The 112,116-nt window shown below is 72.4% G+C and carries 104 protein-coding genes, 1 tRNA gene and 1 pseudogene (1 of these 106 only partly in view); 55 read left to right on the top strand and 51 right to left on the bottom strand.

The annotated features are described in order from the left end of the window. Positions 1–299 carry the 3' portion of a Clp protease N-terminal domain-containing protein gene (locus ACGF5T_RS03310; RefSeq protein WP_366766132.1) on the top strand. Its footprint begins 271 nt before the window's first position, so only the last 299 of its 570 coding nucleotides appear in the window; the start codon falls outside the window, past its left edge; the stop codon is at positions 297–299. Between the two features lie 100 nt (positions 300–399). Here the strand turns inward: ACGF5T_RS03310 and ACGF5T_RS03315 are convergent, their stop codons facing one another. Together ACGF5T_RS03315 and ACGF5T_RS03320 are read right to left on the bottom strand one after the other, a co-directional pair. After that, the gene (locus tag ACGF5T_RS03315; protein WP_366766133.1) at positions 400–1,503 is read right to left on the bottom strand and encodes a helix-turn-helix transcriptional regulator; all 1,104 of its coding nucleotides are present in this window, start codon (positions 1,501–1,503) and stop codon (positions 400–402) included. A 1-nt stretch (position 1,504) separates the two neighbouring features. After that, positions 1,505–2,455 (bottom strand): DUF4097 family beta strand repeat-containing protein, encoded by a 951-nt coding sequence (locus tag ACGF5T_RS03320; protein WP_366766134.1) that lies wholly within the window; start codon positions 2,453–2,455, stop codon positions 1,505–1,507. A gap of 135 nt (positions 2,456–2,590) precedes the next feature. On the opposite strand from ACGF5T_RS03320, the gene ACGF5T_RS03325 reads away from it, so the two are divergent. Next, positions 2,591–3,403, top strand: a complete 813-nt coding sequence (locus tag ACGF5T_RS03325) for a hypothetical protein (protein WP_366766135.1) — start codon at positions 2,591–2,593, stop codon at positions 3,401–3,403. Between the two features lie 78 nt (positions 3,404–3,481). On the opposite strand, the gene ACGF5T_RS03330 is transcribed toward ACGF5T_RS03325, so the two are convergent. From ACGF5T_RS03330 to ACGF5T_RS03350, 5 genes are all read right to left on the bottom strand, one after another. Beyond that, entirely contained in the window at positions 3,482–3,667 is a 186-nt protein-coding gene (locus ACGF5T_RS03330; protein WP_053136981.1) for a DUF6104 family protein, read from the bottom strand. A 179-nt stretch (positions 3,668–3,846) separates the two neighbouring features. Beyond that, complete coding sequence (locus ACGF5T_RS03335; protein ID WP_356604497.1) at positions 3,847–7,671, bottom strand: multifunctional oxoglutarate decarboxylase/oxoglutarate dehydrogenase thiamine pyrophosphate-binding subunit/dihydrolipoyllysine-residue succinyltransferase subunit; 3,825 nt, start codon at positions 7,669–7,671, stop codon at positions 3,847–3,849. 281 nt (positions 7,672–7,952) lie between these two features. Next, on the bottom strand, positions 7,953–9,077 hold the full coding sequence (locus ACGF5T_RS03340; RefSeq protein ID WP_356604499.1) for an ATP-binding protein: 1,125 nt from the start codon (positions 9,075–9,077) through the stop codon (positions 7,953–7,955). Continuing rightward, positions 9,074–9,814: a response regulator transcription factor gene (locus ACGF5T_RS03345; RefSeq protein ID WP_053136987.1), complete on the bottom strand. Its 741-nt coding sequence runs from the start codon at positions 9,812–9,814 to the stop codon at positions 9,074–9,076. The genes ACGF5T_RS03340 and ACGF5T_RS03345 overlap by 4 nt, the downstream gene beginning before the upstream one ends. 122 nt (positions 9,815–9,936) lie before the next feature. After that, positions 9,937–10,635, bottom strand: a complete 699-nt coding sequence (locus ACGF5T_RS03350) for a spermidine synthase (RefSeq protein WP_356604503.1) — start codon at positions 10,633–10,635, stop codon at positions 9,937–9,939. Positions 10,636–10,881: 246 nt separating this feature from the next. Between ACGF5T_RS03350 and lon the strand changes: the two genes are divergently transcribed. After that, the gene (gene lon, locus ACGF5T_RS03355) at positions 10,882–13,311 is read left to right on the top strand and encodes an endopeptidase La (RefSeq protein WP_356604505.1); all 2,430 of its coding nucleotides are present in this window, start codon (positions 10,882–10,884) and stop codon (positions 13,309–13,311) included. A gap of 56 nt (positions 13,312–13,367) precedes the next feature. Here lon and ACGF5T_RS03360 read toward each other — a convergent pair whose 3' ends face one another. Next, a complete protein-coding gene (locus ACGF5T_RS03360; protein ID WP_366766136.1) occupies positions 13,368–14,195 on the bottom strand; it encodes a lysozyme in 828 nt (275 codons plus the stop codon). Positions 14,196–14,433: 238 nt separating this feature from the next. Here ACGF5T_RS03360 and ACGF5T_RS03365 point away from each other — a divergent pair, with 238 nt between their 5' ends. Then, positions 14,434–14,928, top strand: coding sequence for a MarR family transcriptional regulator (locus ACGF5T_RS03365; protein WP_356604509.1), 495 nt, complete (start codon positions 14,434–14,436; stop codon positions 14,926–14,928). Positions 14,929–14,945: 17 nt separating this feature from the next. Here ACGF5T_RS03365 and ACGF5T_RS03370 read toward each other — a convergent pair whose 3' ends face one another. Next, the gene (locus ACGF5T_RS03370) at positions 14,946–15,737 is read right to left on the bottom strand and encodes a protein phosphatase 2C domain-containing protein (protein WP_356604511.1); all 792 of its coding nucleotides are present in this window, start codon (positions 15,735–15,737) and stop codon (positions 14,946–14,948) included. A gap of 440 nt (positions 15,738–16,177) precedes the next feature. On the opposite strand from ACGF5T_RS03370, the gene ACGF5T_RS03375 reads away from it, so the two are divergent. Genes ACGF5T_RS03375 through ACGF5T_RS03395 form a run of 5 tightly spaced genes read left to right on the top strand, consistent with a single transcriptional unit; the run spans position 16,178 to position 22,061 of the window. Then, on the top strand, positions 16,178–19,198 hold the full coding sequence (locus tag ACGF5T_RS03375; protein ID WP_366766137.1) for a nitrate- and nitrite sensing domain-containing protein: 3,021 nt from the start codon (positions 16,178–16,180) through the stop codon (positions 19,196–19,198). Beyond that, entirely contained in the window at positions 19,195–19,704 is a 510-nt protein-coding gene (locus tag ACGF5T_RS03380; protein WP_356604514.1) for a roadblock/LC7 domain-containing protein, read from the top strand. The genes ACGF5T_RS03375 and ACGF5T_RS03380 overlap by 4 nt, the downstream gene beginning before the upstream one ends. Continuing rightward, the gene (locus tag ACGF5T_RS03385) at positions 19,701–20,141 is read left to right on the top strand and encodes a DUF742 domain-containing protein (protein ID WP_356604516.1); all 441 of its coding nucleotides are present in this window, start codon (positions 19,701–19,703) and stop codon (positions 20,139–20,141) included. Before ACGF5T_RS03380 ends, ACGF5T_RS03385 begins: the two co-directional genes overlap by 4 nt. Next, positions 20,122–20,763, top strand: coding sequence for an ATP/GTP-binding protein (locus ACGF5T_RS03390; RefSeq protein WP_356604518.1), 642 nt, complete (start codon positions 20,122–20,124; stop codon positions 20,761–20,763). The genes ACGF5T_RS03385 and ACGF5T_RS03390 overlap by 20 nt, the downstream gene beginning before the upstream one ends. A 35-nt stretch (positions 20,764–20,798) precedes the next feature. Next, a complete protein-coding gene (locus ACGF5T_RS03395; RefSeq protein WP_356604520.1) occupies positions 20,799–22,061 on the top strand; it encodes a styrene monooxygenase/indole monooxygenase family protein in 1,263 nt (420 codons plus the stop codon). On the opposite strand, the gene ACGF5T_RS03400 is transcribed toward ACGF5T_RS03395, so the two are convergent. From ACGF5T_RS03400 to ligD, 10 genes are all read right to left on the bottom strand, one after another. Further along, positions 22,025–23,194 carry an NlpC/P60 family protein gene (locus tag ACGF5T_RS03400; protein WP_366766138.1) on the bottom strand — a complete coding sequence of 390 codons (1,170 nt, stop codon included), beginning with the start codon at positions 23,192–23,194 and terminating at the stop codon, positions 22,025–22,027. The genes ACGF5T_RS03395 and ACGF5T_RS03400 overlap by 37 nt on opposite strands. A 103-nt stretch (positions 23,195–23,297) precedes the next feature. Beyond that, positions 23,298–23,621, bottom strand: coding sequence for a hypothetical protein (locus ACGF5T_RS03405; protein WP_366766139.1), 324 nt, complete (start codon positions 23,619–23,621; stop codon positions 23,298–23,300). A 31-nt stretch (positions 23,622–23,652) separates the two neighbouring features. Further along, positions 23,653–24,306 carry a helix-turn-helix domain-containing protein gene (locus ACGF5T_RS03410; RefSeq protein ID WP_356604526.1) on the bottom strand — a complete coding sequence of 218 codons (654 nt, stop codon included), beginning with the start codon at positions 24,304–24,306 and terminating at the stop codon, positions 23,653–23,655. A gap of 62 nt (positions 24,307–24,368) precedes the next feature. After that, positions 24,369–25,307 carry a diiron oxygenase gene (locus tag ACGF5T_RS03415; protein WP_356604528.1) on the bottom strand — a complete coding sequence of 313 codons (939 nt, stop codon included), beginning with the start codon at positions 25,305–25,307 and terminating at the stop codon, positions 24,369–24,371. Between the two features lie 222 nt (positions 25,308–25,529). Continuing rightward, the gene (locus tag ACGF5T_RS03420) at positions 25,530–27,002 is read right to left on the bottom strand and encodes a penicillin-binding transpeptidase domain-containing protein (RefSeq protein WP_361016801.1); all 1,473 of its coding nucleotides are present in this window, start codon (positions 27,000–27,002) and stop codon (positions 25,530–25,532) included. Positions 27,003–27,018: 16 nt separating this feature from the next. After that, positions 27,019–28,392 (bottom strand): FtsW/RodA/SpoVE family cell cycle protein, encoded by a 1,374-nt coding sequence (locus tag ACGF5T_RS03425; protein WP_356604532.1) that lies wholly within the window; start codon positions 28,390–28,392, stop codon positions 27,019–27,021. Between the two features lie 43 nt (positions 28,393–28,435). After that, positions 28,436–28,834, bottom strand: a complete 399-nt coding sequence (locus tag ACGF5T_RS03430; protein ID WP_361016798.1) for an SH3 domain-containing protein — start codon at positions 28,832–28,834, stop codon at positions 28,436–28,438. A 147-nt stretch (positions 28,835–28,981) separates the two neighbouring features. Next, the gene (locus ACGF5T_RS03435) at positions 28,982–30,226 is read right to left on the bottom strand and encodes a HAMP domain-containing sensor histidine kinase (protein ID WP_356604536.1); all 1,245 of its coding nucleotides are present in this window, start codon (positions 30,224–30,226) and stop codon (positions 28,982–28,984) included. Beyond that, a complete protein-coding gene (locus ACGF5T_RS03440; protein ID WP_366766140.1) occupies positions 30,223–31,029 on the bottom strand; it encodes a hypothetical protein in 807 nt (268 codons plus the stop codon). The genes ACGF5T_RS03435 and ACGF5T_RS03440 overlap by 4 nt, the downstream gene beginning before the upstream one ends. 189 nt (positions 31,030–31,218) lie before the next feature. Beyond that, positions 31,219–32,100: a non-homologous end-joining DNA ligase gene (gene ligD / locus ACGF5T_RS03445; RefSeq protein WP_361016792.1), complete on the bottom strand. Its 882-nt coding sequence runs from the start codon at positions 32,098–32,100 to the stop codon at positions 31,219–31,221. 55 nt (positions 32,101–32,155) lie between these two features. Here ligD and ACGF5T_RS03450 point away from each other — a divergent pair, with 55 nt between their 5' ends. Beyond that, positions 32,156–33,253, top strand: a complete 1,098-nt coding sequence (locus ACGF5T_RS03450) for a Ku protein (protein ID WP_356604542.1) — start codon at positions 32,156–32,158, stop codon at positions 33,251–33,253. A gap of 34 nt (positions 33,254–33,287) precedes the next feature. Here ACGF5T_RS03450 and ACGF5T_RS03455 read toward each other — a convergent pair whose 3' ends face one another. The 10 genes from ACGF5T_RS03455 to ACGF5T_RS03500 form a co-directional block, all read right to left on the bottom strand. Beyond that, positions 33,288–33,827, bottom strand: coding sequence for a hypothetical protein (locus tag ACGF5T_RS03455; protein ID WP_366766141.1), 540 nt, complete (start codon positions 33,825–33,827; stop codon positions 33,288–33,290). Positions 33,828–34,034: 207 nt separating this feature from the next. Then, positions 34,035–34,778, bottom strand: coding sequence for a DUF4142 domain-containing protein (locus ACGF5T_RS03460; protein ID WP_366766143.1), 744 nt, complete (start codon positions 34,776–34,778; stop codon positions 34,035–34,037). Between the two features lie 109 nt (positions 34,779–34,887). After that, complete coding sequence (locus ACGF5T_RS03465) at positions 34,888–35,322, bottom strand: PPOX class F420-dependent oxidoreductase (RefSeq protein ID WP_361016787.1); 435 nt, start codon at positions 35,320–35,322, stop codon at positions 34,888–34,890. A gap of 202 nt (positions 35,323–35,524) precedes the next feature. Continuing rightward, a complete protein-coding gene (locus ACGF5T_RS03470) occupies positions 35,525–35,860 on the bottom strand; it encodes a TcmI family type II polyketide cyclase (protein ID WP_356604549.1) in 336 nt (111 codons plus the stop codon). Between the two features lie 45 nt (positions 35,861–35,905). Next, the gene (locus ACGF5T_RS03475) at positions 35,906–36,385 is read right to left on the bottom strand and encodes an SRPBCC family protein (RefSeq protein WP_356604551.1); all 480 of its coding nucleotides are present in this window, start codon (positions 36,383–36,385) and stop codon (positions 35,906–35,908) included. A 1-nt stretch (position 36,386) separates the two neighbouring features. After that, entirely contained in the window at positions 36,387–36,656 is a 270-nt protein-coding gene (locus ACGF5T_RS03480; RefSeq protein ID WP_356604553.1) for an acyl carrier protein, read from the bottom strand. Between the two features lie 175 nt (positions 36,657–36,831). Beyond that, positions 36,832–38,112: a ketosynthase chain-length factor gene (locus ACGF5T_RS03485; protein ID WP_356604555.1), complete on the bottom strand. Its 1,281-nt coding sequence runs from the start codon at positions 38,110–38,112 to the stop codon at positions 36,832–36,834. Further along, complete coding sequence (locus ACGF5T_RS03490; RefSeq protein ID WP_356604556.1) at positions 38,109–39,380, bottom strand: beta-ketoacyl-[acyl-carrier-protein] synthase family protein; 1,272 nt, start codon at positions 39,378–39,380, stop codon at positions 38,109–38,111. The genes ACGF5T_RS03485 and ACGF5T_RS03490 overlap by 4 nt, the downstream gene beginning before the upstream one ends. Next, positions 39,377–39,844 carry a cupin domain-containing protein gene (locus tag ACGF5T_RS03495; protein WP_356604558.1) on the bottom strand — a complete coding sequence of 156 codons (468 nt, stop codon included), beginning with the start codon at positions 39,842–39,844 and terminating at the stop codon, positions 39,377–39,379. The genes ACGF5T_RS03490 and ACGF5T_RS03495 overlap by 4 nt, the downstream gene beginning before the upstream one ends. 125 nt (positions 39,845–39,969) lie before the next feature. Continuing rightward, entirely contained in the window at positions 39,970–41,202 is a 1,233-nt protein-coding gene (locus tag ACGF5T_RS03500) for a SchA/CurD-like domain-containing protein (protein WP_356604560.1), read from the bottom strand. Positions 41,203–41,630: 428 nt separating this feature from the next. Here ACGF5T_RS03500 and ACGF5T_RS03505 point away from each other — a divergent pair, with 428 nt between their 5' ends. Then, a complete protein-coding gene (locus ACGF5T_RS03505) occupies positions 41,631–43,610 on the top strand; it encodes an FAD-dependent monooxygenase (RefSeq protein ID WP_366766144.1) in 1,980 nt (659 codons plus the stop codon). Positions 43,611–43,750: 140 nt separating this feature from the next. Further along, positions 43,751–44,590, top strand: coding sequence for a patatin-like phospholipase family protein (locus ACGF5T_RS03510; RefSeq protein WP_366766145.1), 840 nt, complete (start codon positions 43,751–43,753; stop codon positions 44,588–44,590). 156 nt (positions 44,591–44,746) lie between these two features. Here ACGF5T_RS03510 and ACGF5T_RS03515 read toward each other — a convergent pair. After that, positions 44,747–44,818: transfer RNA gene (locus ACGF5T_RS03515), tRNA-Arg, on the bottom strand. Positions 44,819–45,008: 190 nt separating this feature from the next. Between ACGF5T_RS03515 and ACGF5T_RS03520 the strand changes: the two genes are divergently transcribed. The 26 genes from ACGF5T_RS03520 to ACGF5T_RS03645 all read left to right on the top strand — a co-directional run bounded on the left by ACGF5T_RS03520 (position 45,009) and on the right by ACGF5T_RS03645 (position 73,121). Beyond that, complete coding sequence (locus ACGF5T_RS03520) at positions 45,009–45,473, top strand: response regulator (protein WP_356604566.1); 465 nt, start codon at positions 45,009–45,011, stop codon at positions 45,471–45,473. An 89-nt stretch (positions 45,474–45,562) separates the two neighbouring features. After that, entirely contained in the window at positions 45,563–46,600 is a 1,038-nt protein-coding gene (nrtL, locus tag ACGF5T_RS03525; protein WP_366766146.1) for an ArgS-related anticodon-binding protein NrtL, read from the top strand. Positions 46,601–46,618: 18 nt separating this feature from the next. Beyond that, entirely contained in the window at positions 46,619–48,010 is a 1,392-nt protein-coding gene (gene lysA, locus ACGF5T_RS03530; protein WP_366766147.1) for a diaminopimelate decarboxylase, read from the top strand. Between the two features lie 163 nt (positions 48,011–48,173). Then, entirely contained in the window at positions 48,174–49,466 is a 1,293-nt protein-coding gene (locus ACGF5T_RS03535; RefSeq protein ID WP_356604742.1) for a homoserine dehydrogenase, read from the top strand. A 6-nt stretch (positions 49,467–49,472) separates the two neighbouring features. Then, on the top strand, positions 49,473–50,531 hold the full coding sequence (gene thrC / locus ACGF5T_RS03540; protein ID WP_356604572.1) for a threonine synthase: 1,059 nt from the start codon (positions 49,473–49,475) through the stop codon (positions 50,529–50,531). Positions 50,532–50,848: 317 nt separating this feature from the next. Next, on the top strand, positions 50,849–51,778 hold the full coding sequence (gene thrB, locus ACGF5T_RS03545) for a homoserine kinase (RefSeq protein ID WP_356604574.1): 930 nt from the start codon (positions 50,849–50,851) through the stop codon (positions 51,776–51,778). A 412-nt stretch (positions 51,779–52,190) separates the two neighbouring features. Further along, a complete protein-coding gene (gene rho, locus ACGF5T_RS03550) occupies positions 52,191–54,275 on the top strand; it encodes a transcription termination factor Rho (RefSeq protein ID WP_366766148.1) in 2,085 nt (694 codons plus the stop codon). 209 nt (positions 54,276–54,484) lie between these two features. After that, on the top strand, positions 54,485–56,248 hold the full coding sequence (locus tag ACGF5T_RS03555; protein ID WP_366766149.1) for a trypsin-like serine protease: 1,764 nt from the start codon (positions 54,485–54,487) through the stop codon (positions 56,246–56,248). Positions 56,249–56,594: 346 nt separating this feature from the next. Further along, the gene (locus tag ACGF5T_RS03560) at positions 56,595–57,740 is read left to right on the top strand and encodes an LCP family protein (RefSeq protein WP_361016709.1); all 1,146 of its coding nucleotides are present in this window, start codon (positions 56,595–56,597) and stop codon (positions 57,738–57,740) included. 159 nt (positions 57,741–57,899) lie between these two features. Next, positions 57,900–58,124 carry a 50S ribosomal protein L31 gene (gene rpmE, locus ACGF5T_RS03565; protein WP_018571447.1) on the top strand — a complete coding sequence of 75 codons (225 nt, stop codon included), beginning with the start codon at positions 57,900–57,902 and terminating at the stop codon, positions 58,122–58,124. Positions 58,125–58,232: 108 nt separating this feature from the next. Beyond that, positions 58,233–59,309, top strand: coding sequence for a peptide chain release factor 1 (gene prfA / locus ACGF5T_RS03570; RefSeq protein ID WP_356604582.1), 1,077 nt, complete (start codon positions 58,233–58,235; stop codon positions 59,307–59,309). A 51-nt stretch (positions 59,310–59,360) separates the two neighbouring features. After that, the gene (gene prmC / locus ACGF5T_RS03575) at positions 59,361–60,206 is read left to right on the top strand and encodes a peptide chain release factor N(5)-glutamine methyltransferase (RefSeq protein ID WP_356604584.1); all 846 of its coding nucleotides are present in this window, start codon (positions 59,361–59,363) and stop codon (positions 60,204–60,206) included. A 50-nt stretch (positions 60,207–60,256) separates the two neighbouring features. Continuing rightward, positions 60,257–60,904, top strand: a complete 648-nt coding sequence (locus tag ACGF5T_RS03580) for an L-threonylcarbamoyladenylate synthase (RefSeq protein WP_053137111.1) — start codon at positions 60,257–60,259, stop codon at positions 60,902–60,904. Beyond that, positions 60,901–61,581: a low molecular weight phosphatase family protein gene (locus tag ACGF5T_RS03585; RefSeq protein WP_053137114.1), complete on the top strand. Its 681-nt coding sequence runs from the start codon at positions 60,901–60,903 to the stop codon at positions 61,579–61,581. The genes ACGF5T_RS03580 and ACGF5T_RS03585 overlap by 4 nt, the downstream gene beginning before the upstream one ends. A 123-nt stretch (positions 61,582–61,704) precedes the next feature. Continuing rightward, positions 61,705–62,961, top strand: a complete 1,257-nt coding sequence (gene glyA / locus ACGF5T_RS03590; protein ID WP_366766172.1) for a serine hydroxymethyltransferase — start codon at positions 61,705–61,707, stop codon at positions 62,959–62,961. 130 nt (positions 62,962–63,091) lie between these two features. Then, a complete protein-coding gene (locus ACGF5T_RS03595; RefSeq protein ID WP_356604587.1) occupies positions 63,092–64,396 on the top strand; it encodes an MraY family glycosyltransferase in 1,305 nt (434 codons plus the stop codon). Between the two features lie 287 nt (positions 64,397–64,683). Continuing rightward, positions 64,684–65,118, top strand: a complete 435-nt coding sequence (locus ACGF5T_RS03600) for a hypothetical protein (RefSeq protein ID WP_366766151.1) — start codon at positions 64,684–64,686, stop codon at positions 65,116–65,118. Positions 65,119–65,328: 210 nt separating this feature from the next. After that, a complete protein-coding gene (atpB, locus tag ACGF5T_RS03605; protein WP_356604590.1) occupies positions 65,329–66,168 on the top strand; it encodes a F0F1 ATP synthase subunit A in 840 nt (279 codons plus the stop codon). Positions 66,169–66,245: 77 nt separating this feature from the next. Continuing rightward, positions 66,246–66,467 carry an ATP synthase F0 subunit C gene (atpE, locus tag ACGF5T_RS03610; RefSeq protein ID WP_366766152.1) on the top strand — a complete coding sequence of 74 codons (222 nt, stop codon included), beginning with the start codon at positions 66,246–66,248 and terminating at the stop codon, positions 66,465–66,467. A gap of 41 nt (positions 66,468–66,508) precedes the next feature. Beyond that, on the top strand, positions 66,509–67,069 hold the full coding sequence (locus tag ACGF5T_RS03615) for a F0F1 ATP synthase subunit B (protein WP_356604592.1): 561 nt from the start codon (positions 66,509–66,511) through the stop codon (positions 67,067–67,069). Positions 67,070–67,074: 5 nt separating this feature from the next. Next, positions 67,075–67,890, top strand: a complete 816-nt coding sequence (locus ACGF5T_RS03620) for a F0F1 ATP synthase subunit delta (protein WP_356604746.1) — start codon at positions 67,075–67,077, stop codon at positions 67,888–67,890. Between the two features lie 160 nt (positions 67,891–68,050). Continuing rightward, positions 68,051–69,640: a F0F1 ATP synthase subunit alpha gene (atpA, locus tag ACGF5T_RS03625; RefSeq protein WP_356604594.1), complete on the top strand. Its 1,590-nt coding sequence runs from the start codon at positions 68,051–68,053 to the stop codon at positions 69,638–69,640. 21 nt (positions 69,641–69,661) lie between these two features. Next, positions 69,662–70,579: a F0F1 ATP synthase subunit gamma gene (locus ACGF5T_RS03630; RefSeq protein WP_356604596.1), complete on the top strand. Its 918-nt coding sequence runs from the start codon at positions 69,662–69,664 to the stop codon at positions 70,577–70,579. After that, the gene (gene atpD / locus ACGF5T_RS03635; protein ID WP_366766153.1) at positions 70,579–72,027 is read left to right on the top strand and encodes a F0F1 ATP synthase subunit beta; all 1,449 of its coding nucleotides are present in this window, start codon (positions 70,579–70,581) and stop codon (positions 72,025–72,027) included. The genes ACGF5T_RS03630 and atpD overlap by 1 nt, the downstream gene beginning before the upstream one ends. A gap of 130 nt (positions 72,028–72,157) precedes the next feature. Then, entirely contained in the window at positions 72,158–72,532 is a 375-nt protein-coding gene (locus ACGF5T_RS03640) for a F0F1 ATP synthase subunit epsilon (RefSeq protein WP_271320396.1), read from the top strand. Positions 72,533–72,674: 142 nt separating this feature from the next. Then, on the top strand, positions 72,675–73,121 hold the full coding sequence (locus tag ACGF5T_RS03645; protein ID WP_356604600.1) for a DUF2550 domain-containing protein: 447 nt from the start codon (positions 72,675–72,677) through the stop codon (positions 73,119–73,121). A gap of 58 nt (positions 73,122–73,179) precedes the next feature. On the opposite strand, the gene ACGF5T_RS03650 is transcribed toward ACGF5T_RS03645, so the two are convergent. The 3 genes from ACGF5T_RS03650 to ACGF5T_RS03660 form a co-directional block, all read right to left on the bottom strand. After that, complete coding sequence (locus ACGF5T_RS03650; protein WP_356604602.1) at positions 73,180–75,003, bottom strand: glycoside hydrolase family 18 chitinase; 1,824 nt, start codon at positions 75,001–75,003, stop codon at positions 73,180–73,182. Between the two features lie 122 nt (positions 75,004–75,125). Continuing rightward, positions 75,126–75,767, bottom strand: coding sequence for a response regulator transcription factor (locus ACGF5T_RS03655; protein WP_356604604.1), 642 nt, complete (start codon positions 75,765–75,767; stop codon positions 75,126–75,128). Continuing rightward, positions 75,764–76,960: a histidine kinase gene (locus ACGF5T_RS03660; RefSeq protein ID WP_366766154.1), complete on the bottom strand. Its 1,197-nt coding sequence runs from the start codon at positions 76,958–76,960 to the stop codon at positions 75,764–75,766. The genes ACGF5T_RS03655 and ACGF5T_RS03660 overlap by 4 nt, the downstream gene beginning before the upstream one ends. A 152-nt stretch (positions 76,961–77,112) precedes the next feature. Here ACGF5T_RS03660 and ACGF5T_RS03665 point away from each other — a divergent pair, with 152 nt between their 5' ends. Then, positions 77,113–77,748, top strand: coding sequence for a hypothetical protein (locus ACGF5T_RS03665; RefSeq protein ID WP_361016690.1), 636 nt, complete (start codon positions 77,113–77,115; stop codon positions 77,746–77,748). Here the strand turns inward: ACGF5T_RS03665 and ACGF5T_RS03670 are convergent. Genes ACGF5T_RS03670 through ACGF5T_RS03680 form a run of 3 tightly spaced genes read right to left on the bottom strand, consistent with a single transcriptional unit; the run spans position 77,745 to position 79,923 of the window. Beyond that, positions 77,745–78,317: a cob(I)yrinic acid a,c-diamide adenosyltransferase gene (locus tag ACGF5T_RS03670; protein WP_356604610.1), complete on the bottom strand. Its 573-nt coding sequence runs from the start codon at positions 78,315–78,317 to the stop codon at positions 77,745–77,747. The genes ACGF5T_RS03665 and ACGF5T_RS03670 overlap by 4 nt on opposite strands. A 13-nt stretch (positions 78,318–78,330) precedes the next feature. Then, positions 78,331–79,080 carry an ABC transporter permease gene (locus tag ACGF5T_RS03675; protein ID WP_366766155.1) on the bottom strand — a complete coding sequence of 250 codons (750 nt, stop codon included), beginning with the start codon at positions 79,078–79,080 and terminating at the stop codon, positions 78,331–78,333. A 60-nt stretch (positions 79,081–79,140) separates the two neighbouring features. After that, the gene (locus ACGF5T_RS03680; protein WP_366766156.1) at positions 79,141–79,923 is read right to left on the bottom strand and encodes an ATP-binding cassette domain-containing protein; all 783 of its coding nucleotides are present in this window, start codon (positions 79,921–79,923) and stop codon (positions 79,141–79,143) included. 79 nt (positions 79,924–80,002) lie between these two features. On the opposite strand from ACGF5T_RS03680, the gene ACGF5T_RS03685 reads away from it, so the two are divergent. From ACGF5T_RS03685 to ACGF5T_RS03700, 4 genes are all read left to right on the top strand, one after another. After that, on the top strand, positions 80,003–80,644 hold the full coding sequence (locus ACGF5T_RS03685; protein ID WP_356604616.1) for a TetR/AcrR family transcriptional regulator: 642 nt from the start codon (positions 80,003–80,005) through the stop codon (positions 80,642–80,644). Positions 80,645–80,780: 136 nt separating this feature from the next. Further along, positions 80,781–81,629, top strand: coding sequence for a 3-hydroxyacyl-CoA dehydrogenase family protein (locus ACGF5T_RS03690; protein ID WP_366766157.1), 849 nt, complete (start codon positions 80,781–80,783; stop codon positions 81,627–81,629). Positions 81,630–81,806: 177 nt separating this feature from the next. Continuing rightward, positions 81,807–82,130 (top strand): STAS domain-containing protein, encoded by a 324-nt coding sequence (locus ACGF5T_RS03695; protein ID WP_003973611.1) that lies wholly within the window; start codon positions 81,807–81,809, stop codon positions 82,128–82,130. A 277-nt stretch (positions 82,131–82,407) separates the two neighbouring features. After that, a complete protein-coding gene (locus ACGF5T_RS03700; RefSeq protein ID WP_366766158.1) occupies positions 82,408–85,056 on the top strand; it encodes an ATP-binding protein in 2,649 nt (882 codons plus the stop codon). Between the two features lie 79 nt (positions 85,057–85,135). Here ACGF5T_RS03700 and nucS read toward each other — a convergent pair whose 3' ends face one another. Further along, positions 85,136–85,807 carry an endonuclease NucS gene (gene nucS / locus ACGF5T_RS03705; RefSeq protein ID WP_053137172.1) on the bottom strand — a complete coding sequence of 224 codons (672 nt, stop codon included), beginning with the start codon at positions 85,805–85,807 and terminating at the stop codon, positions 85,136–85,138. 277 nt (positions 85,808–86,084) lie between these two features. Between nucS and ACGF5T_RS03710 the strand changes: the two genes are divergently transcribed. Then, a complete protein-coding gene (locus ACGF5T_RS03710) occupies positions 86,085–86,477 on the top strand; it encodes an SCO5389 family protein (protein WP_356604622.1) in 393 nt (130 codons plus the stop codon). A 74-nt stretch (positions 86,478–86,551) separates the two neighbouring features. On the opposite strand, the gene ACGF5T_RS03715 is transcribed toward ACGF5T_RS03710, so the two are convergent. After that, positions 86,552–87,580 carry an LLM class flavin-dependent oxidoreductase gene (locus tag ACGF5T_RS03715; protein ID WP_356604624.1) on the bottom strand — a complete coding sequence of 343 codons (1,029 nt, stop codon included), beginning with the start codon at positions 87,578–87,580 and terminating at the stop codon, positions 86,552–86,554. 257 nt (positions 87,581–87,837) lie between these two features. Here ACGF5T_RS03715 and ACGF5T_RS03720 point away from each other — a divergent pair, with 257 nt between their 5' ends. Continuing rightward, positions 87,838–88,170 carry an ATP/GTP-binding protein gene (locus tag ACGF5T_RS03720; protein ID WP_356604626.1) on the top strand — a complete coding sequence of 111 codons (333 nt, stop codon included), beginning with the start codon at positions 87,838–87,840 and terminating at the stop codon, positions 88,168–88,170. A gap of 4 nt (positions 88,171–88,174) precedes the next feature. On the opposite strand, the gene ACGF5T_RS03725 is transcribed toward ACGF5T_RS03720, so the two are convergent. The 7 genes from ACGF5T_RS03725 to mce all read right to left on the bottom strand — a co-directional run bounded on the left by ACGF5T_RS03725 (position 88,175) and on the right by mce (position 98,151). Further along, positions 88,175–89,047, bottom strand: coding sequence for an ABC transporter permease subunit (locus ACGF5T_RS03725; protein WP_361016676.1), 873 nt, complete (start codon positions 89,045–89,047; stop codon positions 88,175–88,177). Then, positions 89,044–90,324 carry an ABC transporter ATP-binding protein gene (locus ACGF5T_RS03730; RefSeq protein ID WP_366766159.1) on the bottom strand — a complete coding sequence of 427 codons (1,281 nt, stop codon included), beginning with the start codon at positions 90,322–90,324 and terminating at the stop codon, positions 89,044–89,046. The genes ACGF5T_RS03725 and ACGF5T_RS03730 overlap by 4 nt, the downstream gene beginning before the upstream one ends. 162 nt (positions 90,325–90,486) lie before the next feature. Further along, the gene (locus ACGF5T_RS03735) at positions 90,487–91,263 is read right to left on the bottom strand and encodes an ABC transporter permease (RefSeq protein ID WP_356604632.1); all 777 of its coding nucleotides are present in this window, start codon (positions 91,261–91,263) and stop codon (positions 90,487–90,489) included. Further along, a complete protein-coding gene (locus tag ACGF5T_RS03740; RefSeq protein ID WP_361016669.1) occupies positions 91,260–92,231 on the bottom strand; it encodes an ABC transporter ATP-binding protein in 972 nt (323 codons plus the stop codon). Before ACGF5T_RS03740 ends, ACGF5T_RS03735 begins: the two co-directional genes overlap by 4 nt. A gap of 122 nt (positions 92,232–92,353) precedes the next feature. After that, entirely contained in the window at positions 92,354–93,289 is a 936-nt protein-coding gene (locus ACGF5T_RS03745; protein WP_356604636.1) for a cellulose-binding protein, read from the bottom strand. A gap of 207 nt (positions 93,290–93,496) precedes the next feature. After that, the gene (scy, locus tag ACGF5T_RS03750) at positions 93,497–97,477 is read right to left on the bottom strand and encodes a polarized growth protein Scy (RefSeq protein ID WP_361016666.1); all 3,981 of its coding nucleotides are present in this window, start codon (positions 97,475–97,477) and stop codon (positions 93,497–93,499) included. Between the two features lie 233 nt (positions 97,478–97,710). Then, on the bottom strand, positions 97,711–98,151 hold the full coding sequence (gene mce / locus ACGF5T_RS03755) for a methylmalonyl-CoA epimerase (protein WP_356604640.1): 441 nt from the start codon (positions 98,149–98,151) through the stop codon (positions 97,711–97,713). 149 nt (positions 98,152–98,300) lie between these two features. Here mce and ACGF5T_RS03760 point away from each other — a divergent pair, with 149 nt between their 5' ends. The 3 genes and pseudogenes from ACGF5T_RS03760 to ACGF5T_RS03770 all read left to right on the top strand — a co-directional run. After that, the gene (locus ACGF5T_RS03760) at positions 98,301–99,524 is read left to right on the top strand and encodes an acetyl-CoA C-acetyltransferase (RefSeq protein ID WP_366766161.1); all 1,224 of its coding nucleotides are present in this window, start codon (positions 98,301–98,303) and stop codon (positions 99,522–99,524) included. 48 nt (positions 99,525–99,572) lie between these two features. Then, complete coding sequence (gene meaB, locus ACGF5T_RS03765; RefSeq protein WP_356604644.1) at positions 99,573–100,529, top strand: methylmalonyl Co-A mutase-associated GTPase MeaB; 957 nt, start codon at positions 99,573–99,575, stop codon at positions 100,527–100,529. 164 nt (positions 100,530–100,693) lie between these two features. Further along, a pseudogene (locus ACGF5T_RS03770) lies at positions 100,694–101,987 on the top strand (MFS transporter); the annotation flags it as partial. Here the strand turns inward: ACGF5T_RS03770 and ACGF5T_RS03775 are convergent. Beyond that, on the bottom strand, positions 101,933–102,652 hold the full coding sequence (locus ACGF5T_RS03775; protein ID WP_366766162.1) for a PepSY domain-containing protein: 720 nt from the start codon (positions 102,650–102,652) through the stop codon (positions 101,933–101,935). The pseudogene ACGF5T_RS03770 and the gene ACGF5T_RS03775 overlap by 55 nt on opposite strands. Positions 102,653–102,784: 132 nt before the next feature. Here ACGF5T_RS03775 and ACGF5T_RS03780 point away from each other — a divergent pair, with 132 nt between their 5' ends. Continuing rightward, positions 102,785–103,453, top strand: a complete 669-nt coding sequence (locus tag ACGF5T_RS03780) for a response regulator transcription factor (RefSeq protein ID WP_356604648.1) — start codon at positions 102,785–102,787, stop codon at positions 103,451–103,453. Beyond that, the gene (locus tag ACGF5T_RS03785) at positions 103,450–104,901 is read left to right on the top strand and encodes a HAMP domain-containing sensor histidine kinase (RefSeq protein ID WP_366766164.1); all 1,452 of its coding nucleotides are present in this window, start codon (positions 103,450–103,452) and stop codon (positions 104,899–104,901) included. Before ACGF5T_RS03780 ends, ACGF5T_RS03785 begins: the two co-directional genes overlap by 4 nt. A 43-nt stretch (positions 104,902–104,944) precedes the next feature. Here the strand turns inward: ACGF5T_RS03785 and ACGF5T_RS03790 are convergent, their stop codons facing one another. The 4 genes from ACGF5T_RS03790 to ACGF5T_RS03805 form a co-directional block, all read right to left on the bottom strand. Next, positions 104,945–105,421, bottom strand: coding sequence for a MarR family transcriptional regulator (locus ACGF5T_RS03790; RefSeq protein ID WP_356604652.1), 477 nt, complete (start codon positions 105,419–105,421; stop codon positions 104,945–104,947). A gap of 101 nt (positions 105,422–105,522) precedes the next feature. Further along, positions 105,523–106,299: an AIM24 family protein gene (locus tag ACGF5T_RS03795; protein WP_366766165.1), complete on the bottom strand. Its 777-nt coding sequence runs from the start codon at positions 106,297–106,299 to the stop codon at positions 105,523–105,525. Continuing rightward, positions 106,296–106,946 (bottom strand): AIM24 family protein, encoded by a 651-nt coding sequence (locus ACGF5T_RS03800; RefSeq protein ID WP_356604656.1) that lies wholly within the window; start codon positions 106,944–106,946, stop codon positions 106,296–106,298. Before ACGF5T_RS03800 ends, ACGF5T_RS03795 begins: the two co-directional genes overlap by 4 nt. 2 nt (positions 106,947–106,948) lie before the next feature. After that, positions 106,949–107,581, bottom strand: coding sequence for an AIM24 family protein (locus ACGF5T_RS03805; RefSeq protein ID WP_053137225.1), 633 nt, complete (start codon positions 107,579–107,581; stop codon positions 106,949–106,951). A 197-nt stretch (positions 107,582–107,778) separates the two neighbouring features. Here ACGF5T_RS03805 and ACGF5T_RS03810 point away from each other — a divergent pair, with 197 nt between their 5' ends. From ACGF5T_RS03810 to ACGF5T_RS03830, 5 genes are all read left to right on the top strand, one after another. Then, a complete protein-coding gene (locus ACGF5T_RS03810; protein WP_356604660.1) occupies positions 107,779–108,123 on the top strand; it encodes a DUF3817 domain-containing protein in 345 nt (114 codons plus the stop codon). Next, the gene (locus ACGF5T_RS03815) at positions 108,120–108,413 is read left to right on the top strand and encodes an MTH1187 family thiamine-binding protein (protein WP_356604662.1); all 294 of its coding nucleotides are present in this window, start codon (positions 108,120–108,122) and stop codon (positions 108,411–108,413) included. The genes ACGF5T_RS03810 and ACGF5T_RS03815 overlap by 4 nt, the downstream gene beginning before the upstream one ends. A 77-nt stretch (positions 108,414–108,490) precedes the next feature. Beyond that, positions 108,491–109,000 carry a MarR family transcriptional regulator gene (locus tag ACGF5T_RS03820; RefSeq protein WP_356604664.1) on the top strand — a complete coding sequence of 170 codons (510 nt, stop codon included), beginning with the start codon at positions 108,491–108,493 and terminating at the stop codon, positions 108,998–109,000. A gap of 56 nt (positions 109,001–109,056) precedes the next feature. Then, positions 109,057–109,398 (top strand): DUF3817 domain-containing protein, encoded by a 342-nt coding sequence (locus ACGF5T_RS03825; RefSeq protein WP_361016645.1) that lies wholly within the window; start codon positions 109,057–109,059, stop codon positions 109,396–109,398. 92 nt (positions 109,399–109,490) lie between these two features. Continuing rightward, on the top strand, positions 109,491–111,191 hold the full coding sequence (locus ACGF5T_RS03830; RefSeq protein WP_356604668.1) for a methylmalonyl-CoA mutase family protein: 1,701 nt from the start codon (positions 109,491–109,493) through the stop codon (positions 111,189–111,191). Between the two features lie 89 nt (positions 111,192–111,280). On the opposite strand, the gene ACGF5T_RS03835 is transcribed toward ACGF5T_RS03830, so the two are convergent. Next, the gene (locus tag ACGF5T_RS03835) at positions 111,281–111,919 is read right to left on the bottom strand and encodes a TetR/AcrR family transcriptional regulator (protein WP_356604670.1); all 639 of its coding nucleotides are present in this window, start codon (positions 111,917–111,919) and stop codon (positions 111,281–111,283) included. Positions 111,920–112,116 lie beyond the last annotated feature (197 nt).

The raw sequence follows: 112,116 nt of genomic DNA on the forward strand, positions 1-112,116 counted from the left end.
AGATCGTCGCCCGGGTCGAGGAGACCCACGGTGTCGGCGCGATGTCCGGCCACCGCAAGGGCAGGCGGTGGTGGTCCGGGCACCGCCCCTTCGGCAAGGGGGCCAAGGAGGTGCTGGAACAGTCCCTGCGCGTCGCCCTCGCCCGGCACGACCGGCACATCGGCGACGAGCACCTCCTCCTCGCCCTCACCGTCCGTCCCGGTGTGGCCGCCGAGGTGCTCGCCGACCACGGGGTGACCCACGAGTCGCTGAGCGCGGTGCTGGGATCGGGACCTGGCGCCGGGGAGGCGTGCGCCTGAAGGTACGGGTGTGCTGTCCGGCGCGGCCGCCCGGGCACCCGCGGTGGGTGCCCGGGCGGCCGGTCGTGCCCGGGGAAGGGCCTCTGCCGGTACCGGACTCTCAGGGCTTCGGTGCCCGCAGTATCGCGCCGATGTGGGCCGCGGCCGTCGACAGGTGCCGGCGGGTGTCGCGGAGCTGGTCGGTCGTGACGCCGCGGTCGCGGGCCGCGTCGCGGATGTCGTCCCGGAAGCGGTCGAGCAGCCGGTCCAGGTCGCGAGCCGGGTCGCCGGTGGACTCCGAGGCGCTCTCGTGGGCCCAGGCCGGGGTGTAGTCGGCCGGGAAGTCCTCGGGGGTGGCGGAGTACTCGGGAGCGGACGCCTGTCCGGGAGGGGTCGAGCGCTCGGACCGGTGAGCCGTGGTCCCGGTGTCGGTGCGGCCGAAGCCCCACTCCCGGCCGAGGTCCTTCCCGAAGTCCTTGCCGAAGTCGCCGACCTCCTTGGCCAGTTCGCTCAGTCCCTCGCGCAGGCCTGTCGGCCAGTCACCGCGCGAGAAGTGGTCCTGCACCTGTTCCTGGACCCGCTGGGCGATGCGCTGCACCTCCTCCTGCGCCTGGGCCCGGGCCCGCTCCTGGGCCTCCTTGGCCTGGTGCCGGGCCCGCTGGGCCTCCTCGCGGGCGCGGCGGCTCTCGTCCTTGGCGCGGCGGGCCTGGTCCTTCCACTCCTGCTTGACGCGCCGCATCTCCTCCTTGGCCGCGCGCCAGGCCTCGTTCTCGTCGGCGTCCGCGGCACCGGCGGCGGAGCCCTCGCCGCCGTCGGACGTCGCCGAGCGGGCGCCCCGGCGGGCGGCGCCGGCCGCGGCCCGCATCTCCCGGCGCAGGTCACCCGCCGCTCCGCGGACGTCAGCGCGGATCTCGGCGGCCAGCTCGGCGACCGACTCGCGGATTTCCAGCTCCAGGTCGGCCAGCTCCCCCGCGCGGTCGGACAGCTCGGCGCGGCCGGCGTCCGTGATGGCGTACACCTTGCGGCCGCCCTCGGTGGTGTGGGTGACCAGGCCCTCGGCCTCCAGCTTGGCCAGGCGCGGGTAGACCGTGCCCGCCGACGGCGCGTACAGGCCCTGGAAGCGCTCTTCGAGGAGGCGGATCACCTCGTAGCCGTGGCGCGGGGCCTCGTCCAGGAGCTTGAGGAGGTAGAGGCGGAGGCGGCCGTGGGCGAAGACGGGGGGCATGTCAGAGCACCTTCTTGTCGGTCGTGCCGTCGGCCGGGGCGCCGGGGGCGCCGTGGTCCCGGCCGGAAGCGGAATTGTCCCCCGGGTCGTCCTGAGGGTCGCCCACGGGGGCGGTGTCCTCAGGCCCCCCGTCCCACGGGGTGTCCTCCGGTGTCGGGCGGCGCAGCAGCGCGATCGCGCCGGAGACGGTGGTGGCCTGCAGCCGGCCGTTGCCCGCGCCGAGCCGCCCGGTGATGCGCTTGGTGCCCCACTGCCCGCCCACTCGCAGGTCCTCGAAGGCGCTGGAGACCGTCCCGCTGGCCGTGTTCGCCTCGACCCGCGCGTCGGCCGGCTGCGGCAGCCGGATGGCGATCTCGCCCGAGACGCTGGTCAGCTCGATGGCGGTGGGCGAGCCCGTGGTGTCCAGGTCGACGATCATCGAGCCGCTGACCGAGTCGGCCCGGACGGAGGAACCGGCCTCGACCACCGTCAGATCACCGGAGACCGAGTGGAAGCACAGGTCGCCGGTGAGGGCCTGCGCCTCCACGCTCCCGGAGACGGTGTCCGCGCGGACCGGGCCGGCGAGGCCCACCAGCGTGGTGTCCCCGGAGACGCCCTTCACCCGGGCCCGTCCGTCGAGCCCCGAGACGACGGCCGTCGCGCTGACCACGCCCACCTCCACGCGGGTGCCGGTCGGCACCGCCAGGGAGACCACCGCGCTGCGCTGCCAGCCCTTGCTATCGAGCCACTTGAGGAAGCCCTTCCAGGGCAGATCGTCATAGGCCACCGTGAGCACGCCGTCCTGGTGGGTCACGATCAGGGGCGGGCCCTCGATCTCGGACACCTCCAGGCGGGCGGAACCCTCGTCCGTACCCACCACGTTGACCGTTCCGTGGACGAGGCGTACGTGGAGCTCGCTCACGGACTCGTCGAAGGTGAGCTTCCTGGGCTCCGCGACGGACCACTCGGACATGCGGCAGACCTCCTCGACCGAACGCGCCATATCGCGTCCTGCCAATCACGATATATCGCGGACGCTCAAAGTCAAGGCGTCCGTTCCGGTGATCTCCGAACGGCCGGGAGGGAGGCATTGCCCTACCTTGTGACCATGTCGACGCACGAGCCCGGGGCCGCCGCGGCCGCCGCCGGTGCCCTGTTGCTGTGCCGCGCCGAGCCGGGCCCCGTGGCCGCCGTCGCCCCGCTGCTGGGCGAACGCATGCCGCTGGCCCGCGCCGGTGCGGAATGGAGCGTGCTCGTTCCGGAGGGCGGGCCATGGCGGCACGGCGGCGAACCCGTCGACCGCGTGCTCACCGGCTGGGCCACCGCGCTCGCCGTGGGCGCCCCGTGGCCCGTACTCGCCCTGTGGTGGGACGCCGACCGGGCCGGTTACGCGCTCGCGTCGGGATTTCGTCGGCCCGTCGGCTACGAGTGGCTCGCGGACGGCACCCCGGTGGGCGAGGACGAGGCGATGCGCACCTTCGCGGCCCGTCTCGGCCTGGACCCGGTCCTGGACCTCGAGTCGCTGGAAGGGCTGACCCGGACCGATTCCGGGGCCGACGCCCGGAGCAGGCTGCACGGACTGCTCGCGGTCCTCACGCGCGCGGGGCTCGCCCTGCCCGCCGGCCTCGACCCCGGTGCGAGCGCGGACCGCCTCGGTGCGGTCGTCCGCGACCTGCCCGGAGCCCGGCGCACCGAGGCTCCCGGGTGGCGCCCCACCGCCGACGAGACCCCCCTCGCGCCGTGGATGCCCTGGGTGGGCGGCCCGGGTGCGCGCGCCCTGGCCCTGACGCAGATGGCGGCGGGCCTGCCGCTGGCCGCCTGGGGCCTCCGGCGTCGCAGCGGCGGCTGGACGGCGGCGGGGGCACTGCTGATGGCCCACGGCGCCCTGGGAACGGCGTACGGCCTCTCACGACGCCCCTGACGGACCGCGGCGGGTGAGCCGTTCCGTCCGCCGGGGCGGGCAGGGCGCCGTGGGGCGGGGGTGGGCGGAGCCGGCTGGTTACGCGTCCTCGTCGTCCTCGTCGTCCAGCCGCGCCAGCCACGTCGCCAGCCGCTCCACGGGCACCTCGAAGTCCGGGTTCAGGTCGACGAAGGTCCGCAGCTGCTCGGCGAGCCACTCGAAGGTGACCTCCTCCTCGCCGCGCCGCTTCGCCAGTTCCTCGATGCCGCGGTCGGTGAAGTACAACGTGTTCTCCGTCGGATGGGCCGGCCGGACCGGCCGGGTCGAACAGGGGCGGCTCCCTCGGAACCGCTGGTCCCAGGATAGGCGGTGCCCGGCACGCCGAAGGGCCCGGTCCGCGTTCCTCGGAACGCGGACCGGGCCCTCGGGGACCGCCGTCAGGGCACGTCAGGCCCGTTCGGGGATCAGGCCTCGAACACCTCGCGCACCAGCTGCTCCTGCTCGGCCTGGTGCCGCTTCGCGGAACCCACGGCCGGGGACGAGCCGTGCGGCCGCGAGATGCGGCGCAGGCGCTCGCCGTGCGGGACGTCGGCGCCGACCGCCAGGTCCAGGTGGTCGATCAGGTTGAGCGCGATGAACGGCCAGGCACCCTGGTTCGCCGGCTCCTCCTGGACCCACAGGTACTTCTCGGCGTTCGGGTACTTGGCGATCTCCGCCTGGAGCTCGGCACCCGGCAGCGGGTACAGGCGCTCGATGCGGATGATGGCCGTGTCCGTGACACCGCGCTTCTGCCGCTCGGCCTCCAGGTCGTAGTAGACCTTGCCCGCACAGAAGACGACCTTCTTGACCGCGGCCGCCTCGACCGAGTCGTCGCCGATGACCGGGCGGAACTGGCCCGTCGTGAACTCCTCCGCCTTCGAGGCCGCGGCCTTCAGGCGCAGCATCGACTTCGGGGTGAAGACGACCAGCGGCTTGTGGTGCGGGTTGTGCACCTGCCACCGCAGGAGGTGGAAGTAGTTCGACGGCAGGGTCGGCATCGCGACCGTCATGTTGTTCTGCGCGCAGAGCTGCAGGAAGCGCTCCGGGCGGGCCGAGGAGTGGTCCGGGCCCTGGCCCTCGTAGCCGTGCGGGAGCAGGAGCGTCACGCCGCTCGTCTGGTTCCACTTCTGCTCGGCCGACGAGATGAACTCGTCCACGACCGTCTGCGCGCCGTTGACGAAGTCGCCGAACTGCGCCTCCCACATCACCAGCGCGTCGGGGCGGGCCAGCGAGTAGCCGTACTCGAAGCCCATCACCGCGTACTCGGAGAGCAGCGAGTTGTAGACGTTGTACCGGGCCTGGTCCTCGGAGAGGTACAGCAGCGGCGTGAACTCGTCGCCCGTCTCCCGGTCGATGACGACCGCGTGGCGCTGGCCGAAGGTGCCGCGCTGCGAGTCCTGGCCGGTGAGGCGGACCGGCACGCCCTCCAGGAGGAGGGAGCCGACGGCGAGGGTCTCGCCCATGCCCCAGTCGATCGTGCCGTCCTCGACCATGGCCGCGCGGCGCTGCAGCTGCGGCAGCAGGCGCGGGTGGATGGTGACGTGGTCGGGGATGTTGACCTGGGACTCGGCGATCCGCTTGACCGTCTCGGCGCTGACCGCGGTGTTCACGGCGACCGGGAACTCGGCCTGCGGGTCCGAGGGCTCCACGGAGGAGGGCTGCGAGACGGCCTCGCGGACCTCGGTGAAGACCTTCTCCAGCTGCCCCTGGTAGTCCTGGAGCGCCTGCTCGGCCTCTTCCAGGGTGATGTCGCCGCGACCGATGAGGGACTCGGTGTACAGCTTGCGCACCGAGCGCTTCTTGTCGATCAGGTCGTACATCAGCGGCTGGGTGAAGGCCGGGTTGTCCGACTCGTTGTGACCGCGGCGGCGGTAGCAGATGAGGTCGATCACCACGTCCTTGTTGAACGCCTGACGGAACTCGAAGGCCAGCCGCGCGACGCGGACCACGGCCTCCGGGTCGTCGCCGTTCACGTGGAAGATCGGTGCCTCGATCATGCGGGCCACGTCGGTGGCGTACATCGAGGAGCGCGAGGACTCCGGGGCGGCGGTGAAGCCGACCTGGTTGTTGATGACGACGTGGACCGTGCCGCCGGTGCGGTAGCCGCGCAGCTGCGACATGTTCAGGGTCTCGGCCACCACGCCCTGGCCCGCGAAGGCCGCGTCGCCGTGGATCGCCACCGGCAGGACGGTGAAGTCCGTGCCGCCCTTGTTGATGATGTCCTGCTTGGCGCGCGCGACGCCCTCCAGGACCGGGTCCACCGCCTCCAGGTGCGAGGGGTTCGCGACCAGCGAGACGTTGATCTGCTCGCCGTCCAGCCCGGTGAAGGTGCCCTCGGCGCCCAGGTGGTACTTCACGTCGCCCGAGCCGTGCATCGACTTCGGGTCGAGGTTGCCCTCGAACTCGCGGAAGATCTGCGCGTACGACTTGCCGACCACGTTGGCCAGCACGTTCAGCCGGCCGCGGTGGGCCATGCCGATGACGACCTCGTCCAGGCGGGACTCGGCCGCCGAGTCGATGACCGCGTCCAGCAGCGGGATGACGGACTCGCCGCCCTCCAGGGAGAAGCGCTTCTGGCCGACGTACTTGGTCTGCAGGAAGGTCTCGAAGGCCTCCGCCGCGTTCAGCCGGCGCAGGATGCGCAGCTGCTCCTCGCGCTCCGGCTTGGTGTGCGAGCGCTCGATGCGGTCCTGGATCCACTTGCGCTGCTTCGGGTCCTGGATGTGCATGAACTCGACGCCGGTGGTGCGGCAGTACGAGTCGCGCAGCACGCCGAGGATGTCGCGCAGCTTCATCAGGGACTTGCCGGCGAAGCCGCCGACCGCGAACTCGCGCTCCAGGTCCCACAGCGTGAGCCCGTGCTCGGTGATGTCCAGGTCGGGGTGCTTGCGCTGCTGGTACTCCAGCGGGTCGGTGTCGGCCATGACGTGGCCGCGGACCCGGTAGGAGTGGATCAGCTCGAAGACGCGGGCGGCCTTGGTGACGTCGTCGTCGTGCGAGGCGTCGATGTCCTTGAGCCAGCGGACCGGCTCGTAGGGGATGCGCAGCGCCTCGAAGATCTCGTCGTAGAAGCCGTTCTCGCCGAGGAGCAGGTTGGCGACCTGGCGCAGGAACTCGCCGGAGGCGGCGCCCTGGATGACCCGGTGGTCGTAGGTCGACGTGAGCGTCATGACCTTGGAGATGCCGAGCTTGTTCAGGGTGTCCTGGGAGGTGCCCTGGAACTCCGCCGGGTAGTCCATGGAGCCGACGCCCATGATGACCGACTGGCCGGGCATCAGGCGCGGCACCGAGTGGACGGTGCCGAGGCCGCCCGGGTTGGTCAGCGAGACCGTGACGCCGGAGAAGTCGTCCATCGTCAGCTTGCCGTCGCGGGCGCGGCGGACGATGTCCTCGTAGGCCTGCCAGAACTCGAAGAAGTTCAGCGTCTCGGCCTTCTTGATCGCCGCGACGACGAGCTGGCGGTCGCCGTTGGGCTTGACCAGGTCGATGGCGAGACCGAGGTTGACGTGGGCCGGCTTGACGAGGGTCGGCTTGCCGTCCTTCTCGCCGAACGAGTGGTTCATCGCCGGCATGGCCTTGATGGCCTGCACCATCGCGTAGCCGATCAGGTGCGTGAAGGAGATCTTCCCGCCCCGGGCGCGCTTGAGGTGGTTGTTGATGACGATGCGGTTGTCGAAGAGCAGCTTCACCGGGACCGCGCGCACGGACGTGGCCGTGGGCAGCTCCAGCGACGCGTTCATGTTCTTCGCGACCGCGGCGGCCGGGCCGCGCAGCGTCACCGTCTCGGGGCCCTCGGGGCTCGCTGCGGCGTCCTTCGTGGGGGCGGCCGCCTTCGCCGCGGGCTTGGCGGCGGGCTGGGCCTGCGCGGGCTTGGCGGCCGGGGCCGCCGGAGCGGCGGCGGGCTGCGCCGCCGGCTTCGCGGCGGGGGCCGGCTGAGCCGCCGGGGCGGGGGCCTGGGCCTTGGCCGGGGCGGGAGCCTGCGCGGGGGGCGCGGGGGCGGCCTGGGGCGCGCCCGCGCTCTCGTTCGCGGTGCCGGCGGCCGGCTGGGCCGCGGCGGCTCCGGGCTTGTAGTCGGCGAAGAAGTCCCACCAGGCTCGGTCCACGGAATTCGGGTCCTGGAGGTACTGCTGATAAATCTCGTCGACGAGCCACTCATTGGCACCGAACGCGGCAGCGGGGTTCTTGCCCGCGTTTCCGGCTTGGTCGGTGTCGGTCGAGATGCTCGAGTTACTGGGGGACTGTGGCGACACGGCGAGAACCGCCCTCTTCCGCTTCACAAGATGGTGGACAGCGGGAATCAAGGCTACGCCTCCCTGACCCGGAAGGTCAGACCGGGCCCGTTCATCGTCGCGTAAGTCACATTGCAGACCGCGTTTCGGCGCTGGAAATGGCGGGAAACAAGCGAGGTTCTGATGCGTGAGGGAAGGGGAGACCCGGGCCCGGCGCCGGGACGACGCGGGCCTGTGCCTGATCACACGTGTCCGTCGGCGCGGATGCCCGTGGATCTTGGCGCTCCGCTTCGAACCCTACGTCAACTCGGCAACGAGGGCAGGCCCGGAAGAGTGATGAGAATCCGGCATCCCCGCTCGGATTCGGCCACACCGATCCGGCCGCCGTGCAGATCCACCGCCCAGCGGGCGATCGCCAGGCCGAGCCCGGTGCCGCCGTCGCTGCCCGGACCGTGCGGCCGGGAGACCGAACCCCGGTTGAACCGCTCGAAGACCCGGCGCCACTCCGAGCGCGGAATGCCGGGGCCCTCGTCGAGGACCTCGAGCTCCAGCGATTCGGGCAGGTCCCCGCGCCGCGCCTTGACCGTCACCCGGCCGTGCGGAGGGCTGTGCTTGACCGCGTTGTCGATGAGGTTGGCGACGACCTGGTGGATGCGCTCGGGGTCGGCGTGCGCGGTCAGGTCCGACGGGAAGACGTCGAGCGCCAGGTGGACGTCGGTGCGGGTGTGGCTGCCCGAGCCCGAGGCGATGCCCGCGCGCGCCGAGGCGACCATGTTGGCCTCCTTGAGCACGCCGGAGAGGTACGGCCAGACCTCGAAACGCCTCTGGCGCAGCGGTATGACGCCGTTGTCCAGGCGGGAGAGGTCCAGCAGCGTCTCCACCAGCCGGCCGAGCCGCTCCGTCTGCCCGAGGGCCGTGCGCATGGTCTCCGGGTCGGCCTCGGTCACCCCGTCGACGATGTTCTCCAGCACCGCGCGCAGCCCCGCGATCGGAGTGCGCAGCTCGTGCGAGACGTTCGCCACCAGCTCCTTGCGCTGCCGGTCCTGGGCCTCCAGGTCGTCGGCCATGCGGTTGATCGTGACGGCCAGGTCGCCCAGCTCGTCGCGGCGGTTCTCGCGCACCCGGCGCGTGTAGTCGCCGTGCGAGATCGACCGGGCCACGGCGTTCATCTCGTCCAGCGGGGCGGTGAGCGAGTGCGCCACGAACTGCGTGATCAGCAGGGTGGCGATCATCGAGAAGACCGTGATGAAGCGCAGCTCCGTCTTGGTGTGCACCGCGATCACGGAAAGGCCCGTGGTGATCAGCACCGACGTGACGACCAGCGCGCCCAGCTTGGTCTTGATCGAGAACGGGCGAACACCGCCCCAGGGATCCCCGGTGGTCCGGGGGCCGGGGCTCCTCCGTGCGGCCTCCCGTCCCCGGCTCATGGCGTCGGCGTCTCCAGCGCGTAGCCCACGCCGTGCACCGTGCGGATGCGCTCGGCGCCGATCTTGCGGCGCAGGGCCTTGATGTGGCTGTCCACGGTCCGGGTGCCGGAGGCGTCCGCCCAGTCCCACACCTCGGCCAGCAGCTGCTCGCGGGAGAGCACCGCGCGCGGGGTGTTCGCGAGGCACACCAGCAGGTCGAACTCGGTGGGGGTGAGGTGGACGTCCTCGCTGCGCACCCGCACCCGGCGCTGCGCGTGGTCGATCTCCAGTTCGCCGAGGCGCAGGATGCCGCTGCGCGGCGTGGAGGCGGCCACGACCGCCCGCTCCACCCGGCGCAGCAGCACGTGCACGCGCGCGGCCAGCTCGCGCATCGAGAACGGCTTGGTCATGTAGTCGTCGGCGCCGACGCCGAGCCCGACCAGCATGTCCGTCTCGTCGTCGCGCGCGGTGAGCATGAGCACCGGCACCGGGCGGGAGGCCTGCACGCGACGGCAGACCTCCAGGCCGTCGAAGCCGGGCAGCATGATGTCGAGGATCAGCAGGTCGGGCTGCCACGCCTCGGCCGTGTCGACGGCGGCCGGACCGTCGCCCGCCGTCTGCACCAGGAAGCCCTCGGCGCGCAGGCGGGTCGCGATGGCGTCCACGATCGTCTGGTCGTCCTCGACCACCAGCACCCGGCGCTGTGCGCCCTGGGTGGCCGTCGCCGTGCCGTTGTGGGAGGTCTGTGTCTGCTCCATCGCCCGCCCCTGAGGTGTGCTTACCGGAATCAGTGGGGTGATCCCTCGTCTGCGCATGACTGCGATTGACGCTTGAATGACCGCGTCAGGTCAGCAGCGTACGGGGAGTCACCGCGCCTTTGCTATCCAGGCCCGACGCCGAGGTGGACGACGTCCGGAACGCCCCGGGCAACGGGGATCTCTTCGGTACGCACCTGCTGGAACCCGGCATTACGCAAGGTTTCTTCGAATTCCGGAGAGGGCTGCGCGGACCACACGGCAAGCACCCCGCCGGGTCTCAACACCCGTGCGCATCCCGCCAGTCCGGCCCCCGAGTAGAGCCCGCCGTTGCCCTCGGTGACGGTCCAGTCGGGGCCGTTGTCGATGTCCAGGCACAGCGCGTCGTACGTGGCGGAAGTCTCATTGACGTGATCGATCAGATCCGCCTCGACGATCTCCGTGCGGGGGTCGGCGAGCGCCTCGGCGGACATCCCGGCCAGCGGTCCGCCGCGGTGCCAGTCGATGACGGCGCGCTCCCGTTCGACGACCGCGATACGGCCCCAGCGCGGGTCGGCCGCCGCGTGTGCGAGCGAGAAGCCGACGCCGAGGCCGCCGATGAGCAGGTGCGGCGCGGACCGCCCGCCGGAGGCGGTGAGCGCGTCGGCCGCCGCGTCGACCAGCCGCCGCTCGGAGCGTCCGTCGGAGGTGTCCATGAGGAAGCAGCCGTTCGCGATGATCTGGAGCAGCGTGCCGTGCCGGCGCAGGACCACCTCGCCGTGCGGGCCCTCGCGACGGTCCAGCACTTCGGGGAGGTCGTGGGGATCGTGGGAAGTGAGGGGCATCGGCCCATCCTGGCAGGGAGGAATGCCGCGGGTCCCCGCCTTGCTCTCACTCGGGCGGGCCGCGTGTCCGGCCGGGCCCGGACCGGACGCCCGACGGTCCCCGCCCCGGACGCACCGACCGGCTCCGCCCGGCCGCCCGACCGGCTCCGCGGCTTGATCGCTCAGAGCGAACACGCCTCGGGGAACAATGCGGGACTCCCTTTCATTGAGTCGATGTAACTCAACTTGACTGCCGAAGGGGAGATCATGGCTGCTGAGTCCGCCGCCTTCACACCGCTCACCCTGCCCGTGCTGCCGCTCGACGACGAAGTGGTCCTGCCCGGCATGGTCGTCCCCCTGGACCTGAGCGACGCCGAGGTGCGGGCCGCGGTGGAGGCCGCCCAGGCCGCCGCCAGGTCCGAACCCGGCAAGCCCCGTGTCCTGCTCGTCCCCCGCGTCGACGGCACCTACGCGAAGACCGGTGTCCTCGGCACGGTCGAGCAGGTCGGCCGGCTCGCCGACGGCGACCCGGGCGCGCTGGTCCGCGGCCGGAGCCGGGTGCGGATCGGCGCCGGCACCACCGGGCCCGGCGCCGCGCTGTGGGTGGAGGGGACGCGCGTCGACGAGACCGTGCCCGACCCGCTGCCGGGCCAGGTCGCCGAACTGGCGAAGGAGTACAAGGCCCTCGCCACCGCCTGGCTGCGCAAGCGCGGCGCCTGGCAGGTCGTGGACCGGGTCCAGGCCATCGACGACGTGTCCGCGCTCGCCGACAACTCCGGCTACTCGCCCTTCCTCACCACCGAGCAGAAGGTCGAGCTGCTGGAGACCACCGACCCGGTCGCCCGCCTCAGGCTCGCCACCCAGCAGCTGCGCGACCACCTCGCCGAGCAGGACGTCGCCGAGACCATCGCCAAGGACGTCCAGGAGGGCGTCGACAAGCAGCAGCGGGAGTTCCTGCTGCGCCGCCAGCTCGAGGCCGTGCGCAAGGAGCTGCGGGAGCTGAACGGCGACGGCAAGGACCCCGCCGAGGAGTCCGACGACTACCGCGCCCGGGTCGAGGCCGCCGACCTGCCCGAGAAGGTCCGCGAGGCGGCCCTCAAGGAGGTCGACAAGCTGGAGCGCTCCTCCGACCAGTCCCCGGAGGGCTCCTGGATCCGTACCTGGCTCGACACGGTCCTGGAGATGCCGTGGAACGAGCGCACCGAGGACGCCTACGACATCCAGGGCGCCCGCGGCGTGCTGGACGCCGAGCACGCGGGGCTGGACGACGTCAAGGACCGCATCACCGAGTACCTGGCGGTGCGCAAGCGGCGCGGCGACCGGGGCCTGGGCGTCGTGGGCGGCCGGCGTGGTGGTGCCGTCCTGGCCCTCGTCGGCCCGCCCGGCGTCGGCAAGACGTCCCTCGGCGAGTCCGTCGCGCACGCGATGGGCCGCAAGTTCGTCCGCGTCGCCCTCGGCGGCGTCCGCGACGAGGCCGAGATCCGCGGCCACCGCCGCACGTACGTCGGTGCGCTGCCCGGCCGGATCGTGCGGGCGGTCAAGGAGGCCGGGTCGATGAACCCGGTCGTGCTCCTCGACGAGATCGACAAGGTGGGCTCGGACTTCCGGGGCGACCCGGCCGCCGCCCTCCTGGAGGTCCTCGACCCGGCGCAGAACCACACCTTCCGGGACCACTACCTGGAGGTCGAGCTGGACCTGTCCGACGTCGTGTTCCTCGCGACGGCCAACGTCCTGGAGGCCATCCCGGAGGCGCTGCTCGACCGCATGGAGCTGGTCCGCCTCGACGGCTACACCGAGGACGAGAAGGTCGTCATCGCCCGCGACCACCTGCTCCCGCGCCAGCTGGAGCGGGCCGGGCTCGACGGGGACGAGGTCGCGGTCGACGAGGGCGCGCTGCGCAAGCTGGCCGGCGAGTACACCCGCGAGGCGGGCGTGCGCACCCTGGAGCGGTCGATCGCCCGGCTGCTGCGCAAGGTGGCGGCCCAGCACGAGCTGGGCGAGCGGGAGCTGCCGTTCACCGTCACCGACGCCGACCTGCGGGCCCTGATCGGCCGGCCGCACCACGTGCCGGAGTCCGCCCAGGAGCCGGCGGAGCGGCGCACCTCGGTGCCGGGCGTGGCCACCGGCCTCGCGGTCACCGGCGCGGGCGGCGACGTCCTGTACGTGGAGGCGTCGCTGGCCGACCCGGAGACGGGCGCGGCGGGGCTGACCCTGACCGGTCAGCTGGGCGACGTGATGAAGGAGAGCGCGCAGATCGCGCTGAGCTTCCTGCGCAGCCACGGCGCCGAGCTGGAGCTGCCGGTGGCCGACCTGAAGGACCGGGGCGTGCACATCCACTTCCCGGCGGGCGCGGTCCCCAAGGACGGCCCGAGCGCCGGCATCACGATGACCACGGCGCTGGCCTCGCTGCTCTCCGGGCGGCTGGTCCGCACGGACGTGGCGATGACCGGCGAGGTGTCGCTGACCGGCCGCGTGCTGCCGATCGGCGGGGTCAAGCAGAAGCTGCTCGCGGCGCACCGGGCGGGCGTCACCACCGTGATCATCCCCAAGCGCAACGAGCCCGACCTGGACGACGTCCCGGCGGAGGTGCTGGACAAGCTCGACGTGCACGCCGTCACCGACGTGCGCCAGGTCCTGGAACTGGCCCTCGCACCGGCGACGAACGGCGCGCGGTCCGAGGTCCCGGTCGCGGCCTGACGGAACCGCGGCCGCGAGGGCGGGACCCCTGTCCGGGGCCCCGCCCTCGCGCGCGGTCAGCCGTTGGCGAGCGCCTGGACCCGGTCCAGGGCGCCGTTGAACCGGTTGTGGTCCCCGACCGTCGGCCCGGACGAGGTGTACTGCCACATCGTGTAGTACCCCCAGCCGGCCGGCAGGGTGCCCACCGTCGAGGCGTACCGGGCGATCCACAGCGGGTTGTTCACGGCGAAGCCGCCGTAGTTGCCGGTGCACTGGGTCCACCAGCTGGTGGCCGTGTAGATCACGGCGTCGCGGCCGGTGCGGGCCTTGTAGGTGTTCAGGAAGTCGCGGATCCAGGTGACCATCTGGCTCTGCGTCCTGCCGTAGCAGGCGGCCCCGTACGGGTTCCACTCGATGTCCAGCGCGCCCGGCAGCGTCCGGCCGTCGCGGGACCAGCCGCCGCCGTGGTCGACGAAGTAGTTGGCCTGGGCGGCGCCGCTGGTCGTGTCCGGGGTCGCGAAGTGGTACGCGCCGCGGATCATGCCGACGTTGTACGAGCCGTTGTACTGCTGGGCGAAGTAGGGGTTGGTGTAGTACGTCCCCTCGGTGGCCTTGACGTAGGACCACCTGACCCCGCTGTTCCACAGGGTCGACCAGGCGACGTTGCCCTGGTGGCTGGAGACGTCGACGCCCTCCGTCTGGGTGGCGTCGCCGGGCACGGGGGTGCCGTGCCGCCCGTCGTGCTCCACGACGCCCATGCCCATGTGGGCGGAGCCGCGGGGCGGGACGTCGGCGGCCGACGCGGAGTGCGCCGGGAGGGTGAACAGCAGGGAGAGGGCGGCGAGCAGGATCCCGGTGACGGCTGGGCGCCGCCTGGGGGCCGATCCGGATCTGTGCACGGGCATGGCGTGCCTCCGCTGGGTCGGTGGTGCTCGGTGGGGGTGCGCGGGGGGAGGAGAGGACGGGGGTGGCGTGAGCATGCCACCCTGGTCCCGGGCTACGACGCTACGCACGTAGAACGGCGGGTGGAAGAGGGACCGGAAGCCGCCGTTGGTCTACGCCTGCGAAATACTTGCCGAGCTGCGGAGACGGCGCACCGTGGCGGAAACTTTCAGCAACGGGAAATTCTAGGCAGGGGCTGACGTGCACGAAGACGGGAACGGCGGCGGTCGCGGGGCCGGCCCCGCCGGGGACGGCAGTGGTGTGAACCAGCCTGAGGTCCTGGCCCTGGAGCGGGAGTTGACCGTCCTGCTCCGGCGGGCCCGCGCCAACCAGGGCGAGATGGCCCGCGAGGTCCACCCCGACCTCGAATCGTCCGCGTACGGCCTGCTCGTGCGCCTCGGCGAGTGCGGCGGCCAGCGGGCCACGGAGCTGGCCGCCTACATCGGCGTCGGCAAGGCCACGATGTCCCGCCAGCTGCGCGCCCTGGAGGACCTCGGCCTCGTCGCCCGGGAGCCCGATCCCGCCGACGGCCGCGCCTGGCTGATCACCCTCACGCCGGAGGGCCAGGCCCGCGTCGGCCGGGTCCGGGAGGCCCGCCGCGCCCGCTACGCCCGCCGGCTCGCCGGCTGGGACCCCCGCGAGGTCACGGAACTGGCCAGGCTGCTGCACGAACTGAACCGGGGCATGGCGAAGTAGCCCCGCCATCCGGCGGGTCACAGCTCCGCGTAGACCACCGTCGCGTCGTCGTGCGTCTTGCCGCGCCCCAGGAACGCCCGGGCCCCCGCCGCGTCCGCGCGCTCCAGCTCGCGGACCCGGTCCACCAGGGTCCGCGCACCCTGCTTGCGCACCAGGGCCAGGCACTGCGCCCAGTCGCCCTCCCCGAACGTCTCCACCCAGCGCGCGGCCCCGTCCGTCAGGGCCGCCAGGGTCCGCACCTCGCCGCGCGGCAGCACGCCCGTCACCGCCCGCCGCGCCACCGCCGGGTCGGCCGCGGCCGTGAAGAAGCCGCCCTCCTTGTTCCGCAGGCGGGCGTCCACCAGTGCGTCGGTGGCCAGGGCCGAGCGGGGCAGCCGGGCCAGCCGGTCGTCCAGGACGCCCGTGACCGTGCCGTCGGGGGACTCCACCAGCAGGGCCGAGTCCGACAGGACCAGGTACTCGACCGCCGCCGGGGACCAGCGGGCCAGGACCACGGTTGCCTGGGGCGTGCGCGGGTGAGAAAGATCACAGGTTTCCGCGTGTGCGGCCGAGGTATGCGCGATGGCGCGGGACAGGGCTTCGGTGAGAGGAACATCCGGGAGTGAAACGGTCAGTTCGGTCAGCGCGCCACCGAGGCGTGCGGTGAACCAGGGCACGGAATGCAGACACCCCGTCCCGCTCGACGGCGGTGTCACACCGTCGAGGACGACGATCACACCCCCCTGCCCCGAGGCCGGAAGCCCGACGCTCGCGAAGTCCTCGTTGGGGTGGTCGGCCTGACCGGGTTCCGAGACGAGTTCCGTGCGCATCCGGCCAGTCTGCACGACCCCTTCACAGTGTTCGCAAAAGACCGGCAAGTTGCCCCGTTGCGACGCGGTGACGCAGGTCAGGCGCCCATTTTGGGGTGGAATTCGGCACTCCCGGAACGCGTGGCGGCACATAGTGCCACCGCCCGTCACGGACGTCCAACCGGCGCGCCAGGCGGGCGTGTCGCACCGGCCGCGAGAACTTGCTCACCAACTCCCCTCCGGGGTTCACTCCTTCGGGTGGCGGGTCGGATGATGCACGCCCACCGCCCACCGGCACTGGGAGGGTCGGGATCCGGTGGGAGGCTTGTCCTGCACACGCGGTCCGCCCGCCCGACGCGCGGTCGGCGGCTGGGAGACAGTCCAGAACGCGGCGGCGGGCGCACGCGCCGACCGGCCAGTTGACGGAGCGCCACCCGGACCCACGGGTACACGAGTCAGGAATGCGAGCACCGGTGCAGAAGACGCGGCCTCGTCGCACAGACAAGCAGCCGACCCCTGCGGGGAGCGCGGAACGTACCCCCGGCACCTCCGCCCCGGCGCCACCGGCGGCCCCCGTCGGCAAGGGCCGCCCGACCCATGTGCGCAACCGCCTCATCGTCGCCGTGGCGGTCGTGGCCGCGGCCATCGCCGCGGCCGGTGCCCCGTCGGTCGTCGCCGCCTCCGGGCAACTGCACGACTCCCAGGAACTGGTGACCCTCGCCGAGCGGACCCAGGGGGCGCTGACCCTCGCCCACTCCCTCGCCGACGAGCGCGACGAGGTGGTCCCCTACATCGCCGCCGGCCGCCCCAAGTCGAAGGCGCCCTCCGAGCAGCGCGGCGCGCGCGTCGACCGGCAGGTGGAGGAACTGCGCGCCGACACCGACGCGCCCGCCTCCCTGCGCGAGGACCTCGACGCCGTCGGGGCGCTGCGCCGGGCGGCGCTCACCGGCAAGAGCACCGCGCTCCAGGCGCACGACGCGTACTCCGAGGCGATCACCGAACTCCACGCCCTGGCCGAGGAGCTGGCCGAGCGGATGCCGCCCCGCGCGGGCGCCGGCGCGTACGCCCTGGCCGAACTGGACACCGCCGTCCAGCAGGCCGCCGCCACCCGGGGCCTGCTGCTCGCCGCCCTGAACGTGCCGAGCAGCACCGAGACCGTCATCGACCCGATCACGGGCCTGCCGACCGAGACGACCACGTCCTCGGACGCCGACGCCGAGCAGCGCGACGCGCTCGCCGCCGCCGCCCAGCAGGCCCGGGTGCGTTCCGACGCGGCCCTCGCCGACTTCCGCGAGGGCGCGCCGAAGGAGGCGCGCGCCGCCTTCGACTCCACGGTCGCCGGCCCCGAGGTCAACTCCGCCGAGAAGTACCTCGCCGGTCTCACCGACGAGCCGACGCTCTCCGACGACGACCTCGCCACCAGCACCAAGAGGCTGGAGGCCGCGCTCTCCGCCCGCGTCGACGCCATGCGCGGCGCCGAGTCCGCCCTGTACGAGAAGCGCACGACGGCCCTGGAGAAGCTGCGCGACGACGATGTCACCGCGCTGGAGATCCGCGTCGCCGCCCTCGGCGCCCTGATCCTGCTCGCCGTCGGCATCGCCACCGCCATGGCGCGCAGCCTCACCCGTCCCCTGTCGGTGCTGCGCCGCGGTTCGGCCCGGCTGGCCGGCGCCGAGGACCCGGCGGCCGAGACGCCCGTGGCCTTCACCGGCCGCAACGACGAGTTCGCCCAGGTGGTCCGCTCCGTCAACGCCCTGCACGCGCACGCCGCGACGCTCGCCGAGCGCGTCAACACGCTGGAGTCCGACCGCAAGCACCTCGTCGGCCAGCGCCAGAAGATGGCCGACGCCCGCGAGGAACTCCGCGCCCAGCTGGCCGAGTCCACCGCCCAGCTGGAGGTGGTCCGCAAGAGCATCGGCTCCACCTTCGTGAACCTCGCGCTGCGCACCCTCGGCCTGGTCGAGCGGCAACTCGCGGTCATCGAGAGCCTGGAGGAGCGCGAGCAGGACCCGGACCGCCTCGCCACCCTGTTCAAGCTCGACCACTTCGCCACGGTCATGCGCCGGCACAGCGAGAACCTCCTCGTCCTCGCCGGCACCGAGCACGTCCAGCACAGCGCCGGACCGGTGCCGCTGGTCGACGTGGTCCGGGCCGCGGTCAGCGAGATCGAGCGGTACGAGCGGGTCCGTATCGCCGCGCTGCCGCCGCACGCGCACGTGGCCGGCTTCGCCGCCGACGACCTCTCCCACCTGCTGGCCGAGCTGATGGAGAACGCCACCTCCTTCTCGCCGCCCGACCTGCCCGTCGAGGTCTCCGGCTGGCTGCTGGAGAACGGCGAGGTGATGCTCTCCGTGCAGGACGAGGGCATCGGCATGGCGACCGAGCGCCTCCAGCGGCTCAACGCCCGCCTCACCGACTTCGACCCGGAGGCGCCCTACGACCAGGAGGGCGAGGACGGTCTCGGCCTCGGCCTGTACGTGGTGGCCCGCCTCGCCCACCGGCACGGGGCGCGGGTGCGGCTGCGGGAGCAGAAGCAGGGCGGTGTCGCGGCCGTCGTGGTCCTGCCGAGCCCGCTGCTCGCACCGGCGCCGCCGGCCGCGCTCGCCCCGACCGTGCCGATGACCGACGGCACGGGCTCCTTCTCCCTGCCGGGTGCCGACGCGGAGGCCAACTCCAACGTCCTGCACGGGCGGGCGGAGAAGAGCGTCCGGCACGGCGTGGACCCGCTGGTGGCCTCGGCGGAACAGGCCGTACGCCGTGCCGAGGCCGCCGCACCCGACGAGGCGCCCGAGGCCGCCGCCCCGAGCGAGGCACCCGAGGCCGCCGGACCCGACGAGGCACCCGAGGCACCCGAGGCCGCCGAGCGGGACTCGGCTCAGGCCCCCGAGGCGGCCGCCGACCCGGCCTCCGCTCCGGCGCCGGACGCGACCGGACCGGCCGCGGGCCGCGACCTCCCCGACGACGCCACGATGGCCCTGCTGCTCCCGCCGCAGCCACCGGAGCAGGCGCCCGCCCAGGCGCGGGAACCGCACCAGGAACCGGCCCGGCGCGAGGCACCCGCACCGGAGATGTCCACGCCGGACCCCGCCCCGTCGGCCCGCACCGCGCCGGAGATCCCCGGCCCCCGTTCCGCCGACGCCTACGCCATCGGCCCCGACGCCCACGAACGCACTCCGGACGAGGGGGCCGCGGGGGCGGACGAGAGCGCCGGGAGCGCCGAGCCCGTCACCGACAAGGGCCTGCCCAAGCGGACCCCGAAGCTCACCACACCCGCCGCGGCCCCACGGTCGCGCACGGCGGGCTCCGTGGACGCCGACGCGCTCCGCCGCCGTCTGGGAGGGTTCCGCCGGGGGGCAGAGGCCGGCCGCCGCGACGTCGAGGCGGAGATCGCCGACCGGACCGGTACGCACCCGGCGCCGGACGCGGCGGCAGACACAACCGAAGAAGCCACGGGGGGCACTGTCGAGGAGGCAAGCAGTTGACCGCGCCCAGTACCTTCGGACTGAGCAGTGAAGCCCGCAATCTCCACTGGCTGTTGACCAACCTCGTGGAGGAGGTGCCCGGCATCCTCTCGGTCGCGGTCGTCTCCTCCGACGGCCTGCTGCTGCTCTCCTCCGACCAGGACCGCAACGAGGCGGCCCGCGAGGCGCAGTCGGTGCGCCGCACCGGCCCGCGCGGTTCCGCCGCCGACCTGGCCACCGTCGTGTCCGGTGTCGGCAGCCTGACCATCGGCGCCGCCCGGCTGATGGACTTCGGGGGCGTCAAGCACACGATGGTCGCCATGGACGAGGGCAGCCTGTTCGTGATGTCCATCAGCGACGGCTCGCTGCTCGGCGTGCACGGCTCCGCGGACTGCGACATGAGCGTCATCGCGTACCACATGGCGCTCTTCGTGGGCCGCGCCGGCCACGTCCTGACTCCCGAACTCCGCAGCGAGCTGCGGAAATCCCTGGAGACCGAGTCGACCTCGACGGGGAGTACCCGATGAGCACCAGCCCCAGGAAGTCCCCGAAACACCTGCCCGTACGCGGTGCCGACCGCAAGCCCGCCCGCGTACGCCCCTACTCGCTCACCGGCGGCCGCACCCGCTTCGGCCACGTCCTGCTCGTCGAGACGTTCGTCGGCGCCACGGCCGGCACGGCCGCGCTGGAGGCCGCCGAGGAGCGCAAGGAACTGACGAACGGCAGCCTCACCTCCCGCGTGATGCCGGAGATGCGGGCCATCGTCGAACTCTGCCGCCGGATGCGTACGGTGGCCGAGATCGCCGCGCTGCTGAAGATGCCGCTCGGCGTGGTCCGCGTGCTCCTCAGCGACCTGGCGGACCAGGGAAAGATCCGTGTGTACGGCACCGGAACCGGCCACGGCACGGGCCGCCCGGACCGCGCTCTGCTCGAAAGGGTGCTCAGTGGACTCCGTCGTCTCTGACGCCGCCGCCTCCGGCGTCTCCCCCCTCGTCGACCCCGACGAGCCCATGCAGCCCTGGCAGACGGACCGCACCCGTGCGCCCGTCGCCACCAAGATCGTGGTGGCGGGTGGGTTCGGTGTCGGCAAGACCACGCTGGTCACCGCCGTCTCGGAGATCACGCCCCTGCAGACCGAGGCGCTGATGACCGAGGCGAGCGAGGAGACCGACGACCTCACCGCCACCCCGGGCAAGCTCACCACCACCGTGGCCATGGACTTCGGGCGCATCACGCTCGACGAGGACCTGGTGCTCTACCTGTTCGGCACGCCGGGCCAGCAGCGGTTCTGGTTCATGTGGGACGACCTGGTGCGCGGTGCGATCGGTGCCGTCGTGCTGGCCGACACGCGCCGCCTGAAGGACTGCTTCCCGGCGCTGGACTACTTCGAGAGCTGCGGACTGCCGTACGTCGTCGCGGTCAACCACTTCGACGGCAGCGAGCGGTTCGACGCCGAGGACGTGCGGGAGGCGTTGACGATCCCCGCGCACATACCTGTAATGATCATGGATGCGCGCCGCCGGATCTCGGCCATCGAGACCCTCTTGTCCCTCGTGGGCCACGCGCTCGACGAAACCCCCGAGTAGTCCCACCGAGCAGTCCCCTTAGGAGCGTCCCCCGCATGCGGAAGATACTCGTCGTCGGAGCCGGCCAGTCCGGTCTCCAGCTCGCCCTCGGCCTCCAGTCCCACGGCTACGAGGTCACCCTGATGTCCAACCGGACCGCGGACGAGATCCGCACCGGCCGGGTCATGTCGACGCAGTGCATGTTCCACACGGCACTCCAGCACGAGCGTGATCTCCAGCTGAACTTCTGGGAGTCCCAGGCCCCGAGGATCGAGGGCCTCGGCGTCTCGGTGGCGGCCCCCGGCTCCTTCGACCCCGGCCCCTCGCAGCGGGCGATCGACTGGCTGGGCCGGCTCGACGGCATCGCGCAGTCGGTGGACCAGCGGGTGAAGATGGCCGGCTGGATGGAGACCTTCGCGCAGCGCGGCGGCCAGCTGGTCATCCACGGCGCCGCCGTCGGCGACCTGGACTACTTCTCCCGCGCCTACGACCTCGTCCTCGTCTCGGCCGGCAAGGGCGAGCTGGTCCAGATGTTCGGCCGCGACGCCTCCCGCTCCCCGTACAGCGAGCCGCAGCGCGCCCTCGCCGTCGCCTACGTCCACGGCCTGGGCCCGCGCCCGGAGCACCCGGAGACCGAGGCGGTCCGCTGCAACCTGGTCCCCGGCGTCGGCGAGATGTTCATCATGCCGACCTTCACCACCTCGGGCCGCGCCGACATCCTGTTCTGGGAGGGCATACCCGGCGGCCCGCTGGACGCCTTCAAGGACGTCAAGGACCCCGCGGAGCACCTCTCCCTGACCCTGGAACTCATGGAGAAGTTCCTCCCCTGGGAGTACGCGCGGGCCACCAAGGTCGAACTGACCGACGCCGGCGGCACCCTGGCGGGCCGCTACGCCCCCACCGTCCGCAACCCCATCGGCCGGCTCCCCGGCGGCGGCCTGGTCCTCGGCGTCGCCGACGTGGTCGTCGCCAACGACCCGATCACGGGCCAGGGCTCCAACTCCGCCTCCAAGTGCGCCGCCTCCTACCTCGCCTCCATCCTGGAACAGGGCGACAAGGAGTTCGACGAGGCGTGGATGCGGCAGACCTTCGACCGCTACTGGCAGACGGCCCAGCACGTCACCAAGTGGACGAACGCCATGCTCGCCCCGCCGCCGGAGCACATCCTGAACCTGATCGGCGCGGCCGGACAGCTCCAGCCCGTCGCCGACCGCTTCGCCAACGGCTTCAACGACCCGGCCGACTTCGAGAACTTCTTCTACGACCCGGCGAAGACCGAGGGCTACCTCATGGAGGTCTCCGGCGCGGCCGGCGCGTAGCCGCTCGCGTACCCCTCGTCCGATCCGTCCGTCGCCCCCTCGGGGAGCCGCGGTGGCGCGTACCACCGCACCGGCTCCCCGCCGGGATCGGGTCGTACGGCGCCCAGCACCGGGTTGGCGGCGATCGGTGACACCTTGACCTCGGCGCCGGGGCGCGGTGCCTGGACGACCTTGCCGTCGCCGAGGTACATCGCCACGTGGGTGGCCTCGGGGAAGTACACGACCAGGTCACCGGGGCGCAGCTCGTCCAGCGGCACGCGCTCCAGCCGCGCCCACTGCTCCTGGCTGGTGCGGGGGATCGGCGTCCCGGCCCGCTCCCAGGCCGCGGAGGTCAGGCCCGAGCAGTCGAAGGACGCCGGGCCCTCCGCGCCCCACTCGTAGGGCTTGCCGACCTGCTCCACCGCGAAGCGCACCGCCCGGTCGCCCCCGGCGGAGGGCTTGGCGGGGGGCTTGGCGTCGTCCCCCAGCGCCCCGGATGCCAGGAAGCTCTCCTGCGCCCGGGCGGTCCCGCTCCGCTCCGCCTGTGCCACCGCGGCCAGTTCCCCGGGGGTGAGCGAGGCGAGGAGTTCCTCCACGGCGCCCAGGCGCTCGCGCACGTCGTCCCGCGCCTCCTCCTGCCGCTTCGCCAGGGCGACCTGCCGGTCCAGGGCCTCGCGGGCCCGGTCGGCCAGCTCGTCGGCCTTCTTCTCGCGCCCGGTCAGACGGCCCACCGTGTCGGCCCGCTCCCGGGCCAGCCGCCCGATCACGTGTCCCTGGTCGAGCGCGTGCCGCGGATCGCGGGCCAGCAGCAGCCGCAGGTAGGGGGAGAGGTCGCTGCTGCCGCGGTACTGCTGCCGGGCCAGCCGGCCGGCCTCGCCGCGGCTGTCGCGCAGGGACAGCCGCGCCCGCGCCGCCTCGGCGTCCAGCCGCTTCACCACGGCACGCTGCGCCGTCAGGCGCTCCTCGGTGCCGTTGTAGGTCTCGGTGGCCTTCTCCGCTTCCCGGTACAGCCGCTGAAGGTCCGTCAGCAACTCGGCCACGGACCGGTCGGCGCCGGTGCCGGGTCCGGGGTCGGCCGCGGCCGGCACGGGCGCGAGGACGATCCCGGTCGCCACCGCCGCCGTGCACACCAGACGCAGAAGCCTTCCTGACACGCCATCACCTCCGGTGCGGGGCGGCCCGTCCGCTCCGCACGGCGAGCATGTGGCGCCTTCCCGTGCTCCGCGCGCCGAGTGTGCGCGGATCGGCGCAACGGGGTCACCCGTGGGCGTCGTCCGGCTTGCCGCCCGGCGTGGCGTCTGGATCGGCGCCCGCCCCGGCGCCCGGCCGGGTCCAGGGCCACTTCCGGCCGGAGCCGCCCCTGCCCTCGGGGTCGTACTGGTACTTCCAGCGGGCGAACCGCAGGCCGCCGCGGGCGTTCCGGGGCACCCTCCGGTACACGAGGACGGTGGGCGGCCCGCCGTGCGGGTCGGGCACGGGGATGCGGTACGTCTTCGGGGGGTGCCCGGTCATGCCGGTCAGGACGGGCAGCACCCGCCCGTCCATGGGGCCGCCCTCGAAGGGGGTCTCTTCGCTCTTCACGGCACCAGTGTCGGCGATCCGCGCACCGGTGTCAGAGGTCCGCCGCGAGCGCCTCGACCAGCGCCGCGGTCTGCGGGTCGCGGTGGGCGGTGACCGTCAGGACGGCCAGGAACTGATCGACGAGCCAGTCCCGCAGCTCGTCGCGGGGCGGCTGCTTCTCCTCGTCCAGCCAGATCAGCGAGGCCGCCTCCACCGCCGTGATCCACATCCGGACGGTCATCCGCAGCCGCGGACCCGGGTCGGCCGCGTCCAGGTGGCTCATGATGTGCTCGGCGGCGGCCCGGCGCACCCCGTCCACGATGGAGGAGGTCCGGGAGGTCTCGGCCACGCCGCCGCCCCGCAGCAGGGCGCTGAAGCCGGTGTCGTGCTCGTCGACGAAGGTGAGGTAGCGGTCCAGGGCCCGGGACAGCCGGGCCAGCAGCGGGCCCTCGCGGGGTTCGTCGAAGCAGTGCCGCAGCTCGTCGGCGGCCGACCTCAGCGCGGCCTCGTACAGCTGCTGCTTGCCGCCCGGGAAGTACCGGTACACCAGCGGCCGCGAGACCCCGGCCTGCTCCGCCACGTCGTCCAGGGACACCTCTTCCGGCGACCGGTGCGCGAAGAGGACGAGCGCCGCGTCGAGCAGCTGGCCGCGGCGCTCCTCGACGGTGAGCCGGCGGTAGGCGGGGGTGGGGGCCTGCGGGGTCATGAACCGCAGCGTAACCCGCACACCCCCGGTGCCACCCGGACGAGCGGGACCGACCGGCCCGACTAGGCCAGCAGCCCGGACGACCTCCACAGCCGCCGGCCGACCCCGCGCAGCACCCCGATGTCGTCCAGGAAGTCGGTGAGCCGCTTCGCGCCGGTCTGCATGATCTCCGTGCGGTGGCCGCTCGCCCTGACCTGGGCCAGGGCCTCGCGCCGGTCCAGCCCGACGTTCGTGTACACCTCGGGGTTGATGAAGGCGATGGAGAAGACGCGGGCGAACTCGCCGGAGGTGACCCGGGTGAACTCCCGCGACCACTTCGGCGCCGTCACCATCTGGCGGCGCAGCTCCTCACGGGCGTAGCGCACGTGGCGGGCCTCCTCCACGACGTGGATGCGCGTGACCCCCCGGACCAGCGGCTGCACCCGCTCGTCGGGGAAGGTCAGCCGCTGCATCCAGTCCAGCACCTCCTCGCCGAGCAGCGTGGCGGTGAAGGAGCCGGGCGTGGTGGAGATCGTCTTGAACAGGCGGCCCAGGTGCTGGTGGAGCGGGCTCACCGGGTACCACGGCGTCTCGCCGCGCGATATCAGCCGGGCGAACATCTTGGAGTGGCGGCACTCGTCCTCGATCTCGGTCAGCGCGTAGCGCACGTGCGCGCTCGTCGCGGCCTTGTCGTAGATGTGCCGCACCAGCAGCTGCATGAGGATCAGCTCGAACCAGATGCCGAGCGAGGCGAGGGCCGCGGCCTCGTGCTGGGAGAGCAGGATCCGCTGTTCCTCGCTCATCCGCTTCCACAGCGGGGTGTCGTACAGCGACACCAGCTCCGGCGGCCAGAACCACTTCCCCTCCTCGAAGGGAGCGTCCCAGTCCAGCTCCTTGTCCGGGTCGAAGGAGTGCTTGGCGGAAGAGTCGAGCAGCCGCTCGGCCACCTGCTCCCGGTCCTTGAGCAGGCCGAGCGCATCGCGCAGGCCCCCGAGCGCGTCGGCTTCCGTCACGGTCGTCATCGCTGTCCCACCTCGTCGTGTCACCCGCGGTCGCTCGGACTGACTTCGTCTTATGAGACTGCCTGTCAGTAAGCTCGTCAATCCCCTGGGCGCAAGTTGTCGACCGCGAGCAGGGACGTGCGGGGGCAACGAGGTCCGCAGGGAGAACGCGTACGGCGTCGGCCGTGCGTCCGTCATCCACCGAACGTCAGGTCGGTGTCCCGCGTCTCGGTACCCCGCGTCTCAGCCGGTGTGCGTCCCCCGCCCGAGCGCGGCCTCCATCACCGCCCGCGCGATCGGCGCCGCCAGCCCGCCCCCGCTGATGCCGTCCCGGTCCGCGGCCGAGCCCTCGACCACCACCGCGACCGCCACCTTCGGCTCCAGGTCCCGCTCACCCTGCGCCCAGGAGACGAACCAGGCGTACGGGGTGCCCGAGTTGCCGACCCCGTGCTGCGCGGTGCCGGTCTTGCCGCCGACGAGGGCACCGCGGATCGCGGCGTTCGCGCCGGTGCCCTTCTCGACGACGCCGGTCATCAGCTCCTTCAGCCGCGTCGCCGTGGCGGGGCGCATGACCTCCCGGATGGGCCGCGACCCGGCCGTCGCCACCAGGCTGCCGCCCGCCCGCTGGGTCCGCTCCACCAGGTACGGCGAGCGCACCTGCCCGCCGTTCGCCACGGCCGCCGCCACCATCGCCATCTGGAGCGGCGTCGCCCGGGTGTTGTACTGCCCGATCGACGACAGCCCGAGCTGAGCCCGGTCCACCGAGGTGTCGAAGGTGCTCGGCGAGACGGCGAAGGGGATGCGCAGCCCGGCGTCGTTGAAGCCGAAGGCCTCCGCCGTGGCCGCCATGCGACGCACGCCCACGTCCACGCCGAGCTTGGCGAACACCGTGTTGCAGGACCACTCGAACGCCTCCCGCAGCGAGGCGTCCCGGCACCCTTCGGCCTCGTTCGTCAGCCTGGTCCGCGTCCCGGGGAGCGTGTACGGGTCCGGGGAGCGGGTCGGCGCGTCGAGGTCCCGGACCACGCCCGCGTCCAGCGCCGCCGCCGCGGTGACCACCTTGAAGGTCGACCCCGGGGGATAGGTGCGGCGCACGGCCCGGTTGAGCATCGGCCGGTCCGGATCGCCGTTCAGCCGGTCCCAGGTGCGGGTGGCCGCCGTGCCGTTCCCGGACAGCGACTGCGGGTCGTACGACGGTGTGGACACCAGCGCCAGGACGCGGCCGGTCGACGGCTCGATCGCGGCCACCGCCCCCTTGTGCCGGCCGAGCCCCTCGAACGCCGCCCGCTGTGCGGCCCCGTCGATCGTGGTCACGACGTCGCCGCCCGCGTTGCGGGTGCCCGTGACGTCGTTCCAGAGGGGGAGCGGCGCGAGCAGCGGGTCGGCGCCGGACAGCAGGCCGTCCTCGGCGTGCTCCAGCAGGGTCGTGCCGTAGGCCTGCGAGGCGAAGCCGGTGATCGGCGCGTACATCGGCCCGTCCGCGTACGTCCGCTCGAAACGCAGGTGCTCGCCGGTGTCCCGGGAGCCGGTGACCGGCTCGCCGCCGACCAGGATGTCGCCCCGCGGCTGCTGGTAGCGGGCGATGTCGGGGCGGCGGTTGGCCGGGTTGCCGTCGTACTGCGGGGCCTGGACGATCTGCACCCGGGCGGCGTTCACCACCAGCGCGACCAGCAGCAGGGCGCAGAAGACGGCGGCGTGCCGGATGTGCCGGGTCACCGGAGCCGTTCCGTTCTCACGGCGCCACCCGCCCGTCGGCCTGGCTGCGGGCCGCGTGGCTGACCCGGATCAGCAGCGCCACGATCGCCCAGTTGGTGACGACCGACGACCCGCCCTGGGCCAGGAACGGCATCGCCATGCCGGTCAGCGGGATCAGCCCGGTCACCCCGCCCGCGATGACGAAGACCTGGAGCGCCACGATCGAGGAGAGGCCGACCGCGAGCAGCCGGCCGAAGGGGTCGCGTGCGCCGAGCCCCGCCCGGTAGCCGCGCTCCACCAGCAGGGCGTACAGCAGGAAGATCGCGGTCAGGCCGAGGAAGCCCAGTTCCTCACCGGCGGTGGCGAGGATGAAGTCCGACTTGACGGCGAAGCCGATCAGGACGGAGTGCCCGAGTCCGAGGCCCGTCCCGGTCACGCCGCCCGCCGCGAAGGCGAACAGCGACTGGGCCAGTTGGTTGGGCCCGTCGCCCGCCTCGATGGACGCGAAGGGGCGCAGCCAGTCCTCCACCCGGCTGTGCACGTGCGGCTCCAGCCAGCCCACGGCGACCGCGCCCAGCGAGGCCAGCAGCAGACCGACGGCGATCCAGCCGGTGCGGCCGGTGGCGACGTAGAGCAGGACGACGAAGAGGCCGAAGAACAGCAGCGAGGTGCCGAGGTCGCGCTCTAGGACCAGCACGCCGACGCTGACCAGCCACACCGCCACGATCGGGCCGAGGACCCGGCCGGTGGGGAGCTGGAGCCGCCACACGCGGCGTCCCGCGTACGCCAGCGCGCTGCGGTTGGCGGCCAGGTAGGAGGCGAAGAACACCGCGAGGAGCACCTTGGCGAACTCGCCGGGCTGGATGGAGAAGCTGTCGATCCGGATCCAGATGCGGGCGCCGTTCACGGCCGGGAAGAAGATCGGCACGGTGAGCAGGACGAGCGCGGCGGCGACGCAGACGTAGGAGTAGCGCTGGAGCACGCGGTGGTCGCGCAGCAGCAGGACCACCACGATGAACAGGGCCACGCCCAGCGTCGACCACACCAGCTGGGCCGGGGCCGCCCGGTCGCCCGGCGTCTCCAGGTCGAGGCGGTAGATCAGCACCAGACCGAGGCCGTTGAGCAGCACGCCGATGGGCAGCAGCAGCGGGTCCGCCCAGGGGGCGCGCAGCCGTACCGCCAGGTGGGCGAGGAGGGCCAGTACGCCGAGCCCCGCGCCGTAGCCGGCGGCGCCGGGCGGGAGGGTGCCGTGCTGGGCGAGGCCGACGTTGCAGTAGCCGAACACCGAGAGCAGCACGGCCATGACGATGAGGGCGAGTTCGATGCCACGGCGCCGGGGGAGACGGGCGACGGGCGCGGGCGTGTCCGCCTGGGCCACGGTGATTCCGGTTCCGGTTCCGGCCTTGGTCATGTCCGGAACTTACCCATATGAGGGGGTGTGGGGGTGGTCGGCGTCAGCACCAGCGCGGCGCGGGTCCGATGGTGTCGCCGGGGGTCTTGCACCGGATGCGGAGCGTCTCGCCCCGGTGGGCGTACCGGGTGACCTGCCCGCCCCGGGTCGGCGAGGTACGCAGGGGGAGCCGGTCGGCGGTGACCACGCCCCAGTGGCGGCCCTGCTCCTGGCGGCCGCCGCCCCCGCCCCAGTCGCCGCCGTCTCCGTTCCCGTGTCCGTTCCCGTCACCGTCGCCCCCGGAGGGCTCGGCGGAGGCGCCGTCGGTGCCGGAGCCGCCCCGGTCGTTCCGCGCGGCGGCCGGCGTCACGGCCACGGTGGTGGCGAGCGCCCCGGAGGCGACGGCGACGGCGACACCCCGGGCGGCCGGTGGGCGCGAGGACGGCGCGGAAAGCAGGGGCATGGCAGTACCTTCCGGAGCGAACGGGTCTTCAGATGACTAACCGCCACATTAGGAGCGCCCTGTACGCACCGCTCGCCGCACTGCGCCATCGGGGAACGGCCGGCCGGATCGCCCGGACACCGGTGTCGCACCGGGCGGCCGCCGCGGTCACCGGTGCCGAGGAAGTGTCAGGGTCGCCAGCGCCCCGCCGCCCGGCGGGTTGGCGAACTCCAGCCGGGCGCCGAGCACCTCCGCCTGCCCCAGCGCGATCGTCAGACCGAGCCCGTGCCCCCTCGCCCCGGCCTCGGTGCGGAAGCGCTGCGGCCCGTGGGCGAGCAGGTACTCCGGAAAGCCGTCCCCGTGGTCCCGCACGGTGATCACCGGCCCGTCCACGGTCAGCGTCACCGGCGCCCGTCCGTGCCGGTGCGCGTTCACGACCAGGTTGCCGAGCACCCGCTCCAGCCGCCGCCGGTCGGTCTCCACCCGCGCGTCCCGTACGACGTCCACGCGGGTGTCGGTGCCCGCGCCGCGGACCACCCGCACGGCCAGCGCGCCGAGCGCCTCCGGGTCCGCCTCCGGCCGCTCCCGCCCGCTGTCCAGCCGGGAGATCTCCAGCAGGTCCTCGGTGAGCGTGCGCAGGGCGTCCACCCGGTCCCGCACCAGCTCGGTCGGACGGCCCGGCGGGAGCAGCTCGGCCGCCGCGTGCAGGCCGGTGAGCGGGGTGCGCAGCTCGTGCGCGACGTCCGCGGTGAAGCGCTGCTCGGCGAGGAGTTTGCCCTGGAGCGACGACGCCATGGAGTCCAGCGCGGCGGCGACCGACGCCACCTCGTCCTGCGGGCGCCGCGGATCGCCGGCCCGGGGGTCGTCGACCCGTGCGTCGAGGTCGCCCGCGGTGATCCGCCGCGCCACCCGGGCCGTCGTGTGCAGCCGGCGCGTCACCCGCGTCACCGCGAACGCGCCCACCAGCAGCGTCGCCCCGATCGCGAGCGCCGACGACCCCACGATCGCCCGGTCCAGACCGTCGATGGTGCGCTCGCCCTGGGTGTGGTCGACCCGCACCGCGAGCGCCCGGCCACCGGCCGCGGGGCCCGCCGCCCACATCGTGGGGCGTCCCTCGTGCTCGGCGGCCATCGTGCCCCGCCGGCCCGACACGGCCAGCTCCCGCAGCCCCGGCGGCAGGCCCGGCGGATCGACGCCGGCGCTCCGCCGCAGCGGGTCTCCCGCCTCGTACGCCCGCGTCGCCTCCGCCAGCCGGGACAGGGCGGCCTCCCGGGCCTGGCCCACGGTCTGGTCGGTCACCGACACGTGCACCAGCACGCCCAGCAGCGCGGCGAGCGCACAGCACATCACGGTGATGAAGACGGCGGCCCGCACCGCGAGCGATCCGGCCCACCGCGGGAGGCGGAGCCTCACCGGGTGCTCGCCGAGGGCGAGGCCGACCGGGACGGCGAGGCGGACGGCGACGCGGACGGCGACGCGGACGGCGACGCGGACGGACGTCCGGTGGGCTGCCCGCTCCCGCGCGTGCGCAGCATCTCGTCGCTCGTGAGCAGCATGGCCCGCTGGTCGGCGTCCCACGTCCACTGGAGCCGGTACTCGTAGCCCGCGACCTCCGAGGGCGAGCGGACGATCACCGCCCGGCCGGCCAGCTCGACCGCGCTCACGGCGTCGTCGTAGGACATGACCCGCACGAGGCGGTCCCGCTCGACGGTGTAGACGCGTACCGCGGTCAGCTTCTCGGGCAGCAGCGCGAAGCCCAGTGCCATCTCGGGGCGCCCGTCGCCGGTCAGGTCGCGGTAGTACGGCCTGAGCACCGGGCACCGGCCGCGCACCCGCGCGACACCGCCCGGACCGCAGTCCGCCATCCGGCGGGCCGTCTCCCGGTACGGCGCCCCGGCGTCCTCGTAGTCGTCCGGGTGCGCGGCGATCTCGGCCCGCACGACGGCCACCGGGTCCACCTCGCGGATGTCGCCGCCGGGCACGTCGACGCCCTTGACGACCTCGTTGTCCACCTCGCCGATGTCGTAGGCCGGGCTCGACGCCGGTGTCAGGTCCGGCCAGAGCAGGGCCGGGCTCCGTGCGGCCGGTGTGGCGCCCGCGCTCCGCAGCCCGCCCGAGTCGCCGCAGGCGCCCAGCGTCCCGGCCGCGGCCGTCACCAGGAGCAGCGCCAGGGCGGCGGGGACGCGGGCGGGGCGCTCACGGCGGCTCGGGAGCACTGCACTCCTGGGGTTCGGTCGTCAGGCGGCCGGCGTCGGTGTTCCGCCGGCCTGTTCCGTGCGGGAGTCCATCTTGCGGGTGCGGGCGCGGGCCGGGCCACTCGGCCGGGCCCGGGTCCCCACGGGTGAGGAGCTGCCGGTCGGGAGGAGGGCAGCGGGCGCCGGCCCCGGACGCCTGGCGCTGGCGCGTCAGGGCAGTTCCGCCGCCCGCCGCCGCTCGAACAGCGGCGCCAGCAGGTCGCCGAAGTCCCGCACCCGCGGCCCTACGTCGTCCGGGCGGAAGACGAGCTGCTCCGCCCGCCCGCACCCGGCCACCTCGTCCCATGTCACCGGAGTGGAGACCGCCGGCACCGAGCGCGCCCGCACGGTGTAGGGGGCGGCCGTGGTCTTGCGGGCGGCGTTCTGGCTCCAGTCCACGAACACCTTGCCCGGCCGCAGGCTGCGCGTCATCCGGTGCACCACGAGCCGCGGAAGGGCCCGCTCCGCCTCCACCGCCAGAGCCTTCGCGTACTCCGACACCCGCTCCGACGACGCCCCCCGCACCCCCGCCAGCAGGTGCAGCCCCTTGGCCCCGGACGTCTTGGCGTACGCCTCGATCCCGTCCGCCGCCAGCCGCTCGCGGAGCCACAGGGCGACCTCGCAGCAGTGCACGACGGTCGCGGGCGCCCCCGGGTCCAGGTCGAAGACCAGCCGGTCGGCCTCGGCGGGGTCGTCCGCGGTCCACTGGTGCGTGTGGAACTCGGTCACCAGGTTCGCCGCCCACATCAGGCTCGGCAGGTCCTGCACCAGCACCATCCGCGCCGGTCCCTCCGACCGGGGCACCTCGGCCGTGGTGACCCAGTCGGGCGTACCCGGCGGCACGTTCTTGGTGAAGAACACCTGGCCGTCCGGACCGTCCGGGTAGCGCAGGAAGGAGACGGGGCGGTCCCGCAGGTGTGGCAGCAGCACCTCCGCGGTCGTCGCGTAGTAGTGCAGCAGCTCGCCCTTGGTGAGCCCGGCCGCCGGGTACAGCACCTTGTCCAGGTTGCTGAGGGCGAGCCGTCGCCCCTCCACCTCAGTGATAGGCGCCATACCATGAGAATCTCACGAAATATGGACAAATCGCCCGACAGGAAGGGTGCGGCACGTGCGATCCATCTGGAACGGCGCCATCTCCTTCGGCCTGGTCAGTATCCCGATCAAGCTGATGAACGCGACCGAGAGCCACTCGGTCTCCTTCCGCCAGATCCACACGGAGGACGGCGGCCGGATCCGCTACCGCAAGGTGTGCGAACTGGAGGACCGCGAGGTCACCCAGGACGAGATCGGCAAGGCCTACGAGGACGCCGACGGCTCGATGATCCCGATCACCGACGACGACCTGACCCAGCTGCCGATCCCGACCGCGCGGACGATCGAGATCGTGGCCTTCGTGCCGGAGGAGCGCATCGACCCGCTCCAGATGGGCTCGGCGTACTACCTCGCGGCGAGCGGCGCGCCCGCCGCCAAGCCGTACACGCTGCTGCGCGAGGCGCTCAAGCGCAGCAACCGGGTCGCCATCGCCAAGTTCGCGCTGCGGGGCCGCGAGCGCCTCGGCATGCTCCGGGTCGTGGGCGACGCCATCGCGATGCACGGCCTCCTGTGGCCGGACGAGGTACGCGCCCCCGAGGGCGTCGCCCCCGACGCCGGCGTCACCGTCCGCGACCAGGAGCTGGACCTCGCGGACGCGCTGATGGACACGCTGGGCGAGATCGACCTGGACGACCTGCACGACGAGTACCGCGAGGCGCTCGAGGAGGTCATCGCCGCGAAGGCCGCCGGCGAGACGCCGCGGGAGGCGCCCGAGCCCGCGGCGCCGGGCAAGGTGCTGGACCTCATGGCCGCGCTGGAGAGCAGTGTGCGGGCGGCGCGCGAGTCCCGGGGCGGCGAGGGCGCCGGAGCGGCCGAGGAGGCCGAGGTCAGGTCCCTGCCGCGGCGGACGGCCTCCTCCCGGCGGGCCCCCAAGGAGACCGGCGGCAAGAAGTCCACGTCGGCGGCGGCGAAGAAGCCGGCCGCGAAGAAGGCGGAGGCGAAGAAGTCCACGGCCTCCGCCACCGGGAAGCCGGCCGCGAGGTCGGGCCGGGCCGCCAAGAAGACGGCGGACCCGGGCACCGCCAAGAAGGCGACGGGCAAGGGCGCGACGACCCGGGGCACGGCCTCCAAGGGCACCGCCAAGAAGACGGCGTCCCGCAAGCGCAGCGCCTGACCCCCCGTCGGCCGGGCGGCTCCCCGGTGCGCCGTCAGCCGTCGGCTGTCAGGCGGGTGGTGGACGCGTGGGGGAGCGCGGAGGGGACGGGCACGAAGACCGCGGTGCTCGCCGGTCCCGTCGCCGTCGGCGCGAGGGTGGCGGCCGTGGACGGCACCGGGCTCTCCGGGCGCCGCCCGATCGTGTCGGCGGGCCCACCGCCCGGAGTGCCGCCGCCGGCGGAGAGCTGCGACCACGCGGTCAGGGCGAGGGCCAGTGCGGCGGCCGTGCCGATCACCCGGCCGGTCCGCCGGAGTCGGGCACGGGTGTCCAGCTCACGCCAGGCCGGGCGGGCCCACGGGTCCTCCGGGTGCCACGGCTCGCCGACCCCGGCGGAGGCGGGGCCGGCCCACGGTCCGGCGTCCGGGCCGCCGCCGTCCGGGAGCCGCTCCCGCGCGGAGGGCTCCCTCGGGGCCGAGGCCCGGATGGCACGCTCGTCGTCCTGGAGGAACCTGCGCCACACGTCCTCGGGCACGGGCGGCACGCCGTCCGGCCCGTCCGGTGCGGCGCCGCTGTCGGACCCGTAAGCGGTCATGGTCCCGTCCCCCTCTCCTCGTCCGGTCCACTTTTGCACAGGGGGAGACGGTCGGGCGGGGGCCGCCGTTCCCCCGGGACCGGACCTGAGTGCACCGCACCGCGGCCGAGGGGGCGGCGCCACCGCCGAGGGGCGCCGGCGCACGGCCCGCAGAGCCCGACGGTCACGAGGGCCCCGCGCACCGCCCGACGCGTCGGCCCCCGGCGGTCACGGCGCCGGAGAGGGCGTGGGCGTCGGGGCGGCCGTCTCCACGTCCAGGTCGGGCCGCGGCTTCAGCACCAGCACCCGCTCACCCGGCTGCGGCGGGGGCGGGGTGACCCTCTCCCGCGGCAGCTTCGCCGGGCCGGTCTGCTGGAAGGTGACCTCGTCGTACTCGACGAGCCCGGTCCTCTCCAGCACCGTGATGTGGTCCAGCACCGTGTCGTTGGCCAGGTCGGCCAGTTGCCGCACCAGCGTGTTCTTGGTCGTCGCCCGGATCTTGGCGATCGCCGGGAAGATCTGACCGTGCGTCACCCGCATGATGTTGACCGCCGCCGAGTCGAACTCCCCGCCGCTCTTGGCATCCACCGTCGACACGAACCCCTCCTGCTGCGGGGAGGCCCGGTTGGGCAGGGTGATGCCCAGCTCGGGGGAGATCTCGCGGCACATCGCGTCCAGACCGGCGTGCCCGACGACCAGGTGCTCGCCGGCCGTCTTCATCGCCTCGGTCGTCCCGCGCTCCATCACGATCTCGCCCAGCGGGTACTCCCACAGCCCCGCGGCCCGGACCTTGACCACGAAGTCGCGGTCGGCCTCCGTGAGCGGCCCGAACTTCGTACTGGCGATGACCCGGTCCTGATTTCCGTCGGCCTTGTCCAGACCGAGCATGGCCGGGAAGGCCAGCGCGGTGAGGGTCAGGGTCATCGCGCCGATCAGGACGACGACTCCGATCCTGCCGCGGGACAGGCGCATGATGCCTCCAGGGGCGACGCGAGAGACTCGCACGGATACTCGTACGCCAGGAGGTACGGAAACGGCGGGCGGATCTTTCACCGCCCGGGCACAAATCTCAAGCGCCCGCTCAGCCGATGTCGGCGCCGTACACCCGCTCGACCGCGAGGGTGAGGAGCACGCGGCGGTCGGACACCATCGTCGACCGGTACTCGTCCCAGTCCGGGTGCTCCCCGGCGGCGGCACGGTAGTACTCCACCAGCGCCTCCACCTCCGGCCCGTGCGGGTCGGTGCCCGGCCCGGTGAGGGTCACCACGCCCTCGGCGGTGGCCCAGGACCGCCCGTCCGGGGCGGTCACCTCCAGGGCGGCCCGCGGGTCGCGGCGCAGGTTCGCCGTCTTGGCCAGCCCCTCGCGGGTCGAGACGCGGATGACGCCGGCCCGCGGATCGTAGGCGGGCATCACGGGGGAGAGCTGCGGGCGGCCGTCGGACTTGATCGTCGCGAGCACGCCGAGCCGGCTCTCGGCGAGCAGGGCGTGCGGGTCGAAACGCGGTGTGGTGGTCATGCGCCGATCATCACCCGCCGCCGGGCCGGCTGTCCCGCGAACCGGCCCCGCGCCGGACACCGCTCGGCACCTGGGGGCGCACCCCCGTCGGGACCAGGCTGTGTCACGCCAGGGTGCACCCCGTCGTGGACACGGCCGCGCCCCGGGGCCGTCCGACGGAAGCCGGACGACCCCGGGGCGGGATGCGGGAGGTGACGGAACGTCAGCCGACGGCCGGCCGCTCCCACCGGTAGAAGCAGCGCGCCATCGCGTCCTTCGGACCGCGCCAGGTCGCCGGGTCGTACGCCGAGACGTACGGCTCCAGCCGCTCGCTGACCTGGCGGAACTCGGGGTGCCCGGTCAGTCGGCCGATGGTCGGGGCCGGGTCCTCGTCGCTCTCGATGAGGTGCAGGTACACACCGTCACCGAACTCGAAGAGGCTGCGCCGGTTGACCCCCACCAGGTGGGGCAGCTCGCCGCTGTCGGACTCGGCGAACACCTTCGCGATGTCCGGTGCCGCGCCGGGTGCCATCCGGGCGACGATCAGGGTGTGGTGCATGGGCAGGGGCCCTCCGTCGGTGTGGTCGGTCTACGCGGCCGGGTCTCAGTCGGCGAGCACCGAGGCGGACCGCCGCTCGCCCGCCGCCTGCTCGATCCGGTCCCGGATCAGGGCCATCTGCGTGCGGGAGTTGCGGTTGATGTTGTCCGTCATCCAGGCGTCGTCCACGGGCGCGTCCGGCTTCATGGCGAAGTCCTGGACCCAGCGCATCCGGGTGCCCTCGGCGGTCTCCGTGTACTCCCAGACGATGTCCATGTACTGGAAGGGACCGGTCTCGACCCGGTGGGCGCGGACGGTACGGGTCGTGGGGTCGGCGACGCGCTCGGAGACCCAGCTCCACACCTTGCCGTCGGCGTCCGGGTGCATGGTGAGCCGGAACGTGACGCGGTCGCCGTCGCGCTCCAGCACGTCCACGGAGGCGTACTCGCTGAACAGCCGCGGCCAGTTGTCGATGTCGTTGGTCATGTTCCAGACCAGCTCCATCGGCGCGGCGATGGTGATGTCGTTCTCGGTGTGGCCTGCCATGTCACACTCCCGTCTTCAGGGCGCCGTTGATCAGCGCGAGGAAATCCGCGGGCGTCTTGCAGCGCTCGGCCTGCTCCGGCAGACCCAGCCCGTACCGCTTCTCCAGGTCGGCCACGATGCCCAGCAGGCCGAGGGAGTCCAGACCGAAGGTGTCGAAACCGGCGTCGGCCTGCTGCTGGAGGGTGACGGGGTCGACGTGCACGCCGGCGGTGCGCTTCATCAGCGCCGACAGCTCTTCGACGGTCACCTGGTAGTCCACTTGGTCGGTCATGCGAGGTGCTCCTTCACTCGGTCGGCGCTCGCCCGAAGGCGGCGCCCGCTCGGGGTTCGCGTTGGTCTTGCCGGTCCTCGCCGGTCATGGGCCACGGCCACGGTCAGGGTCACCGTCACCGTTCACAGGGGCGTCCGGCACCGGCCGCCGGGCCCCGCGACCGTCCGGCCGTCGGTCACCGGTCCGTGGACGGCACGTCGCCCTGCCGCAGGACGAGCGCCGCGTTCGATCCCATGAGTCCGCGGCTGAGGATCAGGGCCGTGCGAGGCTCGGCGGGGCGGGCCCGGCCGGCCACCACGTCCAGGTCGTGACAGACGTCGAGGACGTGCGGGGTGGGCGGGATCAGCCCGTGTTCCATGGCGAGCACCGCGGTCGCCACGTCCAGCACCGGTGCCGCGCAGTACGCGCGCCCGGTCCCGGTCTTGGGCGCCGTGACCGGCACGCGCCGGGCGTGCGGACCCAGCGCGTCGGCCAGGGCCTGGGCCTCGGCCCGGTCGGCCTCCGGGACGCCGAGGGCGTCCGCGAACACCACGTCGACCTCCTCGGGCCGGCAACCGGCCTCGGCCAGCGCCCCCTCGATCGCCCGCGCCAGCCCTTCCCGTGACTCGGCCCAACGGGAGGCACCGGTGAAGGTGGCCGCGTGTCCGGCCACCGTCGCCCGTACCTCCGCGCCGCGCTCGTGGGCCGCCGCCGCCCCCTCCACCACGAGCACGGCACCGCCCTCCGCCGGCGCGAACCCGCAGGCCGCGCTCGTGAACGGACGGTAGGCGCGGTCCGGTTCGGTGGCCCGGCTCAGCTCGGGGTAGCCCAGCTGGCACACGATCGAGTACGGAGCCAACGGCGCCTCCGTCGCGCCGCAGATCACCGTGTCGGTGCCGCCCCGCACGGCCAGGGCCGCGTGGGCCAGGGCGTCCAGGCCGCCCGCCTCGTCGGCGGCCACCACACCGCAGGGCCCCTTGAAGTCGTTGCGGATGGAGACCTGACCGGTGCTGGCCGCGTAGAACCAGGCGATCGACTGGTACGGGCCGACGTACCGCGAGCCCTGGCCCCACAGGTTCTGGAGTTCCCGCTGCCCGAACTCGCCGCCGCCCGAACCCGCGGCGGTGACCACCCCGACCGAGTACGGCGACTCGATGTCGGCCCGCCCGAACCGCGCGTCGTCCAGCGCCAGTTGGGCGGCGGAGAGGGCGAAGTGGGTGAAGCGGTCGGTCTGGACGAGATAGCGCTCCTCGACCGTCTCGGCCGCGTCGAAGCCCCGTACCTCGCCCGCGACCCGCAGCGGCAGGTGGTCGCAGCCCTCCCGGGTGACGGGCCCCAGGCTGCTGGCGCCGTCCGCGGTCGCCTTCCAGAAGGCCTCCACCCCGACACCGTGCGGGGACACCACGCCCAGCCCGGTGACGACGGCCCGCCTGCTGTCCGCGTCGTCGCGGCGCCTGGTCCCTCGTGGTCCGCTCATCGCAGCCCTCCTTCGCAGCCGCTGAGCACGACCGCGGACTGGAAGCCACCGAAGCCGCTACCCACCGACAGCACGTGCCGCAGCGTCCGCTCCCGTGCCTCGCGCGGCACGTAGTCCAGGTCGCACTCGGGGTCGGGGGTCGTGTAGTTGGCCGTGGGCGGCACCACCTGGTGGTGCATCGCCAGCACGCACGCGGCCAGTTCGATCGAGCCGATCGCGCCGAGCGAGTGACCGACCATGGACTTGATCGAGCTCATCGGCGTCGCGTAGGCGTGCTCACCCAGCGAGCGCTTGACGGCGGCGGTCTCGTGCCGGTCGTTCTGCTGGGTACCGGAGCCGTGCGCGTTGACGTAGTCGATGGCGGAGCCGTCCAGCTCGGCCATGTCCAGCGCCGTGTCGATGGCCCGCGCCATCTCCAGGCCCTCCTTGGTGAGCCCGGTCATGTGGTAGGCGTTGCCGAAGGTCGCGTAACCCGAGACCTCGCAGTACACGTGCGCCCCGCGGGCCCGGGCGTGCTCCAGGTCCTCCAGGACGAGCACGGCCGCGCCCTCGCCCATGACGAAGCCGTTGCGGTCGGCGTCGAAGGGCCGGGAGGCGTGCGCGGGGTCGTCGTTGTTCGGCGAGGTCGCCTTGATGGCGTCGAAGCAGGCCATGGTGATCGGCGATATCGGCGAGTCCGCCGCGCCCGCCAGGCACACGTCGACCCGTCCCTCGGCGACGGCGTGGTACGCGTACCCCACCGCGTCCAGGCCGGACGTGCAGCCCGTGGAGACGGTCTGCACCGGCCCGCGCACGCCGAACTCCTCGGCCACGGCCGACGACAGCGTCGCCGGGGTGAAGGCCCGCTCCAGGGCCGGCCCGGCCTGTCGCTCGTCCACGTCCCAGCGGGAGCCGCGCTCGCTGACCAGGACGTAGTCGTGCTCCAGCCGGGTCGTGCCGCCGACCGCCGTGCCCAGCGTGGCACCGGCCCGCCAGGGGTCCTCACGTGCCAGGTCGAGGTGCGCGTCCCGCACCGCCTCGGCGGCGGCGACGAGCGCGAACTGCACGTACCGGTCGCTCCGCTGGACGGTGGCGATGTCCAGCCCGTGCTCGGAGGGTTCGAAGTCGCACTCGGCGGCGATCTGCGACCGCAGACCGGCCGGGTCGAAGAGGGAGATGCGGCGCGTCGCCGTACGGCCTTCGGAGAGCGTGCCCCAGAACTGGGGCACGCCGATCCCGCCCGGGGCGACGACGCCTATGCCCGTGACGGCGACCCGACGCCGGTTCATGACACCGCCTCGGCGGCGGTGGCGGGACGCTCGTTCCCGGCGCACCCCGCGTGGCCCTCGTGCTGGAGCGGGTTGCCCGCCGCGTCCTCGGTGTCCACGTGGCCGAGCTCCGGCCGCGGGGCCAGCGGCCCCAGGTGGAAGACGAGGCGCGCCTCGGTGGCCCCCACGTTGCGGAAGCGGTGCCGCACGTCCTGCGGGATCAGCACCCCCTGTCCGGTGGCCAGGGTGTGCGCCACACCGTCCAGGTCCACCTCCAGCGCACCCTCCGTGACGTACACGAACTCCTCGGAGTACGGGTGGTAGTGCTCGGCGATGCGGTCGCCCGGCTGCACGATGGCCACGCCCATGAAGCCGCTGGTGGCCCCGGCGGTGGTGGGCGTGAGAAGGGCGCGGAGGTCTCCGCCGCGGCGGCGGTTGGGGGCGATGTCGCCGAGGGAGACGATGCGTACCTGCTGGTCTGTCATGTCGTTCACTCCGGGGAGACGGGAAGTGGGGGTGGGTCGGTCGGATCCGCGCGGACCGGCGGGCGCGCCGTCGAGCCCGGTCCACCCGCGCGGTCGGTGCGCGGGGCGCGTGGATCGGGGAGGGGTCAGGGGGCGGGTGAGCGCCGGTCGGTCACGAGCGTCATCCGGGCCCGCGCCAGCAGCTGGACGAGGGTGCGCTCCTCCGTGAGGAGCCCGTCCACGCCGGCCGCGGCGGTGTCCAGCAGCCGCTCGGCCACGGCGACCCCGGCGGCCTGCGAGCCGCCGGCGGCGTCCGGGGAGCCGTGCAGGCCGAGGACGAAGGCGGGCGCCCGCTCCGGGTCGCCCTCCACGTCGACGAGCCGCACGACGAGGTCGTCGCGGTGGAACACGGTGGCCGAGCGGACCGGATTGCCCGGGGTGTGCAGGGCGGCCGCGTCCTGGCGGGCCAGCAGCCGCGCCAGCTCGGGACCGGCGCCGGGACGGGCCGGGTACAGAAGCGCCACCCGCCGGAAACCGGCACCGTCCGTGTCGACGGACGACGCGTGGTGGACGGCCGGCATCGCGGCCCGCGTGAAGAACCGCCGGGCGTCCCGGGGGTCGCGCAGGTCCCGCTCCTGCTCCAGGTACGGGTTGAGGGCTTCCTCGACGGCCCGCACCGCGGGCTGTCGGGCGACGTGGCGCAGCGCATGCTGCAGGTCGCCCTGCACCTCCACCGCGCGCACCACCCGGTTGCCGTGCAGGAAGACCGAGGTGCGCAGCAGTCGGCCGGACTCGTCGACGCGGGCGTCCGGAGCCGCGTAACCGGCCAGCAGTCGTGTGACCTCGTCCTCGCTCCCGGAACGCACGGTGAAGGTCAGGGCGTGCCGCACGACGTTGTTCCCGATCCGGACGGCGGCGTTCGGCGGTTCACCGGCCGCGACGGGCGCGGACCGCTCGCCCGAGGTCTCCCGCAGCACGCTGTAGCGCAGGGAGTGGGTGTCGCGGACGTAGTCCTGGAGGGGCTCGACGGTGTCCAGGTGGTCCTCGCTGTTGACCCAGGCCAGGAACGGCTCCGCGCTCTCCCACTCGCTGGTGAGCAGCCACTTCGTCGGGTTGTCGACGGCTTGGCACAGCTGGTCGCTGACATGGCCCTGGACGGCGGCGACCCGGTCCCGGATGCCGTCGTAGGCGTTCAGGAACTCCTGTTGCTTGCCGTCGTGGATGTCCAGCATCAGGACGACCCGCACGCGTGATCCGTCGAACGCGGATACCGACACGCCGCCCGCGTCCGCGGCCACGGCGGGCGAGGCCGCCGCGGCGTCTGTGGTCAGGGCATCTGCCGACACGGTATCCGTCGCTACGACGGGATAGACCGTCATCCGGCCCACCTCTCCTCCGGGAACTTCCTCGTGGACTGGGGGCGATCGTCGCGGCGTGCGCCATGGCTCCGGCGTGGTGCGGCGGTCGCAGTAAGCACGATCGTGAGCCGTGCCCGCGGGGACCGCGAACCAGGAGGGTTAAGCGGGTGAAGCATGCGTCGCCGTGGGCCTCACCGGGCCGCAGGGGGCATGCATGGAAGTCCCCGGCGCGATCGGTCGCCGGGCGAGTCGCGCGACGACGGTCCGACGCAGCGGCGCGCACGTCCCCCACCCACGCCTCGGGCGGGACGGCACGCGGCACGGCCGAGGACCCCGTCCGCCACGACGCGGGACGACGTCCGTCACGGCACGGGACGCGTCCGTCAGGAAGAAGGGCGACGTCCGTCACCGCAGCGGGCGCGCGTCCGTCACAACGGAGGACGAACGAGATGAACGAGAGAGCCGACCGGTCCGGTGGAGCCGCCCCCGCGGTCCACCGGGTCCCGGTCCTGATCGTCGGCGGGTCCCTGGTGGGCCTGTCGACCTCGGTCTTCCTGGGGAGGCTGGGCATCCGGCACACCCTGGTGGAACGTCACGCCGGCACCTCGATCCACCCCCGCGGGCGCGGCAACAACGTCCGCACGATGGAGATCTTCCGCGTCTCCGGCACCGAGCCGGACATCCGGAAGGCCGCCGCCACCCTCGCCGACAACCACGGCATCTTCCAGACGCCGACCCTCGTCGGCGACGCGGGAGAGTGGCTCTTCAAGGAGATGGACGCGGGAGGCGGCCTGGCCCGCTTCAGCCCCAGCTCCTGGTGCCTCTGCTCCCAGAACGACCTCGAACCCGAACTCCTCACCCACGCCACGAACCTCGGCGGCGACCTGCGCTTCGGCACCGAGCTGCTGTCCTTCGACGCGGACGCCGACGGGGTCACCGCCGTGGTCAAGAGCCGGGAGACCGGCGAGCACACCACCATCCGCGCCGACTACCTGGTGGCCGCCGACGGCCCCCGCAGCCCCGTCCGCGAGCAGCTCGGCATCGGCCAGAGCGGCCCCGGCGACCTCTTCCACAACGTCAGCATCACCTTCCGCTCCCGCCGCCTCGCCGACGTCGTGGGCGACCGCCGCTTCATCGTCTGCTACCTGACGAGCGAGGACGCCGACGGCGCCCTCCTGCCCGTGGACAACAAGGAGAACTGGGTCTTCCACGCTCCCTGGCACCCCGAACAGGGCGAAACCGTCGAGGACTTCACCGACGAGCGCTGCGCCGCCCACATCCGCCGCGCCATCGGCGCCGAGGACCTCGATGTCGAGATCACCGGCAAGGCCCCCTGGCACGCCGCCCAGCGCGTCGCCCGCAGCTACCGCTCGGGCCGCGTCCTGCTCGCCGGCGACTCCGCCCACGAGATGTCCCCCACCGGCGCCTTCGGCTCCAACACCGGTATCCAGGACGCCCACAACCTCGCCTGGAAACTCGCCGCGGTCCTGGAGGGCTGGGCGGGAGAAGGCCTCCTGGACACCTACGACGCGGAGCGCCGCCCGGTCGCGGAGGCCACCAGCGCCCGCGCCGCCGGCCGCTCGGTCGAACACAGCCACCCGGGCTTCGCGCCACCTCCGGGCATGGGGGGCGGCGGGCCGGGCGGCCCCGGCGGCCCGGGAGCTCCGGGCGGCGCTCCGGGCGGTCCTGCCGGCGCTCCGGGCGATCCTGGCGGCGCTCCGGGCGGTCCTGGCGGCGCCCCGGGTGGTCCTGGCGGGGGCCTGCGCGGTCCTGCCGGCGCTCCGAACGGTCCGGGCGGGGCTCCGGGCGGTCCGGGCGGGGCTCCGGGCGGTCCGGGTGGCGGATTCGGCGGCCCCGGTGGCGCGGCGAGTGGCCCTGGTGGCCCGGCCGGCAGCCCCGGTGGTCCTGTCGGCGGCCCGGGTGGACCCGGCGGCAGCCCGCAGCGCGGCATCCTCAACGTCGCCCTCGGCTACCGCTACCCTCAGGGCGCCGTGGTCGGCGCCGACCCGGCGACCCCGGTGGTGCCGGAGGGCCTCGACCTCACCGGCGCCCCCGGCAGCCGCGCCCCCCACCTCTGGCTCCGCCGCCGTGCCGACGACGCCCGCGTATCCACGCTGGACCTCTACGAGGACTCCCTGGTCCTGCTCAGCGACGCGGCCCAGGCCGCCGGCTGGCACGAGGCGGCGACCCACCTGGCGTCCGACCTGCGGGTACCGCTGAAGTCGTACCGCGTGGGCGGCAACCGGGAGGCCGACCTGAGCCCGGACGACGACGAGGACACCGACTGGGCGAGGGCCCACGGAGTCACCCGCGGCGGCGCCGTCCTGGTCCGCCCCGACGGCTTCGTGGCGTGGCGCTCCCCGGGCCCGGCCCCCGACCCGGAGTCGATGCTCCGCCAGGTCGTGAGGACGATGCTCTCTCTCGCGTGACCTGACACGCGACCACCTCGCACCCCAAACGTGGACCACTCCCCACTTACCTGCTAGCGTCGCGCCGGCAGGTGAACCGGGGAGTGGTCCCCGTTATGAGATCGATCCTCGAATCCCGGGAACGAGTCGGAGGGGCGGACATGGCGGACACGGCGCTGGTGCTGGGCGGAGGCGGCCTGACGGCGTACGCGTGGCAGGTCGGCGTACTGGCGGGACTGGCCGAGGCCGGGCTGGACCTCGGTGACGCCGACGTCCTGGCCGGCACGTCGGCCGGCTCCCTGCTCGCCCTCGACCTGGCCAGGGGATCGGCCCCGGCCGACCTCTACCGGGAGCAGGTCGAGCGCCAACGACCCATGATGGACGTGGACTTCACACTCACCATGACGGCCAGGTACCTGTGGGCCGCCCTCGGCTCGCGCGACCCCCGCACGGTGGTCAGGCGCCTGGGCCGGCTCGCCCTCTCGGTCCACGACGTCCCGGAGTCCGAGGTCCTCGAAGCCATCGCCCCGCACCTCCCCGTCCAGGACTGGCCGGAGCGCACCGTACGGCTCTTCGCGGTCGACGCCCTCACCGGCACACCCACCGCCTTCACCGCCGGCTCCGGCGTCGACCTGCTGCACGCCATGTCGGCCACCTGCGCGCTGCCGCCCCTGTTCCCGCCGATCACGATCGGCGAGGGCCGCTGGATGGACGGCGGCGTCCGCTCCACCACCAACGCCGACCTGGTCGACGACTGCGCCCGGGTCGTCGTCCTCGCCCCCATCCCCAAGGCGGCCGGAGCGACCCCGAGCGCGGCGAGCCAGGTCGCCTCCCTCACCGCGAACGGCACCCGAGCCACCCTCCTCACCCCCGACCGCACGTCCCGCCGCGCCTTCGGCCACAACCCCCTGAACGCCTCCCGCATCCCGGGCGCGGCCCGCGAAGGCCGACGCCAGGGCACGGACCAGGCCGATCGCATCCGCAGGGTCTGGCTCGGCTAGGTCGGCGAGCCGTTGCGAAGCCTTCGACACCAACGAGCCATTACGCCGTAATAACCAACGAACAGCTGCTCCCGGCGACATCCGTCTGCACACACACGAAGACCCCGGCTTCAGCGTTACCGCTGACGGCGGGGTCTTTAGGCACCTACTGCAAGGTGCCCCCGGCAGGATTCGAACCTGCGCACACGGCTCCGGAGGCCGTTGCTCTATCCCCTGAGCTACGGGGGCGTGTCCGTCGCGGTGGGTGTTGCTCGCGGCGACGGGTAGAACACTACCAGCTCCGCCGGGGTGTTCATGAACGGGTTTTCGCGGGTCGCGCCGCCTCCCGGGGGGTCGGGTGCGAGGGTGTCGTCCCCCGCGCGGGGTGGAAGTGGGGAAAACCCGGACGCGGTGGCCGGTCCGGACCTACTCTCGAGTTGTGCCTAGGGCGTCCGGCCGGATTCTTGTTGTCGACGACAACAAGGTCATCCGGCAGCTGATCAGGGTCAATCTCGAGCTCGAGGGGTTCGAGGTCGTGACCGCGGCCGATGGTGCCGAGTGTCTTGATGTCGTCCATCAGGTGCGGCCCGACGCCGTCACGCTGGACGTGGTCATGCCTCGCCTGGACGGGGTGAGAACCGCCGCTCGGCTGCGTGCCGATCCGCGTACGCGGGACCTTCCGATCGCCATCGTCAGCGCCAGCAGCCAGTACGAGGTCGACGCAGGGTTCGAGGCCGGGGTCGACGCCTTCCTGTCCAAGCCCTTCGAGCCCGCCGAGCTCGTGTCGCTCGTACGGCAGTTGGTGGAACGGCGGACGGCCCGGGGGAGTGCGGCCGCGTTGCGGTCGGTGCTCGGCGTGGCCGGGGAGAGCGAAGCGCCCGCGCGGGCCAAGCCGGCCGGGTGACCCCGCGCGTCCCTGCCGAGCGTCCACATCCCGGGACCGGGCCCAAACCGGCTCGCTCACCCACCCCCCTCCTCCCCTACGCTTGACCCGTGACCCCCGTAGAGCTCTCCCGTACCGTGCTGCACGCGGTGCGTCGCGCCGTCGACGCGGGTGAGCTGCACGTGAGCGTTCCGGCACGGGCCGTGGTCACCCCGCCGGGGCCCGGCGGATGCGGCGACTACGCCACCAACATCGCGCTCCAGCTGGCCCGGCCCGCCGGGCAGCCGCCGCTCCGGGTCGCCGAGGTGCTGCGGCCCTACCTCGTCGACGTCGACGGCATCACCGACGTCGTCCTCAGCGGGCCCGGGTTCCTCAACATCAGCCTGCACGGCGCCGCGCCCGCCGGTCTCGTCGAGGAGATCCTGCGGCGCGGGGCCCGGTACGGACACGCCGACGGGCCCGACGGAAGCGTCGCGCAGCTGCACTGCCCCGGGGACCTGCGGGCCGTGGTCGTCGCCGACGCCGCGGGGCGCGTCCTGCGGTCGCAGGGTGCGCTCGTGCGGGTCACCGCGGAGGCCGTCGAGCCCGAGTGGACCGCCGTCCTCGGGGTGCGCGTCGACGCGGTCGGCCCGGCACCCGCCGACCTGCCGGTGAACGTGCGGCCCGTCCCCGCCCCGGCGGACCCGCTGCCCCTCGGCCGGGACGCCGCCCGCTGGGCGCTGCTGCACCCCGCCGCCCACGACCGGCCCCGGATCGGCGACGAGCACCTCGCCCAGCGCGAGGAGAACCCCCTCTTCCGCGTGCGGTACGCCCACGCCCGCTCCCGCGCCGCAGCGCGCAACGCCGCCGACCTCGGGTTCGCCGCCGAAGCAGGGACGGTCGCGGACGCCCGGGACCTCACCGCCCTGCTCGCCGACCACCCCCGCGTCCTCGCCGCCGCGGCCGCGCACCGCGCCCCCGACCGGCTCGCCCGGCACCTCGTCACCGTCGCCGATGCCGCGCTGCCCTTCCTGCCCACCGTGCTGCCCCGCGGTGCGGAGAAACCCTCGGCCGCCCACCGCGCCCGGCTGGCCCTCGCCGAAGCCGTCGGGGCGGTGCTGGCCGGCGGCCTGTCCCTCCTCGGCATCGACGCACCCGACCACCTCTGAGAGAGCACAGAAGACGCCATGAGCCGTTCCGCACACCCCGCCGGGCCCCGTCACGCCGACGTCCTCACCGAGGGGCACTACTCCGCCCCGCCCGCCGACCTCAACGCCCTCGACCCCAAGGTGTGGGCCCAGACCGTCGAGCGCGACGCCGACGGTGTCGTCACCGTCGGCGGGCTGGCGGTCACGCAGCTCGCCGAGGAGTACGGCACCCCCGCCTACGTCCTCGACGAGGCCGACTTCCGGGCCCGGGCGCGGGCCTGGCGCACCGCCTTCGGGGCCGACGCCGACGTGTTCTACGCCGGCAAGGCGTTCCTGTCGCGTGCCGTCGTGCGGTGGCTGGACGAGGAGGGGCTCAACCTCGACGTGTGCTCGGGCGGCGAACTCGCCACCGCGCACTCCGCCGGGATGCCCGCCGAGCGCATCGCCTTCCACGGCAACAACAAGTCGCCGGAGGAGATCGAGCGGGCCGTCCGCGCCGACGTGGGGCGGATCGTGCTCGACTCCTTCCAGGAGATCGTGCGCGTCGCCCACATCGCCCAGTCGCTGGGCAAGCGGCAGCGCGTGCAGATCCGGGTCACCGTCGGGGTCGAGGCGCACACGCACGAGTTCATCGCCACCGCCCACGAGGACCAGAAGTTCGGCATCCCGCTGGCCGGCGGACAGGCGGCGGAGGCCGTGCGGCGGGCCCTCCAGCTCGACGGGCTGGAGGTCATCGGGATCCACTCGCACATCGGGTCGCAGATCTTCGACATGTCGGGCTTCGAGGTCGCCGCCCACCGGGTCGTGGGGCTGCTCAAGGACATCCGCGACGAGCACGGGGTCGAACTGCCCGAGATCGACCTCGGCGGCGGGCTCGGGATCGCGTACACGAGCGACGACGACCCCCGCGAGCCGCACGAGATCGCCAAGGCGCTGACCGAGATCGTCACCCGCGAGTGCGAGCGCGCGCGGCTGCGTACGCCCCGCATCTCCGTCGAGCCGGGGCGTGCCATCGTCGGGCCCACCGCCTTCACGCTGTACGAGGTCGGCACCGTCAAGCCGCTCGACGGGCTGCGCACCTACGTCTCCGTCGACGGCGGCATGTCGGACAACATCCGCACCGCGCTGTACGACGCCGAGTACAGCGTCGCCCTCGTCTCCCGCACCTCCGACGCCCAGCCCATGCTCGTCCGGGTCGTCGGGAAGCACTGCGAGAGCGGGGACATCGTCGTGAAGGACGCCTTCCTGCCGGGCGACCTGGCCCCCGGCGACCTCATCGCCGTACCCGCGACCGGCGCGTACTGCCGGTCCATGGCCAGCAACTACAACCACGTGCTGCGCCCGCCCGTCGTCGCCGTGCGGGACGGTGAGGCGCGGGTCATCGTGCGCCGGGAGACCGAGGAGGACCTGCTGCGTCTCGACGTCGGCTGAGTCCCGGCAGGTCACGCGCGGGGGCGAGGCGAGGCGGAAGATCTTTCGTCGTCCGCCCCTGCGAAAATGAAATAAACGTCTCACGATCCGGACGAAAGGCAGAAAATCCCGTCCGGTGCGTGAGACTGGTTCCACCGTAGACGGTATGAGGAAACGAGGTCGGATGATGCGTACGCGTCCGCTGAAGGTGGCGCTGCTGGGCTGTGGAGTGGTCGGCTCAGAGGTGGCGCGCATCATGACGACGCACGCCGACGACCTCGCCGCCCGGATCGGGGCCCCCGTGGAGCTCGCGGGTGTGGCCGTGCGCCGACCCGACCGGGTGCGGGAGGGCATCGACCCCGCCCTCGTCACCACCGACGCCACCGCCCTGGTCAAGCGCGGGGACATCGACGTGGTCGTCGAGGTCATCGGCGGCATCGAGCCCGCCCGGACGCTGATCACCACCGCCTTCGAGCACGGCGCCTCCGTCGTCTCCGCCAACAAGGCGCTCCTCGCCCAGGACGGCGCCGCCCTGCACGCCGCGGCGGGCGCGCACGGCAAGGACCTCTACTACGAGGCCGCCGTCGCCGGTGCCATCCCGCTGATCCGGCCGCTGCGCGAGTCCCTCGCCGGCGACAAGGTCAACCGGGTGCTCGGCATCGTCAACGGGACCACCAACTTCATCCTCGACGCCATGGACACCACCGGCGCCGGGTACCAGGAGGCGCTCGACGAGGCCACGGCCCTCGGGTACGCCGAGGCCGACCCGACCGCCGACGTGGAGGGCTTCGACGCCGCCGCCAAGGCCGCCATCCTCGCCGGCATCGCCTTCCACACGCGGGTGCGCCTCGACGACGTCTACCGCGAGGGCATGACCGAGGTCACCGCCGGCGACTTCGCCTCCGCCAAGGAGATGGGCTGCACCATCAAGCTGCTCGCCATCTGCGAGCGGGCGGCCGACGGCGGCTCCGTCACCGCGCGCGTGCACCCCGCGATGATCCCGCTCAGCCATCCGCTGGCCAACGTGCGCGGCGCCTACAACGCGGTCTTCGTGGAGTCCGACGCCGCCGGTCAGCTCATGTTCTACGGACCCGGTGCCGGCGGTTCGCCGACGGCCTCCGCCGTGCTCGGCGACCTCGTCGCCGTCTGCCGCAACCGGATCGGCGGCGCGACCGGCCCCGGCGAGTCCGCGTACGCCGCGCTGCCCGTCTCGCCGATGGGCGAGGTCGTCACGCGCTACCACATCAGCCTCGACGTGGCCGACAAACCGGGCGTGCTCGCCCAGGTCGCGACCGTGTTCGCGGAGCACGGTGTCTCCATCGACACCGTGCGGCAGTCCGGCAAGGACGGCGAGGCATCCCTCGTCGTCGTCACCCACCGCGCGTCCGACGCCGCCCTCGGCGGTACGGTCGAGGCGCTGCGCAAGCTCGACACCGTGCGGGGTGTCGCCAGCATCATGCGGGTTGAAGGAGAGTAACCAGCAATGACCCACCAGTGGCGCGGAATCATCGAGGAGTACCGGGACAGGCTGCCCGTCTCCGACAGCACGCCCGTCGTGACGCTCCGCGAGGGCGGCACGCCGCTCGTGCCCGCGCAGGTGCTCTCCGAGCGCACGGGCTGCGAGGTCCACCTCAAGGTCGAGGGGGCGAACCCGACCGGGTCCTTCAAGGACCGCGGTATGACCATGGCCATCAGCAAGGCCAAGGAGGAGGGCGCGCAGGCCGTCATCTGCGCGTCCACCGGCAACACCTCCGCCTCCGCCGCCGCGTACGGCGTGCGGGCCGGGATGGTCTCGGCGGTCCTCGTGCCGCAGGGCAAGATCGCCCTCGGCAAGATGGGCCAGGCCCTCGTGCACGGCGCGAAGATCCTCCAGGTCGACGGAAACTTCGACGACTGCCTGACCCTTGCCCGCGCGCTGAGCGACAACTACCCGGTGGCACTGGTCAATTCGGTCAACCCGGTGCGTATCGAGGGGCAGAAGACGGCCGCCTTCGAGATCGTCGACATGCTCGGCGACGCCCCCGACATCCACGTCCTGCCGGTCGGCAACGCGGGCAACATCACCGCGTACTGGAAGGGCTACAAGGAGTACGCCGCCGACAGGGTCAGCACGAAGGCGCCGCGCATGTGGGGCTTCCAGGCCTCCGGCAGCGCCCCGATCGTGCGCGGCGAGGTCGTCAAGGACCCCTCGACCATCGCGACCGCGATCCGGATCGGCAACCCCGCCTCGTGGGACTTCGCTCTCGCCGCGCGGGACGAGTCCGGCGGTGCCATCGACGAGGTGACGGACCGTGAGATCCTGCGCGCCTACCGGCTGTTGGCCTCCCAGGAGGGCGTCTTCGTCGAGCCCGCGTCCGCCGCGTCGGTGGCCGGCCTGCTGAAGGCGGCCGAGCAGGGCAAGGTCGACCCGGGGCAGCGGATCGTGTGCACCGTGACCGGCAACGGGCTCAAGGACCCGGACTGGGCCGTCGCCGGCGCTCCGCAGCCGGTCACCGTGCCGGTCGACGCGGCGACGGCGGCCGAGCGGCTCGGCCTGATCTAGGGCCGGGCCCGTCCCGCCGGCGCAAGAGGGCGTAAGCGCCGCCCGAGCGGGAAAGCCATGCACAGGGGGTGCACAGGGGGCTTACGACACGCATCGTGCGCCTCCTGTGCGCCCTATGTCGCCGAAGAACCTTCCTTCGATAGGCTGTACCGAACCCGCCCGCCGCATATGCCGCGGCGCCGCGCTGTCTCCGCGGTCGCAAGGCGGCCGGCCGCGGTCGGCAGGGATCGGCCGTTCGACAGGCAGCGGCGACCCGGGTTCCGTACGTCATCGAATGTCATTCGACAATCACGCAGCTCAAGGAGAGTCATCGAGCGATGGCCGGTCCAGCGTTCCGCGCCGCCGCCGTCAGGGTGCGCGTCCCCGCCACCAGCGCCAACCTCGGCCCGGGCTTCGACGCCCTGGGCCTCGCGCTGGGCTTGTACGACGACGTGGTCGTCCGGGTCGCCGACTCCGGGCTGCACATCGACATCGCGGGTGAGGGTGGCGAGACCCTCCCGCGCGACGAGAAACACCTGCTCGTACGGTCCCTGCGCACCGCCTTCGACCTCCTGGGCGGGCAGCCGCGGGGCCTGGAGATCGTCTGCGCCAACCGCATCCCGCACGGCCGCGGCCTCGGCTCCTCCTCCGCCGCCATCTGCGCCGGCATCGTCGCCGCCCGCGCGGTGACCATAGGCGGCGAGGCCCGGCTCGACGACGCCGCGCTGCTCGACCTCGCCACCGAGATCGAGGGCCACCCCGACAACGTGGCGGCCTGTCTGCTGGGCGGTTTCACCCTGTCCTGGATGGAGTCCGGCGCCGCCCGGGCGATCAGGATGGACCCCGCCGATTCCATCGTTCCGGTGGTTTTCGTGCCCGGGAAGCCGGTACTGACGGAGACCGCGCGCGGACTGCTCCCGCGCTCCGTCCCGCACGTCGACGCCGCCGCCAACGCCGGCCGTGCCGCGCTGCTCGTCGAGGCCCTGACCAGGCGCCCCGAGCTGCTGCTGCCGGCCACCGAGGACCGCCTGCACCAGGAGTACCGCGCCCCGGCCATGCCGGAGAGCGCGGCACTGGTGGAGAGGCTGCGCGGCGACGGCGTACCCGCGGTGATCTCGGGCGCCGGCCCCACGGTGATGGCACTGGCCGACGCCGACACGGCCGACAAGGTCGAGGCGCTGGCCGGCACGGAATGGGCGGCCAACCGGCTCGGCCTGGACCAGCAGGGCGCCTGCGTCCTGCCGCTGGCGACCTCCGGCGACACATAAAAAGCGTGCGGTTGCCGGATTTCGAGAGGGGGAATGTTTGTTGGATCCGGTAGTGTTAATCTCAAGTCTGCACCCGACCCCACCATGGCGAGGTGCCTCGTGTCCCCGTCCGGGACAGACATTCTTCCGGGAGCCCCCCAAGCCGCATTGTGTGGTGGACGCCGTACGTGATCAGTACGGCCGACACGGACACTGAGCGGCCCGTCGGGCACGTTTCGGAACCGGTGCGACCACGCCGCGTGACACAGACACTGGGTGCCACGGCCGGGGGGCGCGCCATCACCAGATATCTCTTCCGCCGTTCAGGCGGACCACCGCCCCGGCACGGTTCACACAGCAAGAACCGAAGCCGGACAGCACAACCGGTCGCCGAGCCAGACAGGCCGACGTCCGCTCCAGGGAAGGACCCTTCGTGAGCGACACCACCGATCTGATGGGCGCACGTGTCGAGGAGACCGCTGCCGCGCCCGCCACGGACGCCTCCGCGCCTGCCACCGGTGCCGGCTCCCGGCGGCGCCGTGGTACCGGCCTCGAGGGCATGGTGCTGGCCGAGCTGCAGCAGGTCGCATCCGGCCTCGGCATCAGGGGCACCGCGCGGATGCGCAAGAGCCAGCTGATCGAGGTCATCAAGGAGGCGCAGGCCGCCGGGGGAGCCCCCGCCAAGGCCGCGCCCGCCGCCGCGGACGCCGCCGGCGAGACCAAGCCGAAGCGCCGCAGCACCTCCCGGTCGCGTACGGGCGACGAGGCCCCCGCCGACAAGGCGGAGAAGGCCGGCAAGGCCGAGAAGAAGGCCGACAGGACGGCCGCCGACAAGGCCGCCCAGCAGCAGATCGACATCCCCGGCCAGCCGTCGCCCAAGGTCTCGGCCTCGGCCGAGCAGGCCGGCGCCCCCGCCGACGACGCCCCCTCCGAGCGCCGTCGTCGCCGGGCCACCGCCGACGCGGGCAGCCCGTCCGCGGCCACCGACGCCGTGGCCGTCGAGACCCGGAGCGAGCCCAAGGGCGAGTCGTCGGCCCAGCAGCAGGGCCAGGGCGACGCCCGCTCCGACAGCGAGGGCGAGGGCCGCCGTCGCGACCGCCGGGACCGCGGGGACCGCGAGCGTGGCGGCGACCGCGACCGCGACCGCGGCGACCGTGGACGCGACCGCGACCGCCGGGGCAAGGGCGACGACCAGCAGAACCAGGGCGGTCAGCGCCAGCAGCAGGGCGGCGGCCGTCAGGACCGTCAGCAGCAGCGGGCCGACGAGGACGGGGACGACTTCGAGGGCGGCCGCCGTGGCCGTCGCGGCCGCTACCGCGACCGCCGTGGCCGCCGCGGGCGCGACGAGATCCAGCAGGAGCCGCAGATCAACGAGGACGACGTCCTCATCCCGGTCGCCGGCATCCTCGACATCCTCGACAACTACGCGTTCATCCGGACCTCCGGCTACCTGCCCGGCCCCAACGACGTGTACGTCTCCCTCGCCCAGGTCCGCAAGAACGGCCTGCGCAAGGGCGACCACGTCACCGGTGCCGTGCGCCAGCCCAAGGAGGGCGAGCGCCGCGAGAAGTTCAACGCGCTGGTGCGCCTGGACTCCGTCAACGGCATGGCGCCCGAACACGGCCGCGGGCGGCCGGAGTTCAACAAGCTGACCCCGCTGTACCCGCAGGACCGCCTGCGTCTGGAGACGGACCCCGGGGTCCTCACCACCCGCATCATCGACCTCGTCGCGCCCATCGGTAAGGGCCAGCGCGGTCTGATCGTGGCCCCGCCGAAGACCGGCAAGACCATGATCATGCAGGCGATCGCCAACGCGATCACGCACAACAACCCCGAGTGCCACCTGATGGTCGTCCTGGTCGACGAGCGTCCGGAAGAGGTCACCGACATGCAGCGGTCGGTGAAGGGCGAGGTCATCTCCTCGACCTTCGACCGCCCGGCCGAGGACCACACCACGGTCGCCGAGCTGGCCATCGAGCGCGCCAAGCGCCTGGTGGAGCTGGGTCACGACGTCGTCGTGCTGCTCGACTCGATCACCCGTCTGGGCCGCGCGTACAACCTCGCCGCCCCGGCCTCCGGCCGCATCCTGTCCGGTGGTGTCGACTCGACCGCCCTGTACCCGCCGAAGCGCTTCTTCGGTGCGGCCCGCAACATCGAGGACGGCGGCTCGCTGACCATCCTCGCCACCGCCCTGGTGGACACCGGGTCCCGCATGGACGAGGTCATCTTCGAGGAGTTCAAGGGCACCGGCAACGCCGAGCTCAAGCTCGACCGGAAGCTCGCCGACAAGCGCATCTTCCCCGCGGTGGACGTCGACGCGTCCGGCACCCGCAAGGAGGAGATCCTGCTCGGCAGCGACGAGCTCGCCATCACCTGGAAGCTGCGCCGCGTGCTGCACGCGCTCGACCAGCAGCAGGCGATCGAGCTGCTCCTCGACAAGATGAAGCAGACCAAGTCGAACGCCGAGTTCCTGATGCAGATCCAGAAGACGACGCCCGCCCCGGGCAACGGCGACTAGGTTCACCGCCGGACGTCTCCAGGCACGGTCCGAAGTCCCGCTCCGTCACGCAGGTGACGGAGCGGGACTTCTGGCTTGTAAGATCAGCGCACTGCAGTGGGGGGGAACGTATTTTCGGATACGCCCACGGGGCGATCTGTGCTGCCTTCACCGGCCCGCGCCCCCGGGCCCTTCTCTCCTGCGAGCATTCACCGCGACAGGAGACCTGAGTGACCTCGACCTCTCGAAGAGCCCGCCTGGCTCTTCCCGCGGCCACCGCCGCACTCGCCCTGTCGGGCGCGGTCCTCGCGGCCGCCCCCGCCCAGGCGTCCGGTACGACGCCCTTCCCGCCCCAGCCGGCCGTCACCGAGCGGGCCCCCGCCTCCCAGGCGGAGCTGCTGGAGCGCGTGCAGGGCTCCGGGGCAACGCTCCCGGACGCCGCCGCCCCCGGACAGCCGAAGCCCGCCCAGGGCAGCGAGGCCCCGTCCGGCACCGTCGACCCGAAGATCATCGGCGGCACGAACGCGACCCTCGCCGAGGCCCCGTGGATGGTGCAGCTGCACTACTACGACGCGACCACGGACGAGGGCTACTTCTGCGGCGGCACCCTGATCGCCCCGGCGAAGGTCCTGACCGCCGCGCACTGCGTGTACGGCCTGGACTGGGCCCAGAACGGGGCGGTCGTCGCCGGCACGGCCCAGCTGCCCAGCGACGAGGGCGACCTGCACGGCGGCCGGGTCGCCGGCGTGTACCGCCAGTGGGTCAACCCCACCTACCGCCCGAGCACGACGTCCGGCGGCGACCTCGCGGTGCTGACGCTGAACGAGGCACTGCCGTACAAGACGCTCCGCACAACGTCGAGCGGCGACACCGCCTCCTACGCCAACGGCACCCCGGCGACGGTCTACGGCTGGGGCCGCACCAGCTCCACCAGTGAGGCCATCTCGCCGACGCTGAGGAAGGCGACCGTGCCCATGCGGTCGGACGCGGCCTGCACCTCGTACTGGGGCTCCGACTTCGTGGCCGGTCAGATGGCCTGCGCCGGGAACCCCGCCTCCGGCCAGGACGCCGGCACGGTCTCCCCGTGCAACGGGGACTCCGGCGGCCCGCTGGTGGTCAACGGCCGGATCGCCGGCGTCGTGTCCTGGGGCGTCAAGAACTGCGTCGCCTCCGGCGCCTACGGCGTGTACGCCAAGACCCGCACCTACGTCGGCGACATCAACGCCCGCGTCGACGACAGCGACCTCGACTTCGACGGTCTCGCGGACCTTATCGTGCGCACGCCCGGCGGAGAGGCCTACGAGTACTCCTCGTTCGGCGACCGGGCGCCCTACCTGGGCGACCGCGTCGGGCTGGGCGACTGGAGCGGGGTGAACCTGATGCGCCAGGCGGACCTGAACCGCGACTCGTACCAGGACTACCTGTACCGCGCCACGGACGGTGTGCTGTACAACTTCGCGTTCAACGGGTCCGACCGCTTCGAGGAGATCCGCGTCGGCGGCGGCTGGAACGCGATGAAGGACCTGCGGGTGCCGGGCGACCTGTCCGGCGACGCGCTGCCCGACCTGGTCGCCAAGGACAAGGACGGCGTCCTGTGGCTCTACCCCGGCAAGGGCGACAGCACGTTCGGCACCCGCGCGCGGATCGGCGGCGGCTGGGGCACGTACACGATCACCGGCACGGGTGACTACAACCGCGACGGCAGGGCCGACCTGCTGGCGCGGGACGGCTCGGGCGTCCTGTGGCTGTACCCGGGCACCGGCAAGGCCTCCCCGGCGCTCGGCACCCGCGTCCGGGTCGGCGGCGGCTGGTCCGCGTACAACGCCCTCACCACCGCCGGCGACAGCACCGGCGACGGCAGGCCCGACCTGCTGGCCAGGGACACCTCCGGCGTGCTGTGGCTGTACAAGGGCACCGGCGGCACGGGCGCCGCGACGTTCAAGGCCCGCGTCAAGGTCGGCGGCGGCTGGGGAGCGTTCAACCTCTTCGGCTGATCCCGCCCGGACCTCCCGTCCGCCCACCAGGGGCCGCCTCCATCCCTCCGGAGGCGGCCCTTCGCGTTGCGATCTTCGCCACACGGCCGGTTCCCGCGCCCGGCCCCGGGTACCCGGATGCGCTCCGGCGGCTTCCCAGGTCAGCGGAGCGGACCACCGTCCGCCGAGTACGCTGCGTGACCGCTTCCCCACCCGACCGCCACAGACCGTTGTGCAACCCTGTCCCGAGTTCCGCCGTCTCCACAACGGAGGGACGATGGTGAGGTACCGGCACAAACCCGCCGGAACCGACCGCCCCGACCCTGAGCGCAGGGGGTAACCGACCGGACGAACACCCGAGGAGCCCATGTCCGCCGAGAGCACGCCCGAGCATCCGATACCCGGTCCCGGGGACCCCGACGGTCCCGGACCCCGCCGCCGGGGCAAGGGCCGCCGCCGCAGGCCGCGCGCCGGACGGCGCAAGGCACTGCTCGTCGCGGCCTGGAGCGCCGCGGGCATCGTGGTCCTGGGCGGCACCGGCGCGGGCGTCCTGTACTTCAAGCTCAACGGCAACCTGACGAGCGTCGACATCGACCAGGTCCTCGGCGCCGACCGCCCCGAGAAGGCCGACGACGGCTCCGAGAACATCCTGGTCCTCGGCTCGGACACCCGCTCCGGCGGCAACGGCGAACTCGGCGGCGGCACCGACGACGGCACCGCCCGCTCCGACACGGCGATGATCGTGCACGTCCACAAGGGCCACAAGAAGGCCAGCGTGGTCTCCGTACCGCGCGACACCCTCATCGACCGCCCCGCCTGCACCGGCGCCGACGGCACCGAGCACCCCGCCGCCCACGAGGTGATGTTCAACTCCGCCTACGCCACCGGCGGCGCCCCCTGCGCCGTGAAGACCGTCGAGTCGGTCAGCGGCCTGCGCATGGACCACTACCTGGAGGTCGACTTCAGCGGCTTCCAGAAGCTCATCGACGACCTCGGCGGCGTCGACGTCACCACCACCGAGGCCATCCGGGACCCCGACAGCCACCTCGACCTGGCCGCCGGCACCCACACCCTCGACGGCGAGCAGGCCCTCGGCCTGGTCCGCACCCGGCACGGCGTCGGCGACGGCTCCGACCTCGGCCGCATCCAGCTCCAGCAGGCCTTCGTCAAGGCCCTGGTCGCCCAGGTCAAGGACGTCGGCCTGCTCGGCAACCCCAAGAAGCTGTACGACGTCGCCGACACCGCCACCAAGACCGTCACCACCGACTCCGACCTGGGCTCGGTGAACTCCCTGATGTCCTTCGCGAGCGGCCTGAAGGGCATCGACGCCTCGAACATGAACATGGTCACGATGCCGGTCCGGTACGACCCCGCGGACGCCAACCGCGTCCTGGTCGCCGAGGACCAGGCCCGCCAGGTGTGGGACGCCCTGAAGAACGACCGGCCGATCCCGCGGAGCGCCACCGAGGGGACGGCGACCGGTGGGGCCAAGGATGTCGTGACCGCCTCCTGACCGCCTCCCGGCCACCTCCTGACAGCGGGGGGAATAGACGGCCCCCGCCCCCGGTTTTGGGGGATGGCCCCAGTCCTGGCAGACTGGTACGTCGGCTCCGGTTCACGCTCCCGCATCCCGCGGCGGCGACCCGGCGCCCTCCCGAACCTAGGAGACACCTTGAAGCGCGACATCCACCCCGAGTACGTCGAGACGCAGGTCAGCTGCACCTGTGGCGCGTCGTTCACCACCCGCAGCACCATCGACTCCGGCACCATCCGCGCCGAGGTCTGCTCCGAGTGCCACCCGTTCTACACGGGCAAGCAGAAGATCCTCGACACCGGTGGCCGTGTGGCCCGCTTCGAGGCCCGCTTCGGCAAGGCTGCCGCCGGCTCCAAGAAGTAGCGAGCCCCCAATCGCCGGTCCACGGCCGCGCCCCCAGCCGGGGGAGCGCCGGGACCGGCGTTTTTGGTCGCCCGCCTTCCCCTTCCCAAGCAGTAGCAGGAGCCCCAGATGTTCGAGGCCGTCGAGGAACTCGTCGTTGAGCACGCCGACCTGGAGAAGAAGCTCGCCGACCCGTCGGTCCACGCCGACCAGGCCAACGCGCGCAAGCTGAACAAGCGGTACGCCGAGCTGACCCCGATCGTCGCCACGTTCCGCTCCTGGAAGCAGACCGGCGACGACATGGAGACCGCGCGCGAGTTCGCCGCCGACGACCCCGACTTCGCCGCCGAGGTCAAGGAGCTGGACAAGCAGCGCGAGCAGCTCACCGAGAAGCTCCGCCTGCTGCTCGTCCCGCGCGACCCCAGCGACGACAAGGACGTCATCCTGGAGATCAAGGCGGGCGCGGGCGGCGACGAGTCGGCCCTCTTCGCCGGCGACCTGCTGCGCATGTACCTGCGGTACGCCGAGCGGGTCGGCTGGAAGACCGAGATCATCGACGCCACCGAGTCCGAGCTGGGCGGCTACAAGGACGTCCAGGTCGCCGTGAAGACCAAGGGCGGCCAGGGCGCCACCGAGCCCGGCCAGGGCGTCTGGGCCCGCCTGAAGTACGAGGGCGGCGTGCACCGCGTGCAGCGCGTGCCGGCCACCGAGTCCCAGGGCCGTATCCACACCTCCGCGGCCGGCGTGCTGGTCACGCCCGAGGCCGAGGAGATCGACGTCGAGATCAACCCCAACGACCTGCGCATCGACGTCTACCGGTCCTCCGGCCCCGGCGGCCAGTCCGTCAACACCACCGACTCCGCCGTGCGCATCACGCACATCCCGACCGGAGTCGTCGCCTCCTGCCAGAACGAGAAGAGCCAGCTGCAGAACAAGGAGCAGGCGATGCGTATCCTGCGCTCCAGGCTGCTCGCGGCGGCGCAGGAGGAGGCGGAGAAGGAGGCCGCGGACGCCCGGCGCAGCCAGGTCCGCACCGTCGACCGCTCCGAGAAGATCCGCACCTACAACTACCCGGAGAACCGCATCTCCGACCACCGCGTCGGCTTCAAGGCGTACAACCTGGACCAGGTCCTGGACGGCGACCTCGACTCGGTGATCCAGGCCTGCGTCGACGCGGACTCGGCGGCCAAGCTCGCCGCCGCCTAGGCACCCTCGCACCACCCGCACCGGACCCCAGCTCAGCCCCGGAGGACCAGCGTGAACCTGCTGCTCATGGAGGTGGCCCAGGCCACCCAGCGGCTGGCCGACGCCGGCGTGCCCTCGCCGCGCACCGACGCGGAGGAGCTCGCCGCGTACCTGCACGGCGTCAAGCGGGGCGAGCTGCACACCGTGCCGGACGCGGACTTCGACGCCCGGTACTGGGAGGTCGTCGCCCGCCGCGAGGCGCGCGAGCCGCTCCAGCACATCACCGGCCGCGCCTACTTCCGCTACCTGGAGCTCCAGGTCGGCCCCGGTGTCTTCGTGCCCCGCCCCGAGACCGAGTCGGTCGTCGGGTGGGCCATAGACGCCGTGCGCGCCATGGACGTCGTCGAGCCCTGCATCGTCGACCTGTGCACCGGCTCGGGCGCCATCGCGCTCGCCCTCGCCCAGGAGGTGCCGCGCTCGCGCGTGCATGCCGTGGAGCTGTCCGAGGACGCCCTCAAGTGGACGCGCAAGAACATGGAGGGGTCCAGGGTCGAGCTGCGCCAGGGCGACGCCCTGACGGCCTTCCCGGACCTCGACGGTCAGGTCGACCTGGTCGTCTCCAACCCGCCGTACATCCCGCTCACCGAATGGGAGTACGTCGCCCCCGAGGCCCGCGACCACGATCCGCAGATGGCGCTGTTCTCCGGCGAGGACGGCCTCGACCTGATCCGCGGCCTGGAGCGCACCGCCCACCGCCTGCTGCGCCCCGGCGGGGTCGTCGTCGTCGAGCACGCCGACACCCAGGGCGGCCAGGTGCCGTGGATCTTCACCGAGGAGCGGGGCTGGGCCGACGCGGCCGACCACCCCGACCTCAACAAACGCCCCCGCTTCGCGACCGCCCGCAAGGCGCTCCCGTGAGCACCACCCCGACTTCGACCCCGCAGTACGTGTACGAGGAGGCCCGCTAAATGGCACGGCGATACGACACCAACGACGCGACCGACCGTGTGACCGGTCTGCGCGAGGCCGCCTCCGCCGTGCGCCGGGGCGAGCTCGTGGTGCTGCCGACGGACACCGTGTACGGCATCGGCGCCGACGCCTTCACCGGGGAGGCCGTCGCCGACCTGCTGGACGCCAAGGGCCGGGGCCGCAACATGCCCACGCCCGTCCTCATCGGCTCGCCGAACACCCTGCACGGCCTGGTCACCGACTTCTCCGAGCTGGCCTGGGAGCTGGTCGACGCCTTCTGGCCGGGCGCGCTCACCCTGGTCGCCAAGCACCAGCCGTCCCTCCAGTGGGACCTCGGCGACACCCGCGGCACGGTCGCCGTCCGCATGCCGCTGCACCCCGTCGCCATCGAGCTGCTCACCGAGGTCGGCCCGATGGCCGTCTCCTCCGCCAACCTCACCGGCCACCCGGCGCCCGAGGACTGCGACGCCGCCCAGCAGATGCTCGGCGACTCCGTCTCCGTCTACCTCGACGGCGGCCCCACCCCCGGCAACGTCCCGTCGTCCATCGTCGACGTCACCCGCGAGGTGCCCGTGCTGCTGCGCGCGGGCGCCTTGTCGGCCGAGGAACTGCGCAAGGTGGTACCCGACCTCGAGGTGGCGAATTGACGGCCCCTGGGACGGGGCGTGGCATAGGCAGCGCAGAACGCGCCGCGGAGATCACGACGACGTTCGTCGGGCTTCCGCGCGACAGCTTCCGCATCCTCCACGTCAGCACCGGAAACGTCTGCCGCTCACCCATCACCGAGCGGCTGACCCGGCATTTCGTGACGGAGCGGCTCGGCGTGCTCGGCGGCGGCCTGATCGTGGAGAGCGCCGGCACCTGGGGCCACGAGGGCGCCCCCATGGAGGCGAACGCGGAGACCGTCCTCGCGGACTTCGGCGCGGACGCGGCCGGCTTCACCGGACGTGAGCTGCTCGACGAGCACGTGATCCGCGCGGACCTGGTGCTGACCGCGACGCGGGACCACCGCGCCCAGGTCATCTCCATGGGGCACTCGGCGGGGCTGCGCACCTTCACCCTCAAGGAGTTCACCCGCCTGGTGAACGCCATCGACCCGGCCACCCTGCCCTCCCTGGACGAGGGCGTGGTCACGCGCGCGCGGGCCCTGGTACGGGCCGCGGCGGCGCTGCGCGGCTGGCTGCTGGCACCGACGGCGGAGGCCGACGAGGTCTACGACCCGTACGGGGCGCCGCTGCCCTTCTTCCGGTCGATCGGCGACGAGATACACCAGGCCCTCGATCCCGTGGTGACGGCGCTGACGGGGGTCGCGGCGCGGACGTGACGGGCGCCGCCGAGGACGGCCGCCCCGGCGGGCACCGCCTGGATGCGCGGCACCTCGGGCGGCCTCGGCGCCCCGGGCCTACATTGGTCGTACGTCACCGTCGACGCACGCCCGGAGCGCACCATGTCGGTCACCCACGACGTCCTCGAGGCCGATGACAGCGGGCTCGGTGTCCTGCTGCGCCAGGATCACGAGCTGGCCGAGATCCTGCTCGCCGAAGGGCGCCGCCAGTCGACGACCCTCCAGCTGATCGCCGCGGAGAACTTCACGTCCCCCGCCGTGCTGGCCGCCCTCGGCTCCCCGCTGGCCAACAAGTACGCCGAGGGCTACCCCGGCGCCCGGCACCACGGCGGCTGCGAGATCGCCGACGCCGCCGAGCGGCTCGCCGTGGAGCGCGCCCGGTCCCTCTTCGGCGCCGAGCACGCCAACGTGCAGTCCCACTCCGGCTCCTCCGCCGTGCTGGCCGCCTACGCCGCGCTGCTGCGCCCCGGCGACACGGTCCTCGCCCTGGGCCTGCCGTACGGCGGGCACCTCACGCACGGCTCGCCCGGCAACTTCTCGGGCCGCTGGTTCGACTTCGTCGGCTACGGCGTGGACGCGGAGACCGGGCTGATCGACCACGACCAGGTGCGCGCCCTGGCCCGCACGCACCGCCCCAAGGCGATCGTGTGCGGCTCCATCGCCTACCCCCGCCACCTCGACTACGCCGCCTTCCGCGAGGTCGCCGACGAGGTGGGCGCCTACCTCATCGCGGACGCCGCCCACCCCATCGGGCTGGTCGCGGGGGGAGCGGCGCCCAGTCCGGTGCCGTACGCCGACATCGTGTGCGCCACCACGCACAAGGTGCTGCGCGGTCCGCGCGGCGGCATGATCCTCTGCGGGAGCGACCTGGCCGAGCGGGTCGACCGGGCCGTGTTCCCGTTCACCCAGGGCGGCGCGCAGATGCACACCATCGCCGCCAAGGCCGTCGCGTTCGGCGAGGCGGCAACCCCGGCCTTCGCCGCGTACGCCCATCAGGTGATCGCCAACGCCCGCTCCCTCGCGGCCCATCTGGCCGTCGAGGGCCTGGTCGTCACCACCGGCGGCACCGACACCCACCTGCTGACCGTCGACCCGGCGCCGCTCGGGGTCGACGGCAGGACCGCGCGGGGACGGCTCGCGGCCGCCGGCATCGTCCTGGACTGCTGCGCGCTGCCGCACGGCGACGCCCGCGGGCTGCGCCTGGGCACGGCGGCCCTGACCACGCAGGGCATGGGGGAGCGGGAGATGCGGGCGGTCGCCACGCTGCTCGCCGAGGTGCTGCGGGGCGGCACGGACGCGGTCACGGCCAGGGACGACGTACGGCAGCTGGTCGCGGAATTCCCTCCGTACCCGGAGTGAGGCAGGGTAGGGGCACGCGTGTGCACCGCCACACGTGCAACCATCGTCGCTACCCGGAAGTCCTCAACCGTATGCGCTCATCGCTAGGGTGTGGGGCTGGGAATGGCCAGCGAGACCTGTGGGGAAGCCCGTGCGTGAATACCTGCTGACGCTCTGCGTCACGGCCGCGGTGACGTATCTGCTGACAGGGCCGGTACGGAAGTTCGCGATCGTGGCGGGGGCGATGCCGGAGATCCGGGCACGTGACGTGCACCGGGAGCCCACTCCGCGCCTCGGCGGGATCGCGATGTTCTTCGGGTTGTGCGCGGGCCTGCTGGTCGCCGACCACCTCACCAACCTCAGCGAGGTCTTCGAGAACTCCAACGAGCCGCGCGCCCTGCTCTCCGGCGCGGCGCTGATCTGGCTGATCGGCGTCCTGGACGACAAGTTCGAGATCGACGCCCTGATCAAGCTGGGCGGGCAGATGATCGCCGCCGGCGTGATGGTGGTGCAGGGTCTGACGATCCTGTGGATCCCCGTCCCCGGCGTCGGCAACGTGGCACTGACCCAGTGGCAGGGCACCCTGCTGACGGTGGCGCTGGTCGTCATCACCATCAACGCGGTCAACTTCGTGGACGGCCTGGACGGCCTGGCGGCGGGCACGGTGTGCATCGCGGCGGCGGCGTTCTTCATGTACGCCTACCGGATCTGGTACTCGTACGGCATCGAGGCGGCCGCCCCGGCGACGCTGTTCGCGGCCATCCTCATGGGCATGTGCCTGGGCTTCCTGCCGCACAACATGCACCCCGCCCGGATCTTCATGGGCGACTCCGGCTCGATGCTGATCGGCCTCGTGCTGGCGGCGGGCGCGATCTCGGTGACGGGACAGGTCGACCCGGACGCCATGCGGCTGTTCTCCGGTTCCGAGCGCAACACCGTGCACCAGATGGTGCCGGTCTACATCCCGCTGCTGATGCCGCTGACCATCATCGCCATCCCGGCCGCCGACCTGATCCTGGCGATCGTGCGGCGCACCTGGCGGGGGCAGTCGCCGTTCGCCGCGGACCGGGGGCACCTGCACCACCGGCTGCTGGAGATCGGGCACTCGCACAGCCGCGCGGTGCTGATCATGTACTTCTTCTCGGCGCTCATCGCCTTCGGCGCCCTGGCCTTCTCGGTGAACGCGGCTTCCATGTGGATCGTGCTGGGCGTCGTCTTCCTGAGCGCGATCGGCCTGGTCCTGCTCCTGCTGCCGCGCTTCACGCCGCGCGCCCCGCGCTGGGCCGAGCACTTCGTGCCGCCGCGCTACCGGCGCCGCAAGGCCGTCGCCGCCGAGACCGCGCCCGCCGTGGTCGCGGACGAGGGCGGGGGCGAGGACGAACGCGTGCCGGTCGCCGCCGGGGTCTCGGGCGTCAACGGGGCGACCGCCGTCGGCCCCCGTTCGCGCGCAAGGTAAGAATCTGACGAGAGCATTGCCAACGCGTGGGGGAACGAAGTGCCCCATTACCAGACAAGTGGGCGCAGTGACTGCACAGACGCGCACTGTCACTCTCATGTGTGACAGCAAGCACACCCACAGGTAAAGACCTCATCAAATAGTTTGTGATACGGTTCACGAGAACCCCCGGGTAGAGCCTAAGGACCGTAGTGCGACGGTCTCTTGGCCGTCAGGACCTCGTTCGGCCCGGGACTACGCTCGTCCATGACGACACCCTGCCCCCTGTGAAAAGCGGAGTTGCCGCCATGCCGTCCAATGACGTCCGGACCTTGCTTCAGGCTGCCGTGCCCACGGCTGCCGTCGGCGCAGTAGCCGCCGTCGTCAGCGTCGTGGTCGCCGGCGGCAAGGGAGCGGTCGGAGCCGTCGTCGCGACCGTGGTGGCGATGCTGTTCATGGGGATCGGTCTCTACGTCCTGCAGCGCACCGCCAAATCGCTTCCGCACCTTTTCCAGGCGATGGGCCTGATGCTCTACGCGGCACAGATCCTGCTGCTGTTCATCTTCCTGGCCGCGTTCAAGAACACGACGCTGTTCCACCCCCGGTCCTTCGCGATCACCCTGGTCGTCGTCACGCTCGCGTGGATCGCCGCGCAGACGCGGGCGCACATGAAGGCCAAGATTCTCTACGTCGAGCCCGAGTCTTCGAGCGAAAAGCCCGAAAAGACGGGCCGCTCGTCGTGAGGGGTAGGGCCGGGATAAAGAGGCATGTGAAGTCCTGCTATCGTCCGGTGCCAACTGCGGCATCGCGGGCGCGGGCATCCACGCTGACGCCTGCTCATTCGCGAGGCGAGATGCCCCACAGCCGCCCCCACACCCGTAACACCAGTCCCGTGCCGAACAGCGGTCACGCGCCGCGCCGACACAACGAGGTTGCCGTACCCATGCGCCACGATGAAGGAGCCCGCGGTGAGTGCTGACCCGACGCAGGTGCTCGCCTTCGAGACCGACTGCCACCTGTTCGACGGGTGTGGCTTCCCGGCTCCCGGCCTGCACTCGTTCCTCTTCGAGCCGCTCTGGGGCAACGCAGACGGCAACGGCCTTTACTTCAACAAGCCGATGCTGCTCGCCCTGCTCGGCTCCATCATCATCGTGGGCTTCTTCTGGGCCGCCTTCAGCAAGCCGAAGGTCGTCCCGGGCAAGCTCCAGATGGTCGCCGAAGCCGGCTACGACTTCATCCGCCGCGGCGTCGTCTACGAGACCATCGGCAAGAAGGAAGGCGAGAAGTACGTCCCGCTGGTCGTCTCGCTCTTCTTCTTCATCTGGATGATGAACCTCTGGTCGATCATCCCGGTCGCCCAGTTCCCGGTGACGTCGATCATCGCCTACCCCGCCGGTATGGCTCTGATCGTCTACATCCTGTGGGTCTCGCTCACCTTCAAGCGTCACGGCTTCGTCGGCTTCTTCAAGAACGTGACGGGCTACGACAAGTCGCTCGGCCCGGTGCTCCCGCTGGCCATGACGATCGAGTTCTTCTCGAACCTGATCGTCCGCCCGTTCACGCACGCCGTCCGACTCTTCGCGAACATGTTCGCGGGGCACACGCTGCTTCTGCTGTTCACGATCGCCACCTGGTACATGCTCAACGGCATCGGCATCGCCTACGCCGGTGTCTCGTTCGTGATGGTCATCGTGATGACGGCCTTCGAACTCTTCATCCAGGCGGTTCAGGCCTACGTGTTCGTCCTGCTGACCTGCACCTTCATCCAGGGCGCGCTCGCCGAGCACCACTGAGCATCCCCGCCCCTCGAACACCCCCAGTCGTCCGGTGGCCAACCCCCACCGGTCCGTAAAGAGAAGGAAGAACAAGCATGTCCAACCTTGCTGCTGTCACCGGTGACCTCGGTTCCGTCGGTTACGGTCTCGCGGCCATCGGCCCGGGCGTCGGCGTTGGCATCATCTTCGGTCACGGCACCCAGGCCCTCGCCCGTCAGCCCGAGGCTGCCGGCCTCATCCGCGCCAACCAGATCCTGGGCTTCGCCTTCTGTGAGGCGCTCGCCCTGATCGGTCTCGTCATGCCGTTCGTCTACTAAGACGAACCTGACGACCGTCCCTTTCGACGAAAGGCACTGATGTGACATCCGCCCTGGTTTTCCTGGCGGCTGAGGGGGAGAAGGAAAATCCCCTCATTCCGCCGTGGCCGGAAGTTGTCATCGGCCTCATCGCTTTCGTCATCGTCTTCGGCTTCCTCGCCAAGAAGCTGCTCCCGAACATCAACAAGGTTCTGGAAGAGCGTCGCGAGGCCATCGAAGGCGGTATCGAGAAGGCCGAGGCCGCGCAGACCGAGGCCCAGAGCGTCCTTGAGCAGTACAAGGCCCAGCTCGCCGAGGCCCGGCACGAGGCCGCGCGCCTGCGCCAGGAGGCGCAGGAGCAGGGCGCCACGCTCATCGCGGAGATGCGCGCGGAAGGCCAGCGGCAGCGTGAGGAGATCATCGCCGCCGGTCACGCCCAGATCCAGGCCGACCGCAAGGCCGCCGCGTCCGCGCTGCGCCAGGACGTCGGACAGCTGGCCACTCAGCTGGCCGGCAAGCTCGTCGGCGAGTCCCTCGAGGACCACGCCCGGCAGAGCCGTGTCATCGACCGCTTCCTGGACGAGCTGGACGACAAGGCGACGACGGCCGAGGCAACCCGATGAGTGGGATGCACGGAGCGAGCCGCGAGGCTCTTGCCGCCGCACGTGAGCGTCTCGACGCGCTGACGGACTCCACGTCCGTGGACGCCGGATCGCTCGCCGACGAGCTGGCCGCCGTCACCGCGCTGCTCCACCGCGAGGTGTCGCTGCGTCGGGTCCTCACCGACCCGGCGCAGGGCGGCGAGGCCAAGGCCGAGCTCGCCCAGCGACTGCTCGGCAACCAGGTCAGCGGCCCCGCCGTCGACCTGGTGTCCGGAATGGTGCGTTCCCGCTGGTCGCAGTCCCGCGACCTGGTGGACGCGCTGGAGGAGCTGGCGAGCACCGCCGACCTCACCGCGGCCCAGAAGCGGGGCCGGCTCGACAGCGTCGAGGACGAGCTGTTCCGGTTCGGCCGGATCGTCTCCTCGAACACCGAGCTGCGCGCCGCGCTGACCAACCGCTCGGCCACCACCTCGGCCAAGGGCGAGCTGCTGCGCAGCCTGCTCGGCGGCCGGGCGGAGGCGACGACCGAGCGTCTGGTGACGCGCCTTGTCACCGCGCCGCGGGGACGTAGCCTGGAGACGGGACTCGAGTCCCTGTCCAAGCTCGCCGCGGACCGGCGGGACCGGATGGTCGCCGTCGTCACCTCGGCGGTGCCGCTGAGCGACACGCAGAAGCAGCGCCTCGGCGCGGCCCTCGCGAGGATCTACGGCCGCCCGATGCACCTCAACCTGGACGTGGACCCCGAGGTCCTCGGCGGGATCCGGGTGCAGGTCGGTGACGAGGTCATCAACGGCTCCATCGCGGACCGTCTGGAGGACGCCGGCCGCCGCATGGCGAGCTGACGACCCCGCGCGACAACAGCACGACAAGCAGTAGCAGTACGTACTTACGACGGCCCTGGTTGGGCCGTGCAGAGGATTCACCTCTCATTGGGGGGAGTCCCGACTCGTGGAATACCCCCAAGTGAAACTTCGGGCCCAACAAGGAGAGCAGGGAACTCAGATGGCGGAGCTCACGATCCGGCCGGAGGAGATCCGGGACGCACTGGAGAACTTCGTCCAGTCGTACAAGCCGGACGCGGCCTCGCGCGAGGAGGTCGGTACGGTCACCGTCGCCGGCGACGGCGTCGCGAAGGTCGAGGGTCTTCCCTCGGCCATGGCCAACGAACTGCTGAAGTTCGAGGACGGCACCCTCGGCCTCGCCCTCAACCTCGAGGAGCGCGAGATCGGTTGCGTCATCCTCGGTGAGTTCAGCGGTGTCGAGGAGGGCCAGCCGGTCACCCGCACCGGCGAGGTTCTGTCGGTCGCCGTGGGCGAGGGCTACCTCGGCCGCGTGGTCGACCCCCTCGGCACCCCGATCGACGGCCTCGGTGAGATCGAGACCCAGGGCCGCCGCGCCCTCGAACTGCAGGCCCCCACGGTCATGCAGCGCAAGTCGGTGCACGAGCCCATGGAGACGGGCTACAAGGCCGTCGACGCCATGACCCCGATCGGCCGTGGTCAGCGCCAGCTGATCATCGGCGACCGCCAGACCGGCAAGACCGCCCTGGCCGTCGACACGATCATCAACCAGCGCGACAACTGGCGCACCGGCGACCCGAACAAGCAGGTCCGCTGCATCTACGTCGCCATCGGCCAGAAGGGCTCCACCATCGCGTCGGTCCGCCGCGCGCTGGAGGAGAACGGCGCGCTGGAGTACACGACCATCGTGGCCGCCCCCGCGTCCGACCCGGCCGGCTTCAAGTACCTGGCGCCGTACACCGGCTCGGCCATCGGCCAGCAGTGGATGTACGAGGGCAAGCACGTCCTGATCATCTTCGACGACCTGTCGAAGCAGGCCGACGCCTACCGCGCCGTGTCGCTGCTGCTGCGCCGCCCGCCGGGCCGCGAGGCCTACCCGGGTGACGTCTTCTACCTGCACTCCCGTCTGCTGGAGCGCTGCGCGAAGCTCTCCGACGCCGAGGGCGCCGGTTCGATGACGGGTCTGCCGATCGTCGAGACCAAGGCCAACGACGTGTCGGCGTTCATCCCGACCAACGTCATCTCCATCACCGACGGCCAGTGCTTCCTGGAGTCCGACCTGTTCAACGCCGGTCAGCGTCCGGCCCTGAACGTCGGTATCTCGGTCTCCCGCGTCGGTGGCTCCGCCCAGCACAAGGCCATGAAGCAGGTCTCCGGCCGACTGCGCGTGGACCTCGCCCAGTTCCGTGAGCTGGAGGCGTTCGCCGCCTTCGGTTCCGACCTGGACGCCGCGTCGAAGGCGCAGCTGGAGCGCGGTCAGCGCATGGTCGAGCTGCTGAAGCAGGACCAGTACCAGCCGATGTCCACCGAAGACCAGGTCGTCTCCGTCTGGGCCGGCACCACCGGCAAGATGGACGAGGTGCCGGTCGCCGACATCCGCCGCTTCGAGAAGGAGCTCCTGGAGTACCTGCACCGCAAGGAGCAGGGCCTCATGACCTCCATCCGCGAGGGCGGCAAGATGTCCGACGACACCCTGCAGGCCGTCGCCGAGGCCATCGCGGCGTTCAAGAAGCAGTTCGAGACATCGGACGGCAAGCTGCTCGGCGAGGACGCCCCGTCCGCCGCCAAGTGACGTAAGGAAGGGACCTGACTCATGGGAGCCCAGCTCCGGGTCTACAAGCGTCGCATCCGATCCGTCACCGCGACCAAGAAGATCACCAAGGCGATGGAGATGATCGCCGCCTCGCGCGTCGTCAAGGCGCAGCGCAAGGTGGCGGCCTCCACGCCGTACGCGCAGGAACTGACCCGCGCGGTCACGGCGGTCGGTACCGGGTCGAACACGAAGCACCCGCTGACCACGGAGGCGGACAACCCGACCCGTGCCGCGGTTCTGCTCCTCACGAGCGACCGCGGCCTGGCCGGCGCCTTCAACTCCAACGCCATCAAGGCGGCGGAGCAGCTGACCGAGCGCCTCGAGCGCGAGGGCAAGCAGGTCGAGACGTTCATCGTCGGCCGTCGCGGTCTGGCCCACTACAACTTCCGTGAGCGCAAGGTCGCGGAGTCGTTCACGGGCTTCACCGACGAGCCCTCGTACACGGACGCCAAGAAGATCGCGGCGCCGCTGATCGAGGCGATCGAGAAGGACCCGGCGGAGGGCGGCGTGGACGAGCTCCACATCGTCTACACCGAGTTCGTCTCGATGATGACGCAGACGGCGATCGACGCCCGGCTGCTTCCGCTGCGCCTCGAAGAGGTGGCGCAGGAGTCGACGGCGAAGGACGAGATCCTCCCGCTGTTCGACTTCGAGCCGTCGGCGGAGGACGTCCTCGACGCCCTGCTGCCGCGCTACGTCGAGAGCCGTATCTACAACGCGCTGCTGCAGTCGGCCGCTTCCAAGCACGCCGCCACGCGGCGCGCGATGAAGTCGGCCACCGACAACGCGGGCGAGCTGATCAACACGCTCTCCCGTCTTGCCAACGCGGCCCGCCAGGCCGAAATCACCCAGGAAATCAGCGAGATCGTCGGTGGCGCGAGCGCACTGGCCGACGCGACCGCGGGGAGTGACAACTAATGACCACCACTGTTGAGCCGACCGCTGCGTCGGGCGTGGCCACCGGCCGCGTCGCGCGGGTCATCGGCCCGGTCGTCGACGTGGAGTTCCCCGTCGACGCGATGCCGGAGATCTACAACGCCCTCCACGTCGAGGTCGCCGACCCGGCGAAGGCGGGCGAGCTGAAGACGCTGACCCTGGAGGTCGCCCAGCACCTGGGTGACGGCCTGGTCCGCACCATCTCCATGCAGCCCACCGACGGCCTGGTCCGCCAGGCCCCGGTGACCGACACGGGCTCGGCCATCTCGGTGCCCGTCGGCGACTTCACCAAGGGCAAGGTGTTCAACACCCTCGGCGAGGTGCTGAACGTCGACGAGACCTACACCGGTGAGCGCTGGCCGATCCACCGCAAGGCCCCGGGCTTCGACGAGCTCGAGTCGAAGACCGAGATGTTCGAGACCGGCGTCAAGGTCATCGACCTGCTGACCCCGTACGTCAAGGGCGGCAAGATCGGTCTGTTCGGCGGCGCCGGCGTGGGCAAGACGGTGCTCATCCAGGAGATGATCTACCGCGTCGCCAACAACCACGACGGTGTCTCCGTGTTCGCCGGTGTCGGCGAGCGCACCCGTGAGGGCAACGACCTCATCGACGAGATGAGCGAGTCCGGCGTCATCGACAAGACCGCGCTGGTCTTCGGTCAGATGGACGAGCCGCCGGGCACCCGTCTGCGCGTCGCGCTGGCCGGCCTGACCATGGCCGAGTACTTCCGTGACGTCCAGAAGCAGGACGTGCTGTTCTTCATCGACAACATCTTCCGCTTCACGCAGGCCGGTTCCGAGGTCTCGACCCTGCTCGGCCGCATGCCCTCCGCGGTGGGCTACCAGCCGAACCTGGCCGACGAGATGGGTCTCCTCCAGGAGCGCATCACCTCGACCCGCGGTCACTCGATCACCTCGATGCAGGCGATCTACGTCCCCGCGGACGACCTGACCGACCCGGCCCCGGCCACCACGTTCGCCCACCTCGACGCGACGACGGTGCTTTCCCGTCCGATCTCCGAGAAGGGCATCTACCCGGCCGTGGACCCGCTGGACTCCGTGTCCCGCATCCTCGACCCGCGGTACATCGCGGCGGACCACTACCAGGCCGCGATGCGCGTGAAGAGCATCCTGCAGAAGTACAAGGACCTGCAGGACATCATCGCGATCCTCGGTATCGACGAGCTGGGCGAGGAGGACAAGCTCGTCGTCCACCGTGCCCGTCGCGTGGAGCGCTTCCTGTCCCAGAACACCCACGTCGCCAAGCAGTTCACCGGCGTGGACGGTTCGGACGTGCCGCTGGACGAGTCGATCGCCGCGTTCAACTCGATCTGCGACGGTGAGTACGACCACTTCCCGGAGCAGGCGTTCTTCATGTGCGGTGGTATCGAGGACCTGAAGAAGAACGCGAAGGAGCTGGGCGTCTCCTGAGCCTCGTGCTCGACGTGGGCCTCACGGCCCACACCGGAGGGGGCGGGCACGTCCCGTCCCCTCCGTCACGCCCTTTAGACTTGTAACCAACACCCGGCTCTCCCGCCGGGTGGTGACCCGAGGAGCCACCTTGGCTGCTGAGCTGCACGTCGCGCTGGTCGCGGCCGACCGAGAGGTCTGGTCCGGCGAGGCCACCCTGGTCGTCGCGCGCACCACGTCCGGCGACATCGGCGTCATGCCCGGTCACCAGCCGCTGCTCGGTGTGCTGGAGTCGGGCCCGGTGACCATCCGTACGAGTGACGGTGGGACGGTCGTCGCCGCGGTGCACGGCGGTTTCATCTCGTTCGCGGACGACAAGCTGTCGCTGCTGGCCGAGATCGCCGAGCTGTCGGACGAGATCGACGTTCAGCGCGCCGAGCGGGAGCTCGAGCGCGCGAAGGCGGAGGGCGACGCCCACGCCGAGCGTCGCGCGGACGTCCGACTGCGCGCGGCGGCGGGACGCTGATCCACAGCACTGTGCGATAGCGTCGTGCTATGACGTCACTCAGCCGCGGCTGGGACCGGAGCGATCCGGACCCGGCCGCGGCTGAGGCAGATCCGGGTGTTTTTTCCGTTCCGTTACCTAGGAGACGAGGAGGTCGGTGTCGATGGTCCTCGCTCTGACTGTGTGCGGAATTGTCGTCGCCGTGGTGGTGATCGGACTCTTCGTCTTCGGTCTGCGCCGGCGGCTGATCCAGCGCTCCGGCGGCACCTTCGACTGCTCCCTGCGCTGGGACGCCCCCGAGGAGGGCGACGCCGGCGGCAAGGGCTGGTCCTACGGCGTGGCCCGCTACAACGGCGACCGGATCGAGTGGTACCGCGTCTTCTCGTACTCCCCGCGCCCGCGCCGCGTCCTGGAGCGCTCGGCGATCGAGGTGGCCGGCCGCCGGGTACCGGACGGCGAGGAGGAGCTGGCGCTGCTCTCGGACGCGGTCGTGCTCGCCTGCGTCCACCGGGAGACGCGGCTCGAACTGGCGATGAGCGAGGACGCGCTGACCGGATTCCTCGCGTGGCTGGAGGCGGCCCCGCCCGGGCAGCGGGTGAACGTGGCGTAGCGACGTGCACCCTCCCCCGGACGTCCGGAGGAGGGTGCACGTCGCTCGGTCGTACGGGTCAGTTCAGACCGCTGTTGATGGCGCTCACCAGCTCGCCGTTCGCGGTGTCACCGCTGAACTCCCAGAAGAAGGCGCCGCCCAGGCCCTGGTTCTTGGCCCAGGTCATCTTGCCCGCGATGGTCGACGGGGTGTCGTAGGACCACCACTGGTTGCCGCAGTGGGCGTACGCCGTGCCGGCGACCGTGCCGGTGACGGGGCAGGCGTTCTTCAGGACCTTGTAGTCCTCGATGCCGGCCTCGTAGGTGCCGGGTGCCGCGCCGGTCGCCGTGCCGCCGGGGGCGGACTGGGTGACGCCGGTCCAGCCGCGGCCGTAGAAGCCGATGCCGAGCAGGAGCTTGGCGGCCGGCACGCCCTTGGCCTTGAGCTTGGCGATCGCGTCCGCGGAGTTGAAGCCCGCGGTCGGGATGCCGGAGTACGAGGTCAGCGGGGAGTGCGGGGCGGTCGGGCCGGTGGTGGCCCAGGCGCCGAAGTAGTCGTAGGTCATCACGTTGTACCAGTCGAGGTACTGGGACGCGCCGCCGTAGTCGGCCGCGTCGATCTTGCCGCCGGCGGAGCCGTCCGCCGTGATGGCGGCGGTGACCAGGTAGTCGGAGCCGAACTCGTTGCGCAGCGCCTGGGAGAGGTTCCGGAAGGCCGCGGGACCGGAGGTGTCGCAGGTCAGGCCGCAGGCGTTCGGGTACTCCCAGTCGATGTCGATGCCGTCGAAGACGTCGGCCCAGCGCGGGTCCTCCACCACGGCCTTGCAGGACTTGGCGAACGCCGCCGCGTTCTGCGCGGCCTGGCCGAAGCCGCCGGAGTAGGTCCAGCCGCCGAAGGAGTACAGCACCTTGATGTGCGGGTACTTGGCCTTCAGCTGGCGCAGCTGGTTGAAGTTGCCGCGCAGCGGCTGGTCCCAGGTGTCGGCGGTGCCGCTGACGGACTGGTCGGCGGTGTAGGCCTTCTCGTACGCGGCGAAGGTGTCGTCGACGGTGCACTGACCGTTCTTGACGTTGCCGAACGCGTAGTTGATGTGGGTGATCTTGGAGGCGGAGCCGGAGGTCACCAGGTTCTTGACGTGGTAGTTGCGCCCGTAGACGCCCCACTCGGTGAAGTAGCCGAGGTTGACCTTGCCGCCCGGGCCGGGCTCGCCTCCGCCGCCGCCGGTGGTGCGGACCTTGACGGCGCCGCTGGCCGGGCCGGTCTGGTCGGCGGTGTCGCGGGCCTGGACGGTGTACGAGTAGTCGGTGCCCTTGGTCAGCCCGGTGTTGGTGTAGGTGGTGCCGGTGACGGTGGCGACCTTGGCGCCGTCGCGCAGGACGTCGTAGTTCTTGACGCCCTTGTCGTCGGTCGCCGCCGACCAGGACAGCTTCACCGAGGTGTCGGTGACGTCCGAGGCGGTGGGCGTGCCGGGGGCGGAGGGGGCGGCGTCGCCGGGGGTGGAACCGCCGGTACAGCTGCCGCCGTTGAGCTTGCAGTTGGAGGGGGATCCCGGGCCGCTGCCGTTGAAGCCGAAGGAGACCGAGGCGCCGGGGGCGAGCGTCCCGTTCCAGCCGACGTTCTTGGCGGTCCAGTGGTCACCGGAGTTGGTGACCGTGGCGTCCCAGGCGGAGGTGACCTTGGTACCGGAGGGGAAGTCCCACTCGACGGTCCAGGAGTTGAGGGTGGTGGTGCCGGTGTTCTTCACCGTCCAGTTGCCGCCGAAGCCCGTGCCCCAGTCCGAGGTCTTGGCGAAGGTGGCCGTCGCGCTCGTCGCGGCCTGGGCCGGACTCGCGAGGCCCACCAGACCGGCCAGCGGGAGCGACAGGGTCGCGAGCAGTGCCGCGGCTCTGTGTCTGAAGCGCATGCTGCGCCTCCTTATGTGGGGTTGTCGGCGCGGGCCGACTGAGCCATCGGCCCGCAGTGCCGCGAGAATAGAAAGGTCTGGACCTTAGGTCAATAGGTCTGGACCAGTGTCCCGATGGCCCGTTAGATCCCCAACTCCTGCGCGAGCATCGCCGCTTGCACCCGGCTGCGCAGTCCCAGCTTGCCGAGCAGGCGGCTGACGTGCGTCTTCACCGTGGCCTCGGCCATGTTCAGACGGGCCGCGATCTCGGCGTTGGGCAGCCCCTCGCCGAGACACGACAGCACTTCCCGCTCGCGCCGGGTCAGCTCCTCCAGGACCGCCGGGTCGGCGCTCGACTCCCGCACCGGCTTGGCGGCGAACTCGGCGATCAGACGCCGGGTGACGGCCGGGGCGACGATCCCCTCACCGTTCGCCACCGTGCGCACGGCCGTGAGCAGGTCCTTCGCCTCGGTGTTCTTGAGCAGGAAGCCGGCGGCTCCCGCCCGCAGCGCCCCGAAGACGTACTCGTCCAGGTCGAAGGTGGTCAGCACCAGGACGTCGGCCAGCCCCTCGCCGACCACCGTCCGGGTCGCCGACACCCCGTCCAGGCGGGGCATCTGCACGTCCATCAGCACCAGGTCCGGCCGCAGTTCCCGGGCCAGCGCCACCGCCCGCTCGCCGTCCGCGGCCTCCCCGACCACCTCGATGTCCGGGGCGCTGCCCAGGATCAGCACCAGTCCGGCCCGGACGGCGGACTGGTCCTCGGCGACGAGGACGCGGATCATGTCGGGTCTCCTTCGGTCAGCGGCAGGGCGGCGCGCACGTCCCAGATCTTGCCGCCCGCCGAGTCGGGGTCCGCGACCGGCCCGGCCTCGAAGGTGCCGTGCAGCAGCGCGGCCCGCTCCCGCATGCCGACCAGGCCGGCACCCGACCCGGGGGCGCGCGGGGTGTCGCCGTCGCCGTACGGGCTGGTCACCCGGACCCGCAGGACGCCGTCGTGCCGGGTGAGCCCGACCCGTACCGTCCCCCGCGCGGCGTGCTTGAGGGCGTTGGTGAGGGACTCCTGCACGATCCGGTACGCCGCCAGCTCGACCGGCGCGGGCAGTCCCTCGCCGGGCGCCGCCTCCAGGACGACGTCGAGCCCGTTGGCGCGGGCACCCTCGACCAGGGCGGTGAGGCCGTCCAGGGTGGGGGCCGCGGCCGGTTCGGTGTCCCCGCCGGTGTCCCGCAGGATGCCGATCAGCCGCCGCATCTCGGCCAGCCCCTCGACGCTGTTCTCGCGGATGACGCCGAGCGCCTGCCGGGTGGTCGCCGGGTCGTCCAGGGAGAGCGCGGCGGTGGAGTGGATGGCGATCGCGGAGAGGTGGTTGGCGACCATGTCGTGCAGCTCGCGTGCCATCCGGGAGCGCTCCGCGGTCACCGCCTGCACCCGGTCCATCTCGGCCAGCAGCGCCGTCTGCTCGGCCCGCAGCCGGGCGGCGTCGGCGGCCTCGCGGTGGCTGCGCACGATCAGCCCGGTGGATGCGGGCGCGAAGGACACGATGCCGACGGCCACCCCGATCAGCAGCGCCTCGGGCACCCGCCACACGGCGAACGGCACCAGCGTCGCGGCCACGGTGAGCAACCCGGTGATCCACGGGATGCGGCGGGCCGAGGCGGGCGGGCCGTACAGGACGGCGGCGTACATCACGTCGGTGTACATGATCACCGTGACCAGGCTGCCCTGGGTGACGGTGTCCGCGGTCAGCGCGGCGGTGCCGATCAGCAGGCCGGTGCGGGGCGCGGTGCGCCGCAGCAGCTCGCAGCCCGCCATGACCGCGAGGGGGACCAGCAGCGGCCAGCCGCCGTCGAACAGCACGATCGGCTCGTCGGCCGGGCGGACACCCAGGCCGATGCCCCACAGCAGCAGCCCGCCCAGCAGGCCCGCCGACGCGGCGTACACGTCGAAGCGGTGCGGGCGGGGGAGTCGTACGGCCATGCCACCATCCAACACGGCCCGGGCCCCGCCCGCCTGATCCCGCGGGAGGGTCCCGTACTGCATCTTTCGATGTAGGCGGGATTCGTCACCGGCGACGACGATCCGGGCCGCCGCGCACGGGAGCCTGGAAGGGCGATCGAGAGGAGCGAACCGTGATCGTCACTTTGATCATCGTCTGCGAGATCGGCTTCTGGGTCCTGCTGGCGGCCGGACTGGCCACCCGCTACCTGTTGCGGATGCCGCGCACGGGCATGGCACTGCTGCTGTGCGAACCGCTGCTGGAGGTCGTGCTGCTGGTCGTCACCGCGCTGGACCTCAAGAACGGCGCCGACCCGAGCTGGAAGCACGGCCTGGCCGCCCTGTACATCGGGTACACCGTCGGCCACGGCCACCGCACCGTGAAGTGGCTCGACGGCCACGCCGCCCACCGCCTCGGCGGCGCCCCGAAGCCGGCCGGACCGCCGCGCTACGGCATGGCCCGCGCCCGGCACGAGGGCACGGTGTGGCTCGGCACGCTGCTCGCCGCCGCGGTGGCGACCGGGCTGCTCCGGCTCGCCATGTGGTACGTCGACGACCCGAGCCGCACCGGCTCCCTGGAGAGCTGGCAGTACACCGCCTGGCGCGCCGCCGGCATCCACGGCCTGATCGCGCTGACGTACGCGATCTGGCCGAAGAAGGCACCGGCCGAGGAGCGCCCCGAAGGGGCGCGGGGAACGGCGCGACCAGCCACGGCGGAGCCGCTGACGAACGACGGCGCCGGCCCCCGGCACACCGGGCGGAGCGTCTAGCGCTCCCCGCCCGGCACCCACAGCACGTCCCCGACCTCCTTGTTGGCCACCCGGGCCAGGATGAAGAGCAGGTCGGAGAGCCGGTTGAGGTAGGTCGCGGCGAGCGGGTTCATCGTCTCGCCGTGCACCTCCAGCGCCGCCCAGGTGGAGCGCTCGGCCCGGCGGACCACCGTGCACGCCTGGTGCAGCAGGGCCGCGCCGGGCGTCCCGCCGGGCAGGATGAAGGAGCGGAGCTTCTCCACCTCGGCCAGGAAGCGGTCGCAGTCCGCCTCCAGCTTGTCGACGTAGAACTGCTCGACCCGCAGCGGCGGGTACTCGGGGTTCTCCACCACCGGCGTCGACAGGTCCGCGCCCACGTCGAAGAGGTCGTTCTGCACGCGGACGAGGACCTTGACGACCTCCTCGTGCAGGCCGCCGAGGGCGATCGCCGTGCCGATCACCGCGTTCGCCTCGTTGGCGTCGGCGTACGCGGAGATCCTCAGGTCGGTCTTGGGGGTCCGGCTCATGTCACCGAGGGCGGTGGTGCCCTGGTCGCCGGTCCGGGTGTAGATGCGCGTCAGGTTGACCATGGGGCCAGCGTAGTTACGCCCCGGCGGTACGGAAGACGCGTGTGCCCACCGTCACGGCCGCCGCGGCGAGGGGGACGGCGACCAGCACGCCGTAGAGCATGTGCGCCGTCGCATAGCTGCCGGCGTAGGCGTCCCGCATCGCGTCGACCAGGTAGCGGAACGGCATCAGGTGCGAGAGCACGTCCAGCCAGGCCGGCCCCAGGGTCATCGGGAGCATCAGCCCGGACAGCAGCATCGACGGCATGGTCAGCGCGTTGACGGTGGGCCCGAACTGCCCCGGCGTACGGACCCTCATCGCCAGCGCGTACGACAGCGACGCCAGCGAGACGGTGAGCAGGGCGACGAACACGAACCCGACGAGCACGCCGGGCAGGGGCGCGCGCAGGCCCATCACCAGCGCGGCCAGCACCAGCAGGACCGCCTGGAAGACGAAGACCGTGGCGTCCCGCAGCACCCTGCCCAGCAGCAGCGCCAGACGGCTGACCGGCGTGACCCGCATGCGCTCGACCACACCCTGGCCGTTCTCGACGATGATCGAGAAGCCCGCGAAGGAGGCGCCGAACAAGGCGAGTTGGAGGAGCAGTCCGGGGACCAGCACCTGCCACGAACTGCCCTGCCCGCCGAGCGGCAGGTCGGTCAGCAGAGGGCCGAAGAAGAGCAGGTACAGCAGCGGCATCAGCACGCCGAAGAGCAGCGCGAGCCGGGAGCGCAGGGACTGGCGCAGGTAGCGGCCGTAGATGAGAGCGGTGTCGTGGAGCAGCATCGGGATCCTCGGGGCGTGCGGGGCGTGCGGGGCGTCGGGACGGGCGCAGGCGTACGGGGGCTATACGGCGGCGGGGGCGGCGTCGGCGGGGGTGGCGCTGCGGCCGGTGACGGCGAGGAAGGTGTCCTGGAGCGAGGCGTCGAGCGAGCCGCCGTACTCCAGCTTCAGTGCGCCGGGGGTGCCCTCGGCCGCCACCACGCCCCGGTCCACGACCACCAGGCGGTCGGAGAGGGCGTCGGCCTCGTCGAGGTAGTGCGTGGTGAGGAAGACGGTGGTGCCGTGCTCGTCGCGCAGCCGTCGGACCAGATCCCAGAGGTCGGCGCGGCTGCCCGGGTCGAGGCCGGTCGTCGGCTCGTCCAGGAAGAGCACCGCCGGACGGTGCGTGAGCGCCATCGCGATGTCCAGCCGGCGCCGCTGGCCGCCGGAGAGCGTGCCGCACCTGCGGTCGAGGAACTCGGTGAGGTCCAGGTCGCGGGCGAGTTCCCCGGCGCGCTCGACGGCCCGCGCCTTGGACAACCGGTACAGGCGGCCCTGGGTGACCAGCTCCTCCCGCACGGTGACCTGCGCGTCCACCCCGCCCGACTGCGCCACGTAGCCGCAGACCCGGCGGACCGCCGCCGGGTCGGTCACCAGGTCGTGGCCGGCGACGGTGGCCGCGCCGCCGGTGGGGGCGAGCAGCGTGGTGAGCATCCGGAGGGTGGTGGTCTTGCCGGCGCCGTTGGGGCCCAGGAAGCCGAGGATCTCGCCCGCGCGGACGGACAGGTCGATGCCCCGCACCGCCTCGACCGGCCCGTGCTTCGTCGCGAACGTGCGGGCGAGGCCGGCCGTGCTGATGATTGCCATGGCCCCAGAAAAACAGAGTCACTGAAATTTTGCAACGACTCCAAGTTTTCAGTGGGCCCAGCGAAGCTAGGATGCGGAGATGGCCGAGGGACTCAGGGAACGGAAGAAGCGGCAGACCCGGCAGTACATCTCCGATGTCGCCACGGGCCTGTTCCTGGAACGCGGATTCGAGACAGTGACCGTGGCGGAGGTCGCGGACGCGGCGAACGTCTCCGTCAACACCGTCTACAACTACTTCCCGGCCAAGGAGGACCTCTTCCTCGACCGCACCAAGGGCGTCGTCGACCGGCTCTCCCGCTGGGTCCGCGGGCGGCGCGACGGGGAGTCGGCGGCGCGGGCCGTGCTGCGCGAACTGCGCGAGGAGGTCGAGTCGGTCTCGCCGCGCCTCGGCCTGATGGACGGCTACGCGGCGTTCATGCGGGTCATCCAGGACTCGCCCGCGCTGCGCTCCCGCATGTGGGCGATCGGCCAGGAGGTGCTCCTCGACCTGGAGCGGACCCTGCGCGAGGAGGCCGGCGGCACGGACGACGACGTGACGCCCGCCCTGATGGCCGGCCAGATCAACTGGCTGCACGGCACGGTCGTCGCGACCATCGGACAGCGCATGCTCGCCGGCGGCCGGCCGTCGCAGGTCTCCCGCGAGGTGCTCCTGCTGCTGGACGAGATGGAGGAGCTGTTGAGCGAGAAGGTGCTCAACTACGCCGTACGGGGCGCGGCCTGACACCCGGATGACACACCCCGGTGTGATGTCCGTCATCTGAGACGTGACGCGCGTTACTAACCGGTCACACAGCCCCTCACGGCCGCTAATCTCCGGCCGAGAGAAGAGAAACAGCGCGTATCAGGGGAGTCGCACAGTGGCACGGAAGCTCGCCGTCATCGGAGCCGGTCTCATGGGGTCCGGCATCGCCCAGGTCTCCGCCCAGGCGGGCTGGGAGGTCGTCCTGCGCGACGTCACCGACGAGGCGCTCCGGCGCGGCACCGACGGCATCAGGACCTCGTACGACAGGTTCGTCGCCAAGGGGAAGCTCTCCGCCGACGACGCCGAGGCCGCCCTCGCCCGCATCACCGCCACCACCGACCTGGACGCGGTCGCCGACGCGGACGTCGTCGTCGAGGCAGTCTTCGAGAAGCTCGAGGTCAAGCACGAGATCTTCCGCGCGCTCGACAAGCTGGTGAAGGACGGGGCGATCCTCGCGTCCAACACCTCCGCCATCCCGATCACCAAGATCGCGGCCGTGACGGAGCGCCCCGAGCGCGTCGTCGGCACCCACTTCTTCTCACCGGTCCCGATGATGCAGCTGTGCGAGTTGGTGCGCGGCTACAAGACCAGTGACGAAACGCTCGCCACCGCACGGGAGTTCGCCGAGTCCACCGGCAAGACCTGCATCGTCGTCAACCGCGACGTCGCCGGCTTCGTGACCACCCGCCTCATCTCCGCCCTCGTCGTCGAGGCCGCGAAGCTGTACGAGTCGGGCGTCGCCACCGCCGAGGACATCGACCTCGCCTGCAAGCTGGGCTTCGGCCACGCCATGGGACCGCTGGCCACCGCCGACCTGACGGGCGTCGACATCCTGCTGCACGCCACCGGCAACATCTACACCGAGTCCCAGGACGAGAAGTTCGCCCCGCCGGAGCTGATGCGCCGGATGGTGGACGCCGGTGACATCGGCCGCAAGAGCGGGCAGGGCTTCTACAAGCACTGAGTCGCACCAGCCCCGGGAAACGTCACACGCCGGGGTGAATTCGGTATCGGTTCGCTTACAGGCGGCAACCTCCGATCGTTTCGGCCAGTCAGAGGTTGCAACACCTGATACCGCGAGAGATCACACCGAGCATCGAAGAAACGCAGAGACGACGAAGACGCATCCCGGGGAGCGCATATGCACATCAGGGGCGACCACGTCGAGCTGGTCGTCGGGGGCCGCCTCGACGTCCGCAGCGCGGCGGACGCCCGTACGGTCCTGCACTCGGCCGTCGACGACGGAGTCGGCGACCTCGTGCTGGACCTGTCCGAACTGGACTCCTGGGACGCCACCGGACTCGGCGTGATCATGGGAGCCCACCGACGGGCCGGCCGCTGCGGCCGGCGACTGGTGCTGCGCGGCGTACCACCGCAGATGCAGCGCCTGCTGGTGGCCACCCGGCTGCACCGGATCCTGGCCATCGAGGGCGGCATCGGCGTGGAGACCCTGCCCAGGGTGTGACGTCGGCGTCCGGCGGGCGCGGGGGTGGGCGAAGACCCGGACACCGCTCGGTGAATCGCCCGACACACGCAATCCTCACGAGACTGTGACGTCTCGGACGGGGCGGCACCCCGCCCTGTCGGAGATACTGGGCGAAGGTTTAGGGTCTGGCTGCCCGCCGACCTTGCGAACCCACTGGCGGGCCCGGACCAGAAGCGACAGCGCGGTGTGCGGCAAGGCCGGGAGGGGTGGTCCCGACCGGGGCCCGGCACACGACGCTTTTGGGGGGCTTGGACCTATGGACCCGAACAACCGGGGACCTGAGGAGTACGGCCAAGACGGCGACCACCAGGCGCCGCGCCCGCGCCCGCCCAGGGACCCCCTCACCACCGACTTCGGACAGCCCGCGCCCGCGCTCGCCCGCACGGTGCAGCTCGTCTCCGGCGACTTCCTGCTCACCGTCAACCCGGTCGACGGCAGCGAGATCGAGGTCCGCCCGCCCGGTGGCGTCGCCCGCTCCGGTGAGTTCGACGGTGGGGCAGAGCGACCCGCCCGGCCCGAGAAGCGCACCGCGGCCGAACGCGCCGAGGTGGGCCGCGCCACCCGGCCGCCCGTCCCGCCGGGGCCGACCCGCACCGTACTGGGCCTGCTGGCCCGCGACGACGAACGCGAGCGCCTGGTCCGGCTCCTCGCCCGCGGCCGTTCCGTCCGCCTCACCGGCCCCGCCGGCTCCGGCCGCACCAGCCTCCTGGACCTCGTCGCCGAGGACTGCGCGGGCCTCGCACCCGACGGAGTCGTCCGGCTCAGCGGGTTCCACCGCACCGCCGACGACCTGCTCCACGACCTCTTCCACGCCGTCCACCGCGCGCCCCTGCACCGTCCGGGGCGGGAGGAACTGCTCCGGCACCTCGGCGAGGTCGGCGCGGTCGTCGTCCTGGACGACATCGAGTTCGGCGGCACCGCCCTCGACGAGCTGCTGGACGCCACCCCGGAGTGCGCCTTCCTCATCGGCGCGACCCCGGACGTGCCCGCCCCCTCGGCCGACTCGGCCGTGGAGGAGGTCTTCCTCACCGGCCTGGACCGCTCCGACGGCGTGGAGCTGCTGGAGCGCGCCGCCGGCCGGAACCTGACCGAGGACGAGGCCAACTGGGCCGGCGACCTCTGGTTCGAGTCCGAGGGCCTGCCGCTGCGCTTCGTCCAGGCCGGTGCCCTGCTGCGCCGTCGCGACCGGCAGCGGGCCGGCGCCGACGCCGTCGACGAGTTCGGCGTCTTCACCGACGCCCGCCCGGCCGACGACGTGCCCTACGACGCCGCCGAGAGCGACGAGGTGCCCCTGCCGTCCCTCGGCGAGGCCGCGGCGCCCGCACCGCTGCTCGCCTCCCGGCTGAGCGCCTCCGCCCGCTCCACCCTGGAGTTCGCCGTCGCGCTCGGCGGCGAGGTGCCGCACCAGGCCCACCTGCCCGCACTGGTCGGCGACACCCACGCGGACGCCGCCCTCGGCGAGCTGGCCGACTGCGGACTGGTCTCGCCGGTCGGCGCCCGCTACCGGCTCGCCGCCGGGGTGCTCGCCCAGCTGGAGAGCGCCGGGTACGCCGACTGCGCACCGGAGCGGGCCCTGTCCGCCGCCCAGCACTACGCCTGGTGGGCCGGACACCCCTCGGTCACCCCGGAGCGGGTCTGCGCCGAGGCGGACGCGGTCCTCGCCGCCCTCGCCGTGCTGCTGCCGACCACCACCCCGCCCGCGGACGACGAGGAGAGCCCCGCCGTCCAGCTGGCCCGCACCTCGGCGCCCGCGTTCGCCGCCGGGCTGCACTGGAGCGCCTGGGAGCGGGCGCTGCGCTCCGGTACCGAGGCCTCCCGGCTCGCCGGCGACGTCGCCGAACAGGCCTACTTCCACCACGAGCTCGGCGTCCTCGCCCTGTGCGGGGGCCAGCTGGACCGGGCCCGCGCCGAACTGGAGGCGTCCATCGGGCTGCGCGGCGCGCTGTCCGACAAGCGCGGCGCCGTCGCGGGCCGCAGGGCCCTGGCCCTGGTCGCCGACCGGACCGGGGACACCCCGGGGACGGGCGGCGGCGCGGGCGTGTTCGGTGCCGCGGGGACCGCTGCCGCACTCGGCGCCGCGGGCGCCGCGGATCCGGGCCTCGGCCCGACCGCGGGGGAGGAGGTGCCCGACGCCCGGCACGAGGAGCCGGCGTCGCCGCCCGCGGGCGTACCCGCGCCCTTCCCGCCGCTCCAGCCGCCTCCCCAGTTCCCGACCCTGGTCACCAGCCGGGACGCCGCCAAGGGACCGTCCCGCAAGGCGGGCGGCGGCATCAAGGGCCTCGCGCGGCGCAACCTCGCGGCCGCCGGAGCGGGCGCGCTGCTCGTCGCCGTGCTCGGCACGGTGGTGACCCTCGGCGCCACCTCCGAGAACGACGCCGGCGACCCCTCCGACCAGGTCGGCGTCAACCCGTCGGCGAGCCAGGGCATCGACGACGGGAGCCTCGGCGCGGACCGGCCGGCGGACGACGGGGCGAACCCGGGCGACACCGGCCGGCCGACGGACCCGGGCCCGGACGGCACCCCCGGCACCTCGGACGACCCGACGCCGAGCGAGTCGGCGCGGCCGTCGGAGGGCGCGAGCAGCTCCGGAGAGCCGAGTGAGCCCGGCGGTTCGCCTGAGCCGAGCACTTCCGGGCGTCCCTCGACTTCTTCGAAGCCGCCCACGTCGCCGAGTCCGTCGGAATCGACGCCGACGAAGCCTCCGACGACCACGTCACCGGATCCCACGACGTCCGAGCCGACGGAGCCGCCGTCGTCGTCCTCGCCGCCGCCGGCGACATCGGAGGCGCCCTCCAACAGCGCCAGTGACATCACCACCGCTCCCACGGCTGCGAGCTCTCCGGCGGACACCACGACCGCCTCGCAGAGCAGCGGCACGGACCCGGCGACGGAGCAGATCATCTGACGCGCCGCGGACGGCAAGGAGGGCCGGAGCCGTCCTAAGGACCCGGCCCTCCCGTCCGTTCGCCGTGGGCGGCGCCCGCTCAGAACAGCCGCAGCTTGTCGTCCTCGATGCCCCGCATGGCGTTGTAGTCCAGCACCTGGCAGCCGATCCCGCGGTCCGTGGCGAGAACCCGGGCCTGCGGCTTGATCTCCTGCGCGGCGAAGACACCGCGCACCGGGGCGAGGTGCGGATCGCGGTTCAACAGCTCCAGGTAGCGCGTGAGTTGCTCGACGCCGTCGATCTCACCGCGGCGCTTGATCTCGACCGCGACGGTCCGGCCCTCGGCGTCCCGGCAGAGGATGTCGACCGGGCCGATGGCGGTCATGTACTCGCGGCGGATGAGGGTGTAGCCCTCGCCCAGCGTCTCGATGCGGTCGGCGAGCAGCTCCTGGAGGTGCGCTTCCACGCCGTCCTTGATCAGGCCGGGGTCGACGCCCAACTCGTGCGAGGAGTCGTGGAGGATCTCCTCCATCGTGATGATGAGCTTCTCGCCCGCCTTGTTGACGACGGTCCAGACGCCCTCCTCCTCGCCCGTGCCCTCCTTCAGCGTGCAGGGCGGCGACATCCAGTTCAGGGGCTTGTAGGCCCGGTCGTCGGCGTGGATCGAGACGCTGCCGTCCGCCTTGACCAGGATCAGGCGGGGCGCCGAGGGGAGATGGGCGGTGAGCCGCCCGGCGTAGTCGACGGAGCAGCGGGCAATGACGAGACGCATGGTCGGCAACGCTACTCGACGTGCCGGGCCCGACGCGATTCGCCCGTGCCGGGGTGACCGCGCCGCTGTCCCACTTCTCCCATTGACCCCCTCTTGCGCACTGGCCGATAGTGCGCCCAACGGATGGGGTGCATCTAGGCATTCTCCTGGTGTCGTCAGGATCGGTTGCTTACGGTATTGAACGGGAGGTCGCGAAGTGTGTACGCAGCGTGTTCAATATCGCGCTCCCTTAACTGTCCGGCAACCCCTGCCCGTCGGGGGTGCGAGAGGAGAACCCATGTCGCTCGACGTCTCACCGGCCCTACTCGAACAGGCCGAGCGAGGCGAGGTCGACGAAGCAGCTTTCGTCGACTGCGTCCGGACTTCCCTGCCCTACGCATGGGAGATGGTCAGCAGTCTGGTGGCACAGCTGAAGGTCGACGGCGGAGCGTTCGCCGACAACCAGACGCCCCCGCCGGACGAACAGGCGCGTGGTCAGCTGCTGCGCGCGCTCGCGAGTGACGCCATACGCGGTGCATTGCAGCGGCACTTCGGGGTGCGGCTGGCCTTCCAGAACTGCCACCGGGTGGCGGTGTTCCCGTTGGACTCCTCCGTCGAGGAGACGCTGACCCGCTTCACCTCGGTACGCAGCCAGGTGTTGAACCAGTCGCCCGAGTTCCGCGACTGCTGAGGCGACGGCCGTCCGCTTGCCGCTCCGTACGAGGGAGGTGCGTTGCGTACCGGGGTGGCAAGCCCGCCGCACCCTCAGCGGAGCTGGGGGAGCACCTCGGTCCCGAGCCGGCGTACGTTCTCCTCGGTCGCCGCGAGGTCGCCGGAGCCCTCGACGAGCAGGGCGAAGCGGGTGATGCCGGTCCGCTCGCCGGTCGCCGCGAGCCGGTCGGCGCACAGCCGGGGCGGGCCCACCGGGTGCAGCCCGCAGAGCAGTTCGGTGTACGCGTGCGGGTCGCGCATCCGCCGCTCGCGGCCGTCCACCGTGATGTGGGCGTCCAGACCCTGCCTGAGCCAGCCCGGCATGGCCTTGAGCAGGGTCTCCGCCGCGTCGGTGCGCCGGTCCGCGATCTGGCAGACGCCGGCCGAGACATGGGCCGCGCCGTGGATCTCCGACGACGGCCGGCCGGCCGCGCGGGCGTGCCGCCGCCACAGGGCGACCATCTCGGCCTTCTCCTCGTCCCCGACGTGCATGCCGAGCAGCATCGGCAGTCCCCGCTCGGCGGCCATGCGCACGCTCGCCGGTGACGTGCAGGCGACGACCACCTCGGGGCCGGGGGTCTCCGACAGCGCCTCCGAGGGGCGGGGGACGACGGGCACCTCACGGAACCGGAAGCGTTCCCCCGAGGCGCCGACGGCCGGTTCGCGCAGCCAGCGCAGCAGCAGGTCGAGTGAGTCCGGGAAGCCCTGCTCGTACGCCTCCAGGCCGGCGCCGAACACCTCCAGGTCCACCCACGGGCCGCCCCGGCCCACGCCCAGCGAGAACCGGCCGCCGCTCGTGATGTGCAGCAGCGCGGCCTGCTCGCCGAGCGCGACGGGGTGGACGGTGGGCAGTACGCTGACGGCGGTGCCGACCCGCAGGCGGCGGGTGCGGCCCAGCAGCAGCGCGGCCAGCGTGACGGCGGACGGGCACGTGCCGTACGGCACGAAGTGGTGCTCGGCCAGCCAGACCGCGTCGAGCCCCGCCTCCTCGGCGACCTCGGCCGAACGGACGGCGCGGTGCAGCGCCTCCCCGTGGCCCTGGCCCGGGAACTGGGCGCCCAACACGAAACTTCCTACGCGCATCGCTCTTCCTGCTTCCTCGGCTCCGACCCGGAGCTCCCCCACAGGGCATAACCGCCTGACACGTGCCGAGGACACGGCCGGGCAAAGGGATTTGCGGATTGTCTGCAGAATCGGCCGTCGCGGAGGGGGTGGTGGGACGGCCCTCGGAGAAGTCTGCGCGGGGGAGTTGTGGTGGTTGGTGCCGTACGCGTACCCCGGCTCGCGCCGCGTAGGCTGGAAGCGGTCCGTACTTCCTGTATAGCTCCGTGAGGTGTCCTGTGTCCCCGCGTCGCAACCGAGCCAAGGGAGCCGGTTCGTCCGGCCGGAGCGCCGAGGACGACGGCTCGGGCCGTTACGGCGGCTGGCAGTCGGCCGAGAGCTGGCACGGCGAGGACTGGAGCGTACGGCACGTGGCGGGCGCGAGCGCGCAGGGGAAGTCGTACCGGTGCCCCGGCTGCGACCAGCTGATCCCGGACGGGGTCCCGCACGTGGTGGCCTGGCCGGCGCACTCGGGCGTCGACGAGCGGCGGCACTGGCACAAGTCCTGCTGGAACGCGAAGGACCGCCGCACCACGCGGGTGCAGCGGTCCCGGAACGCGCCGAGGTTCTGAGCCCTTACACGTCCCGCTTCTCCAGCAGCGCGAAGGCGCCGGCGAACGCGACCGCTGTCACGCCGAGCATGATCCACAGCGGGTCCCAGCCGGAGGGGCCGGAGTCGGTGAGGGCGTTGGCGTAGAAGATGCTGAGCTGGTTCGGGATCGAGTACTCGAACAGCGCCTGCTGCACGCTCTCCAGGGACGACGAGAACATGAAGAGCGCGACCACCAGCGGGGCGAGCACGGCCCCGATCATGATCGTGATGGCGCCCGCCGAGTGCCGGATGACCGAGCCCATGGCGAGCGAGAGCAGTCCGAGCAGCGCGATGTAGAGCGCCACGCCCACGGTGGCCTTCAGCCACTCCCCGCCGTCGGGCGCGCGGACGCCGCTGTCCTCCAGCAGCGCCACCTGCACGAGGGCCACGAGCGTGGCGGAGACCAGCGTCACGGCGAAGGCCACCAGGAAGAAGACGATGGCCTTCGCGGCGAGCACCCGGCCGCGGGTGGGGCAGGCGACCATCGTGGTGCGGACCATGCCGGTCCCGTACTCGGACGCGGTGGTCAGCACGCCGAGCGTGATGATGCACATGCTGCCCAGGAGCAGGCCGAAGAAGCCGAGGCTCAGCGCGTTGTCACCGGTCTGGTCCGGAGAGGAACCGGCGACCACGAAGCCGGTCAGCAGACCGATGCCGACGACCAGGAAGACGAACACACCCAGCGTCCACAGCGTCGAGCGCACCGACCGCATCTTCGTCCACTCGCAGGCGACCGCGTGCGCCAGATGCGTACGCACCACCGGGATCGGCGAGGCGTAGGCGGGGTACGGCGAGCCGGGCGCCGCCGCCTGCCAGTCGGGTGCGGCCTGCGGCATCGGGGGCTGGGGCGTGCTCATCGGACGTCCTCGGGCTTGGTCGGGTCGGTGACGGGCGCGGGTGCGGGTGCGGGTGCGGGCGCGGCGGCGGTCGAGGAGGCGGGGGAGGGCGCCTGCGGGGTCGGCTGTACCTGCGGCGCCTGCGGGGCCGTGTAGGGGTTGGCGGCCCGGTCGGCCGGCGCCGTACCGGGGGCGGCCGGTGCCCCGTACGGTCCCGCCGGGACCTGGCCGGGCGCACCCTGCGGCAGCGGGAAGGGCTGCGCCCCCTGCTGGGGCGGCGGCGGGGCGTACCAGCCGGGCTGGCCCTGTCCGGGCACCGGCATCGGCACCGGCGGCTGCGCCCCGGGCGGCAGCGGCTGCTGGAGCCCGGCCCGCTGGTCGGCGGTCGACCGGTAGTCGACGGCGCCCTGCGTCATCCGCATGTACGCCTCCTCCAGCGAGGCCTGGTGCGGCGACAGCTCCCACAGCCGTACGTCGCTGTCGTGCGCGATGTCGCTGATCCGCGGGAGGGGCAGCCCGGTCACCCGCAGCCCGCCGTCCTGCTCGGGCATCACGTGCCCGCCCGCCTCGGTCAGCGCGGAGGTCAGCTTCTCGCGCAGCTGCGGGTCGGTGTCCGGGGTGCGCACGCGCGCGAAGTCGGCGGAATTGGCCGAGATGAAGTCCTTCACGCTCATGTCCGAGAGCAGCCGGCCGCGCCCGATGACGATCAGGTGGTCGGCGGTGAGCGCCATCTCGCTCATCAGGTGCGAGGAGACGAAGACGGTACGGCCCTCCGCCGCGAGCGCCTTCATCAGGTTGCGCACCCAGTGGATGCCCTCGGGGTCGAGGCCGTTGACCGGCTCGTCGAACAGCAGCACCTGCGGGTCGCCGAGCAGGGCGGCGGCGATGCCCAGCCGCTGGCCCATGCCGAGGGAGAAGCCCTTGGAGCGCCGCTTGGCCACGTCCTGGAGCCCCACCACGCCGAGCACCTCGTCCACGCGCCGGGCCGGGATGCCCGAGAGCTGGGCCAGGCTCAGCAGGTGGTTGCGGGCGGAGCGGCCGCCGTGCACCGCCTTGGCGTCGAGGAGCGCACCCACCTGACGGGGGGCGTTGGGCAGCTTGCGGTAGGGGTGGCCCCCGATCGTCACGTGCCCGGCCGTGGGGTTGTCCAGGCCGAGGATCATGCGCATCGTCGTCGACTTGCCCGATCCGTTGGGACCGAGGAAGCCGGTGACGGCTCCGGGCCGCACCTGGAAGGACAGGTTGTCCACAGCGGTCTTGTCGCCGTAGCGCTTGGTCAGGCCGACAGCCTCGATCATGCTCCGCACCCATCGAAAGGTTCAGGACAGCAGGGCACACGCCCCCGTAAGGGTTAGGAGGATAGCGAGGCACTGACGGTTCCGTTCAAGGCGGGGCAAAATCCGACGCCGTTCGAAACCCTTTCGGCGGGCGTCGGCCTGCCCCCTCTTCCCGCGTTCTTCCTAGGCGTCCCGCCGCTTCAGCACCAGGTAGCCGCCGACCAGCGCGGCGATCACCCACAGGGCCATGATCCCGAGGCCGCCCCACGGGCCGTACGGCACGTCGTCGTCGATCGGCGTCACCACCTGCATGATCTTGCTGCCGGCCTGGTCGGGCAGGAAGCGGCCGACCTTCTCCGTGGCGGGGACGTTGCCCAGGATGTTGGAGATCAGGAAGAAGAACGGCATCAGGATGCCCAGCGACAGCATCGGTGAGCGCAGCATCGAGGCGACGCCCATGGAGAACAGGGCGATGAGGGTCATGTAGAGCCCGCCGCCGATCACCGCGCGCAGGACGCCCGGATCGCCGATCGACGCCTTGAGGTCGCCGAGCATCATCTGCCCGAGGAAGAAGGTGGCGAAGCTGGTGATCATGCTGACGAGCAGCGCCAGTGCGGTGGCCACCGCGATCTTGCTGAACAGGAAGGTGCCGCGCCGCGGCACGGCGGCCAGCGAGGTGCGGATCATGCCCGAGCTGTACTCGTTGGCCACGACCAGCACCCCGAACACGATCATCGCGAGCTGGCCGAGGCTCGTCCCGGCGAAGCTGATGAAGGTGGGGTCGAAGGTGAGCTGCTCCTCCCGGCCCAGGTTGTCGAACTCGCTCTTCGACAGCGCCGCGATCAGCATGCCGAGGGCGATGGTGACGACCACGGCGAGGCCCAGCGTCCAGACGGTGGACGCGACCGACCGGATCTTGGTCCACTCGGACCGGACGACCTGTGTCGCCGCCATGCTCATCCCTTCCTCCAGTCGCTGCCCCACGGCTGCTGCTGTTGCTGCGGCACCGGGCCGGGCGGCTGCCCGTCGTGCGCGTGGTATTCCACCGACTCCGCGGTCAGCTGCATGAACGCCTCCTCCAGCGAGGCCCGCTGCGGGCTCAGCTCGTGCAGCACCAGCTGGTGCCGCGCCGCCAGCTCCCCGATGGCCTCCGCCTTGTCGCCGTCCACCTCCAGGACCTCGGCGGCGCTCTCGACGACGGGGATGCCCTCGCCGTGCAGTACGTCCAGCAGCCGCTCGCGCTGCGGGGTGCGGATCCGGACGTAGCTGCGCGAGTTCTCCGCGATGAACTCGGCCATCGAGGTGTCCGCCAGCAGCCGGCCCTGGCCGATGACCACCAGGTGATCCGCCGTCAGCGCCATCTCACTCATCAGATGGGAGGAGACGAAGACCGTACGGCCCTGGGAGGCCAGGGTCTTCATCAGATTGCGGATCCAGTGGATGCCCTCGGGGTCGAGTCCGTTGACCGGCTCGTCGAACATCAGGATGCGCGGGTCGCCGAGCAGCGCGCCGGCGATGCCGAGCCGCTGGCCCATGCCCAGGGAGAAGCCCTTGGTCTTCTTCCGGGCGACCGCCGTGAGCCCGACCGTGTCGAGCACCTCGCCCACCCGGCGCTCCGGGATGCCGTTGCTCTGCGCGAGCCACAGCAGGTGGTTGCGGGCGCTGCGCCCGCCGTGCCAGGCCTTGGCCTCCAGAAGGGCGCCGATGTACGTCAACGGGTCCTGGAGCTGGTCGTAGTGCTTGCCGTCGATCCGGACGTCCCCCGCGGTGGGGCGGTCCAGGCCCAGCACCATCCGCATGGTCGTCGACTTGCCCGCACCGTTCGGGCCGAGGAAGCCCGTGATGATGCCGGGTCTGACGGTGAAGGAGAGATTGTTGACCGCCACCTTCTCGCCGTACCGCTTGGTCAGCCCCTCGAGCTCGATCATGGCGCCCACGCTAGAACGTGACGAAGCCCTCTGCCACCCCAGTGACAGAAGGCCTCGTCCTTGTTACGCACTTGTTCGGCCGGCGTCCCTCCGGCGGGTCGGCCGGCGGTACGGTCGACGGGTCAGCGGGACTGCTGGGCGGGCACCCCGCGGGAGACCGACTCGTCCTCGGCCGGCGTACCGGCGGCGGCCACCGCGGCGCCCGTGAGGGTCGCCAGCATCTCGCGCACGTTGGTGAGCTGCGCGTTGATGGAGTCGCGGCGGTTGGTGAGGGCGGCCAGCTCGCGCTCCGACTCCGAACGGATCCGGTCCGCCTTGGCGTTGGCGTCGGCCACGATGTCCTCGGCCTGGCGCTGTGCCGTCTCGACGGTCTGGCGGGCGCGGCGCTCGGCGTCCGTGCGCAGCTTCTCCGCCTCCAGGCGCAGCTGCTCCGCGCGGTGCTCGATCTCCGCGAGACGCTTCTCGGCCTTGGCCTGACGGGAGGCCAGGTCGCGCTCGGACTGCTCGCGGCGCTTGGCGAGGTTCGTCTCGAAGTCGGCGGCGGCCTGCGCGGCCTTGGCGCGGGTCTCCTCGAAGAGGGCGTCCGCCTCCTCACGCTTGGACTGCGCGTCCTTCTGCGCCTCGGAACGCAGCTGGGAGGCATCGCTCTTGGCCTTCTCGACGATCCGGACGCCCTCGTCCTCGGCCTTGGCCTTGCGGTCCGCGGCGTACGACTCCGCGTCGTTGCGCACCTGCTGGGCGGCCGACTCGGCGAGCTCGCGGTGCTGCTCGGCCGCGCGACGGGCCTCCTCGCGCAGGTCCTTCGCCTCTTCCTCGGCGAGCCGCAGGATCTTCTCGACCCGCGCACCGAGACCGGCGTACGACGGCTCGGCGTCGTTGACCTGGGCCTGGGCGTTCTGGGTTTCGAGGTGGAGCTCCTCGATGCGCTTTTCCAGAGCGGTGATGCGGGCGAGAGCGCTGTCACGGTCGGAGACGAGCTTGGAGATACGTTCGTCCACCTGAGCGCGGTCGTACCCACGCCGCACAAGCTCGAAGCCGTAGGGGGAAGTGTCGCTCATGGGGTTCCTGTCGAAAGAGACCGGGTGAGGTGATAGAGGGAATCCTAGGCGCCAACGCGGTGTGTCATCGAGCGGATGCGCGTTTGATACGGAGAATGACACCTCTTTTGAGTGGCTGACCCACGGAACGCTTGCCAAAGTCTTGGTCAAGGGTTCGCGCGGAGTTCGGCCAAAGATCTCCAGCAGACACGCAATCCGCCGCGGCCGCTAGCCGTCTGACGACTTGCCACCCGAACGTGGAGCACCCACCGTCGCTCCGGCCTTGACCCCGGTGTCCTTGCCGGCGGCCGGCGCCTCGAAGGACTCCAGGGCCTCCAGCACGTCCTGCACCCGGGAGATCTCGGCGTTGATGTCCTCGCGGCGTCGCACCAGGGTCTCCAGTTCGCGCTTGCCCTCCTCGACGGTGGCCCGGGCCTCCCGGACCGCCTCCGCCTTCAGCTCCTCGGCCTCCCGGACCAGCGTGGCCTTCTTCTGCTCGGCCTCCTTGAGCAGCGCCTCGGCCTTCTTGACGGCGGCGATGCGCACCTTGCCGGCCTCGGAGTTGGCCTCCGACACCAGCTCCTTGGCCTTCGCCTCCGCCTTGGCGAGCTGCTCCTCGGCGGCCTTGATGAGCGCGTCGCAGCGGTCGCCGGTCGACTTCATCGTCTCGGCGGCCTCGCGCCGGGCCCGCTCGTGCAGCTCCTCGATCTCGGAGGTGAGCCGCTCGCGCAGCTCCTCCGCGCGCTCCCTGACGGCGGTCGCGTCCCGGCGGGCGCCGACGAGCAGCTCGTCCGCGTCCGTGCGGGCCTTCTCCACCCGGGTGTTCCCCTCGACCGTCGCCTCCGAGACGATCCGCTCCGCCTCCGAGCGGGCCGCGCCGACCATCGTGTCCGCCTGCGACTCGGCGTCCGCGGTGGTCTTCTGCGCCTGCTGCTGCGCCTCGGTGAGCAGCTTGTCGGCCTCGGCGGTGGTCTCCGTGATGAGCGTGTCGACCTGCTCCGCCGCCTCCGAACGCCGCTTGTTGGCGTCCTGACGGGCCTCGTCGAGGGTCCGCTCGGCCTCCTCGCGGGCGGCCGTGGTGACCCGCTCGGCCTCCGCGGCCGCCTCGGTCCTGACCCGCTCGGCCTCCGTGCGGATTCGCTCGGCGTGCTGCTGGGCGGAGCCGACCGTCTCGGCGGCCTCGGCCCGCAGCCGCTCCGCCTCCCCGGTGGCGTCCGCAAGCAGCTGCTCGGCCCGGGCACCCGCCTCGGTCCGCACCCGGTCGGCCTCGGCGACCGTCTCCGTGGTGAGCCGCTCCGCCTCCGTGAGCGCCTCGGTGCGCACCCGCTCGGCCTCGGTCGCCGCCTCGGTGCGGACGCGCTCCGCCTCCGCGACCGTCTCCGTACGGATGCGGTCGGTCTCCGCGGCCGTCTCCGTGGTCAGCCGCTCCGCCTCGGAGCGCGCCTCGGTGATCAGGGTGTCCGCCTGCGTCGCCGCGTCGGACCGGATGCGGTTGGCGTCCTCGCGGGCGTCCGCCCGGGTGCGGGACGCGGCCTGCTCGGCCTCGGCGATCGCGTCGGAGGCCTCGGTGCGCACCCGCTGGGCGTGCTCGGAGACATCGGTGCGGATGCGGTCGGCCTCCGCGATGGCCTCGGACACGGTCCGCTCGGCCAGCGCCTTGGCGGCCTCCGTCTCGTCCCGCGCCTCGCGTCGCAGCCGGCCGGCGTCCTCGCTCGCCCGCTCCCGCTCCGCGTAGGCGTCGGAGCGGACCCGGTCCGCCTCCTCTTCGGCCTCGCGCCGGGTGCGCTCCGCCGCGTGCTCGGCGGCGCTGCGCAGCCCGGTGATCTCCTCCTGGGCCTGCTCGTGCAGCCCGGCGACCGACTCGCGCACCTGCTGCGCGTGCTGCTCGGCGGCCGACACCATCTCGGTCGCGCGACGGTCGGCCTCCTCGACCAGCCGGACCGCCTCGGCCTGCGCCTCCTCCACGCGCTTGCGCGCCGAGGCCAGCAGCTCCTCGCTCTGCTCGCGGGCCCGTTCGCGCTCCTGGTCGGCCTCCTGCCGGGCGGAACCGAGCGTCTCCTCGGCCTCGCGGCGACGTCGGGCGGCCTCCTCCTGCGCGGCGGCCAGTGCCTCCGACGCCTCGGCGGCGATGCGCTCGGCGGCGCTCTGCGCCTCCGCCCGCACCCGGTCGGCGCTCTCCTGGGCCTCCGACTTCAGCCGCTCGGCCTCGACCGACGCCTCGGACCTGAGGCGTACGGCGACGGCCTCGCCCTCCGCGCGGGAGGCGGAGGCGTCCGCGGCGGCCTCGGTGCGCAGCCGCTCGGCCTCCGTCTCGGCCTGCTGCTGGAGCGTACGGATGCGCTCCGCGGCCTCCGCGCGCAGCCGCTCGCTCTCCTCCGCGGCCTCGCGGCGGATCCGCTCGCCCTCCTCGCGGGCCTCGGTCAGCGCCTGCTCGGCGGCGCCGCGGCGCTCCTCGGCCTCGGTCTGCAGCCGTGTCAGCTCCGCGGCGGCCTCCGCCTGCCGGGCCTCGACGGCGCGCTCGGTCTCCTCGCGCAGCTCGCGGGCGGCCCGCTCGGCCTCCGCCTGCAGCTCCTCGACCCGCTCGGCGGCCTCCGCACGGTGCCGCTCGGCCTCCGCGCGGGTGCGCTCCAGGGTCTCCTCGGCCTGCCGGCGCAGCGTGGTCGCCCGCTCGATGGCCTCGGTGCGGACCTTCTCGCTGTCCGCCGTCGCGGTCTGCCGCAGCTCGTCCGCGTCGGCCTTGGCCTTGGCGAGCAGCTCCTCGGCGGTCTTCGCCGCCTCCTCGATCTGCGCCACGGCCTCCTTGCGGGCCTCGGCGCGGATCTTCTCGCCCTCGGCGACGGCGTCGGCGCGTAGCTGCTCGGCCTCGCCCCGCAGCCGACGCGCCTCCTCCTGGAGCTCGACCGTCTTGGCGCGGTACTCCTTGGTGTCGTCCTTCGCCGCGCCCTTGAGCTGCTCGGCGATGTCGTGCGCCTCGGCGCGCAGCCGGTCCGCCTCGGCCTCGGCCTCGCTGCGGATCCGCTCGGCCTCCTCGGTGGCGGCCTTCGTGGTGCGCTTGGCGTCCTCCGACGCCTTGTTCAGCACGTCCTCGGCGGTCTTGGCGGCCTTGGACAGCTGGGTGGCCGACTCCTCGGCGGTGAGCGTGCGGGCCTTCTCCGCGGCCTCGGCGACGATCTTCTCGGCCTCGGCGCGGGCGTCCGCGACCAGCTGCTCGGCCTCGGACTTGGTGCTCTCGGCGTCCTTGGTGGCCTCGCTGACCAGACGGGCGACCTGCTCCTTGGCCGTGCGGGTGCGCTGCTCGTTGGTCTGCTCGGCGCTCGCGAGGGCCTTGGCCGCGGCCTCCCGGGCCTCGGCGACCACCTTCTCGGCCTCGGTCTGCGCCTTGCGCAGCGCCTCCTCGGCCTCGGACATGCGCTGCTCGGCGGCCCGGCTCAGCTCCTGGACCTGGCGGCGGGTGGACTCCGACTCGCTCGCGGTGGAGCTGCGCAGCTGCTCGGCGTGGTCGGTGGCCTCCTGCGCCTGGGTGGAGGCCGCGTTCAGCAGGCGCTCGGCGTCCGTGCGGGCACGGCGCAGGATCTGCTCGGCCTCGCCGCGCGCGCTCTCCGCGTCGCTCCGCAGCCGCTGCCGGGCCTCGGAGGTGAGCCGCTCCGCCTCCGCGCGGGCCGCGGCCAGGGCCTGCTCGGCCTCGGCGCGGGACTCGTCCAGCAGCCGGCGGGCCTGCTGCTCGGTGCGGGCCCGCAGCTGCTCGGCCCAGGCCACGTTCTCGTTGACGTGCGACTCGACGGTCTGCCGGCGCTCGGCCAGCTCCTGGTCGAGCTGCTGGCGCCGGGTCACCGCCTCCTGGTGCAGCTCCGCCTGGAGCCGGGCCGCCTGCTCGGCGTGCTCCTGGAGGATGCGCTGCGTCTGCGCCCGGGCCTGGCTCAGCTCCCGTTCGGCGTCCGCGCGCAACTGGTCGGCCTGCGTCTGCGCGTTGCGCAGCAACTGCTCGGCCTGGTACCCGATGTCTCCGCCGTCGAAGGCGGGCCGGGACATGATGGTGCGCCGCGCCTCGTGCAACTTGGCGCGCAGCACCTCGACCTGGTAGCCGAGGTCCTCGGCGTGCTGGATCGCCTTTTCCCGCTCGGTCTTCAGCCGCTTCATCTCGGCCTCGAACCGAGAGAGGTGGTCGACGTCAGCCGCCGGCTCTCGCTCCTGGCTCTCGTAGCCCCGCACTGCGCGGTCCCATCCGTCCCCTGGTCGCAAATCTTCCCGAACGGGCTCCGTCCGTCCGCCGGACGGGGCCCCCGGGGAATGGTGTCAGATCAACGGCGGAGCAGACGCTTCTGCCCCGGCGTCCGCCCCCCGAAACACGACCCCGGCGGTCCCGCCACCACTGACAGCAGGACCGGGTCACCCTGGACTGAGCGGCGACCGCACCCAACCCTACCGGCCCTTATGTACGAGGGTCAGTGCTCAGGTGACTCAACGGCCGCCGATGTGACCAGTTCTGTCAGTACGCCATGGCAGTCCTTGGGGTGCAGGAAGGTGATCCGCGACCCCATGGAACCGCGCCGGGGCTCGTCGTACAGAACGCGTACGCCCTTCTCGCGGATGTCCGCGGCGTCCGCGTCCACGTCCGCCGTACCGAAGGCGATGTGGTGGACGCCCTCGCCGTTCTTGGCGAGCCACTTGCCGACCGCGGAGTCCTCCCGGGTGGGCTCCAGGAGCTGGAGGTACGAGGCTCCGCCGTCCGACGTACCGTTGATCCTGAGCATGGCCTCGCGGACGCCCTGCTCCTCGTTGACCTCGGTGTGGAACACCTCGAAGCCGTAGGTGGCACGGTAGAACTCGACGGTGGTGTCGAGGTCGCGGCAGGCGATTCCGATGTGGTCGATTCGCGTCAGCATGAGTTCAGTGCAGCGCCCCGGAGGTGGTTACGCAACGTGCGCGCGATCACACCGACGGCCGGGTGACGGGCGGCATACCGCTCAGTACATTCAAGTAAACCCTCGTTCACTCCTCGGCCTGTGCGGGCCGGAAAAGGGGATCGCAGCTCATGTCTTCTGGAACTCCCGGCACCTCTGGAACGAACGGCACGACCTCCGTCATCGTCGCGGGTGCCCGCACCCCGATGGGGCGGCTGCTCGGCTCCCTGAAGTCCTTCTCCGGGGCCGACCTCGGCGGCTTCGCCATCAAGGCCGCCCTCGACCGGGCGGGCATCACCGGCGACCAGGTCCAGTACGTGATCATGGGCCAGGTGCTCCAGGCCGGCGCCGGCCAGATCCCGGCCCGCCAGGCCGCCGTCAAGGCCGGCATCCCCATGAACGTCCCGGCGCTGACGGTCAACAAGGTCTGCCTCTCCGGCCTCGACGCCATCGCCCTCGCCGACCAGCTCATTCGCGCCGGTGAATTCGACGTGATCGTCGCCGGCGGCCAGGAGTCCATGACCAACGCCCCGCACCTGCTGCCGAAGTCCCGCGAGGGCTACAAGTACGGCGCGGTGCAGATGCTCGACGCCATGGCGCACGACGGCCTGACCGACTCCTTCGAGAACATCGCCATGGGCGAGTCGACGGAGAAGCACAACACCCGCCTCGGCATCGAGCGCGGCCCGCAGGACGAGATCGCCGCGCTCTCCCACCAGCGCGCCGCCGCCGCCCAGAAGAACGGTGTCTACGAGGCCGAGATCACCCCGGTCGAGATCCCGCAGCGCAAGGGCGACCCGGTCGTCTTCAGCCAGGACGAGGGCATCCGCGGCGACACCACCGCCGAGTCCCTCGGCAGGCTGCGCCCCGCGTTCTCCAAGGACGGCACGATCACCGCCGGCTCCTCCTCGCAGATCTCCGACGGGGCCGCGGCCGTGGTCGTGATGAGCAGGGACAAGGCCGAGGAACTGGGCCTGGAGTGGATCGCGGAGATCGGCGCGCACGGCAACGTCGCCGGGCCGGACAACTCTTTGCAGTCGCAGCCCTCCAACGCCATCCGGCACGCCCTGAAGAAGGAGGGGCTGGAGGTGGGCGACCTCGACCTGATCGAGATCAACGAGGCGTTCGCGGCCGTCGCCGTGCAGTCAATGAAGGATCTCGGCGTCTCCACCGAAAAGGTGAACGTCAACGGTGGCGCCATCGCCCTGGGACACCCCATCGGCATGTCCGGTGCCCGGCTCGTGCTGCACCTGGCCCTGGAACTGAAGCGGCGCGGTGGCGGGACCGGCGCGGCGGCGCTGTGCGGCGGCGGCGGTCAGGGCGACGCGCTGATCGTCCGGGTGCCGAAGGCCTGAGTGCCGCCCGGCACGACCACTGACGGAACGTAGCTGAACGGAGCTGTGATGCAGGACGTCTCCTCGCTGGTGGCCCAGGCCAGAGAAGGCCGGCCGCGGGCCGTGGCCCGGCTGATCTCGCTGGTGGAGGGGGCGTCCCCGCAGCTCAGGGAGGTCATGGCAACGCTCGCACCGCTCACCGGCGGAGCGTACGTGGTCGGTCTGACCGGCTCGCCGGGCGTCGGCAAGTCCACCTCCACCTCGGCGCTGGTGACGGCGTACCGCAAGCAGGGCAAGCGGGTCGGCGTGCTCGCCGTCGACCCGTCCTCCCCCTTCTCCGGGGGCGCCCTGCTCGGCGACCGGGTCCGGATGTCGGAGCACGCCTCCGACCCGGGCGTCTACATCCGCTCGATGGCGACCCGCGGCCACCTCGGCGGTCTCGCGTGGGCCGCCCCGCAGGCCATCCGCGTCCTCGACGCGGCCGGCTGCGACGTGATCCTGGTCGAGACGGTCGGCGTCGGCCAGTCGGAGGTCGAGATCGCCTCCCAGGCCGACACCTCCGTCGTCCTCCTCGCCCCGGGCATGGGCGACGGCATCCAGGCCGCCAAGGCCGGCATCCTGGAGATCGGCGACGTCTACGTCGTCAACAAGGCCGACCGCGACGGCGCCGACGCGACCGCCCGCGAGCTGAACCACATGCTCGGCCTCGGCGAGTCCCGCGGCCCGGGCGACTGGCGCCCGCCGATCGTCAAGACGGTCGCCGCGCGCGCCGAGGGCGTCGACGAGGTCGTCGAGGCGCTGGAGAAGCACCGAGCCTGGATGGAGGAACGGGACGTCCTGGCCGAGCGCCGCCGGGCCCGCGCCGCCCGCGAGGTCGAGACGATCGCCGTCACCACCCTGCGCGAGCGCATCGGCGACCTGCACGGCGACCGCCGCCTCGGCGCCCTCGCGGAGCGCATCGTGGCCGGCGAACTGGACCCGTACCGTGCGGCGGACGAACTGGTGGCGGGCCTGACGACCGGCTGAGGCCGGTGTCCGGGAAATTCCGGTGCGGTGGCGGAGCCGCGCCGGTACGTTGACTCCCGTGTTCCTCCTCTTGGCCTAGGGCCCGCCCCGCACGCGACCGCCGCTGACCGGCCGTCGCGTGCCTCGGCGTCCCCCTTTTCGCCCCTCCCTGAGGAACCTCTCGCATGTCCACGCACCCCGTGCGGCCCTCGTACGCCGCCGTCCTCCGCGTCCCCCATGCCTGCCGCACCTTCGTGGCCGCCCTCGTCGGCCGGCTGTCGTACGGCACGGTCTCCCTCGCGCTGATGCTCTCCCTGACCCGGTCCACCGGGTCGTACGCCGTGGCCGGCACGGTCATGGCCCTCTTCGGCGCCACGGGCGTCCTACTGTCCCCCTACCGTGCCGCCCTCGTCGACCGGCACGGCCCGCGACGGGCCCTGCTCCCGATGGCGCTGCTGTACGCCGCCCTGCTCTGCGTGCTGGCGGCGGCGTGCCGGCGGCCGGGCACACCGGCGTCCCTCCTCGCGGTGACCGCTGCGTGCGCGGGCGCCTGTACGCCCCCGCTCGGCCCCGCGATGCGTGCGGTGTGGGCCGGGATGCTCCCCGACCGCGCCATGGTGCAGCGCGCCTACAGCCTGGACGGCGTCGCCGAGGAACTGCTCTTCGTCTCCGGCCCGCTGCTGGTGGGTCTGGTGATCGGCGTCGCCCCGCCGGCCGCCGGCATCCTGCTCAGCGCGTTGCTGGTGGCCGTGGGCACCCTCGCGTTCGTCACGTCGCCGGCGGCAGGCCTGCTCCGTCCGGTGGAGCGGCCGAAGGACGGCGCCCCGGCGGCCGGGAGGGACCGCACCGGACAGTGGCGGTCCCTGCGGCAACCCGTCCTCGTCGCGGCGGGTCGGCGTCTCGGTCAGCGCCGTCGACCTCCTCGTCGTCGCCTTCGCCGGGCAGCGCGGCCTGGGCGGCGGCACCGTCGCCTGGGCGCTCGCGGCGCTGTCGGCGGGCAGCGCGGTCGGCGGCCTGCTGAACGGTGCCGTCGACTGGAAGTCGTCCGCCCGGGCCCGGCTGCCGTTCCTCACCGCGGGCCTCGGACTGTGCCTGGCCGCGGCGGGACTCGCTCCCGGCGTCGGCACGCTGGTCGCGGCCGTCGCCTGCGCGGGCCTGTTCGTGGCTCCGGCGCTGACGACGGCGTACCTGATCGCCGACGAGGGCGCGGCGCCCGGCTTCCGTACCAGGGCCGGGGCCTGGTGCAACACGGCCGTGAACGCCGGAATGTCCGCGGGCGCCGGCGCGGTGGGCCTGCTGGTGGAACGGCTGCCGCTGCCGGTGTGCTTCGCGGTGTCCGGCGCGGTCGCCGTGGCGGCGGCGCTGGTGCCGGGGCGCCGCCGCGTCCGCTCGGCCCGAGCGGCCGGGGCGGCCGGGGCGGCCGCTCAGTCGTTGTCGGAACCGGTGTCGTCGGAACCGTCGTCGTCGGAGCGCGAGTCGTGCGAGCGGTCCGCCGTGACCTTGCCGGTCCTCGGGTCGACGCGCCAGTCCCGCTCGTCGTCGCCCGAGGAGCGGGTCTCGACCTCCCAGGCGATCTCGCCGTCGCCGTAGTGGCCGTCCTCGTCCAGCTCCACGCCGGTCACGGTGCCGTGGCCGGCCGCCGCCCGCGCCGCCTCGGCGGCGTCCACGGACGTGCCCTTCAGGGCGGCCCGCACCTGGTCGGTGTCGTCGGCATCGTCGGCGTCGTCCTTCTCGGAGCCGAGGACCTTGCCGGAGGCCGGGTCGATCCGGACGCTGTGCCAGGTGCCGTCGCCGGAGAGGATGTCGACCTCCCAGGCGGCGCGCTCGCCGTCGTCGCCGTCGTCCTCGTCGTCCAGTTCGGCGGAGACGGCGGTGCCCGGTGCCTTCTTCAGCGCGGCGGCGAGGGCGTCGGCCGCCGTCACCTTCACGGAGGCGGCGCGGTCGGCGTCAGCGCCGTCGTCAGCACGGTCGTCGTCGCGGCCGTCGGCGTCGTCGTCCCTGTCGTCGGACGAGGCGCCCTTCACGTCCGCCTGACGCGACGTCGTCCCCGGGTCGTCCTCGCCCGAGGTGGCCAGGGCCGTCGCCGTACCGCCTCCGATCAGTGCGGCGGCGGTGACGGCGGCGATCACGATGTTGCGCTTCATGCGGTTCCTCCCGAGTCGTGCACGGTCGTCGAGCAGCTGTGCCGTCGACGCCTTCACTGTCCGGGACGGACGCTGAGGCCAGGCTGAAGCCGCCTGAAGGGATCTTCAGCTTCCCTTTGCCACTCTTGGTGCATGCACCTGTTGATCGTGGAGGACGAGAAGCGTCTCGCCGTGTCGCTCGCCAAGGGCCTCACCGCCGAGGGCTACGCCGTGGACGTCGTCCACGACGGTCTGGAGGGCCTGCACCGGGCCGGCGAGGGCGGATACGACCTCGTCATCCTCGACATCATGCTCCCCGGCCTCAACGGCTACCGCGTCTGCGCCGCCCTGCGCGCCGCCGGCCACGACGTGCCGATCCTGATGCTCACCGCCAAGGACGGCGAGTACGACGAGGCCGAGGGACTGGACACGGGTGCGGACGACTACCTCACCAAGCCCTTCTCCTACGTCGTCCTCGTCGCCCGGGTGAAGGCCCTGCTGCGGCGGCGGGCCCAGGGCGTCGGGGCGTCACCCGTGCACGTCCACGGGGAGCTGAAGGTCGACACCGCGGCCCGGCGGGTCTTCCTGGGCGAGCGGGAAGTCACCCTGACCGCGAAGGAGTTCGCCGTCCTGGAGCAGCTGGTGGTGCGGGCCGGACAGGTCGTGTCCAAGGCGGAGATCCTGGAACACGTCTGGGACTTCGCCTACGACGGCGACCCCAACATCGTCGAGGTGTACGTCAGCGCCCTGCGGCGCAAGCTCGGCGCCGCCCTCATCCGGACCGTGCGCGGCGCCGGTTACCGGCTGGAGGGCGAGCGATGAGCCGGCTCCTCGGCTCGGTGCGGGCCCGGGCCACGCTCGGCGCCACCCTCGTGGTCGCCGTCGCCCTCGTCGCGGCCGGCACCGCCGTCCTGCTGTCCCTGCGCTCCAACCTGCTCGGCGAGGCCGGCACCCAGGCGGAACGCTCCGCGCGGGAGGTCGCCACCGAGCTGGCCGTCGGGACGCCGTACGGCGATCTGTCGCTGGACGTCGACGACCGTCCGGTGCAGATCGTGGACGAGGACGGCACCCTGGTCGCCGCGAGCGAGGACCTGGAGCGGATCAGCGGCACCAGCGTCGGTGCCGTGCAGCCGCAGCCGCAGCCGCAGCCGACCGTGACCGGTGACCAGGACGGCGACGACAGCGGCGACGAGGGCGGCGACGCGGACGACGACTCCGGCGAGCCGCTGGAACCCGGTGAGATCGGGGAGCGGACCACCGTCAGCGACGGCTCGGCGACGATCGACGGCGACCCGGAGGACTACCGCTTCGCCGCCGTGCCCGTCGAGACCCCGGAGCAGGGCCGCCTCACCGTCTGGGCGGGCGCCCCGCTGTCGGCCGAACACGGCGCCGTGAACACCGCCCTGACCGTCATGCTGATCGGCTTCCCGCTGCTGCTCGCGGTCGTCGGGTGGGTGACCTGGATGGTCACCGGACGCGCCCTGCGCCCGGTGGAGGGCATCCGCCGGGAGATGGCCGCGATCACCGCCAGCGAGGACCTGGCGCGCCGCGTGCCGGTGCCGGGCACGCACGACGAGGTCGCCCGGCTCGCCTCGACCACCAACGAGACGCTGTCCGCCCTGGAGGCCTCGGTGGACCGGCAGCGGCGCTTCGTCGCCGACGCCTCGCACGAGCTGCGCAGCCCCATCGCCTCGCTGCGCACCCAGCTGGAGGTGGCCGCCGCCCACCCGGAGCTGCTCGACCTCGACGGCGCCGTGGAGGACACGGTGCGGTTGCAGCGGCTCGCCGCCGACCTGCTGCTGCTGGCCCGGCTGGACGCGGGGGAGCGGCCCGCCGACGCCCGTGTCGACCTCGCGGCACTCGCGCGGGAGGAGGCCGGGGGGCGGGCCGGCGTCAGCGTGCGGGCCGGGGGTGCGGGCGACGTGACGGTGGCCGGGTCGCGGGGGCAGCTGGGGCGGGTGCTGGCCAACCTGCTCGACAACGCCCAGCGGCACGCCCGCTCCGCGGTGGAGGTCTCCGTGCGGCGGGACGGTGAGCTGGCCGTGCTCGCGGTGGCCGACGACGGGGAGGGCGTGCCGGCGGCCGACCGGGAGCGGATCTTCGAGAGGTTCGTACGGCTCGACGCCGCCCGCAGCCGCGACGACGGCGGGGCCGGACTGGGGCTGGCCATCGCCCGCGACGTCGCCGTGCGGCACGGTGGCACGCTCACGGTCCACGACGCACCGGCAGGCGGCGCCCTGTTCGAGCTCCGCCTGCCGGGTGCCGCCTAGGCCTGGTCCCGCACGGTCCTCGGGGACCTGGCCGGGTGTGCGGTCAGGTGCGTCCCCGCTGCCCGCGCAGGTGCTCCGCGATGGGCCGGAGCGCCTTGTCCAGCTCCGTCAGCGCCTCGGGTGCCAGCAGGTCGATGAAGTGCCGGCGCACCGATGCCACGTGGTGCGGCGCGACCTTGCGCATCGTCTCCAGGCCGTGCGGCGTGAGGACGGCGTAGAGCCCCCGGCGGTCGGACTCGCAGTTCTCCCTCCGCACCAGGTCCGCGTTCTCCATGCGGGTGATCTGGTGGGAGAGGCGGCTCTTGGACTGCATCGTGGCCGTGGCCAGGTCGCTCATCCGCATTCTGTCGCCCTCCGACTCGGAGAGGTTCACCAGAATCTCGTAGTCGTTCATCGTCAGGCCGAACGGCTGCAGGTCCTTCTCGAGCTGGTGCGTCAACAGCCTGTTGACCTCCAGGTGGGTGCGCCAGGCACACTGCTCCGTATCGGTCAGCCAGCGGGTGGCCGTCTCGGTCTCCATGAATGAAGTCTACCTAAAATGTTGAAAGGCGAACTAGTGAAGGGGTCTCCGTGACGGTGACGGTGCGCACGCGTTCGATGTCACACTCCGCAGATTACCGCTCACAGCCCGAAGCGGCGCTGGAGGTCCCCCAGCTGTCCGGGAAGCCCCGGTACCCCGGACCGGCCGCCCGGCGCCCCGGACGCCCCGCCGCCGGGCACCCCCGCCTGCTGCGGAGTGGCACCCGTGGCCTGCTCCGCCATCAGCGCCTCGCTCGACTGCAGCAGTACCGTCCCCGCCCCCACGAACTCGAACTGGTGCTCCTCGCCGGACGCGCCGCCGAGGCCCGTCATCGCACGTAGACCGCCCATCAGGCCGGTCATGTACCCGTGATCGTAGTGATGGCACGGCGACGGGCAGTCGGCCCACCCGACCAGGGCCTGGGGGTCGACCCGGATCGGCGGTTCCATGAACACCACCGGACCGTTCGACGCGGCCACGAACTTTCCGGTTCCGATCAGCGTCAGGAAACCCGGCACGATCGACTGCTTGAGGGCGAGAGTTGGCTGAAAAGCGAGCAAGTTGCCCGAGCGAATGGTCAGGTTGCCCTCTTCGAGGTCGAAGGAATTCACGTCGAAGGCCCGGTCGGCGAGGAGCATCTTGCCCGAGCCCTCGGCCACGACCCAGTCGCTCGCGTGCAGAGGCGAATGGAAGGAAGTGCGCACCAGCCGGTCCAGCCGGCCGTGCCCGATCCCGTTGAAGTCGATCGTCCCGTAGTAGGCGATCATCTTCCCCTTCTGCAGGAACCACTGACCGCCCTTGAGCTCCACGCAGAAGGTGTAGGCGTTGACGTTGTCATCGGCCGGCAGCGTCGCCGGGTCGTGGTGAACCGTGCTCACAGCTTCTCCTCGGACGCCTGGACGAACACCGTGCCGCTGCCGCTCAGCTCCAGCTGGAACGCCTCGCCGGAGCCGCGCCCCACCATGTCCCGCCAGCCCATCGCCGTGGACAGCCTGTTGCGGACGTCGCCGTGGTGGGCGACGTACGCCTGCGGGTCGACACGCACCGGCCGCTGCGGGGTGACGGGGATCTCGAAGACGCCCCCGTGGGCCATCACCGCCACGGAGCCGTGCCCCTTGAGGGTGGTCGTGAACAGTCCTTGTCCGCTGACCTGGCCGCGCACCATGCCCATGACCCCGCCCTGCGCGCCCAGGAACACCGTGCCCTGCTCCAGGGTGCCCTCGAAGGCGAGGAGGCGGTCCGCCTCGACGTACAGCGTGTCCCCGGCCAGGCCGATCACCTGGACGTGGTGGCCGCCGTGCCCGAAGAGCACCGTGCCGCTGCCCTCGACCGTCATCAGCGGGGTGTCCTCGTTCGCCACCCGGCGGCCGATCATCGACATGACGCCCCCCTGGCCGCCCCGCAGGTTCGGGGTGAAGGTCACGTCGCCCTGGTACGCGAGCATCGCGCCGCGCTGACTGAACAGCCGCTGTCCGGGTGCGACGGTCGCCCGCACCATCTTGGAGTTGATCTCCTGGAAGGCCATGGTCAGACATCCCCCGCGATCGTGTTCCGCTCGCTCGGCTGCACGTAGACCAGTCCGTCGCCCTCGAAGCGGATCTGGAAGGCCTCCCCGCCGCCCTCGCCGAACAGCGTGCGGAACGTCACACCCGACTGGAAGGACTGCCGCAGGTTCCCCTGGTGCGCGACGTAGGCGCCCGGGTCGACGGTCAGCGGGTACTGCGCGCTGACCCGCAGCACCACCGGCGTGCCGTCCGACATGATCGCCGCCTGCCCGTGCCCCTCGACGGTCGTGGTGAACAGCCCGTTGCCCTGCGAGGCACCGCGCGCCCCGGTGAAGCTGGTGCCGGTGCGCAGCCCGGCGTCGGCCGCCAAAAAGTTGCTCGACTCGACGTACAGCGTGTCGCCCTGGAGACCCACGAGGGTGATCTCCGACGCCCGGTCCGCGAACCAGCAGGTCCCGTGCCCCTTCACCTCCATCACCGTCATCTGCTCACCGGTGATCCGCCGGGTCACCATCCCCCGGATCCCCTCACCGCCGCCGCTGAGTTTCTTGAAGGCCATCTCCCCGTCGTACGCGACCATCGAGCCGTTCTTCGCCTTCACGGCGTCTCCGGTCATGTCGACGGCGAGGACCTTGCTGCCTTGAAGTCGGAACATCGCCACAAATGGGAAGGTAGCCCGCCGGACGGGCCCGCCGACAGGTCCCACGGGAGGAGATGTCCCCGCCGCCGACCCCCTCACCCGGGCGCGTCGAGGGTTTGCCACAATGGACACGCGCTTGTGCGCCCGTTCACAAGACGTACGGCCCAGTCCAGCTCGTCGACGTCCGATGTCTCTCCCACCGAAGGTGACCCGTGGACCTCAAGACCGCCTCCGCCCTCCGCCGCCTCCGCCTGGTCTCCGGCCCCGAGGCGATCTCGTTCCTGCTCCTGCTGGTCTGCTCCGTGCTGAAGCGGACCACCGACTTCAACGCGGTGCCCGTGATGGGCGCGGTCCACGGCTTCCTCTTCGTCCTGTACGTGCTCTTCTGGGCGGACGCCTGGAACCGCGCCAAGTGGTCCCTCGGTACCGCCGCCTTCTACTTCGTCATGTCGGTCCTGCCGACCGGCGGCTTCTTCGCCGAGCGCAGGCTCAAGCGCGAGGCCGAGAGCGCGGTCATCGCCTCCCGCGCCCGCCGCGAAGGGGTCGTGGGCGCATGATCGTCGCCTTCTCCGTGACCCCGCTCGGCGTCGGCGAGGACGTGGGGGAGTACGTCGCCGACGCCGTCCGGGTGGTCCGCGAGTCGGGCCTGCCGCACCGCACCGACGCGATGTTCACGTCCGTCGAGGGCGAGTGGGACGAGGTCATGGACGTCGTCCGGCGGGCCGTCGCCGCCGTCGAGGCACGGGCCCCGCGCGTGTCCCTGGTCCTCAAGGCGGACATCCGCCCCGGCGTGACGGACGGCCTCACGTCGAAGGTGGACACCGTCGAACGGCACCTCGCCGAGTAGCCGTGGGCCGCGGGCGGTGGTATCGAAAGGCGAGACGCGGCTGACCGGCATGTGACCGGCCGGTAAGGTCTGATGCCGTGCCGAAGCCCCTGAGTCTCTCGTTCGACCCCATCGCCCGTGCCGACGAACACTGGAAGCAGCGCTGGGGCGGCGTGCCTTCGATGTCCGCCATCACGTCGATCATGCGGGCGCACCAGATCCTGCTGGCCGAGGTCGACGCCGTGGTCAAGCCGTACGAGCTGACCTTCGCGCGCTACGAGGCGCTGGTGCTGCTCACCTTCTCCAAGTCGGGCGAGCTGCCGATGTCCAAGATCGGCGAGCGGCTCATGGTGCACCCCACCTCGGTGACCAACACCGTCGACCGGCTGGTGAGGTCCGGTCTGGTCGCCCGGCGCCCCAACCCCAACGACGGCCGGGGCACCCTCGCCACCATCACCGACAAGGGCCGCGAAGTGGTCGAGGCGGCCACCCGCGACCTCATGGCGATGGACTTCGGCCTGGGCGCGTACGACGCCGAGGAGTGCGGCGAGATCTTCGCGATGCTCAGGCCGCTGCGGATCGCCGCCGGGGACTTCGAAGAGGCCTGAGCGCGTCGCCGGGCCCGCCCGAAGATCGCGTGAAACGGACGGTTACGCTCGTACGCATGAAAAAGAGCGTGCTGACCCGCTACCGGGTCATGGCGTACGTCACCGGTGTGCTGCTGATCCTGCTCTGTCTCGGCATGATCGCCAAGTACCTGCTGGACATGGACGGTGCCGCCGACTTCACCCGCATCGTCAGCATCGCGCACGGCTGGCTGTACGTCGTCTACCTCGTCTTCGCCTTCGACCTCGGCGCCAAGGCGAAGTGGAAGGTCAGCAAGCAGCTGTGGGTGCTGCTGGCCGGGACGATCCCGACCGCCGCCTTCTTCGTGGAGCGCCGGATCAGCCAGGAGCTGGACACCAAGGTCGCCGCGGCCGAGGCGCCCGCGCCCGCGAAGGCCTAGCCGGCTCCGTCAGCCCCTCCCACCGCCGTACGGACACCCGTACGGCGGTAACCCATCGACATTTACTTGGACGTCCTAGTAAATTCGGGGGTATGGACGCTGACGCCATAGAGGAAGGCCGCCTTCGCTGGCAGGCCCGGTACGACGCGGCGCGCAAGCGCGACGCTGACTTCACCACGCTCTCCGGTGATCCCGTGGAGCCCGTGTACGGGCCCCGGCCCGGGGACGCGTACGAGGGCTTCGAGCGGATCGGCTGGCCGGGGGAGTACCCCTTCACCCGCGGCCTGCACCCCACGGGCTACCGGGGGCGCACGTGGACCATCCGGCAGTTCGCCGGGTTCGGCAACGCCGAGCAGACCAACGAGCGCTACAAGATGATCCTCCGCAACGGCGGCGGCGGCCTCTCGGTCGCCTTCGACATGCCGACGCTGATGGGCCGCGACTCCGACGACCCGCGCTCGCTCGGCGAGGTCGGGCACTGCGGCGTGGCCATCGACTCGGCCGCCGACATGGAGGTGCTGTTCCGGGACATCCCGCTCGGTGACGTGACGACCTCCATGACGATCAGCGGGCCGGCCGTGCCCGTGTTCTGCATGTACCTGGTCGCCGCCGAGCGGCAGGGCGTGGACGCCTCCGTCCTCAACGGCACGCTCCAGACGGACATCTTCAAGGAGTACATCGCCCAGAAGGAGTGGCTCTTCCAGCCCGAGCCGCACCTGCGCCTGATCGGCGACCTGATGGAGTACTGCGCGGCCGGCATCCCCGCCTACAAGCCGCTCTCGGTCTCCGGGTACCACATCCGCGAGGCGGGCTCCACGGCCGCGCAGGAGCTGGCGTACACGCTCGCGGACGGCTTCGGGTACGTGGAGCTGGGGCTGTCGCGCGGTCTGGACGTCGACGTCTTCGCCCCCGGGCTCTCCTTCTTCTTCGACGCGCACCTCGACTTCTTCGAGGAGATCGCCAAGTTCCGCGCCGCCCGGCGCATCTGGGCCCGCTGGATGCGGGACGTGTACGGCGCGCGGACCGACAAGGCGCAGTGGCTGCGCTTCCACACGCAGACCGCGGGCGTCTCGCTCACCGCCCAGCAGCCGTACAACAACGTGGTGCGTACGGCCGTCGAGGCGCTGGCGGCGGTGCTCGGGGGCACCAACTCCCTGCACACCAACGCGCTCGACGAGACCCTCGCCCTGCCCAGTGAGCAGGCGGCGGAGATCGCCCTGCGCACCCAGCAGGTGCTGATGGAGGAGACCGGCGTCGCCAACGTCGCCGACCCGCTCGGCGGTTCCTGGTTCGTCGAGCAGCTGACGGACCGGATCGAGGCCGACGCCGAGAAGATCTTCGAGCAGATCAAGGAGCGGGGGCTGCGGGCCCACCCCGACGGGCGGCACCCGATCGGGCCGATCACCTCGGGCATCCTGCGCGGCATCGAGGACGGCTGGTTCACCGGCGAGATCGCCGAGTCCGCCTTCCGCTACCAGCAGTCCCTGGAGAAGGGCGACAAGAACGTCGTCGGCGTCAACGTCCACACCGGCTCCGTCACCGGCGACCTGGAGATCCTGCGGGTCAGCCACGAGGTGGAGCGCGAGCAGGTCCGGGCCCTGGGCGCACGCAAGGCGGCCCGCGACGACGCGGCCGTGCGCACCGCCCTCGACGGCATGCTGGCGGCGGCCCGTTCCGGCGGCAACATGATCGGACCGATGCTGGACGCGGTGCGCGCCGAGGCGACGCTCGGCGAGATCTGCGGAGTGCTGCGGGACGAGTGGGGCGTGTACACGGAGCCGCCCGGGTTCTAGGCGCCGGAGGCCGGTGCGGAGGTGTCCGGGGCCGTGTCCCCGGCCCGTCCCCCCTCCGCCCGGCCCGCCCCCTTCCGCCCGCTCTCGGCCTACGCCCGGGCTCCGTGCTGGGCCGGGGTGGAGGCGAGGCCCCACAGGAGCACCTGTGTGAAGCCCCGTACCCAGTCGTCGTCCGCCGGTTCCGCGCTGACCAGGGTCCGGTGCACCACCGCGCCCGCGACCACGTCGAAGATCAGGTCCACGGTGCGGGCCGCCTCGGCCGCGTCGGGCTCGGGCGGCAGCTCGCCCCTGGTCTGGGCGCGCGCCCGGCCCTCCAGGACCAGGCGCTTCTGGCGCTCGACGATCGACGTGCGGATGCGCTCGCGCAACGCGTCGTCGCGGGTGGACTCGGCGACCACCGCCATCAGGCCGCTCTTGGCCTCCGGGCGGGCCAGGATCGCCGCGAACTGGAGCACCACGCCCTCGATGTCGGCGGCCAGGGAGCCGCGGTCGGGGAGCCGGAGCTCGTCGAAGAGTTCGGCGACCGCGTCGACCACCAGTTCGTTCTTGCCGGCCCAGCGGCGATACAGCGTCGTCTTGGCAACCCCGGCCCGTGTCGCCACGTCTCCCAGGGTGAGCTTCGACCACCCCAGATCGACCAGGGCCGCCCGCGTCGCGGCCAGGATCGCGGTGTCCGCCGCGGCACTGCGCGGGCGCCCGGCACGGCCGGCGGGGGTGCTGCTTGGCATGCACCGACCTTAACCGGCGGGTAACGCGCGGCCGGCCGTGAGGCAGATCACGGAGACGGGGTGTTCCGACGGTCCGTCATGGCATTACGCTACGAGGCGTAGCGAAAGCACGGGTCCGACCCGTGCCCCAGCGACGACCACGGGCGTGGGGTGGGGACCCGGCGCCAACAGGACACATCGGGGCGGGCTTTCACGCC

Origin of the sequence: Streptomyces sp. NPDC047853 (assembly GCF_043204535.1) — a bacterium.
GTDB lineage: Bacteria > Actinomycetota > Actinomycetes > Streptomycetales > Streptomycetaceae > Streptomyces.

What these genes read in the sequence shown, in the direction of transcription:
- ACGF5T_RS03495 (WP_356604558.1), bottom strand. Translation starts at nt 39,844, where the DNA reads ATGACAGACCAGCAGGTACGCATCGTCTCCCTCGGCGACATCGCCCCC.
- ACGF5T_RS03745 (WP_356604636.1), bottom strand. Translation starts at nt 93,289, where the DNA reads ATGAGCGACACTTCCCCCTACGGCTTCGAGCTTGTGCGGCGTGGGTAC.
- ACGF5T_RS03465 (WP_361016787.1), bottom strand. Translation starts at nt 35,322, where the DNA reads ATGACCACCACACCGCGTTTCGACCCGCACGCCCTGCTCGCCGAGAGC.
- ACGF5T_RS03780 (WP_356604648.1), top strand. Translation starts at nt 102,785, where the DNA reads ATGCACCTGTTGATCGTGGAGGACGAGAAGCGTCTCGCCGTGTCGCTC.
- ACGF5T_RS03710 (WP_356604622.1), top strand. Translation starts at nt 86,085, where the DNA reads ATGTCGCTCGACGTCTCACCGGCCCTACTCGAACAGGCCGAGCGAGGC.
- atpA (WP_356604594.1), top strand. Translation starts at nt 68,051, where the DNA reads ATGGCGGAGCTCACGATCCGGCCGGAGGAGATCCGGGACGCACTGGAG.
- ACGF5T_RS03775 (WP_366766162.1), bottom strand. Translation starts at nt 102,652, where the DNA reads ATGAAGCGCAACATCGTGATCGCCGCCGTCACCGCCGCCGCACTGATC.
- ACGF5T_RS03410 (WP_356604526.1), bottom strand. Translation starts at nt 24,306, where the DNA reads ATGACCCCGCAGGCCCCCACCCCCGCCTACCGCCGGCTCACCGTCGAG.
- ACGF5T_RS03620 (WP_356604746.1), top strand. Translation starts at nt 67,075, where the DNA reads ATGCACGGAGCGAGCCGCGAGGCTCTTGCCGCCGCACGTGAGCGTCTC.
- ACGF5T_RS03660 (WP_366766154.1), bottom strand. Translation starts at nt 76,960, where the DNA reads ATGGCCGTACGACTCCCCCGCCCGCACCGCTTCGACGTGTACGCCGCG.
- ACGF5T_RS03325 (WP_366766135.1), top strand. Translation starts at nt 2,591, where the DNA reads ATGTCGACGCACGAGCCCGGGGCCGCCGCGGCCGCCGCCGGTGCCCTG.
- ACGF5T_RS03535 (WP_356604742.1), top strand. Translation starts at nt 48,174, where the DNA reads ATGATGCGTACGCGTCCGCTGAAGGTGGCGCTGCTGGGCTGTGGAGTG.
- lon (WP_356604505.1), top strand. Translation starts at nt 10,882, where the DNA reads ATGGCTGCTGAGTCCGCCGCCTTCACACCGCTCACCCTGCCCGTGCTG.
- ACGF5T_RS03785 (WP_366766164.1), top strand. Translation starts at nt 103,450, where the DNA reads ATGAGCCGGCTCCTCGGCTCGGTGCGGGCCCGGGCCACGCTCGGCGCC.
- atpB (WP_356604590.1), top strand. Translation starts at nt 65,329, where the DNA reads ATGAAGGAGCCCGCGGTGAGTGCTGACCCGACGCAGGTGCTCGCCTTC.
- ACGF5T_RS03815 (WP_356604662.1), top strand. Translation starts at nt 108,120, where the DNA reads ATGATCGTCGCCTTCTCCGTGACCCCGCTCGGCGTCGGCGAGGACGTG.
- ACGF5T_RS03645 (WP_356604600.1), top strand. Translation starts at nt 72,675, where the DNA reads ATGGTCCTCGCTCTGACTGTGTGCGGAATTGTCGTCGCCGTGGTGGTG.
- ACGF5T_RS03370 (WP_356604511.1), bottom strand. Translation starts at nt 15,737, where the DNA reads ATGCGCACGGAACTCGTCTCGGAACCCGGTCAGGCCGACCACCCCAAC.
- ACGF5T_RS03415 (WP_356604528.1), bottom strand. Translation starts at nt 25,307, where the DNA reads ATGACGACCGTGACGGAAGCCGACGCGCTCGGGGGCCTGCGCGATGCG.
- ACGF5T_RS03580 (WP_053137111.1), top strand. Translation starts at nt 60,257, where the DNA reads ATGGCACGGCGATACGACACCAACGACGCGACCGACCGTGTGACCGGT.
- ACGF5T_RS03760 (WP_366766161.1), top strand. Translation starts at nt 98,301, where the DNA reads ATGTCTTCTGGAACTCCCGGCACCTCTGGAACGAACGGCACGACCTCC.
- ACGF5T_RS03830 (WP_356604668.1), top strand. Translation starts at nt 109,491, where the DNA reads ATGGACGCTGACGCCATAGAGGAAGGCCGCCTTCGCTGGCAGGCCCGG.
- ACGF5T_RS03345 (WP_053136987.1), bottom strand. Translation starts at nt 9,814, where the DNA reads ATGGAGCAGACACAGACCTCCCACAACGGCACGGCGACGGCCACCCAG.
- ACGF5T_RS03835 (WP_356604670.1), bottom strand. Translation starts at nt 111,919, where the DNA reads ATGCCAAGCAGCACCCCCGCCGGCCGTGCCGGGCGCCCGCGCAGTGCC.
- ACGF5T_RS03470 (WP_356604549.1), bottom strand. Translation starts at nt 35,860, where the DNA reads ATGCACCACACCCTGATCGTCGCCCGGATGGCACCCGGCGCGGCACCG.
- ligD (WP_361016792.1), bottom strand. Translation starts at nt 32,100, where the DNA reads ATGGCGCCTATCACTGAGGTGGAGGGGCGACGGCTCGCCCTCAGCAAC.
- ACGF5T_RS03375 (WP_366766137.1), top strand. Translation starts at nt 16,178, where the DNA reads ATGCGAGCACCGGTGCAGAAGACGCGGCCTCGTCGCACAGACAAGCAG.
- atpD (WP_366766153.1), top strand. Translation starts at nt 70,579, where the DNA reads ATGACCACCACTGTTGAGCCGACCGCTGCGTCGGGCGTGGCCACCGGC.
- ACGF5T_RS03385 (WP_356604516.1), top strand. Translation starts at nt 19,701, where the DNA reads ATGAGCACCAGCCCCAGGAAGTCCCCGAAACACCTGCCCGTACGCGGT.
- ACGF5T_RS03740 (WP_361016669.1), bottom strand. Translation starts at nt 92,231, where the DNA reads ATGATCGAGCTCGAGGGGCTGACCAAGCGGTACGGCGAGAAGGTGGCG.
- ACGF5T_RS03685 (WP_356604616.1), top strand. Translation starts at nt 80,003, where the DNA reads ATGGCCGAGGGACTCAGGGAACGGAAGAAGCGGCAGACCCGGCAGTAC.
- ACGF5T_RS03600 (WP_366766151.1), top strand. Translation starts at nt 64,684, where the DNA reads ATGCCGTCCAATGACGTCCGGACCTTGCTTCAGGCTGCCGTGCCCACG.
- ACGF5T_RS03510 (WP_366766145.1), top strand. Translation starts at nt 43,751, where the DNA reads ATGGCGGACACGGCGCTGGTGCTGGGCGGAGGCGGCCTGACGGCGTAC.
- ACGF5T_RS03800 (WP_356604656.1), bottom strand. Translation starts at nt 106,946, where the DNA reads ATGGCCTTCCAGGAGATCAACTCCAAGATGGTGCGGGCGACCGTCGCA.
- ACGF5T_RS03805 (WP_053137225.1), bottom strand. Translation starts at nt 107,581, where the DNA reads ATGTTCCGACTTCAAGGCAGCAAGGTCCTCGCCGTCGACATGACCGGA.
- mce (WP_356604640.1), bottom strand. Translation starts at nt 98,151, where the DNA reads ATGCTGACGCGAATCGACCACATCGGAATCGCCTGCCGCGACCTCGAC.
- ACGF5T_RS03650 (WP_356604602.1), bottom strand. Translation starts at nt 75,003, where the DNA reads ATGCGCTTCAGACACAGAGCCGCGGCACTGCTCGCGACCCTGTCGCTC.
- ACGF5T_RS03395 (WP_356604520.1), top strand. Translation starts at nt 20,799, where the DNA reads ATGCGGAAGATACTCGTCGTCGGAGCCGGCCAGTCCGGTCTCCAGCTC.
- ACGF5T_RS03735 (WP_356604632.1), bottom strand. Translation starts at nt 91,263, where the DNA reads ATGAGCATGGCGGCGACACAGGTCGTCCGGTCCGAGTGGACCAAGATC.
- ACGF5T_RS03680 (WP_366766156.1), bottom strand. Translation starts at nt 79,923, where the DNA reads ATGGCAATCATCAGCACGGCCGGCCTCGCCCGCACGTTCGCGACGAAG.
- ACGF5T_RS03485 (WP_356604555.1), bottom strand. Translation starts at nt 38,112, where the DNA reads ATGAGCGGACCACGAGGGACCAGGCGCCGCGACGACGCGGACAGCAGG.
- ACGF5T_RS03655 (WP_356604604.1), bottom strand. Translation starts at nt 75,767, where the DNA reads ATGATCCGCGTCCTCGTCGCCGAGGACCAGTCCGCCGTCCGGGCCGGA.
- thrC (WP_356604572.1), top strand. Translation starts at nt 49,473, where the DNA reads ATGACCCACCAGTGGCGCGGAATCATCGAGGAGTACCGGGACAGGCTG.
- ACGF5T_RS03675 (WP_366766155.1), bottom strand. Translation starts at nt 79,080, where the DNA reads ATGCTGCTCCACGACACCGCTCTCATCTACGGCCGCTACCTGCGCCAG.
- ACGF5T_RS03670 (WP_356604610.1), bottom strand. Translation starts at nt 78,317, where the DNA reads ATGGTCAACCTGACGCGCATCTACACCCGGACCGGCGACCAGGGCACC.
- meaB (WP_356604644.1), top strand. Translation starts at nt 99,573, where the DNA reads ATGCAGGACGTCTCCTCGCTGGTGGCCCAGGCCAGAGAAGGCCGGCCG.
- ACGF5T_RS03725 (WP_361016676.1), bottom strand. Translation starts at nt 89,047, where the DNA reads ATGAGCACGCCCCAGCCCCCGATGCCGCAGGCCGCACCCGACTGGCAG.
- ACGF5T_RS03320 (WP_366766134.1), bottom strand. Translation starts at nt 2,455, where the DNA reads ATGTCCGAGTGGTCCGTCGCGGAGCCCAGGAAGCTCACCTTCGACGAG.
- ACGF5T_RS03825 (WP_361016645.1), top strand. Translation starts at nt 109,057, where the DNA reads ATGAAAAAGAGCGTGCTGACCCGCTACCGGGTCATGGCGTACGTCACC.
- ACGF5T_RS03790 (WP_356604652.1), bottom strand. Translation starts at nt 105,421, where the DNA reads ATGGAGACCGAGACGGCCACCCGCTGGCTGACCGATACGGAGCAGTGT.
- ACGF5T_RS03700 (WP_366766158.1), top strand. Translation starts at nt 82,408, where the DNA reads ATGGACCCGAACAACCGGGGACCTGAGGAGTACGGCCAAGACGGCGAC.
- ACGF5T_RS03695 (WP_003973611.1), top strand. Translation starts at nt 81,807, where the DNA reads ATGCACATCAGGGGCGACCACGTCGAGCTGGTCGTCGGGGGCCGCCTC.
- ACGF5T_RS03505 (WP_366766144.1), top strand. Translation starts at nt 41,631, where the DNA reads ATGAACGAGAGAGCCGACCGGTCCGGTGGAGCCGCCCCCGCGGTCCAC.
- nucS (WP_053137172.1), bottom strand. Translation starts at nt 85,807, where the DNA reads ATGCGTCTCGTCATTGCCCGCTGCTCCGTCGACTACGCCGGGCGGCTC.
- ACGF5T_RS03315 (WP_366766133.1), bottom strand. Translation starts at nt 1,503, where the DNA reads ATGCCCCCCGTCTTCGCCCACGGCCGCCTCCGCCTCTACCTCCTCAAG.
- prfA (WP_356604582.1), top strand. Translation starts at nt 58,233, where the DNA reads ATGTTCGAGGCCGTCGAGGAACTCGTCGTTGAGCACGCCGACCTGGAG.
- ACGF5T_RS03500 (WP_356604560.1), bottom strand. Translation starts at nt 41,202, where the DNA reads ATGACGGTCTATCCCGTCGTAGCGACGGATACCGTGTCGGCAGATGCC.
- ACGF5T_RS03460 (WP_366766143.1), bottom strand. Translation starts at nt 34,778, where the DNA reads ATGCGCCTGTCCCGCGGCAGGATCGGAGTCGTCGTCCTGATCGGCGCG.
- ACGF5T_RS03425 (WP_356604532.1), bottom strand. Translation starts at nt 28,392, where the DNA reads ATGACCAAGGCCGGAACCGGAACCGGAATCACCGTGGCCCAGGCGGAC.
- ACGF5T_RS03455 (WP_366766141.1), bottom strand. Translation starts at nt 33,827, where the DNA reads ATGACCGCTTACGGGTCCGACAGCGGCGCCGCACCGGACGGGCCGGAC.
- lysA (WP_366766147.1), top strand. Translation starts at nt 46,619, where the DNA reads ATGAGCCGTTCCGCACACCCCGCCGGGCCCCGTCACGCCGACGTCCTC.
- glyA (WP_366766172.1), top strand. Translation starts at nt 61,705, where the DNA reads ATGTCGGTCACCCACGACGTCCTCGAGGCCGATGACAGCGGGCTCGGT.
- ACGF5T_RS03560 (WP_361016709.1), top strand. Translation starts at nt 56,595, where the DNA reads ATGTCCGCCGAGAGCACGCCCGAGCATCCGATACCCGGTCCCGGGGAC.
- ACGF5T_RS03490 (WP_356604556.1), bottom strand. Translation starts at nt 39,380, where the DNA reads ATGAACCGGCGTCGGGTCGCCGTCACGGGCATAGGCGTCGTCGCCCCG.
- ACGF5T_RS03360 (WP_366766136.1), bottom strand. Translation starts at nt 14,195, where the DNA reads ATGCCCGTGCACAGATCCGGATCGGCCCCCAGGCGGCGCCCAGCCGTC.
- ACGF5T_RS03340 (WP_356604499.1), bottom strand. Translation starts at nt 9,077, where the DNA reads ATGAGCCGGGGACGGGAGGCCGCACGGAGGAGCCCCGGCCCCCGGACC.
- ACGF5T_RS03730 (WP_366766159.1), bottom strand. Translation starts at nt 90,324, where the DNA reads ATGATCGAGGCTGTCGGCCTGACCAAGCGCTACGGCGACAAGACCGCT.
- ACGF5T_RS03430 (WP_361016798.1), bottom strand. Translation starts at nt 28,834, where the DNA reads ATGCCCCTGCTTTCCGCGCCGTCCTCGCGCCCACCGGCCGCCCGGGGT.
- ACGF5T_RS03715 (WP_356604624.1), bottom strand. Translation starts at nt 87,580, where the DNA reads ATGCGCGTAGGAAGTTTCGTGTTGGGCGCCCAGTTCCCGGGCCAGGGC.
- thrB (WP_356604574.1), top strand. Translation starts at nt 50,849, where the DNA reads ATGGCCGGTCCAGCGTTCCGCGCCGCCGCCGTCAGGGTGCGCGTCCCC.
- ACGF5T_RS03350 (WP_356604503.1), bottom strand. Translation starts at nt 10,635, where the DNA reads ATGCCCCTCACTTCCCACGATCCCCACGACCTCCCCGAAGTGCTGGAC.
- ACGF5T_RS03475 (WP_356604551.1), bottom strand. Translation starts at nt 36,385, where the DNA reads ATGGCAGGCCACACCGAGAACGACATCACCATCGCCGCGCCGATGGAG.
- atpE (WP_366766152.1), top strand. Translation starts at nt 66,246, where the DNA reads ATGTCCAACCTTGCTGCTGTCACCGGTGACCTCGGTTCCGTCGGTTAC.
- ACGF5T_RS03480 (WP_356604553.1), bottom strand. Translation starts at nt 36,656, where the DNA reads ATGACCGACCAAGTGGACTACCAGGTGACCGTCGAAGAGCTGTCGGCG.
- ACGF5T_RS03630 (WP_356604596.1), top strand. Translation starts at nt 69,662, where the DNA reads ATGGGAGCCCAGCTCCGGGTCTACAAGCGTCGCATCCGATCCGTCACC.